This window comes from Streptomyces sp. bgisy100 (assembly GCF_057709105.1).
In genome coordinates, this window is sequence record NZ_JBYITE010000002.1 from 1 (window position 1) to 115,343 (window position 115,343).

Below are 115,343 nucleotides of genomic sequence, written 5' to 3' on the forward strand. Positions count from 1 at the left end.
CGAGCCGGTCCGCACGTCAGCTTCTCACCGCTGCCCCTCGCGGCCCGGTGGACCTGCTGGGACTTCGCAACGCACTCATTCCACACCCAGCGGCACCGGTCCCACTCGGCTTCGAGCGCACGCCGGGCCGACACCGACAGGCGAACACGGAAGGTGTACCGGGCGTACCCGGCGTTCCCCGTCCTCGCTTCCGTCGTCACGCACCCGAACCTATCCGGAAGGACTGACAGTTGAACCCCACTGATCTTCACGGTGTTCCTCACCAGCACGGATGGCAGACACCGAACCACCCGGCCGCGATTCGGCCTTCCCTGCCCCGCTCCGCGGAAAGCCGGACTCCTCCCCAGACTCAAGCCTGGGGCATCCTCCAGGAGATCCGGTGAGCACCACCGGAACAGAGACCGTCCGGGTCGACCACCGCGACGCGGACGAGCAGCAGGGCCGGCGCATCACCTCACCCCTCGTTCTGACCATGCTGCTGCTCCTGGTGCTCACGGCGCAGGGGCCGCTCCGCCGGGTCCTGGCAGCGCCGGTGATCCAGAGCTGGACGACCGTGTTCGTCGCGGTGTTCGTGCAGGCGCTGCCCTTCCTCGTGCTCGGGGTGCTGCTGTCGGCGGTCATCGCGGTGTTCGTCCCGCCGGCGTTCTTCGCCCGCGCGCTGCCGCGCCGGCCCGCCCTCGCGGTACCGGTCGCCGGCGTGGCCGGGGCGGTCCTGCCGGGCTGCGAGTGTGCCTCCGTGCCGGTGGCCGGGGCGCTGATGCGGCGGGGGATCACCCCCGCGGCGGCGCTGGCGTTCCTGCTCTCCGCTCCGGCGATCAACCCGATCGTGCTGACCGCCACCGCTGTCGCCTTTCCCCGCAATCCGGAGATGGTCCTCGCCCGCTTCGTGGCGAGTCTGCTGCTGGCCTGTGCGATGGGCTGGCTGTGGCAGCGACTGGGCCGCACCGACTGGCTGCGCCCACCCGCGCGCCCGTCCTCCGACGGCCTGGGCAAGGGGGCGGCGTTCTGGGGGTCGGTACGGCACGACGTGATGCACGCCGGGGGCTTCCTCGTCGTGGGCGCGATGGCCGCGGCCACCCTCAAGGCCGTGGTTCCGGCGGGCTGGCTGCAGCGGGCGGCGGACAGCCCGGTGGTGTCGGTCCTCGTCCTGGCGGTCCTCGCGGTGCTGTTGTCGATCTGCTCCGAGGCGGACGCGTTCGTGGCCGCTTCGCTGTCGCAGTTCTCGCTCACCGCCCGGCTGGCGTTCCTCGTCGTAGGCCCGACGATCGATCTGAAGCTGCTCGCGATGCAGGCCGCCACCTTCGGCCGGGGGTTCGCGCTGCGGTTCGCCCCGGCCACCTTCACGCTGGCCGTTCTTCTGTCGGCCCTGGTCGGGGCGGTGGCGCTGTGAACCGGCAGGCACAAGCGGTGGTGCTGTTCCTGGTCGGCGGGGCGATGCTGCGCGCCGGGCTCACCGACCTCCACCTGCGCTACGTCAAGGCCGGGTTGCGCCCGTTGGTGCTGGTGGCGGGTGCCGTGCTGATCGCCGCGGCCGTCGCCACCGCGTGGTACGAACTGCGCCGGCCGCGCACCACCGGGGACCGCCCGGCCGAAGGGGAGTGCCACGGCCCGTCCGGCCACGCCCACCGGGAACCCCGCGTCTCCTGGCTGCTCGTGCTGCCGTTGTGCGCGCTCGTCCTGGTCTCCCCGCCGGCCCTGGGCTCCTACAGCGCCATGCGGACGGGGACGGCCCTGCAGAAGCCCTGGGGTTTCCCCGCCCTCCCCGACGGCGATCCCCTCCGGCTCGATGTGGTGGACTACGCCGGCCGCGCGGCCTACGACCACGGGCGGTCGCTGGGCGGCCGCAAGGTCACGGTGACCGGCTTCGTCGCCCTCGACCGCGGCGGCACACCCCATCTGACGCGTATGGTCCTCAACTGCTGCGCCGCCGACGCCCAGCCCGTCAAGATCGGACTGTCCGGCAAGGTGCCCCCGGTGCTGCAACCGGACGCCTGGCTCGAAGTCACCGGCACCTACACCGGCAAGCGGACCGAGGACCCTGTCAACGGCGGCATCATCCCGTACCTCGAGGTCAGCCGGGCGCGGCCGGTCCCGGCCCCGCGCGACCCGTACCAGAACTGACGACGGGCGCGGGTGCGGCTCGGTGGGAGGTTACGCGGACGGCGGGCGGGCCGGTCAGCGTCCGGGGAGCGGCAGCAGCCCGCGCTCGTAGGCGCGCATCAGCCGGCGCGGCACCTGGTACTCCACACCGTCGACGTGGATCGGGGCGAGGTCGGGGGTGCTCGCCTTCCACTGCGCGCGACGGGTGCGGGTGTTGCTGCGGGACATCTTGCGCTTGGGCACGGCCATGAGTGGAACCTCCTGAAGGACGTCGGGAGCCACGCACGCTACATGAAAATGAATGTCATGAACAACAAGTACCCAGCCCCCTGCCGGGCACGAGACCTGCGCCCCGCCCCGTCTCCTTCCTGCGCGGTGCGGACGCGCCCGGACGAACGATCACCTCGGGCGCAGCCTGCTCACCATCGGCGCCACCGAGGGGTCAGCGAGAGGCACGAAGACCAGCAGCCCCACCGAGCCGAGACCGGCCGGAACGACGGCTGCCAGGACCGGCACCCGGCATCCGCGCAGGCGCCGGTGCCTGCGCAGCGCGCCCGGCGCCCGTCACCCGCTCAGTCGGCCAGGCCACCGGCGAACGGCAGCGTCCGCCAGTGCTCGACGGACGGCTTCAGCGCCTCGACGAGCAGCGGCAGTTGCGGCGCAAGCGCGAGACACGCCACCGCCCGGGACATCCCGACGGCGTTGGCCAGGCGCAGTACACGCTCGTCCAGCTCCCGCAGGCCGCTGCGCCGCGCGGCGGAGTTGTACGCGGCCTCGCAGTCGGGCCCGAGAGCGGCCAGGTCCCACTCGACCGGGCCGAGCGTGACCAGTTCGAAGTCGGCGCACAACTCGCCGTCGGTCGTGGCGACGATGTTGACCGCGGGGGCGTCCCCGTGGACCGGCTGGAGCTCGGCTCCGGGGAACGCCGCCTCGAACCCGGCTCGCGAGGCGACCATCGGCTCCAGGACCTCCCATTCCCGTCGCGCGCGGTCGAGATCGGCCGGGTCGAGGAGGTCGGGACGCGATTCCAGGGCGGCGAACCCCTCTGTGGTGAATTCCGGTTCGGCCGTCGCCAGGAACGGCAGATCACCCGGATAGTCCCGCAGCGCGGCGTGCAGGCCGGCCACCAGACCGGAGTTGCGCACATAGTCGGGCTCGACGCTCCGGTGCTCGACGAACTGCCAGAACGTCATCGAGAAGCCGTCGCGCCGTACGGGTTCCCGTGGCACCAGCGGACTGGGCGGAATCACCGGGGTGCCCCGTTCCGCCAGCCACGACACCACATCGAGCTCCACCCGCTGCCGCGCCGCCTGGGTGTCGAGGTCGATGTAGGGCGGCAGGACCGTGGGCACCCGGACCACCACCGGTGACGGGGCGAGGTGCACGACAACGGAGAACACGTCGTGGAGCACCCTTGCGTCGGTCACCGTCAGCCCGAGCTCGCGCCCGGCGGCAACGGCCGCTGCGAGGGCGCGCGACGTCCGGGCGGCAAGCTGATCGGGAGTCATGGATGTTGTCATGCGCCCGATACTGCCGGTCCGGGGACGGGCCGTGCTCGGATTTTGGGGACGCCGGGTGCCGGCGGGACCGGCCCTTCCGAGTGCGGCGGCCCTCCCCGATCCCCCTGCCGTCACGGCCCGATCCTCCGGTTGCCGTCACGGCCCGGCCACTTCGCGGGAGATCTCCTGGGCCAGCTTCACGATGACGGGGATCGCGGCGGTGATGAACAAGGAGCCGAAGGTCAGATCCCCCAGCGCGTAGAAGCACTGCTGTGTCGTGCCGTTGACGACGAGCTGGCTGGTCTCGCGCCGCACGCGGAGGCCGCCGTGCGGGTGCACCGATGCCGCGGATGCCGTGATCAGCGACTGCACCAGGGGCGCGGCGGCCGTGGGGACACGGTGCGCCGCGACGGAGGTGGCGTTGACCACCGTGTCGGCCTCGATCCGTCCGTTCCGGGTGACGGCGCTGAACCCCCGGCCGGTGCGGCTGACGCCGTGCAGCCCCCGCACGATGCGGAGTTGGCCCGCTTCGCTCATGGCCGACAGGTGGGCGGCGGTGGAGGGCGGCATCGGGCAGCACAGGGAGTGGATGGCGCGGTAGTGGCGGCGCAGGAGTTCGGCGCGGTCCCGGTGCGGCATCAGCGGCCAGACGTCGACAGCGACGGGCAGGGTGTGTTGCAGGATGCGCAGTCCGAGGCCCGGCGCGTCGACGAGCTCCAGTTGACGCCGGAGGCGGCGCGCGGGGTCCTCGTGCAGCGATGCGAATTCGGTCTCCAGCTCGGCCGGATCCTGGCCGGCGGCGGCGAGTTCGTCGCGCAGCACCTGGACGACCTCGGTGAAAGGGACCTCTCCCCGGCGGCTCAGGGCGTGGAAGTGGTCGGGAGTGAAGTGCTGGAGGGCATGGGCGACCGGCCGCTGCCGGACCGCGGGCAGCACTCCCTGCCGGGACAGCAGGCAGACCGGACCCTGATGACGGTTGGCGCGCAGGGTGAGCGCCACATCCACGGCGGTCAGTCCCGTACCGAGGACGGCGACGGTGCCATGGGGGTCGATGCCCGCCAGGGTGTGCGCCACGGGATAGGGGTCGGAGACGAATCCCGGCTCCGGTCCGTGCAGCCGGAACCGGTCGTACGGCGCGCCCGCTCCCAGGCACAGGACCACCCGGTCGGCCCGGTGGGACCCGCCGCGCTCCGTGGTCAGCGTGGCGCCCCCGCCGCACGGAGCTGCGTGGACCACCCGCTCGGGTACGACGCGGACCGTCCAGCCGCGGGCCCGGAGCCGGGCCACACTGTCGTGCGCCACCGACTCCAGGTAGTCGCCGAAGAGCGCCCGGGCGGGGAAGGCCGCGGCGTCGAAGGGGTCGGCCCGCCCTGCTCCACCGGCCGCCGTCGCTCCACCGGCCGCCCCCGCCGCATCGGCTTCACCGGGCACCCCGTCCTCGCCCGTCGCGCCGGCCTCCCGCCGCCGGGCGTCTGCGAGCCATCGATCGAAGTGACCCGGATCCCCGGCGCGGACCGACATGGCACGCGAGGGGAGATTCACCAGGATGCAGTCGGCGTCCTGCTGATAGGGGCGGCCGCGCCACAGGCGGTCCGACGGCTCGAAGACGGTGACAGCGGCCGGCGGCCCGGACCGCTGGGACAGCGCCTCCAGCAGACACACCGCTCCCCCGCCGCCCCCGACCACTGCGATCTCGCGCATGCGGACCATGCCGTGCACCCTCCGTCGGCCCGCGGACACCGCACCGGTGCGCCACGGATCCTGCCGGCGACACCTCCCATTCTGCTCGGGCGGGCACGGCCGGCCAGCCGGGGACGACCGACGGGCCCCGTCGCCCGCAGCCGCCCCGCTTTCAATACGTGCATTCATGCGCACACATTGGCTATGGTCGGTGGGACCGCTGGATCACGGCGCCCGGGAGGGGTTCATGCTGTCCGTACTGCGCCATCGCACCTACCGCCGCTTGTTCGCCGCGCAGGTGATCGCGCTGGTGGGGACCGGGCTCGCCACGGTCGGGCTGAGCCTGCTCGCCTACGACCTCGCCGGCCCGGACGCCGGATCCGTGCTCGGGACGGCGCTGGCGATCAAGATGGTGGCGTACGTCGGGCTCGCCCCGGTGATCAGCGCCATCGCCCACCGCTTGCCGCCCCGGCCGCTGCTGGTGGGCGCCGATCTGATCCGGGCGGCAGTGGCGTGCGGCCTGCCGTTCGTCACCGAGGTCTGGCAGATCTACGCTCTGATCTTCCTGCTGCAGTCGGCCTCGGCCACCTTCACCCCGGCCTTCCAGGCGCTGATCCCGAGGGTGCTGCCCGCGGAGGAGGACTACACCCGGGCCCTCTCGCTGTCCCGGCTCGCGTACGACCTGGAAATGGTGTTCAGCCCGGCGCTGGCGGCCGCGCTGCTGTCCTGGATCACCTACAACCGGCTCTTCCTGGGCACCGTCGCCGGATTCCTCGCCTCGGGCGTCCTCGTCCTGACCGCCGCCCTCCCCGCACTGCGGCCGGGCCGGGCCGAGCAGACCCCGGGCTTCGTACACCGGACCACCCGGGGCATCCGCCTGTTCCTGGCCACGCCGCGCCTGCGCGCCCTGCTCGCCCTCACCCTCGCCGTCGCGGCGGGCGGTGCCATGGTGATGGTCAACTCGATCGTCTACGTGCGCGACCACCTCGGCCGGGCCACCTCGGACGTACCGCTGGCCCTGGGCTCGTACGGCACCGGTTCCATCCTCGCCGCGCTCCTGCTCCCCCGGCTCCTCGGCCGCGCCACCGACCGCACCCTGATGCTGCCGGCGGCCCTCACCTCCGCGGTCCTGCTGCTCGCACTGGCCACCGGCACCTGGGCCGGTCGCGGCGCATGGTCATGGCCGGCGCTGCTGGCGGCCTGGGCGGTGTTCGGCGTCACCGAGTCGGTGATCATGACCCCCACGGGCCGTCTGGTCCGCCGCTCGGCCGCCCCGGAGGACCTCACAGCCGCGTTCGCCGCCCAGTTCTCCCTCTCCCACGGCTGCTGGCTGCTCGTCTACCCGCTGGCCGGCTGGCTGGGGTCCACCGCCGGGCTGCCGTCCGCGGCCCTGGCCCTGGGTGCGGTGGCCCTCGCCGCCGCACTGGCCGCCCGGCACCTGTGGCCGGCACCGGACCCCGACCGCGTCCCCCACGTCCACACAGGCCTGGACCACGGACATCCCCACCTGTCCGGAGCGCAACGGTCGACTGCCGGGTGGCAGCACGCCCACGCCTTCGTCATCGACGACCTCCACGAGCGCTGGCCGGCGCTGGCCGGCGTCGACCTACCGGTCCACTCCGGCCCTTCAGGCGCCGAAGACAGGGCCTAGCATGTGCGTATGAGCGCACGCGTGCATACCGCAGGTGCACACCCCTCGCAACAACTGGACAACGACGAGCGGCTGGAAGCCGCCGCTGCGGTACTCGCCCTGCTCGCCGACCGCACCCGGCTCGCCCTGCTCCAGCAACTCGTCGAAGGCGAGGCGGACGTGGCCACCCTGACCGAACGGTGCGGGGCCGCCCGCCCCTCGGTCAGCCAGCACCTCGCCAAGCTCCGCCTGGCCGGACTGGTCACCACCCGCAAGGACGGCCGCCGGGTCGTCTACCGACTGAAGCACGGCCACCTCAAGCGCCTGGTCACGGAGGCTCTCAGCGTCGCGGATCACGAACTCGGGCATCTGGCACCGCACGACTAGGTCCGGTCGTCGAACTCCCGTCGTCCGCCCGGAGGGCGGGAGTTTCGACGACCAAGCCCCAGGGTGGTGGGCCGAGCCCGCGGTCGACGGGCCAACCGCGCCCAGGCACCGCACGACCGGGGTGGTGGGGGTTGCAGCCGGGCCACGGTCGCTCACCGAGGCCGGTGTCAGCAGGGCCTGCAAGACTCCCCGGATGACCATCGACTCTCTGCGGATCCGTCAGTCCGTGTCTCCGCACGACCTCGACCCACAGCTGCGGCAGGCGCTGCTCGACTGCTGGGTCGACGTCACCAACGCCGGTGGCGCGGCAGGCTTCCCCTTCCCGCCCATCGACACCCACCACGCCGCCCCCGCCCTGGACACCGTCGTCGCCGGCCTGTCGGCGGACACCTCCCGCCTGCTGGTGGCCTGGGACGAAGGGGAACCGGTGGGCTGGCTGAACATACGCCGCGACACCTCCCGCCTCACCACGCACTGGGGGACGGTCCACCACGTACAGACCCACCCCGCGGTCCGCGGACGCGGCATCGGTGCCGCACTGATGGCGCAGGCCCGCCGGGTGGCGCGGGACGAGATGGGGCTGGAACAACTGCACTTGGCCGCCCGCGGCGGTGCGGGGCTGGAGACCTTCTACGGACGGCTCGGCTGGAAGGAGATCGGCCGGTGGCCGCGCGCCTTGCGCCTGGCCCCCGGCGACGACCGCGACGAGGTCCTGATGGTCCTCCAGCCCCTGTAGGAGGGGCGCGGCCACCCGCGTGCCCTGCTCCTCCCAGGGATCGGCCGTCGCATTCCCGGACGGCACCTGACCGACCGTCCGGCCGCGCGTAACCGGGGCGCCCGGCCTCCCGCATCGGCCCGGACGGCCCGGACGGCCCGACATGCCGCGCGGCGGACCGCCCAATCCTTCCGCGGCTTGACGGGCCGACAGGCCTTCCGACCCGCCCACCGCTGCCCAGAGCAGCGCGCTGATCAGCGACCGCCCGAGCGCATCCGGCGGGTCGAGCACACTCGGCGCACGCGTGCTGCCTGAACGGTGAGAAGGCGAAAGGTCGGTTAACATCCGGCTTGTGTGCAGATGCGGATACAGAGCGTGGGCAGCACTTCTTCTGTCACTGCTCGCTGCCTTCTTCTGCACCGCCGCCGGTACTCCCCTGCATGTGCACGGCCCCCCGCACGAGCACACGCACCCTCATGAGCCGGGGCACGCGCACGCCCAGGGATACGGTCACGTCCATGGATACGGTCGCGCCCTTCGACAGGCGGCGACCCACGCGCCGCACCTCCGGGTGCGCCCTTGGGCGGACCATGACGAGCGTGCTCCCGGCCTGCGGAACGCGGTGGCACACGGCCACTCCCCCACGGCGCCGGAACCGCACCCCGCGGACGACGACCACTATTCCCGTGAGCCGTCCCCGCCGACGTGGGACCCGGCGACCTGCCGGACGGCCCCGCACCTCGCTCTGCCCTTCGCCGACGCAACCCTGACGGGGCACAGCCTCCCGGAGCGCCCTCACAGGCCGTTCGCACCCCGGGGCGCCACTCCCATACCCGGGGGCCGGTCGGCTCAGTCGCATCTCTGCCTCTGGCGCATTTAGAAGAACATCATCGGACCGGGCACCGGTCCCTCACCCGTGCCTGCTCCCCATGGGCAACGGGCGAGTCCCCCTGTCCTGATGCGTTCTTCTTCGAAACCAGAAGGCAGTCCCCCATGAGCAACCTCTCCACCCCTGTGCTCTCGCACGGTGCGGGCCGAACGCTCGCCACCGCCGTGGGCCATACCCCCGTCCTGCGCATCGGCCACCCCTTCGCCCCGGCCGGGCGGGGTTTCTGGGCCAAACTCGAAGGCTTCAATCCCGGTGGTCTGAAGGACCGGGCCGCCCTGCACATGGTCGCCCGCGCACGCGAGCGCGGAGACTTGCGTCCCGGCGGCACGATCGTGGAGTCGACCAGTGGAACCCTCGGCCTCGGACTGGTCCTGGCCGGCCGGATCCACGGTCACCCCGTCACGCTGGTGACGGACACCGGCATGGAGCCCGACGTGCTGCGGCTGCTGCGTGCTCAGGGCGCCCGGGTCGACACGGTCGCCTCCCCGCACCCGGTGGGCGGCTGGCAGACAGCCCGCACCGAACGGGTCTGCTGCCTCCTGGCGGAGACCCCGGGAGCCTGGTGTCCCGACCAGTACGGCAACCCCGACAGCGTGGACGCCTACGCGCCGCTGGCGTACGAGATGCTTGCCCAGCTCCACCGCGTCGACGTGCTGGTGACCAGCGTCGGGACCGGCGGGCACTCCGCAGGAATCTCACGCGTGCTGCGCGCCTGCTTCCCCCGGCTGAAAGTCATCGGCGTCGATGCCATCGGTTCGACCATCTTCGGCCAGCCGGTCCGAAAGCGGCTCATGAGAGGGCTCGGCAGCAGCATTCATCCCCGCAACGTCGCCTACGAACAGTTCGCCGAAGTGCACTGGGTCGCCCCCGGTGAAGCCGTCTGGGCCTGCCGGCAGCTGGCCCGGCACCACTACGCCTCGGGCGGGTGGAGCGTGGGAGCCGTGGCGCTGGTGGCGGGCTGGGCCGCCCGCACGCACCCCGCGGGGACCCGGGTCGCGGCCGTCTTCCCGGACGGCCCGCACCGCTATCTGTCCACCATCTACAACGACGACTACTGCCGGGAGCACGGCCTCCTGGACGGGCGGCCGGCGCCGGAGCCCGACGAGTTCAAACAGGCCGGTCAGGGGGAGGCACTGCGCTGGACGCGGTGCCTCACGGTCAGCGATCCCCGCTCCTCGGCTGCCGCGGGAGCCGTTCGATGACCCCGGGGCTCATCGGACAGGTGCGCTCCCACGACCGGAGCATCCAACTGCTGCTGGTCAACCAGTTCACCATCAACCTGGGCTTCTACATGCTCATGCCCTACCTGGCACAGCACCTGTCCGGTGAACTCGCGCTGGCAGGCTGGCTCGTCGGACTCGTCCTCGGCATGCGCAATTTCAGCCAGCAAGGCATGTTCCTGCTCGGCGGAACGCTGGCCGACCGGCTCGGCTACAAGCCCCTGATCGTCGCCGGCTGCGCGCTGCGCACAGCCGGATTCCTCGCCCTCGGACTCGTCGACTCGGTCCCCGGCCTCCTGGCGGCCTCCGCCGCCACCGGCTTCGCCGGGGCCCTGTTCAACCCGGCGGTCCGGGCCTACCTGGCTCGCGACGCCGGCGAGCGGCGCGTCGAGGCCTTCGCCCTGTTCAACGTCTTCTACCAGGCGGGCATTCTGGCGGGCCCGCTGATCGGCCTGGCGCTGACCCGCGTCGACTTCCGGCTCACCTGCCTGGTCTCCGCCGCCGTTTTCGGGGCACTGACCTTCGTCCAGATCCGGTCCCTGCCCCCGGCGCGCGGTGCCGATGCGGAGCAGCAGGAGGGTGTGGTGCGGCAGTGGCGGCAGGTCCTGGCAAACCGGCCCTTCCTGCTGTTCGCCGCCTCGATGACGGGGTCCTACGTGCTGGCCTTCCAGGTGTACCTCGCTCTGCCGATGGTTCTGCGGGAATCGGCACCGGACCGGAGTTCCGCAACGCTCGGCACCGGCGCCCTGTTCGCCGCCTCCGGACTGGTCACCATCCTGGGCCAGACCCGTCTCACCGCTTGGTGCAAGCGGCGCTGGGCCCCGGAGCGGGCCATCAGCTCCGGACTCGTCCTGATGGGCGCCGCCTTCCTGCCGCTCCTGCTGCCGGTCCCCGCGGCCGGCCCGATGCGCTGGATCGGGGCGCTGGTCCCCCCGACGGTCTGCGGGATCCTCCTGGCCCTGGCCACCATGGTGGTCTACCCGTTCGAAATGGACACCATCGTGGCCCTGGCCGGAAACCGCTTCGTCGCCACGCACTACGGGCTCTACAACACCGTGTGCGGTATCGGCATCACCGCGGGGAACCTGGGCACCGGGGCCGCTCTCGACGCCGCCCGCCGTGAGCAACTCCCCGCTCTTCCGTGGCTCCTCCTCACCGGGATCGGGCTGGCCTGCGCCTGCTCCGTCCATCTGTTGAGCCGGACCGGTCGCCTCACCCCGCAGTGGTGGCACCCGATGTCCGCCGCCACCCAGCAGTAACCGGGCACCACCGCTGCTCCCCGCCGCCCCGCCTCCCCCGGCCCATGGCCTCACGCGAGCGGCGGACGCAGCACACCCCCATCGCTCCGCCTCCCTGCCCGTCGCCTCCAGCAGCAGGTCCGACGGGGCCGACCCGGGGACACACCGAGAGGACACCTCGTCATGCTCCACCGCGCACACGCACTCGTCGCCCGCATCCGGAGAACCGCCGGCAGACGGCGCCCGGCCGACGCCGGCGCATCCAGCCGCCCGGCACCGCCGTCGCACCCCGCGGTGTTCACCGCGGAGTTCACCTCAGAGGAGCACTGGTCCACCGCCAGCACCTGGCCGGCGCGGACGACACCGGCAACGGCGGAACGCCGACTGGACCACGTGGTCGCCGATCCGACCTACTCCCGCCGCGGAACCTTCAAGGCCCACCCGCCGCAGCAACGGAACGTGGCGGACAGGTCTGCTGACCACCGAGAACAGCCCCAGGGGATTCACCCTCCGCGCCGGTGACATCCTCGACACCCGCTTCCGGCTCCCGGAGAAGCACGGTTCCTGGCCCTCGATCCGCACCTGGAGGGACGGCGGCAATGAGATCCAGGTCTTCGCCTACCATCCCGACACACCGGCGGTCCTGGAATTCTTCAACGAGGTCAACGGCGGCAGCTACGACTACGCGCACCCGTCGGTCCGGCCCGGGGCCTGGGTACAACTGCGCACCGAGTTCGGGGCGGGCTCCGTCCGGTGGTGGGTGAACGGCACCCTCGCCCACGCGGACTTCTCCGGAGTCGGGCCCGACTGGAGCGCGTATCTGATCGTCAACCTCTCGGTCGGCGCGGGAGACCACCACCGGCCGCCGGCGGCCTCCGAGTCCTGCCTCTCCTACAAGGTGAGCGAGCTGTCCGTCCACCGGCCGCTGCCCTGGCCCGTGGTGACAACGGAGGCGCCGGCGGAGGCGGGCTGACCCCGGCGCCGTGCCCAGCCGTGGTGGGCTCTCTTCCGAGGAAGGGGCCCACCACGGTGCTCAGGAACGCCCCCCTCGTGCCCCCGACCCTGGACGGTGCGACCGGCGAGGCGACTGTCGGCGGTCCACGGCAGTGCCGCCCTCGTGCTGGACCACGCTGTGGCTCCGCCCCGAGGTTTGAAATCCGGCACTCCTCCGCACCCTGTGCCGGGCTGCGCCGAACCGGCAGGTCGGGCCGCCGACAACGCCTCGGCCGCGGACCGCCCGCCCTGCTCGGTCATCCGTCAGGTCGAGGGGTGCGCCCGGTCCGTGCGAGCACCACCGTCACCCCGGGCCCTCATGAGTCAGCGGCCGGCCGACCGAGAGGTTCCACCGCCGGCGCCGGCCGCTCAGCTCCGTTGCGTGCAACGGGCGGACGTCGAAACGCCAGAAGGCCTGGTCGGGTGCGGAGAGGACGTGGACCAGGGAAGCGCGCACGATGTCCGGTTCTGCGACGGCGACGAGGCGCCCGCTCCGGTCGTCGAGGGAATCCAGCCAGGCACCGACCCGTTCACGGAACTGCCGCAGCGGCTCTCCCCCGTGCGGCGAGGCCGCCGGATCGGTCAGCCAGGTCATGACGGCCTCCTCCTCGGAGGCCGCGACCGAGTCAAGGGTCCGTCCCCGCCAGCGGCCCATGTCGCAGGGCGCGATGGCGGCCAGCGGTTCCGCGGCCAGCCCGAGGGCCTCCGCGGTGCGGCGACAGCGCAGCGAGGGGGAGGTGAAGGCCGGCAGATCCCGGCCGACCGTGCCCGCCAGCGCCTCGGTGCGTGCCAAGGCCTCGGGGTCGAGCGAACTGTCGTCATCGAAGCGGACACCGCGCAGCGCCTCGCTCGTCGCGGGCGTGATCAAAGTGACCCGAACTGTCATCGGCGCACCCTACGTGAGCCCGCTCCGGGGGGCGCACGAACGTGAGTCGCGCCTCACGCCCTTGGCCGAAAGTGCCGCACGCGGTACGGTCACCGCGACATTCTCCATAACTCGACGACGGCGAGGCGGAAGCCGGTGTGAATCCGGCACGGTCGCGCCACTGTGTGCTGCGGCGCACGCCCCTCGGGGCGGACGCCCGGTGAGTCAGACCCGCGGACCGTCGTCATGCACCACCGTATGGGACGCGTGTTCCCTCAAGGAGGTTCCGCCATGGCCGAGGCCACTGTCTCTGCTGCCGTTTCCGCCCCTTCCCTTCCCGCTCCGCAGGCCCTGCCCGTCCGTGCGGTCCTTCCCTGGGCCGTCTTCGTGGGCCTCCTGATGCTCGTCGCGCTGTACTTCGTCGGCGCGGAGCAGGGTGCCACGTCCGTCTTCTCCGGCGCCGGGGTGCACGAGTGGGTGCACGACGGGCGTCATCTGCTCGGCTTCCCCTGCCACTGAGGGGCGACGGCACGTGCACGCTTCAAAAATCGGAAATCTCCTGGTCCGTGGCATGCTCGCGGGCCTCGTCGCTGCCCTGTGCGCCTTCGCCGTGGCCTATGGTCTCGGCGAACCGTCCGTTGACGCCTCCATCGCCGTCGAAGAGGCCCAAGCCGCCCACGAGGCCCACGCCGGCCATGGCGCGGCCGCAGCGGAGGAAGAGGAGGAGGCCCCGGTCAGCCGGTCGGTGCAGTCGACCGCCGGCCTGGCCACCGGTGTCCTGGTGTACGGGGTGGCGCTGGGCGGCATCGCCGCTCTGGCGTTCTGCTTCGTCCTGGGACGCGTCGGCCGCTTCACCCCGCGGGCGACTGCCGCGCTCACCGCGGCGGCCGCCTTCACCACCGTGTATCTGGTGCCGTTCCTGAAGTACCCCGCCACACCTCCTGCGGTGGGCAATCCGGACACGATCGGGAAGCGCACCACGCTGTTCTTTCTGATGGTCCTGCTCAGCGTCCTGCTGGGCGTCGCTGCGATCATCGTCGGCCGCCGCTTGGCGCCCCGTCTGGGCAACTGGAACGCCACACTCGTCGCAGGGGCGGGTTTCGTCCTCGCAACGGCCGTCGCGTTCGTGTTCCTGCCCGCGAACGAGGACGCGGTCAAACCGAGCTTCCCGGCGGCCCTGCTGTGGGAGTTCAGACTGGCCTCGCTGGCCGTGCAGGCCGTGCTGTGGACGGCCTTCGCGGTCGCCTTCGGAGCACTGGCCCAGCGCCTGCTGATGCCGGGCCCGCCCCGGACCGAGCAGGTGGCCAGGGACGTTCCCGCCGCCGGTTGACCGCGTTGCCGCGCGCCACACCGGACACGACCGTGGCCCCGCCGACCTGTTGAGGTCGAGCGGGGCCACGGCGCGTGCCGCCATCCCGCGCAAAGCGGCCTGACGCAGTCGCGGTCGACCGTCGGCGGGCGCGGGCGTGTGCCCGTGGGCGCGCGGACCTGCGGCATGCGGCCTCACTTCTTTCGTGCGATGGCGCGGGTTTGTTGCGATGCGCCCGTCATGGCGGCGGGGGCAGGCGCGCTGCGGAGCGCTGTTGCACTGCGTTAGCCATCCGTTAGCGGAACACCAGTCCGGCCCCCGAAGATGATCTTGGCAGGGGGGCGCGCGTGAGGCCGCGTCCGGCTGAAGCAGACCGATCCACGGGGGAACACACCCATGCGCAAGAACCTCATCCGCACGACCGCCATGGCCGCTGTGGCGGTCACCGCCGCCTTGTCGCTGAGCGCCTGCGGGGGTGAGACCGATTCCGCCGACGCTTCGCCCTCGCCCGGCGCGGCGCAGTCCGCGGACCAGGGACAGGAAGCCGACGGCGGCGCGGGCGGCAACGCCGAGGGCTCCGGCCCCAAGAGCACCTCGGCAGGGGCGGACAGCGGGGGTTCGACGGGCGGCAGCGCGTCCGGCAACACCGGCGCGGCCGACGGCGGCAGCGGGGGCGGCGGCAAGGGCGGCTACGGGCAGGCCTGCGGAACCAACGACCTGACGTGGAGTGCCAAGTCCGAGAGCCAGGCCGGTGGCTACATCCTCATCTCGGTGAAGGCCAAGGCGGGGATCACCTGCATGCTCCCGGGCGTGCATCCGGTGGTGGCGTTCGGGTCCGACGGCACCGAGGCCGGGCCGGCCGAGCAGGCCGTCGGTGAGCAGGTGAAGCTGAGTGGCGCCACCACCGCCTACGCCGGGGTGAACCCCAAGACCACCAACACCGATGACGGCAAGGAACTCAACGAGATCATCACCTCGGTGAGCAGGGACGACCGGACGGACCCGGTCAGCCTGACCACCGGCGCCATCACCGTCGACCGGCCGATCGTCACCAACTGGCACACCGTGCCCCAGGACGCCGTTCCCGGCAACGGCCTGGACAGCGACTGACGGCACGGCAGGGCCCGGACGAATCCCCGACGCGCTGATGGCGCGACCCGGGGCCCGGTGACGGGCGGCATGCCCGAACGGCGCTCGGGCGGGTGAGGGCCTCCTGCGGGCCGGTGTGGATGCGACAGCCCCACCGGCGCTCAGGAGGCCCTCGTGTTCGGCGCACTGCCCCACCCACGCCGACCGACAGGGCGGGCCGGTTCACGGTTCAGTGCGGCTGGTTGTGGGGGCGGGCTTCGGCGGCGGACTTCAGGTTGCGCAGCCATGCTTCGAGGCCGTCGCGGAGGATCTCGGTCGCGGTGGGAACGTCCGCTTCGACCTGGGCTCCGGTGTGGGTCTCCTCGGTGCGCACGCGGACGCCGCCCTTGACCTTGGTGAAGCTCCACACGTGGACGCCGTCGATGCGCAGCCCTTCGCCGATCGCGGGACCGGTCCAGCGGATGCACGCGTTGTGTTCGAGCTGCCGGACGGTCGAGGTGATCTCCAGGCCGGTGGCGGGAGTTGAGGGGTTGGGGGGTATCGGGGTAGTCCAGCGGAATGCCGAACCCTTGCGGAAGGGGCCATGGTCGAGGCGTTCGGCGGTCTCGACGGGGGGCTGCCAGGACGGCCAGCGCTCCACGTCGGTCTGCAGCTTCCAGATGGTGCGCAGCGGGGCGTTGATCACGATCTCGGTCCGGTGGCGGACGCGGGCGTCGGGGTCGACGCCCTTCCCGCGGCAGGTCAGGGACTGGCCGGGCAGGGAGGTGCGGGAGCCGACGGCCCCGGCCGGTGCGGCAGCGGCGCCGAGGAGACCGAGGGCGAGCGGGACGGCGAACAGGGCAGCGCGGCTGCCGGTGCTGCGGGTGCCGGACATGGAGTTCCCCTCTGTCGGTCGGGAGTGAACGCTGCCTGTCGCGCCTCTCGCGCGGCAGCACCGCACACCCCCGTTGAGATACAGCCTCACGGATTCGTTAGAAGTTATAACGCCACGCTGAACCGGCGGTCAATGGACGCGTGATACCTTCTCATCAATTCTTGAGGTTGTAGCCGAATGGATGGGGCGGTGGGCAGGCCATGGCAACGACAGGCGCGAACACCCCGCGGGAGCGCTATCGGGCCCAAGTGCGGGCGGAGATCACGGAACGCGCCTGGGAGCAGATCGCCACAGCGGGGGCGTCCGCACTCTCGCTCAACGCGATCGCCAAGCAGATGGGCATGAGCGGGCCGGCGCTCTACCGCTATTTCGCCGGCCGCGACGAGCTGATCACCGAACTCGTCCGGGAGGCGTACCGAAGCCTCGCCGAGACCTTCCGCACCGCGTCCGCCGCGGGTGCCGACCTGGCCGGGCTGGCACACGCCCTGCGCGACTGGGCCCTGGCAGACCCTCAGCGGTACTTCCTCGTCTACGGCTCCCCCATCCCCGGATACCACGCGCCCGCGGACACCACTGCCATCTCCTCCGAGATCATGAAGACTCTGCTCGACGCGTGCGCGGCGCTCGCCCCGGACAGCGCCGCGACACCCTTCGACACCCACCTGGAGGACCACCGGGACTGGGCCGCCGGCCACCCCGGCCCGCCCGGAGCCCTCCACCGGTCCCTGACCTTCTGGACCCGTCTGCACGGCGTCCTGTCACTGGAACTCGCCGGCCACTTCGACGGCATGGACTTCGACCCAGCCCTGCTCTTCGCGGCCGAACTGGACGACCTGTCGGCACCCCGGACCTGAGTCGCACGCAGCACAGTGCCCCTGGCCGGTCTCGTCGACGGACCGCATGGCGGCCGAGCCGCACGAACGGATCACCGTCCGACGGGGCCATCAGGCTGCCGTCACGGATTTCACGGGGAAGAAGGTGATCAGAGTGGCGGTGCCGTCCTGCGCGAGGACCCGGACGGCGGCCTCCGGTACGTCCAGCGTGGAAAGGCCGACCTCCTCGGGGTGCTCCACCATGTGCCGCAGGACGACCGGGTACTTCGGCGGATCGCCGCCAACGGCAACGATCACCACGTCGTCCCGCACGTCGTAGGTGAGGTAGGCGAAGGGCAGCCGCTCGGCCTCGTACTGGTGCCCGGCCGACGGGTCGAGCACCTCGATGGTGACCCGCTGTCCTTCGTGGTCGGCAGTGATCTCGTCGAGTACCGTCCGCCACTCGCTCCGGTCGAGCGCTGGGTTCTCGGTCATCTGCTGTCTCCTCCGGGCTGCGTCATTCGGTCTCCGAATCCGGGAAGACCGTGGGGGAGCCGGTCACCGCGGCCCAGGGGCGAGCACGTCGGTCGTCGCCCCTGGGCCTGTCGGGAAAGCGCCGGAGTCACCGGACCCGGTGGCGGGCCCGTCAGGGGAACTCCCCGGCACCTGCCCGGATGCGGCGGCGCGGCCCCGGAGCGGCGCGCAAGGACGGTCGGGTCAATCATCGTGGGAGACGACGGCGACAGGGCAGTTCGCGTGGTGTACCGCGGCCTGGGCCACCGGCCCCAGACGCGGTCCCAGCGCCTGCCGGTGCCGACGCCGTCCGACGACGAGCAACTGACGGCCTCGCGCGGCCCGCACCACGGCCCGCGCCGGGCTCTCCAACCGGATGTCCTCGACGATGCGCAGCGCGGGGAACTTCTCACGCCACGGGCGCAGAACCGGTGCCAGGTCCCGCTGGACATCGTCCCGGATCTCCTTCGCGACCTCGGGATCGACGCCCCAGGGGGCGTACGCCTGGACCGGAAGGCTCCTGCCGTGCACCACGTGGACGGGAACGTCCCGCGCGGCTGCCGTATCGCACGCGAAGTCCAGCACGCTGTCGCAGGAGCCTTCGAGGCTCACACCGGCGACAACTCCGGCCTCCCGGTCCCCTGGTGGACGGTTCTCCGCGGCCCCGGCCCGCACGAGCACCACGGGCCGGTCGGCCCGGGCGACGACATGGAGGCCGGTGTCACCGAGGAAGAAGCTCTCGACGCGCTCCAGCCCACGCGAACCGAGCACCAGGATGCGGGAATCCGCGGCCGCCCGCAGAAGCGCTTCCGTGGCGTCCTCGGCAAGCAGTTCCTCGACGATGGGCAGGTCCGGATGACGATGGGTGATGTCCCGCTGGGCGTCGCCGACGATCCGCTTCGCCCAGTAGTTCTGATCCTTTTCCTGCGGCGCGCCGGGGGTGTCCTGGGAGAGCAGGATCCATGCGTGCAGCAGGCGCAGCGTGATCTTTCGACGGTCGGCTTCGTCCGCCGCCCAGCGCGCGGCGTCCATGCTCTCGGCCGAACCGTCGAGGCCAACGGTGACGACGTCCTCCATGACGAGTTGCCTCCCTCCTGTGGGCCGGTGCCGGCCGAACGTGTCCGGGATTCCAGCGTGCCGGGGCACCGACAGCAGCACGGCTGCCGAGCACCGATGAGGTTCGGCCGGAGCGGGTTCGGCTCCCTGCGGCTCCGACGACATCCGCCGACGGCACCGATCCCGGATGTCTCACCCCGCGGCAGACCTCACACGCCACTTCCTCCCAGCGCTTTCCTGTCTCATCCGTTGTGCCGCGGCTCCATGCGGGCCGAGGGGCCCGTCCCTCCCCCCTGTGCACTCATCCGGGCCCGCGCCGCGCTCCCGGGCTCCACCGCGTCATCGGGCAGAGGCTCGTCGGAAGACGGTTCTCCCGTGAGGTGGCACGCGACGTCCACGACTCCTTCGACGGCACGGACCAGGCGCGCCGCCACCGATACGAGCGAGGTGTCCGGTATCCGCCCGCTGAGGGTCACCACTCCCTCCTCGACTCGCACCCGGACCGGGCTGGTCAGGGCCGGGAAAAGGTACGAGATCACCGTGCGACGGACCTCTTCCTCGATGTCCGCGTCCTTGCGGAGGAACACCTTGAGCAGGTCACTCCTGCTGACGATGCCTCGCAGCATGCCCCCGTCGTCGACGACGGGAAGACGTTTGACGTCCTTCACCGCCATGATCCGTGCCGCTTGTGCCAGGGTTGCGTTCTCGTGCACCGAGACGGCCGGAGTGCTCATCAGCTCCTCCGCGTCGGCCGCGCCCGCTTTGGCGAGGTCGTCCAAGCGGTCCAACTGCTCCCGGCGGCCGGGATCCCGGTCTCGGAACTCCTCCTTGGGCAGGAGGTCCGCCTCGGAGACAACCCCGATGACGCGGCCTTCGCCCTCCAGCACGGGCAGCGCGCTGACCTTCCACTGCTCCATCGTGCGGACGATCTCCTTGAAGGGCGCGTCGCGGCCGACGGCCACCACCGTCAGGGTCATGACGTCACGGACGATGTGCGGGGTGTCGAACATGGTGAGCTCCTTGGGCACAGCGCCGAAGACACCCGCTCTCGTGATCATGAGCAGCTCTCCTTCGCCGTGGCTTCGTCTTCATCGTGCGGCGGTCGCGAGCCGGGCGTCAGGGCCGAGCGGGACCTCGTCCCGGACCACTCGGCCCACAGGTGCTCCGGGCCGCCCGGGAGCCCAAGCGGGCGCCCGGAACCCGGAGCGAACGAGGGACCGAAGGTCCTGGATCAGGGCCGGTACGCCCTCGCGGGGCCCGCCGGTGCGGCGGCATGGTGGGCACCGGGGCACTCGCGGAGCGAGGAAGGCGGTGGGGAAGATGGACATTCCGCTGGTCGTCGGAGTCGACGGATCGGGCTCCAGCCTGGAGGCGGTGGACTGGGCGGTGGACGAGGCGGAACGGCACGGCCTTCAGCTGCGGCTCGTCCACGGCTCCTTGTGGGAGCGGTACGAGGGAACGCGCCCCTCGCCGGCGACGGACCGCCCGGCGGAGCAGATTCTCGCCGAACACATCGCGGCCTCGGCGGCCGAACATGCTCAGCGGCGGAACCCCGATGTGAAGGTCTCCAGCGACGTGCTGGCCGCCGACCCCACGACGGCCCTGCTCCGGGAGGGGCACGAAGCCTTCGCCCTCGTCACGGGCTCGCGCGGGCGCGGCATGCTCGGCGAAACCCTGCTCGGTTCGGTGAGCCTCACCGTGGCGGCCCGGGCCGTCTGCCCGGTGATCGTCGTCCGGGGCGAGGAACCGACCCGGCGGGACGGTCTGCCCGTGGTGCTCGGCGTCGGCGAGCGCAGCGTGACGTCGGCGGCCGTGCGCTTCGCCGTAGCGGAAGCGGAGATACGGAACTGCCCGCTCCATGTGGTGCGGGCCTGGCGGACACCGGCCCACGAGGCGGTGGAGCACCTGCTGCCCACGGACGCACGGGCACCGACCCCCGAGCAGCGGGCCGCCGACCAGGTGGCCGAGGCGCTCCGGGGAGTGGGACCGGTGCGGGACGGAGCGGTGGTGCGGCGGATCACGGCGGAGGGCCCCGCGCACAAGGTACTCGCCGACGCCTCCGTGGAAGCGGCGCTGCTCGTCCTCGGCGCTCCGCGGCGCCATGGACACTTCGGCCTGCAACTCGGCCGGGTGGCACACGCGTTGCTCCACCACGCGGCGTGCCCGGTCGCGGTGGTGCCGCAACGCGGTTAGGCCGCGGTTAGGCCCTCCACGGCAGTGCCGCCCCGGGCCGCAACTCCGGCAGGCCGTCGCGAGTCCGGGGACGGTTCGGGCACGCCGACCGGCGCCCGGAGAGGGCCGTTCGGCCCATCCGCCCGAGCGGCCGGCGGGACCATGATGAAGGCAACGACCCGCAGCGGATGCGGTATGCCCCGGGAGGATCCGTGATCGCTCCACCAGTCGACGAGAAGCGTGTGACCGCCATGGTCGCGGACGCTGTCGCGGCGCCGTCGATGCACAACGCCCAGCCCTGGCGTTTCCGTTACTCACGGAGCCGGCGAGCCTTCCAGCTACGAGCGGATCTCAACCGGTTCATGCCTCACTCCGACCCCGACACCCGCGCACTGCATCTGGGGTGCGGCGCGGCGCTGCTGAACCTGCGCGTCTCGGTGGAGTACGCGGGGTGGGACGCGGTGACCCACCTGCTCCCGGACTCGACGGACCCGGCCCTGCTCGCCCTCGTGCGCCTGACCGGACCCGGCAAGGGGCGGACGGGTATCGGTGCGTTGCACGCCGCCGTCCACCGCCGGCACACCAGTCGCCACCCGTTCACCGCAGCACCCATTCCGGACGACGTCCGCGACACTCTCCGCGCGGCGGCCCGACAGGAAGGCGCACGACTGGACTTCCCGTCCGGGTGGCACCGGCAGTGGGTGCTGGAGCTCGCCGAGCAGGCCGAGGCCCGGAACCTGACCGACAGCGGCAGCAGAGAGGACCTGGCCCGCTGGACCGGAACGGGCACCGCGGCAGAAGGGGTACGGACCGAGGGCGTCCCCGACTCCGCTTTCGGACCCCGCAAACGCGGAGGCAAGGCGCCGGTGCGCGACTTCGCCGGTACGCGCCGGGTACCGGGCCGGGAAGCCGCCGCATTCGAGGAGGATCCGCACATCGCCCTGCTCAGTACCGCGGAGGACACTCCGGTGGACTGGCTCCGGGCCGGCCAGGCGGTGGAGCGTGTGCTGCTCCTGGCCACGCTGCGCGGCCTGTCGAGTTCCTTCGTCACCCAGGTCCTGGAGTGGCCCGACATGCGCTGGCCCCTGCGGGACCCGGTGTCGGGAGCGGGGCACGTCCAGATGGTGCTGCGACTCGGCTACGGTCCGGAAGGCGCCCCGACACCCCGACGACCGGTGCGGGAAGTCCTCGACATCGAGCCCTGAGCAGCAAATGCCCGCCGCACACCGGGACGCGGAGGTGCATGGAGCCCGCGCAACCGAGCGAGACGCGACCGCACGCCGAACGACGGGGGCTGCCCGCCGGGGCTCAGTCCCGCAGGACGCTCACGTCGAGGAAGTGCGTGGCGCAGGAGATGCACGGGTCGTGGTTGCGGACGACCCGTTCGCACAGCCGGGTCAGTCCTCTTCGGACGCAGCCCCCCGGGCCCAGCCGTGCCTGGACGATGCGGCGCAGGTCCTCCTCGATGGCCCCCTGGTTCTGGGCGGTCGGTGGTACCAGGGCCGCCTCGGTGACCAGTCCGTTCCCGTCGAGGGTGTAGCGGTGGTAGAGCACACCGCGGGGGGCCTCGGTGGCACCGTGCCCGATGCCCGCCCAGTCCGTCCCGGTCGAGGACCGCTTCGGATTCCTCGGAGCCCCTCATCGCTCCTCCCTCGGGCTTCTCGGCCTGCACCCGGTTCGGTCAACACTGCATCACGGGCCGGTTCCGCCCGCACGTCGAACCCGGCCCGGGGAAACGTCCTCCCACGCTCACCCATGGGACGTTCCGCGCTGAGCCGACGCCCTCGGGCCGGGGCGGTCCCGTCACGCGGGCCACCTACGATGGCGCGGACGGTGATCCGGCGATCCCCTGAGGTGTCCGCTCGACGGGCCGTCTGCGGGTGTCGTCGATCCTGCTCACCAGCTCGTCGACGACCATGACGACCCCGTCCAGCTGACGGACCATGCGCACCGCGATCTCCGTGTCGCTCCGGAGCTCCATCCGGCCCCGCAGGGTGACCACGCCGTCGAGCACATGCACGTCGACGGTGTCCGGAGCCAGCCACATGGCCTGGACGAACACCTCGTCGACGATCTCCCGGCGGATGTCCGCGTCCGGCCGCAGGAAGACCTCGAGGAGGTCGCGCCGGGTGACGATGCCGACGAGCCGGTCCTCCTCGTCGAGCACGGGGAGGCGTTCCACCCGGTGGCTCGCCATGGTCCGGGCGCCTTCCGCGATGGTGTCCGCCGCGTGGACGGCGATTGCGGGGGCCGACATCAGCTCCTCCGCCGTCACTGCCCGCTCCTTGATGCCGGCGGCCGTGCGCCGGAACCCGGTCAGGTGACGGAGCCAGCGGGGCCAGGCCGCAGGATCGTGGGGTTGCGATGCGGGATTCCCCGCCTGGCGGGCCAGCAGATCGCTCTCCGAGATCACACCCAGGACCCGTTCGTCGTCGTCCACGACCGGCACGCCACTGATCCGGTGCTCGGCGAGCAGTTTGGCGACCTTCTTGAAGGGAGTCCGCGGCCCGACCGCGACCACATCGGTCACCATGAGGCTGCCGATTCTGCTGTGTCTCATCTTCGTCGCTCCGTCCCGGTGCCGGCTTGAGAAGCGGCCTTTCCGCAGCACGTGGCCGTTCTTCGCTGCCCCCATCGTCCGGCGCCGGGTTCCCCTCCCCCAGGGCTGGCCGGGCACGTAGAAGGTCCGTCCGGCCCCGTCCGGGCAGGGCCGGACGGGGCGGGGATAAGGACGCGGACCGAGGACGCCGGGTCGCGGCGCTCCGGTCGCGGCGGAGTTCCGCCTCGACCCTCTCCGCCAGCGATCGGATAACGGTCGCGGCGCCTGTCAGACAACGGTTGCGGCGCCCAGCTCCGCGGCGATCGACCGGGCCCAGGCGCGGACCCTCCCGGGGTCCCGGTAGTCACCGCCACGGCCCGCCTTCAGGATCTGGCGGGCGATGATGCCCTTGGCTCCTTCCTCGAGGCGGCCGCCGAACGTGACATGGCCCAGCGCATCCAGCCGGGCAGCGATACGGCGGACACCGGGGACAGGGCGTATGTCCCGTTCGCCGGCGGAGGCGTCCAGTGGTCCGCTGCTGAACAGCCACACCGCTCGGGACATCAGTGCCTGGTGATGACGGCGGGCGAACCGGGCCGCGTCGCGATGCCACCGGCCGGCGTAGAGAGCCCCTCCCAGGACCACCACGTCGTACTCCTCGACATCCTGGACCTCGGCGGCGGGCCGCACGTCAGCCGCAGGTCCGCAGGCCCGCAGCGTCTCCCCGATCCACTCGGCGATCTCAGCGGTCGAGCCGTTTCTCGATCCGTGGGCGACCAGCACATGGTGCGGATTCATCGCCTGCTCCTTTCGGTCGTCAGCGGAGTCGGCACACACAGGGGGCACGGGGACGGCCGGGCAGCGGGCGCACCCGTGCGTCGACCGCCAGGACGCCCTCGGGACGGGCCACACCGGATCGAGACCGGCCCCCGGCCTGCTGCGCGGGCACCGCCCTCCGGTGGTGCGTCGTCACGGTCGTCGCGTCCCGTCGGTACCGTTCCGGTGCGGCTGCCCAACCGGACACGATCGTGCCCGTGTCGAATCCAGCCTCCCCGGACCGGTATCCGCTTGACATGGGCTGACCGGGCCCGGGTCCGGGCCGGAGGTCCCGGCGCGTACCGAGGCGGGTGGGCGGTGACGGGCCCCGGACAGTGGCACCCTGAAAGGGGGCAGGGCCACGTCGATGGCCGGCGGGCGGCAATGGCCGTCCGTGGGGGCGGCCGGGCGCGCTGTTCCCGGAATTCCGCGGACGACACAGGAGCGGTGGATGACGGAGAGCCCGCGTACCCCCCCGACGAGCCCGATCACGGTCTTTCTGCTCGACGATCACGAGATCGTCCGGCGCGGGCTGCGCGACCTGCTCGACGACGAGCCGGACATCGACGTCGTGGGAGAGGCCTCGACTGCCGAACAGGCCCTCGTACGCGTACCGGCACTGCGTCCGGCCGTCGCGGTTCTGGATGTGCGGCTCCCGGACGGGGACGGGGTCAACGTCTGCCGTGAGCTGCGCTCGCGCCTGCCGGAGCTGGCCTGTCTGATGCTCACCTCCTTCGACGACGAGGAGGCCCTGCTCGATTCGATCATGGCCGGGGCGGCCGGCTACGTGCTCAAGCAGATCGAGGGGTCGGATCTGGTCTCCGCCGTCCGGACCGTCGCCTCGGGCCGGTCGATGCTGGATCCCAGCGCGGCGACCCGCCTCATGGCACGGCTGCGCGAACCGGAGCCGGAGCTCCGGGAGCCCGAGGTGCTGCCGGGCCTGACGAGCCGCGAGCGGGAGGTTCTCGCCCTCATCGGTGAGGGGCTCACCAATCGGCAGATCGGTCAGCGGCTCTACCTGGCGGAGAAGACCGTCAAGAACCACATTTCCCGCCTGCTGGCGAAGCTCGGGGTGGAGCGACGGATCCAGGCCGCGGTCATCGCCACCCAGGCCCAGGCGGCCCACCCGGAGCCGGAGCATCACCGCCCCCACCACCGGCCCCGGTAGCGACTCCGCGTCCGTTGCCGCCCGGAAGGGCGCGGGCCACCCGGTCCCGGGCCCGGGCCGGACGGCCCCGTGCGGCAGCGAGGGCGGAGGGGCGACCCTGGAAGGAAACGGCTCCGCCGACCGGCATGGGCACCGGCCCGCGCCAGGCAGGGTGCGCCACGCCCGAGGAGCCGTGACCCACGAGCGATCAGTCGTTCGGAGGACCTGGACATGCAGCATCGAACAGTGGCAGACCTCATGACCCACACGGTCGTCAGCGCACGGCCCGGCACCACGTTCAAGGACATCGCCAGGTTGCTGGCCGAGCACGACATCACCGCGGTTCCCGTGATCGACACGGGAGGCCGCCCGCTGGGTGTCGTATCCGAGGGCGACCTGTTGCGGAAGGAGGCGGGGCAGCCCGACCCCGCGGGGCTGCTTCTGGAACCCCGTCCGACCTCGGCGGAGCGGGCCCGGGCCGAGGCGACGACCGCGGAGGGGCTCATGTCGGCTCCTGCCGTGACGGCGCGGTCCGAATGGAGCGTGATCGAAGCGGCGCGCGTCATGCACGATCACGGGGTCAAGCGTCTGCCGGTCGTGGACGAGGCGGACCGGCTCGTCGGTGTCGTCAGCCGCAGCGACCTGCTCCGGGTCTTCCTCCGCCGGGACCAGGCCATCCGCGAGGAGATCGAACACGAGATCCTCTCCGCGACCCTCGGGGAGCCCCCTTCAGCCGTGGGCCTGGAGGTCACGGACGGCCGGGTCACGCTGACCGGCACGCTGGCCCGCAGCAGTCTCGTGCCCGTCCTCGTCCGTCTGTGCAGAAGCGTCGACGGCGTCGTCGACGTCGAACACGACCTCGGTGCCGAACTCGACGACGTACCGGCACGTGCCCGGACCTGACCGGCGCGGGAGCAGAAGGGAGCTGATCCTCGTGCAGGCGAACGACGACGAGGCGCAGGGCACCCGGGCGGGGGACACCCGGACCGGCCCCGGCGATCTCGGGAGGAGGGTGGCCCTGCGCCGGGAACAGCTCGGGCTCACCCGGGAGGAAGTGGCCCGGCGGGCCGGTATGGACCCGGGGTATCTGCGGTACGTGGAGGAAGAGGTGGCCGATGCCGGGGCGGTCGGCCTGATCAGGCTCGCAGGCGCGCTCGAGACCACCACGGCCGACCTGCGAGGCGGCGGCACCGATCTGCCGACCGGCCTCGGGAAGGCCGCTCGGCACCCGGAACTGGTGGACATGAGTCCCGAGGAGTGCCGGCAGCACCTGTCCACCCACGGCGTGGGCCGGGTGGCCGTGGCCACTGCCGACGGCCCCGCCGTCGCCCCTGTCAACTACTCGGTCGTGGACGACGAGATCGTCTACCGGACGCGGCCCGGCAGCTCGGCGGATCCGCAGCCGGGCACCGACGTGGCGTTCGAAGTGGACCACATCGACGAGGCCTTCAGCCGGGGGTGGAGCGTTCTCGTCGTCGGCCGGGCCGAGCGGGTCACCGACACCGCCACGGCTGACCGGCTGGCGGAGCGGGCCCGCACCTCGGCCTGGGCCGGCGGCGACCGCCGGCTCTGGATCCGCGTCGTCCCCTTGAGGATCACCGGCCGTCGGATCACTGTTCTCTGACCCGCCGCCCCGGCAAGCAGGAGCCGCTCAGTCCCGGTTCAGCACGACCTTGAGGGCTCCGGTCTCGGTCCCCCGGGCGAACACCTCGTAGGCCTCCGCCACTCGGTGCAGACCGAAGTGGTGGGTGATGAGCGGGGTGGGACGCAGACGGCCGGAGACCACCATCTCCATCAGCGCCGGTACGGAGTAGGTGTCGACCTGCCCCGTACTGATGGTGACGTTCTTCCGCCACAACGCCTCGAGGTGCAGCATCGCGGGCTTTTCGTGCATGCCGATGTTGGCGATGTGTCCCCCGGACCGCACTACACGGGTGCAGAGGGTGAAGCTGTCGGGAGCTCCCACCGCCTCGATGGCGACATCGGCACCGGGGCAGTCGGCGAGGTCGCTGATCAGGCGCCCCGGAAGGACGGCAGCATCGGCTCCGATGCGACGGGCGTCGTCGAGACGCGCGGAGGAGAGGTCCGTGGCGATGATGCGTGCAGGCGAGAGAACCCGCGCCGTGAGCACGGCGCCCAGGCCGATGGGTCCCGCGCCGACCACGACGACCGTGTCGCCGGGGCTCACCTGCCCATTGCGGACCCCGACTTCGTAGCCGGTGGGCAGGGTTTCGGCCAGCAGCACAGCCGCGTCTCCGTTCAGCGTCCCGGGCACCCGGTGAGTGGACAGATCCGCGAACGGCACGCGCACGTACTCCGCCTGCGTGCCGTCGATCCGGTGCCCCAGGATCCAGCCGCCACCGCCCCGGCACTGGCCGAACGCGTTGTCGTGGCAGGGCCGACAGCGCCCGCAGGCGGACACGCACGAGACGACGACACGTTCGCCCGCCCTCAGGCCGTGGACCTCGCGGCCCGCCTCCACCACCTCGCCGACGGCTTCATGTCCCAGGACGGTGCCGGCTCGCACCTCGGGCAGCTCGCCCTCCAGGATGTGCAGATCGCTTCCGCAGACGGTCGTGGTGTGGACCTGGACCAGCACGTCGGACGGTTCCTCGATCACCGGGTCCGGCACGGGTTCCCAGGCGGCCCGGCCCGGGCCGTGGTACACGAAGGCTCGCATCGGACCTCCCTCACTTTCCTCACGTCACCACCTTGTCCCCGGCCGCCGGTCGGGGCACAGGGGCTCCCGGACTCCTTGGAGGGCCGAAGGGCCCCCGGCACCTCTCCCTGCCCCCGTGAGCACTGTGCTCCCGGCACCGGCACCGGCACCGGCACCGGCAGCCGCGGCCGTTCGGCCTCCGCGAAGGGGCCGGCCCCCCTCCGCACCCGGTGAACGCCCACGAGCTCCCGCCGAGGGCACGCTGGTGCTTCGTGCCGGACGGCCGTGCGGTCGTCCTGCGGGGAACGCGTGACCGAGGCGGTGCCCGTCAGTCGGGCCGGGAGAGCGGCACGCGCCACGTCAGTACGGTTCCTCCGGCACGCGGGGTGGACAGCAGCAGCTCCCCGCCGCAGTGCGCCGCTCGTTCCTCGAGATTGCGCAGGCCGCTGCGTCGGTGCCCCGCCCCGGCCGCGCCGACACCGTTGTCCGACACCGTGACCGTGAGAAACCCTCCCTCGTTGACGACCGCCACATCAGTGCGGTCGGCATGGGCGTGTCTGGCCACGTTGGACAGTGCCTCGGCCAGGACCGCCACGGCTTCGTCGGCCACGTCCCGGGGAACCTCGGTGTCCAGCAGCCCCTCCATCCGAAGGCTGGGCGCGAAGTCGAGCGCGGCGGCGCATTCCTCGACCGTCCGGACGGCCCTCGTCCGCAACCCGTGGCGAGCTGCCGGCTCCGGAGCACGCAAGCCGAAAATCGTCGAACGAATGATCTTGATGGTCTCGTCCAGATCGCTCACGGCTCGCTGGACGCGTTCCGCGGCTCCCGCGTGCTCGATCAGGCGGGCCGCGCTCTGCAGCGTCATGCCGGTGGCGAAGAGCCGTTGAATGGCCAGGTCGTGCAGGTCGCGGGCGATCCGGTCGCGGTCCTCGAGGAGTGCGACCTGCTCCGCGGCGCTCCGGCGCTCCACCAGCTCCATGGCGAGCGCCGCCTGGCTCGCGAAGCCGACGAGTGGTTGCGTCTCCTGCTCCGAGAACTCCGGCTCCGCGCGGTCCCGAAGCAGCATGAGGACACTGCGGACGGTGTCGCCGGACGTGATGGGCAGCGCCACCGCGGGTCCGAGCCCGACGTAGCGGGACGGGCCCACGCGGACCCGGGGGTCCGCGCCGACGTCCGGGCTGAAGACCGGCCGGCTCGAGGTGCAGGCGAGTCCGAGGAGTCCGCCCTCCATGGGAATCGTCAGACCGCGGTGCTCGTCGGCCTGTTCCCCCACGGCGCATTCGACGGTCAGGGAGTCCTCCCGGGGCACCGGGACGGCGATGACCGCGAGCGCGGCGCCCGTGATCTCCTTGGCGAGCACCGCCACCCGATGCGTCACATCCGTCGGCGGGCTCCCGGACATCAGGCTGGTGGTGACCTCGGCGGTCGCCCGCAGCCACCGTTCCCGCAGCGTGGAGTCCTCGTAGAGCCGGGCGTTGTCGATGGCCACCCCGGCGGCCACGGCCAACGTGGACAGCACGGCCTCGTCCTCGTCGTCGAAGTCGCCGCCGCCGGCCTTCTCCGTCAGGTAGAGGTTGCCGAACACCTGGTCCCGCACCCGGATCGGTACCCCCATGAAGGAGCGCATGGGCGGATGGTTCGGCGGAAAGCCGTAGGAGGCCGGGTGCTCCGAGATCTTGGAGAGGCGCAGGGGCTCGGGGTGCCGGATCAGCTCGCCCAGGATGCCGTGGCCGGACGGGTAGGGCCCGATGGCAATGATCTGCTCGTCGGTGAGCCCCACCGTGAGGAACTGGGCCAGAGTCCTGCCGTCGGGCCCGATGACCCCGAGCGCTCCGTACCGGGCGTCGACCAGCGCGACGGCCGCCTCGACGATACGGCGCAGCACGTGCTCGAGGTCGAGTTCCCTTCCCACCGACAGCACGGCCTCGAGCAGGTGGTGCACCCGGTCCCGGGCGCCGCGTGCGGCGTCCAGCCTGCTCTGGAGCTCGTCCAGCCTCAGCTGTGGCAGCCTCACCGAGCCCTCGTCCGTGTTTGCCAACGCCCACCTCCTGAGCGCTCCGGGGCCGACCGCCACAGGGTCCTCCCGGTCCACGGTATCGGGCTGCTGCCGATCGGCTAGTCCGCTCCTCGACGGCCGCCCTCCGGCTCCGGCGGACTGGCCCGGGCACGAGCCGGGAGGCGTGATCACGGGGCCCTGCCCACGGACCGGAGTGCAGGAGTTGCTCCCAGAGGTGGGCGGTGTCGTGCAGTGAGAGCCTGGTTTCAAGGGCAGGGAAGCACGGCCGGGCATGGTCTGCGAGCAGCCACGGCGGTTCTCCGCGGCGGCCCCGTGCGTGCGGCCGGCCTCGTTCGCCCTGCCGGAATACGAGTCGCGGCTCCGCCCTGTCCCCGGGCCGCCGCGGCGGCGGGTCCGCCGTTCCGGCTCGGCCGCGAGCAACGGTGCCGGGGACTCGGGGCTGCGCGGCGACAGCACCGGCCTGCACTTCCGCCACGAAGCTCGCCGGAACCGTCCGTAGGCCGGACCTCGGGTTCTGCACCAAGCGCAGGCATGATCGTTGTGGACACTGTTCTTCACAGCACGCCCGCGGCCGGCGCCGGGGCGGCCGGGCGGGCGCCGCAGTCAGCGGAATTTGATCGCGGCGTTCGGGGAGCAATTGCCGCGAATATCAGGCACGCCACGGACGCGGCAAGCGGGCCGGCGCCCATGCGAGCCCGGATGAGTTATCACATTCTTGATCTCGTTCCGATTTTTCGGTGCCGCAATGGAACCTCACTGGGCCCCGGCGCTCATCGGGCAGCATTCTCAATGCGCTGCGGCCCGAAGCTTCGGCCGCTGCTGCGTGGCCGAAGCACTGAGCAGGCACCGTTGGCCAACGAGATCGTCCGGCCAACCCATTCCCTCCGGGCAGGGCCTGATTCAGACAGCATGGGCACAAGCTGGCTGCGGCATGTGGGGGGGCGGTATCTCCACCACCTCGCAGCCGGCGCCCTGCAGACGCTTGACCACCTTGCCGGCGCTGCCACCGTCGAGGGAGAACGCGAACAGGCCGACCACGAGCACCACGTCGTAGACACCGGACTCCACACTGCTGACCAGACTTCCCAGAGCAGGGAGCGGCACTCGGGAGCTGAAACCGTTGTCCATGAACACGATCGGCTCAGGCACTCCCAGTTGTCGTCGTGCGTAATCGGCCAGGGCCTCCTGATGGGTGGCCAGCTGCCATGTGTCGCGGGGGTAGCAACGCAGATACATCGCCACCTTGGGAACAGAACCATTGGCTGCGGTGAATTTCATGACCCCATACCTACTATCCACAGAGAGGCGAAACCACCAGAAGTGCCATCTGAGTGATTTCATGCTTTCACCCCGCCAAGGAAAAGGATTTCAGGCTTCCATTTCCAAAGGGGAGAGCGCGACCCGGACCTCACAGGGGAGAATGCGCCGCGTGGGCGACCAGCTCCGAGATCGCCGGTACGGCGCCGAGGATCTCCCCGCCTCGGCTCCCCGGCCGACAAGCATCTGCCGGGCGTGGCGCCTGGCAGGCGCTTGCTGCGGTGGGGTGGTGCGGCTGAGGGCACCCATCCTGGTGCACGACCACCGACTGACAGCACCCCTGGGCAGCGTCCGGGGACGGTACTGGATCTCCAGTGACAGCGGAGGACCGGGGTGCGAGAGGCGGTTCATCATGATCCTCCCATCAGGGCGACAGTGTTACGTGGCCCGTTCTAGGCGCTGCACGAACTCGGGACATTAGGGAAACCCCCTAGTCCCGCACTTCGCGGTTCGTGCACCTCGGCGAACTCACCCTGCGGATCGGCGGCGTCACCGACCCGCCCACCGTCCAGATCACACGCGGCGTCGACTCCGCCTCCCCGATCTCTCGACACCGACATCAGGCAAACCGGCTGGCCACAGGCCTGAAACGGTGACCCGCGAAGTCCAGGCCCAGCCTTCGCCCCACACCGTCCGCCGGCCTTCGCCCCCAATATCGCCGGGGCCCCCGCGCACCGTTCCCGCCTTCCGGCCGGCCGGCAGCCGGGAACGGTCAGAAGCCGGCGGACGCAAGGACCGGTCCGTTCGAGCCCCGGCGAAGGCCCGTGGAGGCGTCCCGCGTGTCATTTCCTGACTTCTGAGCTCAGCCGGTCACCTGCCTTGGCCACCTCTCGACGCTTACAGCGGCGCCGTGCGGAGAAAGGGGGCGCAGCGGAGCGGGGGGCCTGTCCCTTGCCCGGCATACACTGGCAGCGTGGAGCGGACCGGCGCTCTGTACGAGCGCGACACCGAGATCAGCGCTCTCAGCGGGCTGGTCACACTGGCCCAGGCCGGACGAGGCGGACTCGCCGCCGTCGAAGGGCCGGCGGGTGTCGGCAAGAGCAGCCTGCTCGCTCAGATCCGCACGATCGCTGCGCCGCCCGCGTTCTGTGTGGCTACCGCCCGCGGTGTCGAACTGGAGCGCGAGTTCTCCTTCAGTGTCGTGCGGCAGTTGCTCGAGCCGCTGCTGGCTGCCGAAGGTCCTGAGCGGCGCGAACAGCTGCTCTCCGGTGCGGCCGGCCAGGCCGCTCCCGTCTTCGGGCCGGTCACCGCTGACGGCACCATCGCCGAGCGTGACTTCGCAGTCCGTCACGGACTGTTGTGGCTCACTTGCAACCTGTGCGACCAGCAACCCTTGGTGCTGGTGGTGGACGATATTCACTGGGCGGACGTCGCCTCGCTGCGGTTCTTCGTCCACCTGCTGCCACGACTGGACACCCTCAGGCTGTGCATCATCGTGGCCCTGCGCCCCAACGTGCCCGCAGCAGACCGGCACCTGCTGGATCGGATGGTCACCGACCCCACCTGCCAGGTGCTGCGCCCGAAGGCGCTGAGTGCGGCTGCTGCCTCCAGCCTGGTGCGAGAGGAGTTCGCCAGGGCCGCGCCAGGAGAGCATGTGGAGGATGCCTTCCTGGCCGCCTGCCACAGCGCCACAGGAGGAAACCCCTTGCTACTCAAGGAGACGGCTGCCACCTTGCTGGCCGAGCGTGTCGCGCCGATAGCGGCCAATGCCACGCAGGTCACCATTCTGGGGCCGCGCGCGGTCGCCCGCTGGGTGTCGTTGTGGGTTGATCGCCTCCCGGCCCATGACCTGGCGCTCGCCCGGGCGGTGGCCGTTCTGGGCGGGAACGTTCCCCTGGCGGAGGCCGCGGCACTGGCGGAGCTGCCCTTGAGTGCGGCGATGCAAGCCACGGCTGATCTACAGCGTATCGAGCTGCTCCGTGCCGGATCCGAGCAGGGAGCGACCAAGCCGATCGGCTACACCCACCCGGTGGTCCAGGCTGCGATCTATCAGGCCATCGCCCCCGAGCAACTCTGTGCCGCACACCGTCGAGCCGCCGAGCTGCTCTCCCGGTCCGGAGCCGAGGCGGAGAAGGCAGCCGCGCACGTGCTGCGCGTGCCGCCCTCCGGGGAGCCCGAGCTGCTCTCGATTCTGTTGCGTGCTGCCCGCGACGCCCGCAGCCGGGGTTCTCCTCATGCCGCCGCGACCTACCTTCGGCGGGCCCTCAGCGAGGCGTCGATCCCCCACGAGCGCCTGGAGGTCCTGCATCAGCTGGGGAGCACCTTGCAGCTCACTGACACCGATGCCTCCGTGGGCTATCTGCAGCAAGCTTTGCCCCTGGCAGACAACGTCCGTCACCGGGCCGCGATCGCCAACCTGTTGGGCAACGGACTGCTGCTGTCCCAGCGCATTCCTGAAGCCCTCGAGGTGTGGCGCCGGGCCCTGGGCCAGCTGCCGCCCGATGCCCCGGACCTCACCACCAGGCTGCAGGCCGGCATCCTCTCCGTCCCCCTCTTCGAACCGGCCGCCCCCGACATGCGGCAGGACATCCTGCGCGAGGTGGGCGAGCAGCGGCTGCTGGGGCCAGGGCCCTCCCTGGGAGGAAAACTCCTGGATTGCGTTATCGCCGGGCACGATGCCGTCGTCGGCGACCCCCGCGCTGTTCCGCGGGCGCTGCGGGCCATACAGGACGGGGAACTGCTTCAGCGAGCCATCGGCACCGCACCACTGGCCCTGGCGTGGTGGGTGCTGATCTGCGCCGACCGGCCGGAAGCACTCGTCGGCCTGGACCAGGCAGTGACCCAGGCTTACAAGGAAGGGTCAACCAGCACCCTGACTGCCGCCCTGACCTACCGCGCGCTGGCCCGGTTGGCCAGGGGCACCCTGACCGAAGCGGAAGCCGATGCCCGCGAAGCCGTGCACGCAGTCGAGACCGCAGGCATCAGCCTGCACCGTCTGCTCCTCGGCTCGTTCCTGGCCGACATCCTCATTGAGCGAGGCAGCCTGGACCAAGCCGAGCAAGCGCTGGACTGGGCCCTGGAAGGCGATGCGGTCCCTTTCACCGGCCTCATCTATCACCTTCTGCTGCGCCGTGCCCGCCTGCTGCGTCTGCGGGCGAAGCCAGGAGACGCCCTTGAGGCCGCATTGGCCGCAGGAGAGGCCTTCGTGGCGGCCGGTGGGCAGAATCCCGCGGTCCTGCCGTGGCAGTCCGAGGCCGCGCTGTGCTTGCATCAGATGGACCGGGAAGAGGAAGCGCAGTCGCTGGCTCTGGAGGAACTGCGACTGGCCCGCGAGTGGGGCGCGCCCCTGGCCCGCGGACGAGCCTTGCGCATCGCCGGACTCGTTCACCGCGGCCAGAAAGGGACGGCCTTCCTTGAGCAGGCCGTTGACCGGCTCCGGTCTTCGCCGGCTCGCCTGGAACACGCAAAGGCAACCGCGGAACACGGCGCTGCGCTACGCCGCGCCGGCCGACGCAAAGACGCCCGGCGCGTCCTGAACGAGGCCTGGGACATTGCCTGCCGCTGTCGAGCAGAGCCGCTCGTCCAACAGATCAACACCGAGCTCAAGGCGTGCGGGGCCCGCCCTCGCAGCGCCCTTGCCGTCGGCGTCGACGCCCTCACCCCCAGTGAACGGCGTGTCGTGGAGTTGGCCGCCGCCGGCAGATCCAACCGCGAGATCGCCCAAACCCTGTTCGTCACGCACAAGACCGTCGAGGCCCATCTGGCCAGCTCCTATCGCAAACTCGACATCAGGAACCGGCGCCAGCTGGCCGAGCAGCTCCCCGACCCAGAGGAAGTCTGCTCCGAAGCTCAATCACGGCCCGGGTCCGCATGAGATGAAGTGAAACGCCCTGGAAAGTCCGCAAAGCCCTGGCAGTGGAGCTCACACCATGACCCCGGAACGAGGCCGCGTGCTGGTTGTCGACGACGACCGGACGAACCGCATGATGGTGACGTACCGGCTGGAAATCAATGGGATCCAAACAGAGGCCGCCGAGAGCGGACACCAGGCACTGGGCATCATGCGCACGGAAACCTTCGACGTCGTCCTGCTCGACATCCTGATGCCACAGATGGACGGGTACACCACGCTGGAGCTCATGAAGAGCGACCCCGCCCTGCGCGACACACCGGTCGTCATGATCTCCCAGCTCGACGACATGGACAGCGTCGTCCGATGCCTCGAACTCGGCGCAGAGGACTACCTCCCCAAACCTCTCAATTCCCTCCTCCTCATGGCCCGCATCAACGGCATCCTGCTGCGCAAACGCCTCACGGCCATGGAGGCGGACTGCCACATCCAACTCGGTGTCCTGATCGAAGCCCTCAACAGTGAGAAGGGCGCGTTCGACCCCGAGCCGCTCCGCTCCATCGCCGGCCGTGACGACCGCCTGGGCGAATGCGCCCGAGCTGTACAACGCATCATCCCGACAAGGCCGTGAGCCGACGCAGTCCCCCTGGACCGAGCCTTCGACGTGCGGTTCAGGCCCGATGGCACCGGGCCGGTGATCCACAGGCCGTACCCCGGCGTCTGCGCTCAGTGATTCCCCGTATACATGACGAGAAGGGGTCACCCGAAGTGAACCGATCAAGCTCGAAAACTCCTTGACCGCCACGTGCTGGTCCTTGGAGTGCCGCTACCAGGCCGGCGTTCTGATCGGAGGACGAAAGCATGCCCACCACACCCGTGCTGAATCCGCAGGTCGTGCAGGAGCTGGTGCACTCGCTCGACGCTCCGTTCGTCATAGAGCTCGTCAATACGTTCTTGGAAGACTCTCCCCAGCTGATCGACCAGATCCACCAGGGGATCCAGGACAACGAGACAGAACAGGTGCACCGTGCCGCGCACACGCTGAAATCGCTCAGCAGGACTTTCGGGCTCGAGCAGCTGGGGCCGTTGTGTCAGGAGCTGGAGAAACTCTCAGCACATGGCGAACTGCCCGAGGGCACTGAGTCGGCCGCACAGGGCACCGAAGCCGCCTACAGGCACGCTCGACAGGCTCTGGTGGACCTTCGACATGAGATTGCCCCCCGTGGCGGCGCCCAGTAACCGGCCGCGGGAGATCTGATCGCGGGAGGAGGGCGATGAAGAGCCGCCACGCTGCGGTTTCCGGCGAGGGCCCGGAACAGACCTGGGCGCACCCGCGGGGAACGCACGAGATGCCGCGCGAGAGACGTCGACGGTTCAGGCCACGGATATGGCATAAGCTCGCTGCTATCTGGGTGGCGTTTATGCTCCCTCTGGTACTCGCATCTCTCTTCCTCCTGAATCAGCAGAACTCAGGGATCAATTTCGCCCGCGATGAATTGGCGGGGACGCAGTACCTGCGCCCCCTGAGTGGTCTGATCGAGAACGTATTGCAGCACCGGACGCTCTCTCGTCGCGCCATGGAGGAACCGCCTGCCGCGCATCAGACACAGCTGCTGGAAAGGCGGATCGACGGGCTGTTCTCCGACCTGGCTGCCGCGAACCATCGGTTGGGGGAGCGTCTGCAGACCACGCACGGCAAGATGGCCGGTGCCGGCAGGACGGCACAGCTACCGTCGGCCATGGCCGACCAGTGGGCCAAGATCAAGGCCACCCCCTCGCCGCGGACTGCGGCCGCGGCCGACACTCGGCTCATTTCCCGCTTGCTGCAGCAGTACTCCTACATAGGCGACACATCCAAGATCATTCTCGACCCGGACTTGGACACCTACTACACCATGGCCGGTCTGCTCCTGACCGAGCCCAGACTGATGGAACGGATTTCCACCCTCGGCGACACCGCAGAGGCGCGACTGCGCGACGGTGCCCTCAATTCGGCCGATCGGAGAGAGCTCGCACAGAAAGCGGGGTTCGTGGCCCAGGACACCACCGAACTGCGCCGGCAGCTCGACAGGGCCTTTGAAAGTACTGGTGCGTTCAATGACAACAAGCAGCTTCGACCCGTCCTGGACCCACTGCTGCGCAGTGCGGAACGAAGCACGGGGGCGCTGAACAGCGCAACAGGTGACCAAGCCGTTCGCCCCGTGAACCCGTCGGTGACAGCCGCCCGGTATGCGACATTGGCTTCTCGGGCTTCACAGGCGAACTCGTCGCTGTGGCGAGCCATGTTCGACCAGGAAGACGTGATGCTGCGGGCCCGTCTGGACGGTTTCGCAGAACGCCGGGCGATTGCGTTCGCCGCCATCGGCGCGGCAATGGCAACAACGGCGACGATCGCGGCACTCATGTCCCGGCGCATCACCCGCAATGTGTCTGAGGTGTCCAGGGCCTCGCACATCCTCGCTGAAGGCGACCTGACGCGGCGGGCTGAAGTGAGCAGCCAGGACGAGATCGGCGAAATGGCAATCGCATTCAACACCATGGCCGACCGTCTTCAGGAAAGCTACGAAGCTGTCGAACAGCAGGTCCGCCATCGCACAGCCGAACTGAAACGGCGGACGGAATCCCTGAGTCTCCTCCAGGCCGTGTCCGCCGCGGCCAATGAGACGACAAACAGGGACGAGGCGCTGTCGACGGTATTGAGGCTGGTCTGCCGTCAGATGGGCTGGCCGGTCGGGCAGGCGTACCCGGTGGTGTCAAAAGGGCCGGACAGTGTCCCCGAGCTGGGCCCTCCTGCGGCTCGGCATGTGGAAGAACAAGCGGTAGCCGCTACGCAGCGGCATCGGTTCACTGCCGGGCCCTCGTCGGCCGCGCGGGCTGCACTTGCCTCGCGCGAACCTGTGTGCCCTCAGCCCGTCGCTACGGAGAACGGCATCACATCCGGAGCTGCCGGTGAGCCGTGCATCGCAGGGGTCATGGCATTCCCGGTGATGACGGACAACGAAGTGGCCGTCGTTCTGGAATTCTTGACCACCGAGGCCTCCCCTCTCAGCGAATCCACCCGGACTCTGATTGCCAATCTCGCCACACAGCTGGGGCGCGTGGAAGAACGGCAGCGGGCTGTTGCGCTTCGGCTGTCCATGGAGGCTGCCCAATCAGCCAACCGCGCGAAGAGTGCCTTTCTGGCGACGATGAGTCACGAAATCAGAACTCCAATGAACGCGGTCATCGGCATGACGGAACTCCTGCTTGACACCCCCCTCACCACAGAGCAACACAACTTCGCGGAGATCGTCCGTAACAGCGCAGACAATCTACTGGCGATCACCAACGACATCCTTGACTTCTCCAAGTTCGAGGCGGGGAAATTCGACCTCGAAAACATTCCCTTGAACCTGGGCGAATGTATTGAATCCGCTTTCAATGTCATCATGGCTCGCGCGGACGAAAAAGAAGACCTGGAACTGAGGTACGTCATCGACCCACGTCTGCCGGACGAGGTGTTGGGGGACGGTGTGCGCATCCGCCAAATCCTGATCAACCTGCTCGACAACGCAGTGAAATTCACCCAATCGGGAGAGGTTGCGCTGCACGTCCGGTACTTCTCGGCCAAGCATGGCGACAACGGCACCTCCGGCCACAAAAGCTTTCTTTTGCACTTCACCGTACGTGACACTGGCATCGGAATACCGCCGGATCGCGTTGAAAAGCTGTTCCAGCCATTTGAACAGCTGGACAGCTCCACCACCCGCAGGTTTGGCGGCACGGGGCTGGGCCTGGCCATCAGCCGACGACTGGCCGAACTCATGGGAGGTTCGATCTGGGCCGAGAGCGGAGTTGGCCAGGGATCGAAATTCCACTTCACCATCCGTACCCGGGAAGTTCCTGCGGAGATGCGCCGCAAGCGAGCCAAGGACACGATCCAGCTCACGGCCAAACGGCTTCTGGTCGTTGACGGCAACCCCATCGACCGCATGATCCTCACCCGCCAGGCGGAGACCTGGGGCATGCGGGTGCGCAACACCGGATTGCCATCCGAAGCCGCCCGATGGATCAGCAGAGGGGATCCATTCGACGTCGCGATCCTGAACATGCAGATGCCCAACATGGACGGTGTCCTGCTCGCGCGCCAGATCCGCCGCTACCGGGATGCCAAGGCATTGCCGTTGATGCTGATGACCTCCCTGGGCGAGCCGGATGTGAGCGCCGAGGACATGGTCATGTTCTTTGCCCACCACACCAAGCCCGTCAAAGCAGCGCTGCTGCATGCCGAGCTGTGTGACATTCTCCTGGAAAAACAGGCTCCCTCTCCCACGTCGCCCCAGCCGACGCAGCAGGCACCCCCGGGGATGACCGGGCTGCGGATCCTGGTGGCGGAGGACAACAGCGTCAACCGCCAGCTGGTCCTGCGCATGCTGCAGAAACTCGGATACACCGCAGACGCCGTTGAAAACGGTGTCGACGCTGTGAACACTCTCCGCAAGGAGATATACGACGTGGTCCTCATGGACGTCCACATGCCCATGATGAGTGGGCTCGAAGCCTCCAGGAAGATCCATCAGGATTTTCCCGCGCATCGACGCCCCAGAATCGTGGCACTGACAGCCAGCGCAATGGCCGAAGACTACGAGGCCTGCCTGGCCGCAGGAATGGATGACTTCATCAGCAAACCACTCCACCTGAATGACCTGAGAGCCGTACTGGACCACTGCTCCCCCCTGGCATCATGGCCCCCAGATGATCCTCACGCCGACCGATAGAAGAGTGGCCAGGCGCCCGTCACCGAAGGCCGGCCAGTGCTTCGCGCCGGCGCCCGCAGCCCGCCTGCTTGCCGGGCACCGTCGGCCTGCTGCCGTTTTGTGCCACAACGGTCCCTCTCGGCCTCGAGTCCAGCGATCACCCTGGCCGATACGGCGGGGATCCCGAGATTTTGATCCTCCCTGCCCGAGGCGCGGTTCCTCATCATGATCAGATCAAGAACTCGATGCCCCACCCGCAATCGTGTACAAGCTCGCCACGGGAGCTCACCGACCCGCTGCACCGGTCACCGGTTGGATACCCTGGGAATCGGCAAATGGCACCTGGCTCATTCGGGCGTGAGAGCCTGCTGCACACCGAGATCGACAGATGCGCCGGGGCGTGTCCTGTCGGAGGAGTGGTGGCGATGAAGCGTTCTGTGGGGCGGCGTGTGAGTGTGTCGCTCCGCATGCTCGTACGTGTCTTCGTCGTGGTCAATGCCCTATTGCTTGCCGTTGTGCTTACGCTGAGCGTGGTTGCTGCGCAGAGCATGCAGGACGCTGCACGGGCCGAGAGCCGGCGGTCGGAATCGCTGCGCCTGGCCGACGAATTGCGCCAGACTTCCGATGACTTGACCCGCATGGCAAGGACGTACGCGGTCACCGGAAAATCACTCTACCGGGACTACTTCGTCGAGATCTTGGCTATTCGTGACGGTAGAGCCCCGCGCCCCGAGCAGTACGACCGTGTCTACTGGGACGTGGTCACCGACACCGGACGGCGGCCCACTTCCTCTGGACCGGCCGTCAGCTTCGATACGCTGGCCGCGCGGGCAGGGTTCACCGGTGAAGAATTGAGTCTGCTCAAGACGGCGCGGTCGCGCTCCGACGCTCTGGCGCGCATCGAAGAGACAGCCTTCGCCGAGATCGAAAGCACCGCTGGAACGTCCAGGGCAGCTGCGGGCCGAGACAGGGCCGGCGCACTGCTCTACAGCGCGGATTACCATCACGCCAAGGCTCAGATCATGCAACCGATAGGACGCGTATTCGAGCTGGTCGACGTGCGTACACACCGAGAAACCGCGCAGGCAGTCAGCGGGGCCACTGCATACTCTTCAGCTGCGGTCGGCGTCGCACTGGTGATGCTGTGCGGTATGGCGGTCGTCGCGGTGGTGGCGCGGCGATCGATCATCCGTCCGGTCACCATGCTCGACCACGCTACCGCGCGCATCGCCGAGGGCGACTTGCGAGTGCGTGCGCCGGTCGGAGGCATGAGCGAGATCAGCTCACTCGCCACGCGCTTCAACGGCATGGCTGAGCGGGTGCGGCTCCGAACCGGAGAGCTCGAGCTGCTGCAACGCGTCGCGGTCACCGCCAACGAGGCAGCTGACCTGACTGAGGCGACGCAGGTTGTCCTCGACCTCGTCTGCAGCTACACCGGCTGGCAGGTGGGCCATGCATATTGGCTCGCCCCTGATGCGGCACAGGCCGAGGGCGCCAAGCTGGTCCCCTCGCAGATCTGGCACTCCGACGACTCCGCAGAGCTTCGGTCATTCCGGCAGGCGAGGGAAGCCGGCCCGCTGCCCCCGGGAATAGGGTTGCCCGGACGTGTATTTGCCAGCGGGAAGGCTGCGTGGATCGTCGATGTGACCAAGGCCCCCGAATTTTCCCGAGTCGGACACGCGGACGACATCGGTGTGCATGCCGCCATGGGATTCCCCGTGCTGGTGGGCGACGAAGTCGTCGCCGTGCTGGAGTTTTTCGCGTTCCAGCCGGCTGAGCCCGACGTGGCATTGCTCGACCTGATGGGAAACATAGGTACCCAGCTCGGCCGGGTCGTGGACCGTATGCGTGCAGAGACTGCGGCACGCAACGTCAATTTGTTGCTGGAATCGACCGCGGAAGGTATCTACGCTACCGACCTCCAAGGAAACTGCACCTTCGCAAACAAGGCCGCAGCCGACATATTGGGATACGAACCCGACTTTCTGGTGGGCAAGCACATGCACGAGCTGTGCAGCCACACCCACCGCGACGGCCCTCCCCGCTCGATCGAGGAATGCCCGATCTGTGCGGCGTATCGGACCGGTCGTGGGCGCCAGACCGAGGGGGAAATGTTCAGACGGCGCAACGGAGCTGTCTTCCCTGTGGATTGCACCTCTTACCCGATCAGCGAGAAGGGGGAAGTCCGTGGGGCAGTTGTCGCCTTCTCGGACGTCACGTCCCAGCGACGCGCCGAGGAGGCATTGCAGCAGGCGAAGGAGGCAGCAGAGAGCGCCAACAACGCCAAGAGCGCTTTCCTGGCGACGATGAGCCACGAGATCCGCACGCCAATGAACACGATCATCGGCATGACCGGACTGCTGCTCGACACGGAACTCGACCATGAGCAGCGCGACTTTGCCGGCATCGTCCGTGAGAGCGCGGAGGCCCTGCTCACGCTGATCAATGACATCCTCGACTTCTCCAAAATCGAGGCCGGCAAGCTCAAGCTTGAACACCAGCCGTTCCATGTCGGCGAGTGCGTTGAGGCCGCGCTCGAACTCGTGGCCGCCCAGGCAGCCGCGAAGAACATTGAGTTGGCCTGCCTGGTCGCCCCGGACGTACCCGAGGGTATGGTGGGTGACGCCACCCGCCTCCGGCAGGTGCTGCTCAACCTGCTGAGTAACGCGGTGAAATTCACCGAACGAGGCGAGATCGTGGTGACGGTGGACGCCGAGCCCCTGGCAGATGCCAGCGCCGGGCCGGCCGCATCCCAGCGGTACCGGTGGCACATTGCTGTGCGGGATACGGGAATCGGCATCGCGCCCCATCGAATCGACGGATTGTTTGAGCTGTTCAGTCAGGTCGATGTCTCAACGACCCGCCGCTACGGTGGCACCGGTCTAGGACTGGCCATCTCAAAGCGTCTGTGCGAACTCATGGGCGGGACGATCTCCGTATCCAGTCAGCAAGGTGAGGGCTCGACGTTCCGCTTCACCGTCGAGGGTGAGACCGCAGCCGTCCGGCGGCGCGGCCCTGTGCCGGGGGCAAAGCCGGAGCTGGCGGGGAAGCGGGTGCTCGTTGTCGACGGCAGCGCGGTCAACCGTGAGATCCTGACGACGCAGATGGCGTCATGGGGCATGCAGCCGGTTTCCACCGAGTCATCGACCGAAGCGCTCGAGTGGCTTTCGGACGGAGCCCAATTCGACCTCGGAATCCTTGACGCAAAGATGCTGGACAGGAAGGGACCCACCCTCACCGAGACCGTACAGGCCACCCAGCAGCATCGCTCCGTCCCGATCATCCTGCTGACTCCGCTCGGCCAGCAGCGCAACGACCTCCCCAACTCCCATATAGCCGCCTACCTGACCAAGCCGATCAGGCCGTCCCAGCTCTTTGACACCATTATCAGCGTCTTCACAGGGAAGTCGGCCGGTGCCGCGTCTGCCGTGGAGCGCGCGTCTGGAACGCATCGGAGCGCGCCCCCGGGCACTTTGCGGATCCTCGTCGCAGAAGACCACGCGGTCAATCAGCGGCTGGCAGTACTGCTGCTGGACAAACTCGGATACCGAGCCGACGTCGCGAGCACTGGTCTGGAGGCATTGGCGGCGCTCGAACGTCAGCCCTACGACGTGATACTCATGGACGTGCAGATGCCAGAGATGGATGGACTGGAGGCGACCCAGCGCATCCGCTCGCGTTGGCCGGGCGAGGGGAGCCCATACATCGTCGCAGTCACTGCCAACGCGATGGAGGGCGCTCGGGATCCCTGCATCGAAGCCGGGATGGATGACTACCTCACCAAGCCCATCGATCTCGAGGAACTGGGCAAAGCACTCACCCGCTGTGCACGCCGTGGCGAGCGCGCCCATGGTGACTTCGACTCTTCAGGGTGACGCTTGGGGGAACAGGAGGCCAGTCGCAACAGGCCGATCCGGGTGTCCCGGATCGGCCCGGGACACCCGGGACGGCCCCGTACCGGCCCGATCACGTCATCGGCGACAACGGTTACAGCTCCACAGCGATCCGGACCCGGCTCAGGCGTCGCGGCATCGGCCACACCATCCCGGAACGAACCGACCAGATCCGCAACCGGCTCCGGCGCGGCCGACACGGCGGTGGACCGTTACGGCCACCCGACCTCGACGGGAGTGAACGCTGCCGTCAGGTCATCGAGGCCACCCTGGGGCAGCCCATCCTCAGCGGATTCCCAACTCGGCGAGTACCTGGCGCTGAGTTGGTGCTGGCTTAGCCGGCCAGTAGAGATAGCAGACACCACCGGAACCGCTCCTGACCTTGCCGTCCGCCCCGTACCGCTTGGTCCTCAGCCAAATATTTTCGAACTCTCGCCTCTTGTACACCCGCCGCACGTCGTCGTTGCTGCTGCCGGCGGGGTCGTGGGCGATCACGTCGCCCGCTGCCGTGAAGCCGGCCAGGCACATCAGGTGGCCCGCCGTGCCGTAGCCCGCGCCGTCCAGTTCCTCCTTGAGGAAGGACTGGGAGGTGATGACGGGGATGCCCGCGCCGATCAGCTTCTCCACGTCGCCGAGGGAGCCGAGCCGGGTGACGACACCCTGCATGTCCCGGTAGGTGGCGGCGTAGGCGGCGTTGAAGGGCCAGTTGCCGCAGCCCGCGTACTGGTAGTCGAAGCTGTACCGGGCGGCGTGGCAGACCTGCGGGTCCGCGTACTCGGGCTCGACCCAGGCGAGGTCGTCCCTGGTCGGCTTGCGGCCCCAGTACTCGATGACCATCTGCGAGGAGGTCGGGCTGCACCAGGCCTCGCCGCCGTTGTCGTACTCCGGGTACTGCCCGATGTGGATGTTCTGGGAGTAGCGCGGGAGCCTCAGCTCCTTCCCCGCGCCCTGCCCCGGCGTGGAGGCCGGCACGGTGAAGCGGTCGGGGATGTCGGACGCCATCGCGCCGAGCCGCCAGACCTTCGGCGTGCTGCCGGTGCCGGGCTTGCGGTAGAGGGTGAGCCGCAGCCGGTACGAGGCGATGCGCAGGCCGCTCGCGGTGTCGTCGATCGACAGGGTGTCGGTCCAGACCGTGCTTCTGCCGTCGGTCTGGTCGTCCAGCGAGGTGCGCCGGATGTCCCCGTCACCGGCGGCCCAGCGGCCGATGACGTACCAGGGGGTGTTGGTGCCGTCGGAGTAGGTGCCGCGCAGTTCGACCAGGATCCAGGTGCCGGCCGGGGCGTGGGCGTTCCAGGAGGCCACGAGCTCGCTCGCGGGGGTGGCGAGCCTGCGGGCGGGGCCGGTCCAGGTGGCGTAATCCCAGGTGGCCTTCTTGCCGGTGTGCGGGTCCGTGTACTCCGTCCGCCCTGCCGGGGTGCCGATGACGACGCCGTGCCGGGACCCGGCCACGGCGCGGGTGCCCTTGGCGGTGCCGGACCGCCAGTCGGTGTACGTGGTCCAGCCGTGGTAGTCCACCCGGGCCACCCCCTTCCCCGCGGCGGTTGCCGGGCCGGCGGCGTCCGGGCGGGAGCCGGCGCCGGTGGCCGCGGTGGTGTCGGTCGCGGTGCCGCGCGGGGCGGCGGGAGCGGCGAGCGCCGGGTGGGCGGCCCCGGCGGCGGCGGCCGCCAGTGCGGCGGTCAGCAGGGTGCGGCGGGAAGTGGGTCTGGTCATGGCGGGAGGACCCCCAGTCGTCATCCGGTGGGTTACAGGTGCACGACAGCTGTTCAACTATCGCCGCTCCCGACAGGCTTCGGCCAGAGGAAGGGGGCGCGTCGCCGCCCCCGTACGAGTGGAGATCCGTCGCGTCCGCCGGCAGGTCCGTCGCGTCCGCCGGGAGGCCCGGCAGGGGGCCGGGGCCCGGCCGGGTGCGAAGGACGGGCCCGTAGGGTGAGCCGTGTGGACCACCCCCTGCCAGGAGCCCCCGGCCGGCTCGACGCCCCCGCGGACCGGCTGCGTGCCCTGCCCCCGTCCTGCGGGCCGGTGCGGCTGATCGCGGTCGACGGCCACGCCGGTTCCGGCAAGAGCACCTTCGCCGGCCGGCTCGCGGCGGCGCTCGGGGGCGCACCGGTGGTGCGGCTGGACGATCTGGCGACCCATGAGGAGCTGTTCGCCTGGACGGACCGGGTGCGTGAGCAGATCCTCGCGCCGCTGTCCGACGGGGCCACCGCGCGGTACGGCGTCTACGACTGGGTGCTGCGGCGGTTCACCCGTGAGGAGGACGTCGCGCCGGCGCCGGTGGTGCTCCTCGAAGGAGTGGGGGCCGGGCGCCGGGCGCTGCGGCCGTACCTGGCGTGCCTGCTGTGGATGGAGGTGCCCGAACACACCTCCTGGGAACGCGGCAGGCTGCGGGACGGCCCGGAGCTGTCGGCCTTCTGGGACGGCTGGGTCCGGGCGGAGCGGCAGCATTTCTCCGCCGATCCGTCGCGGCCGTACGCCGACCTTCTGGTGCGCCAGGGGGCGGAGGGGTATGTGGTGCGGACGGGGCCCGCTGTGACCGCATGAACGGTTCACTCCCTCACCCTCCGTAGCAACCTGGCCGTCGCTCTGCCGGACGGACACGGGAGATCTCCGGGCAACTGCCTCAACTCGGCTTGACCCGGGGGCCGTACAGGTCTTACGTTTTCAACGTGCGGCTTCTTCGGGAGCCCCCACAGACGCGAAGCCCCCGGTTGTTCCCCCGTGACCGGGGGCTTCGTTCTGCCCCGGCCCGGACAGGGACGTCATTTCGGGCACTCCACCGGCACCTCCCCTCACCCAGGGTCACCACCCGGCGCACACTCCCCCACCCGCCGGGCGCCCCTCTGCTTCCGCTCCGGTACGCGCGCCACTCTTCGGCCGACGGCGATACCGCAGGTACGATGCGGACGGGAGATGCGACAACTCCCGTCCACAGTGCGGCGGTTCGGCACGTCAGCCGCCCGGCAGACGCCCGGCGGCACACCACGGGGGCACGGTTGTGGGGGGCCTGATGGACTTCGGCATGCAGCAGGGCTCGGACGCCCCGGCCGACCTCGCCTGGCTGCGCGCCGTCGACGCCTACACGATGGGTGCGTACGCACAGGCCGAGGAGGAGTTCCGGGCGGCCGTGCGGATCGACCCGGGGATGGCCGACGCCTGGCTGGGCCTGCACGCCTTGCGGGTCGACACGACCAACGCGCTGCTGCGCATGCACCTCCACCGGGACCGTTTCGGCGAGCAGCGCTCCCGTCACCGGCGGACGCTCAACTCCTGGTACTGGCTGGGCTGGTGGGTGCAGCCGGTGCTGGAGAGTCCGCGCGATCTGCTGCTGGCGCACGCCTCCCACTGGCTGGACGGCCGGCACGTACCGGAGCTGGACGGGGCGCTGGCCGGCTGCCCGCCGGTGGACACCGACCGCCAGGTGCGGTTCCTGCACGCCTGCCGCGCCTACCTGGTCAAGGACTGGGAACAGCTCGTACGGCACACCCAGCCGCTGCTCGACGACCCGGTGCTCGGCATCGAGGCGGGCCTGTTCGGGGGCATGGCCCGGGTGCGGCTGGAGATGTACGGGCAGGCCGAGCCGTTGCTGTCGGCGGCCCTGATGCGGTGCCGCAGCGAACAGCCGCAGCGCAAGGAGCTGCGGTACTGGCTGGCCCGCGCGCACGAGGGGACCGGCCGCAGCGCCGCGGCCATGCCGCTCTACCGGGCCGTGCACCGGGTCGACCCGGCGTTCATGGACACCGCCGCCCGGCTCGCCGCGATCTCCGAGGGCGACGGTCTGGACGAGGCCGGGGACCTCGCCGCGGTCTCGCTCGCCGGCATCGGCCAGGACGTGCTCGACGCGACGACCGACCCGGACCTGCTGATCCCGGACAGCCCCGCCGACGGCCGCGATCTGTCCACGGCCCCGGACGCCGACGACCTGATCCCCGGGATGGCGCCGGTGGACGCCGACGGTGTCCGCGAGAAGGCGATCCTGCCGGTCCAGCCGAAGCCGGGCCGGCTCCCCACGGGCCCGCCCGACCCCGTACTGCTCCAGCAGGCGCTGGAGCAACTGGAGCGGATGGTGGGTCTGGAGCCGGTGAAACGCCAGGTCCGGGCGCTGTCGGCACAGCTCCACATGGCCCGGCTGCGGGCCGGTCAGGGGCTGCCCGTGCAGCCGCCGAAGCGGCACTTCGTGTTCTCCGGCCCGTCCGGGACGGGGAAGACCACGGTCGCGCGCATCCTCGGCCGGGTCTTCTACGCGCTGGGGCTGCTCGGCGGCGACCATCTGGTGGAGGCCCAACGAGCCGATCTGGTCGGCGAGTTCCTCGGTCAGACGGCCGTGAAGGCCAATGAGCTGATCGACTCGGCGCTGGGCGGGGTGCTCTTCGTCGACGAGGCGTACAGCCTGTCCAACACCGGCTACAGCAAGGGCGACGCCTACGGCGACGAGGCCTTACAGGTCCTCCTCAAGCGGGCCGAGGACAACCGCGACCGCCTGGTGGTCATACTCGCGGGCTACCCGGAGGGCATGGACCGCCTGCTGACCACCAACCCGGGGCTGGGCTCCCGGTTCACCACCCGCGTCGACTTCCCCAGCTACCGGCCGCTGGAGCTGACCCGGATCGGCGAGGTCCTGGCCGCCGAGAACGGCGACTGCTGGGACGAGGAAGCCGTCGAGGAACTGCGCAGCATCAGCGGGCACGTGGTCGACCAGGGCTGGATCGACGAGCTGGGCAACGGCCGCTTCCTGCGCACGCTGTACGAGAAGAGCTGCGCCTACCGGGACCTGCGGCTGTCCGGCTACAGCGGCACGCCGACCCGCGAGGATCTGGCCACGCTCCGGCTGCCGGACCTGATGCAGGCGTACGGGGAGGTGCTGTCGGGCCGCGGTCCGACGGGGTTCGGGCCACCGTGAGGCACCGCCGCGCGGCTGACGCGCCCCTCGAACCCGGCCTCCGGGTCCGGCCCGCACCGGGCACCTTCACCGCTCGGCGCCGGACGCGGTGCCGGGGCCGGACGCTGGCCGGGGTCGGGTGCGGAGCCGGAGTCGGGTGCGGAGCCGGAGTCGGGTGCGGAGCCGGAGTCGGGTGCGGAGCCGGAGTCGGGTGCGGAGCCGGAGTCGGGTGCGGAGCCGTTGTCGGGTGCGGGACCGGTGCGGGTGCGCCTCAGCCCCGGGCTCCGGAGAACGCGCCACCGGCGCCGAAGGCCAGCGCGGCGAAGTTCTCACCGATGCGGCGGTGGGCGGCGGCGTCCGGGTGGAGCCCGTCCGGCAGCGGCAGTTCGGCGAAGTCGGCGTCGCCGTAGAGGTCCCGGCCGTCGAGGTGGTGCAGGTTCGGGTCGTCGGCGGCCCGCTGCTTCACGATGCGGGCGAGTTCGTCCCGGATGACGGTGAGCGTGAGCTTCCCGGCGGCGCGTTCCGCGGGGTCGCCCGCCGCCGCGAACCGGAGCCTGCCCTCGCCGAGTTCACCGAGATCCATGGCGGTGGGGCCGGGGGTGTCCTCGTGGATGGGGCACAGAACGGGCGAGACGACCAGCAGCGGAGTGGTGGGATGCCCGTCGCGGATGGTGTCGAGGAAGCCGTGCACCGCGGGAGTGAAGGCGCGCAGCCGCATCAGATCCTGGTTGACCAGGTTGATGCCGATCTTGATGCTGATCAGGTCCGCGGGGGTGTCCCGCAGGGCGCGGGCGATGAACGGGTCGAGGAGGGCGCTTCCGCCCAGGCCGAGGTTGATCAGTTCCACACCGCCGAGCGAGGCGGCCAGCGCGGGCCAGGTCGTGGTGGGGCTCGCGGCGTCGGAGCCGTGGCTGATCGAACTGCCGTGGTGCAGCCAGACGCTGCGGCCGTGGTCCGGGACGGCTTCGACGGGGGCGTCGGTGCGCAGCGCGACCAGTTCGGTGATCTCGTTGTGGGGCAGCCAGATCTCGACGAGCTTCATCCCGTCGGGCAGCGCGGGGAAGCGGACGGTGCCGACCGGACCGGGCCGCTCCTCGGCCGATCCGGTGGCCATGTCCAGCAGCAGGACGTTGCCTTCGGTCGTGGCGTCCTGCCCGGCCGGGCTGCCGTCGACGAGCAGGTCGTACACACCGTCCGGGCGGTCCGGGGCGCCCTGGTACGCCAGTTTGGTGCGGAGGGTGTCCAGCTCGACGGCGGTGGCCCGGGTGCGGAAGACCAGCCGGACGCCGGAGGGCTGGGACTCCGCCATGGCGAGCTGCCCGTCCCCGTACTGGGCGCGGGCCCGGGCGGGCAGCCGGTGCGGCAGCACCCCGTGCTCGGTGTGCTCCAGGTCGAGCGCACCCCGCAGGAGGTCCGCGGTGACGGGTGTGGTGGTCCAGTCCGCTGCCCCGGGGGGCGTGGAGCGGTCGGCGGAGGCATACGGGTCGTTCATGCTCCCAGGCTGTCAACCGGGTACCGGATCCGCATCCGCTTTTCGGCCCACCGCGCCGTGGCCGATGGGCAGTTCGCCGACGGGCAGCGGTTCACCGGCGGGCGGGCGGTGGCGCCGAGCGGCACCGCGTTGCCCGGGGGCGCGATGCCGTTCCCCTCTCCGGCCCGGTGCACCGCACCGACGGACCTCCGCGACGCCGTTCCGCTCAACGGCCCCGCGCACCCGCTCTCACGGGCATCCGCGACGTCGTTCCCTTGGGTCCCGCCCGGCACACCGCACAGCGAACAGGACCCCAGGAGGCTCCGGTGCCCGGCCGTACGCCGGACACCGGACGGCGCGGTCAGCGCGCCATCGCCCCTTGCTCGCTGGGCCGCTGGTCGCCGGGCAGCTTCCCGCCCGGCACCTGCTCCGGCCGCGGCACGGCGCGGTGCCCGTCCGCCGTCTCCGGCGCGTTCGCGCCCTGCGGGCGGGCCGGCGCCGGCCGGGTGCCGCGGTGCGCGGGGTCCCGGACCTCGCCGACGAGCATTTCCAGCACGTCCTCCAGGGCGACGAGCCCCAGCACCCGGCCGGTGGCGTCGGCCACCTGCGCGAGGTGGGTGGCCGCCCGCCGCATCACGGTCAGGGCGTCGTCCAGCGGGAGTTCGGCCCGGAGCGTGGTCATCGGCCGCCAGACGCGCTGCGGCACCGCCCGGTCGTTCTCCTCCAGCTCCAGGACGTCCTTCACATGCACATAGCCCATGAAGGCGCCGCCGGGGGCGACCACCGGGAAGCGCGAGTAGCCGGTGCGCACGGTCAGTTCCTCGACGCTCCGCGGGGTCGCCGACGGGTCCACGGTGACGAGCGCCGCACGGTCGAGCAGCACCTCGGTGACCGGACGGCTGCCCAGCTCCAGGGCGTCGGAGAGCCGCTCCTGCTCCCCCGGGCCGAGCAGCCCCGCCTGCCGGGAGTCCTCCAGCAGATGGCCGAGCTGTTCGCTGGTGAACACCGCCTCCACCTCGTCCTTGGGCTCGACCCGGAAGACCCGGAGGACGGCCCGGGCGCAGGCGCCGAAGAACGCGGTGACCGGACGGCAGAGCCGGGCGAAGGTCACCAGGGCCGGGGCCAGCCACAGCGCGGTCTTCTCGGGGGCCGCCATGGCGAGGTTCTTCGGCACCATCTCGCCGATGACGAGATGGAGGAAGACCACGACGGCGAGCGCGATGGCGTAGCCGAGCGGGTGGATCATCCCCTCGGGGAGGTGCACGGCGTGGAACACCGGCTCCAGCAGGTGCGCCACGGTCGGCTCGGCGACCGCGCCGAGTGTCAGCGAGCAGACCGTGATGCCGAACTGGGCGGCCGCCATCATCTGGGGCAGGCTCTCCAGCCCCTGGATGACGGTGCGGGCGCGGGCGGAGCCCTCCGCGGCGAGCGGGTCGATCTGGCTCCGCCGGACGGAGACCAGGGCGAACTCGGCGCCCACGAAGAAGCCGTTGGCCAGCACGAGCAGCAGCGCGAAGAGAAGTTGCAGCAGACTCATCGCCGGTCCGCCTTCCCACTGTCCTGCCGGACGATACGGACCCGCTCGGCGCGGTGGTGCTCGACCATCCGCACCCGCAGCCGCCAGCCGGGCAGCTCGGCGGTGTCGCCCGGGGCCGGAATCCGGCCCAGCAGATCGGCGACCAGGCCGGCCACCGTCTCGTACGGCCCCTCGGGCGCCTCCAGGCCGATCCGGCGGAGGGTGTCGACCCGGCAGCTGCCGTCGGCGTCCCAGGTCGCGTCCTCGGAGGGGACCACGGCGAGTTCGGGGAGGCCGTCCCCGTCGTGCTCGTCGCGGACCTCGCCGACGAGCTCCTCGACGATGTCCTCCAGCGTGACGACGCCGGCCGTGCCGCCGTACTCGTCGACGACCACGGCTATCGGCTGCTCGCTGCGGAGCTGCTCCAGCAGCGGCTGCACCGGCAGGGTCTCCGGGACGAGCAGCGGGGCGACCGCGATGCGCCCGACGGGAGTGCGCAGCCGCTCGTGGGCGGGGACGGCGAGGGCGTTCTTGAGGTGGACCATGCCGACGACCTCGTCGAGGCGTTCCCGGTAGACGGGGAAGCGGGAGAGGCCGGTGGCCCGGGTGAGGTTGAGGACGTCCTCGGCGGTGGCCGAGGACTGCAGGGCGCTGACCCGAACCCGCGGGGTCATCACGTGCTGCGCGGTGAGCTCGCCGAGGGAGAGGGTGCGCACGAAGAGGTCGGCGGTGTCCTGCTCCAGGGCTCCGGCCTGCGCGGAGTGCCGGGCGAGGGAGACGAGTTCGTCGGGGGTGCGGGCGGACGCCAGCTCCTCGGTCGGCTCGACGCCCAGCAGCCGGACCAGCCGGTTGGCGACGGTGTTGAGCAGCGCGATGACCGGCCGGAAGAAGCGGGAGAAGGCGTGCTGCGGGGCGGCCACGAACCGGGCCACCTGGAGCGGCCGGGAGACCGCCCAGTTCTTGGGCACCAGTTCGCCGACGACCATCTGGACCGCGGACACGGTCAGCATGCCGACGACCACGGCGACACCGGGAACGGCGCCGTCGGGGAGGCCGGTGGCGGCGAACGGCCCGGCGAGGAGCTCCGCGAGGGCCGGTTCGGCCAGCATGCCGACCACCAGCGAGGTGATGGTGATCCCGAGCTGGGTGCCGGAGAGCTGGAAGGAGAGCTCGCGCAGGGCCGTCACCACGGTGCGGGCGCGGCGGTCGCCTTCGGCGGCGGCGCGCTCGGCCTCGGGCCGTTCCACGGTGACGAGTCCGAATTCGGCGGCGACGAAGAAGCCGTTGGCCAGAATCAGGACAAATGCCGCAGTGAGCAGCAGAAGAGGGAGGGTCATGCCGCCGCCTCCATCGGAGGGGCGGCGCAGGTACTACAGGACGATCCGTCCATCGCCGGGGGGTTTCACTCCTCGGTTAGCAGGTGGCCCCGCGGCCCCGCATATTCGCGCGGCACGATCGGTGCGGGGCGGGGCGCGCCCATCGCGCCGCCAGAAGACAGAGTAATCATTGGGAATTCGCCTGCGAAGGCGACCGGGCGCGGGCCGGTCCGCCGAGGGACCGGCCGCGCCGGGTTCAGGCCGCGTCCTGCCCGGTGCCGTACGCCTCGGTCAGGGCCCGCAGCGTACGGGCGTCGCTGATGGCCTGGGCCTTGGCGATACCGGGCTGGATGCCCATCGCGGGCAGGCTGGTGCCGTCCGCCAGGTCCAGGTGGACCCAGGGGTCGCCGGGGCGGAGGTTGACCCGCAGCACCTCCGCCCACGCCAGGCGGCGGGTGGTGGTGAGATTCACGACGGTCACCCCGTCGGGCGCGGCGACCACCTTGGGGCGGCTGAGCAGCAGGAGCACCAGGAAGAAGAACAGCCCGGTGATCATGAAGACGGACCGCTCCCCCGCCGTCAGCGCGGGAAGGAGCAGGGCGACGACGACGAGCACCGCGAAGAGTGCCGCGCCCACGGTGAGCAGGACCACCCGGGTACGGGTGGGCCGGAACGTGACGGGCAGCACAGGGAGCTCGGGCAGGGGCGCGGGCGCGGACACAGGGGGCGGTCTTTCTCGTGCGGCGGAGACGGCGGTGCGAGGGAGGACGCCTCCGAGGCGGGTGGATCAGAGGCGGGTAGCCGCCTCGGAGGCGGGTGGATCAGAGGCGGGCGGACGTCTCAGAGGCGGCAGGCGTGGATGCCGGTGGTGAGGATCGCCCGGGCACCGAGCTCGTAGAGCTCGTCCATGATCCGCTGGGCGTCCTTGGACGGGACCATGGAACGGACGGCCACCCAGCCCTCGTGGTGCAGCGGGGACACGGTGGGCGACTCGAGCCCGGGGGTGAGGGCCACGGCCCGCTCCACGTGCTCGACGCGGATGTCGTAGTCCATCATCACGTAGCGGCGGGCGACCAGGACGCCCTGCATGCGACGGAGGAACTGCTGGATCTTCGGGTCGTCCAGCGGGGCGCCGGTGCGCCGGATGACGACGGCCTCCGAGTGCAGGATCGGCTCGCCGATGATCTCCAGTCCGGCGTTGCGCAGCGTGGTGCCGGTCTCCACGACGTCCGCGATGATCTCGGCGACGCCGAGCTGGATGGCGGTCTCGACCGCGCCGTCGAGGCGGACGACGGAGGCGTCGACGCCGTTCTCGGCGAGGTGCTGGGTGACCAACCCGGAGAAGGAGGTGGCGACCGTCATGCCGCCGAAGTCGGAGACGTCCTTGGCCGTGCCCGGGCGGGTCGCGTAGCGGAAGGTGGAGCCGGCGAAGCCGAGCTGGAGAATCTCCTCGGCGTGCGCGCCGGAGTCCAGCAGCAGGTCACGGCCGGTGATGCCGATGTCGAGCCGGCCGGAGCCGACGTAGACGGCGATGTCCCGGGGGCGGAGGAAGAAGAACTCCACGCCGTTGTCGGCGTCCACCAGGACCAGCTCCCGGCGGTCCTTGCGCTGCTTGTAGCCGGCCTCATGGAGCATCGCCGACGCAGGCTCGGACAGTGAACCCTTGTTGGGGACGGCGATGCGCAGCATGGAGCGGTTTCCTTCACGTTCGGGGGTGGTGCCTGGTGGTGTCGCGGTGGGAAGCGGCACGAGGGGAAGGGCCGGACGCCCCTCCCCTCGTCGCTGCTCAGAGATGAGCGTATACGTCGTCGAGGGAGATGCCCCGGGCGACCATCATCACCTGAAGGTGGTAGAGGAGTTGGGAGATCTCCTCCGCGGTGCGGTCCTCGCCCTCGTGCTCGGCGGCCATCCACACCTCGGCGGCCTCCTCGACCACCTTCTTGCCGATGGTGTGCACGCCCGCGGCCACGAGCTCCGCGGTACGGGAGGTGCTGGGGTCGCCGGTGGCGGCCTTGTGCTGGAGCTCGGCGAAGAGCTCCTCGAATGTCTTGTTCGCCATGGTGCCTTCAATTTACCGGGTCGGGTCCGGGCGCCGGGCAGCGCCCACCGCCTGTGCGGTGCGGGGGCTGAGGTTCCTTGCGCTGTGCCCGCCCGGGTCGCATGGTCCGGTGCCGTGCATCACGAGTGCCGGACCACGCGGCCTCATCGGGCGCTCACAGGGCAAGGCCCCTCAGCGCCAGGGCTCGGCGACGGTGCGCAGGGTGGTGGCGGTGGCGACGGCCGCGGTGACCGCTTCATGCCCCTTGTCCTCGTTCGATCCCTGCAGACCGGCGCGGTCCAGGGCCTGGGCCTCGTCGTCGCAGGTCAGGACGCCGAAGCCGATGGGGACACCGGTGTCGACGGAGACCTGGGTGAGGCCCTGGGTGACGCCCTGGCACACGTAGTCGAAGTGCGGGGTGCCGCCGCGGATGACCACCCCGAGCGCGACGATCGCGTCGTAGCCGCGGTCCGCGAGGACCTTGGCGACCACCGGCAGCTCGAAGCTGCCGGGCACGCGCAGCAGGGTCGGCTCGTCGATGCCCAGCTCGTGCAGGGCGCGCAGCGCGCCGTCGACGAGGCCGTCCATCACCTTCTCGTGCCACTGCGCCGCGATCACGGCCACACGCAGGTCGCCGCAGTTCTTCACGGACAGTTCGGGGGCGCCCTTACCGCTCACGTCTCTCCTCGGTGCTGATGTCCGGTGCTGTACCGGAGTCGGTCCGGTGCCGTACCGGATTGTTCTCGTGCGGGTGCTGCGTTGTCGTGCGGGTGCTGCGTTGTCGTGCGGGTGCGTTGTCGTGCGGCGTACCGCGGTGCGTCACTGGTTGCCGCAGGTGGAGGACGGCTGTCCGCCCAGCGGAGCGAGGGAGGCGCCTTCGTCCAGCCACGGCAGTTCGTGTCCCATCCGGTCCCGCTTGGTGCGCAGGTACCGGAGGTTGTGCTCGCCCGCCTGGACGGGCATCGGCTCGCGGCCGGTGACCCGGAGGCCGTGCCGGACGAGGGCCGAGCTCTTCTCGGGGTTGTTGGTCATCAGCCGGACGCTGCGCACGCCCAGGTCGGCGAGGATCTGCGCGCCGGCGGCGTAGTCCCGGGCGTCGGCCGGCAGCCCGAGTTCGAGGTTGGCGTCGAGGGTGTCGCGGCCGCGCTCCTGGAGTTCGTAGGCGCGGAGCTTGGACAGCAGTCCGATGCCGCGGCCCTCGTGCCCGCGGAGGTAGATCACCACACCGCGGCCCTCGTCGGTGATCCGGCCCAGCGAGGCGTGCAGCTGCGGGCCGCAGTCGCAGCGCAGCGAGTGGAAGACGTCCCCGGTGAGGCACTCGGAGTGCACCCGGACCAGGACCTCCTCCCCGTCGCCGAGGTCGCCCTGGACGAGGGCGATGTGCTCCACCCCGTCGACCGTGGAGCGGTAGCCCAGCGCCCGGAAGGTGCCGAAGGCGGTGGGGAGCCGGGTCTCCGCCTCGCGGCGGACGGTGGGCTCGGCCGAGCGGCGGTAGGCGATCAGGTCCTCGATGGAGATGATCGCCAGACCGTGCTTACGGGCGAAGGGGACCAGTTCGGGCAGCCGCATCATGGTGCCGTCCTCGGCCGCTATCTCGACGATCGCGGCGGCCGGGCGCAGGCCGGCGAGCCGGGCGAGGTCGACGCCGGCCTCGGTGTGCCCGCTGCGGACGAGCACCCCGCCGGGCCGGGCGCGGAGCGGGAAGATGTGGCCGGGGCGGACGAAGTCGTCCGTGGTGGCCGCGCCGTCGGCGAGCAGCCGCAGGGTGGCGGCCCGGTCGGCGGCGGAGATGCCGGTGGAGATGCCGTGGGCGGCGGTGGCGTCGACGGAGACGGTGAACGCGGTGCCCATCGACTCGGTGTTGGTCTCCACCATCTGGGGCAGGTCGAGGCGGTCCAGGTCCGGCCCCTCCATGGGGGCGCAGATCAGCCCGCGGCACTCGCTCATCATGAAGGCGACGATCTCGGGGGTCGCCTTCTCCGCGGCGACGACGAGGTCGCCCTCGTTCTCGCGGTCCTCGTCGTCCACGACGACGACCGGGCGTCCGGCGGCGATGTCGGCGATCGCCCGCTCGACGGGGTCGAGGGCCAGGTCCTCGCCGTCGTACCAGCTCTGCAGTGCGGTCATGCCGCTGCTCCTTCCAGGGCGGTGGCGCGGCTCGCGCGCGAGCGCAGCCACCAGTCGCGCATGCCCCACAGGACGAGCACGAGATAGACGACGTAGACCAGGCCGGAGAAGGCCAGTCCGCTGCTGAAGGCGAGGGGGACGCCCACCAGGTCGACCAGGACCCAGGCGAACCAGAACTCGACCAGGCCGCGGGCCTGGGCGACCATCGCCGCGAGGGTGCCGACGAAGATGTACGCGTCGGGCCAGGGGTTCCAGGACAGTTCGGGCAGGGCGGTGAAGAGACCGCCGACGGCGAGGGTCCCCGCCAGGGTTCCGCCGAGGAGGACCAGCCGCTCGCGCCCGGTGGCGAACCGCACGGCGACCTCCCCGCCGTGGTCGCGCCGGCCGCGCCGCCACTGCGTCCAGCCCCAGGCGGCGACACCGATGACCAGCAGCTGCTTGCCGACACCGCCGCTGAGCTGGGCGGACGCGTAGGCCGCGACGAGGATCACACCGGAGAGCAGCTGGGCGGGCCAGGTCCAGATGGAGCGGCGCCAGCCCAGGGCGAGGGCGGCCAGGCCAATGGTGTTGCCGATCATGTCGGACCAGATGACCTTCTGGTCGAAGGCCACGAAGGCCTGGCTGTTGAGCCAGTCGACGGCGCTCACCGCGCGGCCTCCGCGGTCGTCGCCGCAGCGCCCCCGGCGGTGCCGGCGCCCGCGCCGAGCAGCCGCTCGACGTACTTGGCCAGGACGTCCACCTCGAGGTTGACCGGGTCGCCCGGCTGCTTGACGCCGAGGGTGGTGAGGGCGAGCGTGGTGGGGATCAGGCTGACGGTGAAGAAGTCGCCGCCCGCGTCGACGACGGTGAGGCTGATGCCGTCGACGGTGATGGAGCCCTTCTCCACGACGTACCGCGCGAGTCCGTCCGGGAGCGAGATCTTGACGATCTCCCAGTTCTCGGCGGGCGTCCGCTCCAGGACGGTGCCCGTCCCGTCCACGTGTCCCTGGACGAGGTGACCGCCGAGCCGTCCGCCGAGCGCCATGGGCCGTTCGAGGTTGACCCGGGAGCCGGTGGTGAGCGCGCCGAGGCTGGACCGGTTCAGGGTCTCCGCCATCACATCGGCGGTGAACTCGCCGTCGGCGGTGTCGACGACGGTGAGGCAGACGCCGTTGACGGCGATCGAGTCGCCGTGCTTGGCGCCCTCGGTGACGACGGGGCCGCGCAGTCGGAAGCGAGCGGAGTGGGCGGCGGCGCCCTCGGCACCGTCCGGTGCGTCGCCGAGCAGCTCGACGGCGGTGACCTCACCCAGTTCTTCGACGATTCCGGTGAACACGTCAGTTCTCCTCGGGAGCGATGGCGGTGACCTCACCCAGTTCTTCGACGATTCCGGTGAACACGTCAGTTCTCCTCGGGAGCGATGGCGGTGGCGGTGGGAACGGCGGTGATGCGCAGGTCGGGGCCGAGCCGGACGGTCTCGGTGATGTCGAGCCGCAACGCCTGGGCGATGGTGCCGATTCCGGCGTCGGCGAGGACCGCGGGCCCGGCGCCGAGCAGGGCCGGAGCGAGGTAGCCGACGACCTGGTCGACGGCGTGCGCGGCGGTGAAGGCCCCGGCGAGGGTCGGCCCGCCCTCCAGCAGGACCGAGCGCACATCGCGCTCGTGGAGGGCGGCGAGCAGGGCGGGGATGCTCAGGCCGCGGCCGGCGGCGCGCGGCAGCCGGAGCACGGGGGCGAGTCCGTCGAGGTGCCCGGCGTCGGCGTCGTCGGCCACGGCGATCAGCGTGGGCGCGGTGCCGTCGAGCACCCGGGCGCCGGGCTTGACGGCGGTGGCGCCCGTGTCGACGACGACCCGCAGCGGCTGGGTGATCTCGGAGTCGAGCAGCGCGGCGTCCCGGAGGCGGGCGCCGAGCTGCGGATCGTCGGCGCGGGCGGTGCCGGATCCGACGATCACGGCGTCGGCGTGGGCGCGCAGCCGGTGGACGTCGGCGCGGGACTCGGGCGAGGAGATCCAGCGGCTGGTGCCGTCCGCGGCGGCGACCCGGCCGTCGAGCGTGGCGGCGTACTTCCAGCGGACGAACGGCCGGCCGCGGCGCACGGAGGTCAGCCAGGCGAGGTTGCCCGCCTCGGCCTCCTCGGCGAGCAGCCCGGCCTCGGTGTCGACCCCGGCGGCGGCCAGTGTCGCGCCGCCGCCGGTGGCGGCCGGGTTGGGGTCGGCGACGGCGTACACGACCCGGGCGATCCCGGCGTCGAGGAGGGCCCGGGCGCACGGTCCGGTGCGGCCGGTGTGGTTGCAGGGCTCCAGGGTGACCAGCGCGGTGCCGCCGCGGGCCCGCTCCCCGGCCTCGCGCAGCGCTTCGACCTCCGCGTGCGGGCCGCCGGCCCGCCGGTGCCAGCCCTCGCCCACGGTGCGTCCGGCGGCGTCCAGCACGACGCACCCGACGACGGGGTTGGGGCTGGTGGAGCCGAGTCCGCGGGCAGCGAGTGCGATGGCACGGCGCATCGCCGCGACTTCATCGGGGGCTGCGGTGGCCACCGGGTCCTCCTGCCTCTTCGGGCACGGACTCCGGGGCTGTCGAGATGACAACAGCGGAACGCAACATCGGGAACGCCGAGGCCGGATGCACGGATCCGCCCCCACAGGAGAACGGCTCCGCCGAGCGGCGGCGCACCGGTGTTTCGCCCGCCGCGCACTGCCTCCCATCCGGACTTTAACCGTCGGTCCAGGAATTTCACCTGGTCAACCGGCCGCTGGATGCGGACGGGTCGCGGACTGTAACCGCCGGTTCGGACTTTCACCGACCCCGGAGTGCGCTGACGTCACTGGTACAGAGCCAGTCTGCCATGGTCCCGGGCCGGGGAGGAGACCGGATTCCTGTGCACTCGGTCACTCCGGCGGACGCTCCGTGGCCTCCGGACAGACCACGGGGACGCGTTGCACCAGGTTGTTGGCGAAGCCGCCACGGTTCCACGGCTGTTCGAGCGGCTGGCCGTGCCCCTCGGCATCGGTGGCGCGGACGGTCAGCACATGGCGGCCGGGCGTCGCCGTCCAGGTGTGGTGCCAGCCGCGCCAGGCCCAGCGGTGGGTGGGGCCGGGCGCCATGCGGGCGGGGACCCAGGTCCGGCCGTCGTCGGTGCTCACCTCGACGGCGGTGACCGGGGCGCGGCCGGACCAGGCCCGCCCTTCGAGGGGCACCACACCGGGCCGGACGACCCGGACCCGGGACATGAAGTCGGGGAACCCGGGCGGTACGAGGAGGGCCCGCGGGGCGATCCGGGTGACGGGTTCACCCGGCTCGTCGGCCTCCTGACGGATCCGGTAGGCCTCGGTCTGCTGGTAGCCGGTGAAGGGCGCGTCCGCGACGAAGATGTCGCGCAGCCACTTCACGTGGGCCATGCCGTACCAGCCGGGGACGACCAGGCGCAGCGGGTGTCCGTGCTGCGGCGGCAGGGGCTCGCCGTTCATCGCGTACGCCACGAGCACCTCGGGATCGTCGCCGGTGGCCACCTCCAGCGGCAGGCTGCGCCGGTAGTTCTGCTCGACGCCGCGCTCCACGCCGTGGTCGGCGCCGGTGAAGACCACGTCGACGGCGCCGGGCCGGATCCCGGCCTCGGCGAGCAGCAGCCGCAGCGGTACGCCGGTCCAGTCGGCGGTTCCGACGGCCCCGACCAGCCAGGGCTGGCTCACGGGGCGCGGTTCCAGCCGGGCGCGGCCGTTGCCGGCGCACTCCAGGGTGACCCGCTGGGTGACGGCCGGGTAGTCGTGCAGATCGGCCGGGTCGAAGCTGAGCGCGTGCCCGACGTGGCCCTCCACGGACAGTGTCCAGGGGTCCGGCGGCACATGCGGAATGTCGTAGTGGACCAGGACGTAGTGCAGGCCGGGCGGGGTGACGTCGTAGCGGAGGGCTTCCAGCGGCATGGCGTGGTTGCGGGCGGCGAGGGCCAGTTCCTCCGGTGTGATGCCCTCGTCGGGAGCGGCCAGCCGGGCGGGGCCGCTGACGTCGTCGAGCCGCGCCTCCATGTCTTCGATTATCGGCCGCCGGGCGGGGTTCCCGCCCGGCGGCGGCCCCGCCCGGTTTCCCCCGGAGGCGGGGGCGCGGCGGTTGGGCACCGGCCCGGTGGGGAGGATGAGCCGAATGGAGAGCGTCGGCGCATCGCACTCGGGGGCCGGGGCCCCCGACGGCGGCCTGCCGCGGTGGCGGCTCCGCCGGGCGCGGCCGGCGATCGCCGCGGTCTTCGCCGTCCACGGGGCCGTGACCGGGAGCTTCGCCACCCGGGTGCCGTGGATCCAGGAACACACCGGCATCGGTGCGGGGCAGCTGGGGGTCGCGCTGGCCCTGCCCGCGATCGGCGCCTCGGTCTCGATGCCGCTGGCGGGGCGGATCAGCCACCGCTTCGGCGCCCGGGCGGCGCTGCGCGGGCTGCTCGCGCTGTGGACCGGCTCCCTGGCGCTGCCCGCGCTGAGCACCTCGCTGCCCGCGCTGTGCTGCGCACTGTTCGTCTACGGGGCCACGGCGGGGATGGCCGATGTGGCGATGAACGCCCTCGGGAATGGAGACCGAGGAGCGGCTCGGCCGGCCCATCATGTCGGGGCTGCACGGCATGTGGAGCGTCGGCGCCCTGGCCGGTTCGGCCGCGGGGACGGCCGCGGCGCACGCCGACGTGGACGCCCGGACCCATCTGGCCGTCGCCGCGGTGGTGCTCACCGTGCTCGGGGCCGCGGCCTGCCAGGGGGTGCTCGATCTGCGCAGCGCCCCGGACGAGCATCCGCCGCCGCGCTTCGCGCTGCCTCCGGTCTCGGCGCTGGCGATCGGCGCGGTGGGGTTCTGCGCGGTGTTCGCGGAGGGCGCGAGTCTGGACTGGTCGGCGGTGTATCTGCGCGACGTCCTCGGCACCTCGGCCGGGCTCGCGGCGGCCTCGACCACCGCGTTCGCCTGCGCCATGGCGGCGGCCCGGCTGGTGGGGGACGCCGTGGTGGGGCGGTTCGGCCCGGTGCGGACGGTACGGGCCGGCGGGGTGCTCGCGACGGCGGGCGGGCTGCTGGTCGTCCTGGCCGCCCACCCGGTGGTGGCCCTGGGGGGCTTCGCGCTGATCGGGACGGGGATCGCCGTCGTCGTGCCGCTGGCCTTCGCCGCGGCGGGCCGCCGCGGGCCCGCCCCGAGCCAGTCCATCGCCGGCGTCGCGACGATCACCTACACCTCGGGCCTCCTCGCCCCGTCGGCGATCGGGTCGATCGCCGACGCGACCTCCCTGACGGTGTCGTTCGGGCTGGTCACCGTGCTGGCCTCCGGGCTGGTGCTGGGGGCCGGGGTGCTGCGGACGGAGGGGCGCGGCGCGGGGGCGGCGACGGTCCGGGAGGCACCTACCGAGCGGCGGTGATGCGGACGGGGTCCGGGGCCGCCGGACGCCGAACCGGTCCCCCGGCCCCCGGCGACCGGAGACGGGCGCCCCGGCACCGGATCAGGGCACCGGATCAGGGCGAGGGCGGCTGCGTTCCGGGCGAAGGCTGCTGCGTTCCGGGGGCGGGCGTTCCCGGTGCGGACGGCGGCGTCCGCAGGCCGGGTGGCCCCTCGTCCGGCCCTGCCACGGTGTCGTCCGACCCTGCGCCGGTGTCCTCCGCCCCGGCCCGACCGTGGCCCGGGCCGGCCGACCGCGGGGACTCACTCCGGGCGCAGTCGGGGTTGTGGCAGGGCCCCGGACCCCACACCGGTACGAAGGCGCCCAGAACCTTCCGGCGTCCGCGGATCACCGTGTCGACGGGCTGCCCGCACGCGCCGCAGGCCGTGTCCGGGCGTGTTGCGCCCGGCCGTGGCCTGACGTCCCTGGACATGTCTCCACGGTAGGTCCGTACGCGCTCCCGCGGCCATCGCGGCCACGGCGCGACGGGCCGGGCCGGTCGCCCCGCCCACTCGACAGGCCGCCCCCACTGCCCGGGCCGTTCGCCCCGCCGGATCGGCGTGGGCGAACGGGGCGGCACGGTAGCGGGCCGAGGGACTACACCCGCTCCGGTTCATCGCCCGGCACCGCGGCGTCGAACAGGGCCTTCTCCTGCTTCATGTGGGCCGGGGCGAGGTACCGCAGGGCGTGGTAGCCGGTGAGGACGATGATGGTGCCGAGCGCGATGCCGCTGAGCGAGAACGAGTCGGTGAACTCCAGGGTGACGTTGCCGATGCCCACGATCACTCCGGCCGCGACGGGCACCAGGTTGAGCGGGTTGCCGAAGTCGACCCCGCTCTCGATCCAGATCTTGGCGCCGAGCAGGCCGATCATGCCGTAGAGGATGACGGTGATGCCGCCGAGCACGCCCCCGGGCACGGCCGCGATGACCGCGCCGAACTTCGGGCACAGCCCGAAGAGGATCGCGAAGAGGGCGGCGGCCCAGTAGGCGGCCGTGGAGTAGACGCGGGAGGCGGCCATCACACCGATGTTCTCGGCGTAGGTGGTGGTCGCGGGGCCGCCGACCGAGGTCGACAGCACGGACGCGGCACCGTCGGCGGCGATGGCGGTGCCCATCCGGTCGTCCAGCGAGTCGCCGGTCATCTCGGCGACCGCCTTCACATGGCCCGCGTTCTCGGCGATCAGGGCGATCACGACCGGCAGGGCGACGAGGACGGCCGACACCTCGAAGCTGGGCGCGTGCAGGGTGGGCAGCCCCACCCAGTCCGCCTCGGCGACGCCGCTGAGGTCGAGCCGCCAGTGGTCGACGGCCTTGCCGCCGCCGATGGGCGAGTTGATCTGCCCGAAGATCCGGTCCAGCACCCAGGAGAGGACGTAGCCGAAGACCAGCCCCAGGAAGATGGCGATCCGGTTCCAGAAGCCGCGGAGCGCGACCAGGGCGAAGCCGGTGAACAGCAGGGTCGCCAGGGCCGTCCACTGGTCGGTGGGCCAGTAGGTGCCCGCGGCGACCGGCGCCAGGTTGAAGCCGATCAGCATCACGACCGCGCCGGTCACCGCGGGCGGCAGCACCGCGTGGATGACCCTGGCCCCCAGCGCCCGTACGGCCATGCCGCAGGCGAACAGCACGGCGCCGACGACGAGCAGCGCGCCGGTGAGGGTGGCGGCGGAGCCGCCCTCCTTCGCGATGATCGCGGCGACCCCGACGAAGGACAGGCTGCTGCCGAGGTAGCTGGGGATCTTCCCCCGGGTGACCAGCAGGAAGAAGATCGTGGCGACGCCGGAGACCAGGACGGCGAGGTTCGGGTCGAGGCCCATCAGCACGGGTGCCACGAAGGTCGCGCCGAACATCGCCACCACGTGCTGGGCACCGAGGCCGATGGTGCGCCCCCAGGACAGCCGCTCGTCGGGACGGACCACCGCGCCCGGAGCGGGAGTCCTCCCGTCACCGTGCAGCTTCCAACCCACTCCGAGGCGCATGTGCGAACTCCTGACGTGCCCGAAGCGGGCGCTGTGTCGATCCGACCGAAAACGGAGCCACGGTAATTCAGCCGGGCTCGTTCTCCCGCATCGGGCCCGCCTGCGTCTCCGCCGCCGCACCGCCCGGGTCACCCCGGGGGTCCGGAAGCCGGTGCGGGAGGCCCCGGCGGACGGACGTCGGCCCGCGCAGGCGTGGGCCGGAGCCGGGGCGGCAGGGGGCCGAGGTGGGAGCGCACGATACCCCCGGTTACGCCGTTCCGGTCACACTGTTCCGTAAGGGCCGTTTCCGCCGGTACGTCCTGTCACCCTGTGCGCATGACGACAACGCGCTCCCCTTCCTCCCCGGCGCTGGGCGGGCACGCCTTCCGGGCGCCGGCCGACGAGGTCTCCCCCGCGCTGGGCAAGGTCGCCGCGCGGATGCGTGTGCTGGACGCGGCGCTGCCGGAGCGGGACGGCGTCGCCGTCTTCAACCGGGTCTATCTGACGGTCACCGAGGAGATCGCCCGGCGCGGGTCCACGGGCTGGTTCCGGACCCCGTTCCTCGCCTCGGAGCTGGCGGCCCGCTTCGCCCGCCGCTATCTGGCGGCGGTGGACGCCGAGACGGCCGGGCTCCGGGCCCCGGCGTGCTGGCGGCCGCTCTTCCGGCACCGCCGTCATCCGGGGGTGCACCCGCTGCAGTTCGCCCTCGCCGGGGTCAACGCCCATGTGGGGCACGATCTGGCGCTGGCCGTGGTCGACACCTGCCATGCGCTGGACTGCGAACCGGCGGCGCTGGAAGCCGACTTCGAGCGGGTCGGCGATGTGCTGGAGGCCCTGGAGGAGCGGATCCGGGAGGATCTGATGCCCGGTCCGGACCTGCTGGACATCGCCGACCCGATGACCCATCTGGCCGGGTCGTGGAGTCTGGAGCGGGCCCGCACCGGCGCCTGGGCGGCGGCGCGGGTGCTGTGGAGCCTGCGTCATCTGGAGGAGCTGGCCGGGGAGTTCACCGAGCGGATCGACGAAGGGGTGGGCCTGGTCGGGCGCTTCCTGCTGACGCCGCTGCGCTGACCCTCGGTACCCGCCCGGTCCGGCCGCCCGGAGCCCCCGTGCACGCCGGCCCCGGGTCCCGCTCGGCCCCGGGGCATGGATACGGGCCGCCGCCGCGTCGGTCACGTGGCGGCGGCCCGGGGTCACGGCCGGCGGTGCCGGTCAGTCCTCCGGCAGCTCGACGGGCGCGATCTCGTCGTACACGTCGCCGGGGCCGGGGTTGGTGGCGTCGGTCTCCCCGCCGAAGTGGTGCATCACGCCCCAGACCGCGTTGAGGGCCGTCTGCACCGCGCCCTCGGCCCAGCCCGCCGTCCAGGAGATGTCGTCGCCGGCCAGGAAGATGCCCCGCTTGTCCTCGGGCAGCCGGTCCTGCATGAAGTGGGTGAACAGCCGCCGCTGGTAGCGGTAGTGGCCGGGCAGGTTGGCCTTGAAGGCGCCCATGAAGTAGGGCTCGTTCTCCCAGGACACCGTCACCGGGTTGCCGATGATGTGCTTGCGGATGTCGACCTTCGGATAGATCTCCGACAGCGACTTGAGCATGACCTCCATCCGCTCGTTGGCGTTCAGCGGCAGCCACTTGAGGCTGTCGTCGCACCAGGTGTAGGAGAGGCAGATGACGGCGGGCTCGTCCGGCCCGTTGTCCAGCAGGTAGGTGCCGCGGGTCATGCGGTCGGTGAGCGTCATGCTCATCACGTCGCGGCCGGTGTCTTCGTCCTTGTCCAGCCAGAACGGCCGGTCCACCGGGACGAACAGCTTGGAGGACTCCATGTAGTGGGTGCGCTCCACCGCCGTCCAGTGGTCGATGGGGAAGAGCGAGTCATCGCAGTCGATCTTGCTCAGCAGCATCCAGCTCTGCGCGGTGAAGATCGCCGCGCGGTAGGTGCGGATGTCGCCGGTGGCGTCGGTGACGGTGATCCGGTTGCCCGACGTGCGGTGCAGCCGGGTCACGGCCGGGCGCGGGTCCCCGCCGTGCAGCGCCTGCAGCGAGGTGCCGTACGGCCAGTGGACGATCTTCTCCGGCTCGCGCTCCCACAGCCGCAGCGGGAGCTGCTGGCTGCCGCCGACGATGCCGCGGTGGTCGTCGTCGGCGCCGGTGTAGACGACGCGCAGGATCTCCAGGATGGAGTTGGGGAAGTCGGTGTCCCAGCCGCCGGTGCCGAAGCCGACCTGGCCGAAGATCTCCCGGTGCCGGAAGGACTTGAAGGCCTCCGACTCGCAGAGGAAGCCGTAGAAGGTCTGGTTGTCCAGCTTCTCCACCAGCCGGGCCCAGATCTCCCGGATCCGCGGGACGTCGCGCTCGCGCAGGGCCCGCTGCATGTCCGAGAAGTCGGCGCCCTCGTCGAGGCAGGCGTTCCAGGCGTTCATCACCTGGGTGTACACCTCGGGCAGCTCCTCGACCGAGGTGGCGTAGTGGGACTCGCCCTTGAGGTCGACGACGGTCGACGGGGTGTCCGGGGCCAGCGGGTTCGGGAACGGCTTGGTCTCCAGGCCCACCAGGTCGATGTAGTGCTGGAAGGCGGTGGAGGACGGCGGGAAGCGCATGGCTCCCATCTCGGCCGTCAGATTCTCGTCGCAGCCCTCGAAACCGACCGTGCGCAGCCGCCCGCCGATCCGGTCCGCCTCGTAGACGACCGGCTTGAGGCCCATCTTCATCAGCTCGTAGGCCGCGATGACGCCGGACAGGCCGCCGCCGATAACCGCGACCTCCGCGCCGTGCTCGGTCGCCGGTATGGAGCCGAGACCGGCCGGGTGGGCCAGGAAGTCGTCGTAGGCGTACGGGAAGTCCGGGCCGAACATGGTGATGGGGGGCTCGGCCTGGGCTTCGGCGTGCTGCTCGTCGTGGACGGCGGTGGGCACCGTGGACGTCATCGGCGGGACTCTCCTACTGCGGGGGGGACGTGCTGGCGGGGGTGAGGGCGGACCGAGGTCAGCCGAGCGAGTCGTACAGCTCGGGGCGGCGGTCGCTGAGGTAGGTGTTCTCCGCGCGGGAGGCCTTGAGGAGTTCGGGGTCGACGTCGGCGACGACGAGGTCACCCGAGGCGCCGGCCCGGGCGCGGACCGTCCCGTCGGGCGCGGCGAGGCAGCTCAGCCCGGCGAAGTCGAAGTCGCCCTCGGGGCCGCAGCGGTTGGCGTACCCGATGTAGAGCTGGCTCTCCCAGGCACGGGTCGGCAGCACCGTCTGCGCCACGATCTCGTACGGGCGCATCAGCGCGGTGGGGACGAGCAGCAGCTCGGTGCCGGCCAGGGCGTGCGCCCGGACGTTCTCCGGGAACTCGACGTCGTAGCAGATCAGCAGGCCGACGCGGACGCCGTCGAGGTCCGCCTGAACGACCGCCCGGTCGCCGGGGACGAAGGATCCGGTCTCGAAGTCGCCGAAGAGGTGGGTCTTGCGGTAGTTCGCGAGACGGGTGCCGTCGGCGCCGATCAGCTGGGCCGCGTTGTGCAGGGCGGAGCCGCCGCGCTCCGGGTAGCCGTAGACGATGGCCACCCCGTGCTCGGCGGCGATCTCCGCGACGCGCCGGGCGGAGGGGCCGTCGGCCTCCTCGGCGAGGTCCGGCAGGGCGTCGCCGACGGCGTACCCGGTGAGGTACAGCTCGGAGGTGACCAGTAGCCGGGCACCGGCCCCGGCCGCCTGCCGGGCGGCGTCGGCGAGCGCGGCCAGGCTGTCCTCGCGGGTGTGCGGGACGCCGCCGGGGCCTTGGAACAGCGCGATGCGCAGCGGCGCCATGGAACCTCTTTGCTGGGACGTGCGGGTCTGTCGGGGTGACGCATCGACGGTACGGTCCGCGTTCACAGCCGGACAAGGCACGTCCATTGCCACTGCCGCACGATCCATTGCGCGAGGTGGCGCCTTCGCGGTGAATCGTTGTGCTACAGCTCGCGCAGCCGTGCGACGACCTCGCGGAGCAGCCCGGCGTCGGGCCGGTCGGCGGGGGTGGTGGCCGCGCCGATCCGGACCAGCCCGGCGTCGACCAGGTCACCCAGCAGGACCCGGACGACGGTGAGGGGCAGGTCGGCGTCGGCGGCGAGCTCGGCGAGCGGGCGGGAACCGCGCCGGATCAGCTTCAGCAGCGAGGTCCGGGCATGGTCGAGCGCCTGCTCCGGCTCGGCCTCCTCCACGGCCGTGATCGGTGCCATCAGGTCGATGGGGTGGTCGGTGTCGGGACGGGTCCGGCCATGGGTCACGGTGTAGGGGCGCACCATGGGCCCGGTCTCGTCCTCGTACCAGTGCGCCGCCCCGTCGTCGGATTCCGTCATCTCCCGGCGGCCTCGGACGCCGAGCGCGCGGGAGCGGCCATGTGGCGGCCGGCCCGCTTGACGAGCAGTGACATCTCGTAGCCGAGCTGCCCCACGTCGGTCTGCACATCGGCGAGCACCGCCAGGCAGCTGCTGTCACCGGCCTGGGTGACGAAGAGGTACGCGTCCTCCAGCATGACCATGGTCTGCCGCACCGATCCGGCGCCGAACCGTTCACTCACGCCCTTGGCGAGGCTGTGGAAGCCGGAGCAGACCGCGGCGAGGTGCTCGATGTCCTGGGTGGGCATGCCCTCGGAGGAGCTGGTGGCGAGCCCGTCCGAGGAGAGCAGCACGGCCTGGCGCACATGGTCGGTGCGGGCCACCAGATCGTCGAGCAGCCAGTCGAATTCACCTGTCGTGGCAGGGGTGTTCGGCGTCTCGCCTGTCATTGTTCGCTCCCGTGGTCGGTGTCCGGCTGCTGCGGTTCACTGTCGCGTCCCCGCCTGAGTCCGCGCTGGAAGGCGCCGAAAATCGCGCCCATTTCCTCCGGTGAGACCTCTCCGCCGCTGTCCTCTCCGCCCCGGCCCTCCGTCGTGCTCTCCCCCCAGGATCCCCCCGGCTGCGCCCGGGTGTCGGTGCGCAGCTGGGGCGCCAGGCTGGCCTGGCGGATCCGGGTGGGCAGTTTGCCGGAGCCCGCGCTCCCGGTCCGCTCGGTCGTCGTCCCGGCGGCGTCCGTGGACGCCTCCGCGGCGGGTGCCTCGCGTTGCGGGAGGGGCTCCGGCCTCTTCATACGCCGGGGAAGCCCATGGTGTTCAACGGCCGGAGCGGCGCCTGGCCCGTCCGTTCCGGACGGCTCGGCAGGTGCGGAGCCGTCCGGGACGGGCTCCTCCGGCGCGGGCTCGGCGGGTGCCGGTTCGGCGGATGCGGGCTCGGCGGACGCGCCGGGTCCTGCGGCCTCGGTGGGCTCGGGCGGCTCAGTCGGCTCGGTGACCTCGGTGGGCTCGGCGGATGTGGTGCCGCGCCCCGCGGGCGCGGCGGTCCCGGCGCCCGACGCTGCGCCGGCCCGGTCGTCCCCGCCCGCCGGCTCCGGCACGGCGGCAGGGCCGCCCGGCGCACGGTCGCCCTCCGGGGCGTTCCCCGCCACGGCCCGGGCGTCCTTCGCGGGCATGCCCTTCCGGCCGGCCCGCGGCTCGCCCCGCCCCTCCGCGGGCAGCTCGGCGAGGATCGTGTGCGGCAGCAGCACCACAGCCGTGGTGCCGCCGTACGGGGACCGGCAGAGGGTCACCCCGATGCCGTGCCGGCCCGCGAGCCGGCCGACCACGTACAGCCCCAGCCGCTCGGTCTGCGCCGGGTCGAAGTCGCCGGCCCGCGCCAGGGTGCGGTTGGCCTCCTCCAGTTCGGCGATGTCCATGCCGAGTCCACGGTCGTCGATCTCCAGCACGACGCCGTGCCGGGCGTCCCCGAGCCGCATGGTCACCTGGGTGTGGGGCGGCGAGAAGACCGTGGCGTTCTCGATGAGTTCCGCGATCAGGTGCACGACGTCGGCCACGGCCTCGGCGACGACGCCCACCGCCGGCATGGGCGGCACGACCACCCGCGCGTAGTCCTCGATCTCCCCGGCCGCCGCGCCGACCACCTCGACCACCGGGACCGGCTTGCGCCACCGGCGGCCGGGGGCCGCGCCGGAGAGGATGATCAGGCCCTCGGCGTGCCGTCGCATCCGGGTCGTCAGATGGTCGATACGGAAGAGCTCCTGGAGCACATCGGGGTCGTTGGTCCGGCGTTCCAGGGTATCGACGAGCTTCAACTGCCGGTGCACCAGTGCCTGGTTGCGCCGGGCGATGTTCAGCAGCACGGCGAAGACGCCCTTGCGCAGGCTCGCCTGCTTGACCGCCGCTTCCACGGCGGCCCGGCGCGCGGTGTTCAGCGCGCTGCCGAGCTGGCCGAGCTCATCCTTCCCGGCCGTCTCGTCGCCGTAGAACAGCGGCGGGGCCGCGGCCGCGGCGTCGACCTCCTCACCGGCGCTCAACCGGGCCATCACATCGGGGAGCTGACGGGTCGCCAGCACATCGGCGGCGTCCCGCAGGTCCTCGAGGCGACGGGCGATCCGGCGGCCGGTGCGGACCGACAGCCAGAGGGACAGGCCCACCGCTGCCAGCCCGACGCCGCCCGCGACACCGGACCGGAGCAGTTCCTCGCCGGCGAAGCCCCGGCCGCGGGCCGCGGCGTTCCGGGCGGCGTCGCTGCACAGCTGCATATAGCGGTCGACCGCGCGGTCCGTGGTGGTGCGCCACGAGTTGGCGGCGACGGCCCTTCCGGCGCGCTCCCGGCCCACCGTCAGCAGGGTGTCCTCGGCTGCGGTGAGGGAACGGTAGGAACGGCCGCGCTCGAATGCGTCGAACATCGCGCGGGAGTCCTCCGGCAGGGCCGGGACATAGGTCCGCTGGAACACCCGCCGGTCCTCGATGGTGGCGGTGAGCTCGTGGTACTGCCGGGCGTCGAACCGTCCGGCGGCCCGCGCCCCCGCCACGAGGGCGTCCTCCCGGGACACGAACTCCCGCACCCGGACGAGCTCGACGACGACCTGCGCCTCGCGGGCGAGGTGTCCGGCCTGGAGCGCGGTCAGTGAGGACTGGACGGCGAAGGTCGGTTCGACCATCTCGGTGTAGCCGTCGACGGCGTGGTCCCAGCTCACCTTGCGGTCGATCACCCGCTCACGGAGCGCGGGCAGTCCGTCCACGGCGTCCACCATCGCGCCCAGGGAGGAGCGCTGGCGCTCGGTGAGCCCCTCCACCCGCTCCGGGTGCCCCAGGGCGACCCGCATGGCGCGCACGGCCTCGTCGGTGCGGCGCTGCTGTTTCGTCAGATCGGCCACCCGCATGGTGCCGTTCCGGGCGCCCAGGTACTCGGCGGACAGCCGCCGTTCGATCTGGATCTGGCCGACCGCGGTGTCCACCGGGGTGCCGAACTGCTCGTACACCCCCTGCAGACGGATCAGCGCCCGCAGGTCCCCGGTCATCGTCACCATGGCGAACGTCCACAGACCGAGCAGCGCGGCCGTGGGGATCAGGGTCAGGGTCACGATCCGGGTGCGGATGGTGGGTTGGCCAGAACGCCGGCGCATGATCTCCCCGGGGGGCTGGTACGGGTGCGGGAGGCAGGGTCCCGGGCCTCGGCGATCGCTGGGTCACCGTACCCGGACCCGCACCGTATCCGGCCGGGGAGCAGGGAATATGCGCTGGTGGCGGCCAAAATGACGAACGTCACTCCGGCCCCGGCGGCACCTTGGGCCACTCTGTCACCTCTGTAGGCATTCACCCCTTTCACCGCGGGCTCGCTCCGACGGCCGCATCCGAAGCGGGTGCCGGGCCGTCGGAGCGGTGTCCTTACGGACGAACCAACCGGTCCGGCGGCGCAGGAAGCCGGGCGGGCAGGGACGGTCAGCACGTCGGCACAGGCCGGGGGCGCGGCCCGGACAACGGATCGGGCCGGACGACGGATCAGGCACGGGCCGCCCGGTGAACCGGCAGGCCCGCCTGCCCCGCCGCGTCGAAGCCGTCGTCGACGGCGACCACGTCCCGCCCGGCCGCGTCCAGCAGGGAGGCGGCGATCGCCGCGCGCAGGCCGCTCGCACAGTGCACCCACACGGTGCCCGGCGGCACCTCGCCCAGGCGGCCGTGGAGTTCGTGGACGGGGATGTGCACCGCGCCGTCGATCCGCTCCTCGGCCCGCTCCGACGCCCGGCGCACGTCGAGGACCACCACGTCCGCCGCCCCGCGTGCCCGGAGCGCGGCCAGATCCGCGAACCCGGCGCGGGGAAAGGACCGGGGTGCCTCGCCGTCGCGCAGCCAGTCGGCGGGGCCGCCGGTGGCGGCCGCCGCGGGTCGGTCGATGCCGACGCGGACCAGTTCGCGCTGGGCGTCGGCGATCTGCTCCGGTGTCTCGGCGAGCAGGGTGACCGGCTTCCCCCAGGGGATCAGCCAGGCCAGATAGGTGGCGAGCTGCCCGTCGCCCTCGAAGTTCAGCGTCCCGGCGACGTGGCCGTCGGCGAACGCCACCCGGTTGCGCAGATCGACCACCCACTCCCCGGCGGCCAGCCGGTCCGCGATCAGGGCGGCGTCGGCGGGCCGCGGCGGTGTCAGATCGACCGGCGGCGGCCCTTCCGCGTTGGCCGGGCCCATGTGGGCGTAGTAGGCGGGCACGTCGTCCAGGCCGGCCAGCAGGGCGGTGACGAAGCTGTCCACGTCCTCCAGCAGCGCGGCGTTCCGCCGGCGCTCGGCGCCGATGGTGGTCTCGTCGCCGGTCACCGGCGAGGAGGAGCAGAAGCTGCCGAAGCCGTGGGTCGGCAGTACGGGCACCTCGTCGGCCAGTTCGTCGGCGAGCCGGTGCGCGGAGGCGTGCTGCGCTCGGGCCAGCGGCTCGGTCAGCCGGGGGTCGACCAGGTCGGTGCGGCCCACGGCACCGATGAGCAGGGAGCCGCCGGTGAACGCGGCCACCGCCCGGCCGTCCTCGGCGAGGACGTACGCGGTGTGGTGCGGCGTGTGGCCGGGGGTCGCCAGCGCCCGCAGCTCCAGCCCCACGTCGACGGCGGCGGTGTCCCCGTCGGCGACCGGCTCCCGGGCGTACGCCACCGTGGCCCCCGCGGGCACCAGGTAGCGGGCGCCCGTCGTGCGGGCGAGCTCCAGCCCGCCGGTGACGTAGTCGTTGTGCACATGGGTCTCGACGACCAGGCCGATCCGCACGCCGCGGCGCGCGGCGGCGGCGATCACCCGGTCGATGTCACGCGGTGGATCGACCGCAACGGCGGTCCGGCGCCCGCCCGCCAGGTAGCTGTGGTTGCCCAGCCCCTCGGTCCTCAGCGTGTCGACGAAGTACACGGACGCGGCCCCTTCCCGGCGGATTCCCGTGGCGGATCACCACACCCGTCCGGGTATCCCGTGGGACGGCGGCGTACTCGGGGAGGGAAGGATTCCGGTGACGGGGCGCGGCCGGCGGCCGGTCAGGCGGGCGAACCCGAGCTGTAGCGGCGCAGCAGCGGGGAGAGGACGAGCACCGACTTGGTCCGCTCCACGTACGGCTCCCCGGCGATGCGTTCCAGCACCCGCTCGAAGTGGCGCATGTCGGAGGCGAAGACCTGGACGATGGCGTCCGCGTCACCGGTCACGGTCGACGCGGACGCCACCTCCGGGTAGCGCGACAGGCCGCGGTGGATCGACTCGGGCGAGGTGTTCCGACGGCAGTAGATCTCGATGAAGCCCTCGGTCTCCCAGCCGAGCGCGGCGGGGTCGACGCGCACCGTGAAGCCGGTGATGGCTCCCTGCTCCCGCAGCCGGTCCACGCGCCGCTTGACGGCGGGCGCGGACAGGCCGACCTCCGCGCCGATGTCGGCGTAGCTGCGGCGGGCGTCCTCGGCGAGGGCGTGGACGATGCGTTCGTCGAGTTCGTTCAGTCGCACTGCGGGTGGATCACTTCTCTGCTGTGGCCAATCGGGAACGGCGCATGCCGTATCCGAAGTAGAACACAAGGCCGGCGGCCATCCACGCTCCGAAGACCGCCCAGGTCACGGAGTCCAGGCTGAACATGTTGTACACGCAGAAGCCGAAGCCGATCAGCGGCAGCAGCGGGGACAGCGGCACCCGGAAGGTGCGGTCCATCTCCGGCCGGGTGCGGCGCAGCACGATCACCGCGATGTTCACCAGGGCGAAGGCGAAGAGGGTGCCGATGCTGGTGGCGTCGGCCAGCTGGCCGAGCGGGATGGCGGCGGCGAGCACGCCGCAGAAGAGCGAGACGATCACGGTGTTCGCGCGGGGGTTGCCGCTGCGCGGGTTGACCTTGGAGAACACCTTCGGCACCAGGCCGTCCCGGGACATCGCGAACAGGATGCGGGTCTGGCCGTAGAGCACGGTCAGGACGACGCTGGCGATGGCGATGACGGCGCCCGCGGCGAGCAGGACACCCCAGAAGCTCTGCCCCGTGACGTCGTTCATGATCCCGGCGAGGGCGGCCTCGGAGCCCTCGAACTTCTTCCACGGACGGGCGCCGACGGCGACCGCGGCGACCAGGACGTACAGCGCGGTGACGATGATCAGCGACAGCATGATCGCGCGCGGCAGGTCGCGCTTGGGGTCCTTGGCCTCCTCACCGGCGGTGGAGGCGGCGTCGAAGCCGATGTAGGAGAAGAAGAGCGTGGCGCCCGCGGCGCTGACACCCGCCATGCCGAGCGGCATGAAGGGGGTGTAGTTGCCGGCACGGATGCCGGCGAAGGCCACGGCGCAGAAGAGCACCAGCGCGGCGATCTTCACCGCGACCATGATCGCGTTGGCGCGGGCGGACTCACGGGCACCGCCGAGCAGGAACGCCATGGAGAGCAGCACGACGAGCAGCGCGGGCAGGTTGAATATGCCGCCGTCGCCGGGCGGGGCGGCGAGCGCGTCGGGGATGGTGAAGCCGAGCGTCCCGTTGAGCAGTTCGTTGAGGTACTCGCCCCAGCCGACGGCCACGGCCGCGACGGACACCCCGTACTCGAGGATCAGGCACCAGCCGCAGACCCAGGCGACGAGTTCGCCGAGGGTGGCGTAGGCGTAGGAGTACGAGGAGCCGGAGACCGGGATGGTGCCCGCCAGCTCGGCGTAGGAGAGCGCCGAGAACAGCGCGGTGAGGCCCGCGATGATGAAGGAGATGGTGACCGCGGGGCCGGCCTTCGGCACGGCCTCGCCGAGAACCACGAAGATGCCGGTGCCCAGGGTGGCACCGATGCTGATCATCGTCAGCTGCCACATGCCGAGCGAGCGCCGCAGCGAGCCGCCCTCGCCCTGGCCGCCCTCGGCCACCAGACGTTCTACGGGCTTGCGTCGCACGAGGCGGGCACCGAAGCCTGCGGGCGCCGGCCGCGACGGGTCGCGGTCCTCGGCGGTTGGGGCTGAACCGTGGTCCAACACTTGGGGTGGCTCCTTCATCGCTGCCGGTCAGGCGGCGGCGACCCAGCGGCGGGTCCGTGCGGGCACGGCAGAGGAGCCCGCAGCTGAGAGGAGACCGCCGAGCAGACGGTCCCCGCCACTCCACGTACAGCGCACGACCCTATGAGCTGGGCGCTCCGCCCCGTAATGCACGAACCTTGCGCATTCGTGCACCATCGTTGCGCCCAGGTCGCGCGCACGGCGAATCGTTGCAGGTCATCGCATGAATCAGCAAATTCGACCGCTCCGCGTCCGGTCCGTCACACAGTGCCGCGAGACCTCCGGAGTGCACGATTCCGCCCGGGTTTCGGCCCCCTTCGGTGAGCCGGTTCGGAGCTTCCGCTTCCGGTGCATGGACGGTCGGCCGACCACTCGCGGCCGGGCGCCGGCAGCCGGACCGCCACAGCCGGACCGCGGGCCGAGCCGCCACGGCCGGACCGGTCCCCGTACCTGCTTGCCGGAGCGGAAACCGGTCTCGCCGGAGCGGGCACCCGCGGCGCTGTGCGCCGCCCCCGTGTCAGCGTCCGAGGCCCCGGCGGATCGCGGCTTCCACCGGCGAGTGGTCCCCGTCGGCCCGTTCGATGCTCGGGTCCTCCCCCGGCCGGGGCACCAGTGGCGGCTGCGCCATGAAGCGCGGCTCGGTGCCCCGGTGCGCCTGGGCGGCGTGCACGAGGAAGGGGTGGCAGAGGTAGACGTCGCCGGCACGGCCGGTGGCCAGGGCGACGGGCCGGTGCTCGGTGGCGGGCACGGCGCGTTGAGCGAGGTCCATGAACGGCAGTCCGGCCTCGCCCTCGGGTTCGAGGAGCGCGGCGACGTCCAGGTGGGACCCGGCGCGGATCCGCGTGGGCGCGTCGTTCTCCCCCACGTCGGACATGAGGAACAGCATCAGCAGCCAGCGGCCCTTGGACGAGACGTTCACCCGGTACGACAGGTAGTCCGCCGGGTCGTCCCCCGGAAAGCTCGCGTCGATGTGCCAGCCGTCGTCGCCCGGGTCGTCGTCGCTGCGGAAGCGCACCGGGAAGGTGCCGAGGACACCGCGCGGCGCCCAGCGGCCTTTTCCGGCGAGGGTGTCGCACGCGGCAGCGAGCCGTGGCGATCCGGCGGCGGCCTGGAAGGGCTCCTGCCCGTAGAAGCCGAGCCGCACGACCGGTTCTTTCCAGGTCGCCGGATCGTCGGGCTCACCGGCGATGTCGCGCCACATGATCTCCCGGCACTCGGCCGCGACCTCGCGGGAGAACGCCCCCTCCACTCGCAGAAATCCCTGCTCCACGAACGCGGACACAGCGGCATCGTCAATGGTCGATTCATCATCCATCGACTCAGCGTCCCACCGGAGAGGGGTGCGGACCATCGAATTTCCGTGGCCGGCGCCATCCGTGAGAAGGCCGGAAATCCCGCATTCCGGGGGCAGTTCACCGCGGGGCCGGAATCGGGTGCGGTTCACCGCGGCACCGGAACCGGGGGCCGGGCCGCCCGGCGCCACAGGTGCCCGGAGGCCGTTCCGGGGTAGAGGTGACATTCCGACCCGATGAACGGCGGTGACCGATGCACGACGGCTGGCTCGACCCGGACCCCTTCCTCCGGGGTGCTCCCTGGCGGTACGAGGGGCGGGTGGTGCGCGCCGACCCCGAGGACCGGCTGCGGCTGCCGCTGGACACCTGGGAGCGGGCGCAGATCCCGGCGGGCGTCCGGCTGGAGTTCACGGTGGACGGGGCGACCGCCCTGGAGGTGCGGTACGCGGCGGGCGAACCGGGCCCGGCGGAGGAACTGCGCGACCCGGCTCCGGCCTTCGAACTCCGGCGGTCCGGCGCAGCACTCGTCCGGATCCCCGCCCGCCCCTGCGCGGACGCGACCGTGCGCGTGCCGCTGCCCGGCGGTGCGGGCCCCTTCACCCTCCACCTGCCCGAGTCCCTCTCCCCCCGACTGCTCGGCGTCCGTCCGGCTGCCGGACGGACCGCGGGCCCGGCCACCGGAACGGTGGCCCCGGCACCGCCGCGGCCCCGCTGGGCGGTGTACGGCGACTCGATCACCGAGGGCTGGTTCGCGAGCCGCCCCTCCCTGGCCTGGACGGCGGTGGCCGCCCGCACCCTGGGGCTGGACCACACCAACCTCGGCTACGCGGGCGCGGGCCGCGGCGAGTTGGCCTGCGCCGAACAGCTGGCGGCGCTGCCCGCCGAGGTGCTGACCCTGGCCTTCGGCACCAACTGCTGGTCCGCCGTCCCGCACTCGTCGGACCTGCTGCGCGAGACGACCCGGCTCTTCCTGGCGCTGATACGAGAGCACCGGCCGGACACCCCGTTGCTCGTGGTCTCCCCGGTGCTCCGCCCGGAGGCCGAGGACCGGCCGAACGACGCCGGGGCCACGCTGTCCGAACTCCGCGACTCCCTGGAGTCGGCGGTGAACGAACGCGTCGCGGCCGGCGACAAGCACCTGGCGCTCCTGCCGGGCGCCCCGCTGCTGGGACAGGACCACCTGGTGGACGGTGTGCATCCGAACGATGCCGGGCATGCGCGACTCGCCGCTGCCGTCGTCACCGCCCTGCGGAACGCGGGCTTCGCACCGCCGGTGTGACGCCCCGTCCGCCGCGGAACGGACGCGGCGCGGAACGGACGGGCGGAGGCGTATGCGGCAGGGGCGTGTGCGGCGGAGGTGTACGTGGCGGGGCCGGCCGCTCCGAACGGCAAGTCGGCGGCCGGTTGCGCACCGGTCGAGCGCCGTCGCCGGCGCCCCGAAACCGGCGGACCACAGAATGCACCGCCCCCGGAATCCCGGAACCTCGGAATCCGTGGACGAGAGGCCCGGCGACGACCGGACGCAGCGGAAGCGCACCGCCCCCACCGCCACAAAAGCCCCGGACCACATTTGACGGCCGGGGCTTTTCTCTGCGATATTAAGGGATTCCATGCCTTCAGAAAAGAAGGACATGGAAAAGCTTGATGAAGTCATCATATCCGGGCGGGAGCTGAATTGTCAAACGCGGAATTGCAGGACGAGCAGGAATTCCTGAATCTGCTTCATGAACGCCTCGCCGAGCTGCGCGACGGGGCCGAGTCGGCGGTGCGGGAAGCGCTGGCCCCGACCGGCAGCACGTTCCAGGCGCGGATCGAGCGCGATGTGCTGGTGGCCGAGCAGTCCGGGCTGCTGGCCGCCTTCGACTCCGGTGAGCACGGGCTCTGCTTCGGCCGGCTCGCCTTCCGTGACGGCCGGGACCACCACATCGGCCGGATCGGCATCCGGCGCGACGACGCGGACCGCACGCCGCTCGTCCTCGACTGGCGGGCCGACGTGGCGCGCCCGTTCTACCTCGCCACCGGGCACACCCCGATGGGGCTGCGCCGCCGGCGTCACATCACCACCGAGGGACGCCAGGTCACCGGTCTGCACGACGAAATCCTGGACCTCGCCGACCCCGAGCGCACCGGGCACGAGGGCGACGACGACGCCGTGCTGTTCGCGGCGCTGGGCGCGGCGCGGACCGGCCGGATGCAGGACATCGTGCAGACCATCCAGGCCGAGCAGGACCGGATCATCCGGGCCCCGCACCACGGTGCTCTCGTCGTCGAGGGCGGTCCCGGCACCGGGAAGACCGCGGTCGCGCTGCACCGGGCCGCGTTCCTGCTGTACGCGCACCGGGAGCTGCTGGCCCGGCGGGCGGTGCTGGTCGTCGGCCCCAACCCGACCTTCCTGGGCTACATCGCGGCCGTGCTGCCCTCGCTCGGCGAGACGGGCGTCCTGATGGCCACGCCGGGTGAGCTGTTCCCCGGGGTGACCGCGACCGGGACCGACTCCCCCGAGGCCGCCGCGGTGAAGGGCGGCACCGCGATGGCCGACGCGCTGGCGCGCTTCGTGGCGGACCGGCAGCTGCTCCCCGGCCCGGAGACCGTGATCGAGCACGACGACGGCGAACTCCGGCTCGACGCCGAGCTGGTGTCCCGGGCGCGGGAGGCGGCGCGCGCGACCCGGCTGCCGCACAATCTCGCCCGCCCGCACTTCGCGTTCCGTGTCATCGACGCACTGACGGCGCAGCTGACCGAGCGGATCGGCGCCGACCCCTTCGGCGGACCGAATCTCCTCGGTCCGGACGACATCGCCCAGCTGGGCAAGGCGATTGCCGCGAGCGCCGACGTCCGGGACGCCATCGCCGAGCTGTGGCCCATGATCACCCCGCAGCAGCTGGTCGCGGACTTCCTCGCCGACCCGGTCCACCTCCCCGACGCCGACGCGGACGCGATCCGCCGCACCGACGGCGCCTGGACTCCCGCGGACGTCCCGCTGCTCGACGAGGCGGCGGAGCTGCTGGGCGAGGACGACTCCGCGGCGCGGGCGCTGGCCGAGGCGGAGCGGCAGGAGCGGATCCAGTACGCCCAGGGGGTGCTCGACCTGTCGTACGGCTCCCGCACCCAGGAGTTCGAGGACCGCGACGACGAGGACTCCGAGGTGCTGGCCGCGCACGACCTGGTCGACGCGGAGCGGCTCGCCGAACGCCACGAGGAGGCCGACCACCGCAGCGCCGCCGAGCGCGCCGCCGCCGACCGGACCTGGGCGTTCGGCCACATCATCGTCGACGAGGCGCAGGAGCTGTCCGCGATGATGTGGCGGCTGCTGATGCGGCGCTGCCCGACCCGTTCGATGACGCTGGTCGGCGACCCGGCGCAGACCGCGGAGCCCGGTGGCTGCGGGTCGTGGGAGGCGATCCTCGCGCCGTATGTGGGTGACCGCTGGGAGCATGTCCGGCTGGGCGTCAACTACCGCACGCCCGCCCCCGTCATGGAGGTCGCGGCCGAGGTGGCCCGGGCGGCGGACCCGTCCTTCGAGCCACCGCGCTCCATCCGGTCCACGGACGCCCGCCCCTGGGCGGTGCGCGCGGAGGACCTGCCGCGCGCGGCCGCCGATGCCGTGGCGCGGGAGCGCCGCGACGACGGGCGGACCGCCGTGATCGCCCCGGCGGGCCGGATCGCCGCGCTGGCGGCGGCCCTGCCGGATGCCTCGTCGGGCCCGGTCCCCGACCTGACCAGTCCGGTCGTTCTGCTCGACCCGCGTCAGGCCAAGGGGCTGGAGTTCGACACGGTGATCGTGGCGGAGCCGGCGGAGTTCGGGGTGAACGACCTGTACGTCGCACTCACCCGGGCGACCCAGCGGCTGGGCGTCGTGCACACGACGGCGCTGCCGCCGGGCCTGGCCGGGCTGCCGGCCCCGGACCGGCTGGTGGACACCGGCGCCGCCGCCCACTGATCCGCCACTGACCGGCAAGTCGTCCCCGACGACAGACGACCGGCAGAAGTACCGCCGGGCCGGGCAGGGTTCTCTCCCCGCCCGGCCCGGCGGCCCGCGGCGGGAAGGCCGGCCACACCGCCCATGGACGCCTGAAAGGCCGGTGGCAGGCCACCGGCCTTTCAGGCAGCGGAACGGAGCGTCAGCTCCAGCTGGCGTGCAGCGGCTTGCCCTCCGCGTAGCCCGCGGCGCTCTGGACACCGACGACGGCCCGCTCGTGGAACTCCTCCAGCGAGTCCGCGCCCGCGTAGGTGCAGGAGCTGCGGACGCCCGCGATGATCGAGTCGATGAGGTCCTCGACCCCGGGGCGCGCCTGGTCCAGGAACATCCGGGACGTCGAGATGCCCTCCTCGAACAGGCCCTTGCGCGCCCGGTCGTACGCCGATTCCTCGCTGGTGCGGTTCCGCACGGCACGTGCGGAGGCCATGCCGAAGCTCTCCTTGTAGGGGCGGCCGTCGGCGGTGTGCTGGAGGTCGCCGGGCGACTCGTAGGTCCCGGCGAACCAGGAACCGACCATCACGTTGGACGCCCCCGCGGCCAGCGCCATCGCGACATCCCTCGGGTGCCGGACCCCGCCGTCCGCCCAGACGTGCTTGCCGAGCCGCCGCGCCTCGGCGGCGCACTCCAGCACGGCGGAGAACTGCGGCCGGCCGACACCGGTCATCATCCGGGTGGTGCACATGGCGCCCGGCCCGACCCCGACCTTGACGATGTCCGCGCCGGCCTCGACCAGGTCACGGACGCCCTCGGCGGCCACCACGTTGCCCGCCACGACCGGCACCTGCGGGTCGAGGCCGCGCACCGCCTTCAGCGCGGTGATCATCGACTCCTGGTGACCGTGGGCGGTGTCGACGACGAGCGTGTCCACTCCGGCTTCGAGCAGCGCCTTGGCACGGCCCGCGACATCGCCGTTCACGCCCACCGCGGCGGCGATCCGCAGCTTGCCGTCGGCGTCCGTGGCCGGGGTGTACAGGGTGGCCCGGAGCGCGCCCTTGCGGGTGAGGATGCCGACGAGCCGGCCGTCCCGGTCGGCGGCGGGCGCCAGCTTGCGGTGCGCGGCGTCGAGACGGTTGAAGGCCTTGCGCGGGTCGATGTCCGCGTCGAGCACCAGCAGCTCCCGGGACATGACCTCGGACAGCTGGGTGAAGCGGTCGACGCCGGTGAGGTCCGACTCGGTCACCACGCCGACGGGCCGGCCGTCCTCGACGACGACACCCGCGCCGTGCGCCCGCTTGGGGAGCAGGGCCAGGCCGTCGGCGACGGTCGCGGTCGGAGCGAGCACGATCGGGGTGTCGAGCACGTGATGGCGCTGCTTGACCCAGCCGATGACGTCGGTGACGACATCGAGCGGGATGTCCTGCGGGATCACCACGAGCCCGCCGCGCCGGGCGACGGTCTCGGCCATCCGGCGGCCGGCGATCGCGGTCATGTTGGCGACCACGAGCGGAATGGTGGTCCCGGTGCCGTCGGGCGCGGACAGGTCCACGGCCTGGCGGGACCCCACGGAGGAGCGGCTCGGCACCATGAAGACATCGTCGTACGTCAGGTCGTACGGCGGCTTCTGATCATTGAGGAAACGCATGCTAACTCTCTCACCTGCGATGTTACGTGCTTGGCCGGTGGGGAGTCAGGACCGGATCCGGAGCGGACCGGGCTGCGGCTCCTCGGCCATCATCGCTGATGGCACCCCGCCGAGGCGAACATCCGCACCGTTCTCTGTACCTTCCCCCAGCGGCGCCGCCCGCCCGCCCGCCGCGCCCTGTGGCTTCCGCCAATTGCACCGGCGGACGAGGGGGCGTGGAGGGCTCCGTTCCGGCCTCGGGTCGCGGTCCGGTCACGGACGCCGGGCTACTGGCCAGAACTCTTGTCCGGGCCCCATGAAGCCTCTACTGTCCGCGAGATCTCCACCCGGAGAACCCGATCCATCCACACGGCGGCGCCCGTACGACGGAGAACCCGGATGACATCTCTGACCATACCGGTCATGCTCACCTTTGGAATCTTCCTCCTCGCCATGGTCATGGTGGGCATCTGGACGTACCAGGAGACCAGCAGTTTCTCCGAGTTCGCCCTCGGCGGGCGCCGCCTGCCCGCACCGGTGGCCGCGCTCTCCGCGGGGGCCAGCGACATGTCCGGCTGGCTGTTCCTGGGACTGCCCGGGGCCGTGTACGCGTCGGGCATCGGTGCCACCTGGATCGCCGTCGGCCTGGCCCTCGGCACCTATCTCAACTGGCGGCTCGTCGCGCCGCGGCTGCGCACCTACACCGAACGGGCCGCCGACTCGGTGACCCTGTCGGCGTATCTGGAGGAGCGGTTCGAGGACGGCAGCCGGATGCTGCGTCTCCTCTCGGCGACCGTCGTGGTGGTGTTCTTCACCGTTTATGTGGCGAGCGGACTGCTCGCCGGCGGCGTGCTGTTCGAGGAGATCTTCGGCGGCGGTTTCGAGGTCGCGCTCACCACCTTCGCCGTGGTCATCGTGGCCTACACCTTCCTCGGCGGCTTCCGGGCGGTGAGTGTCACGCACTCGGTGCAGGCCACCTGGATGTGCCTGGCGGCGATCGCCCTGCCGGTGATCGCCATCGGTGCGCTCGGCGGCTACGACGCCGTCCGTGACGCGGTCGCCGGCCGGAGCCCGTCCCTGCTGGACATGGGGGCCAAGGCGGGCTTCGAGGACGGCCTGTGGACGTCCGGCCGGCCGCTCGGCGCGGTTGCCGTGATCTCGCTGCTGGCCTGGGGGCTCGGCTACTTCGGGCAGCCCCACATCCTGGTCCGCTTCATGAGCATCCGCGGCACCCGGGACATCCCGCGGGCCCGGCGCATCGGGGTGGCCTGGGTGGTCGTCACGCTGGCCGGCGCGTCACTGGTCGGGCTGGTGGGCATCGCGGCGCTGGACGAGCCGCTGGACAACCCCGAGACGATCTTCATCGCGCTCACCGCCCAGCTGGTCAACCCGTGGATCGCGGGCCTGCTGCTGGTGGCGGTGCTCGCCGCGATCAAGTCCACCGCGGACAGCCAGCTGCTGGTCTCCGCGACCACGCTCACCGAGGACTTCTACCGGGCGTTCTTCAACCGGCGGGCCTCGGAGGCGTCCCTGCTGCTGGTGGGCCGGGCCACGGTGGTGGTCGTGGCCGTCGTCGCCTACGCCATCGCCCTCAGCGGCGGCGCCGTGCTCGACATCGTCGCGTACGCCTGGGCGGGCTTCGGCTCGGCCTTCGGCCCGGTGATCCTGCTGTCGCTGTACTGGCCCCGGATGACCCGGGCCGGGGCGATGGCGGGCATCGTGACGGGCGCGCTCACCGTCGTGCTGTGGAAGCAGATCGACCCGCTGCTGGGCCCGTTGCGGACCGGTATCTACGAGATGGTGCCCGGGGTACTCGCCGCCACGGCCGCCGCGCTTCTCTTCGGCCGGTTCGTCGGCCGGCCCCCGCTGCGGAACTGGTCGGGCCCGATGGACATACCGAACGACCCCCCGGCCGCCGAGGTCGGTCCGGGCGTGTTCCAGCGGTAGTTCCCGGCCGCCCGCACGCACGGCGAGAGCATGTGCCGGGCAGCCGCACCCCGGCCCCCCGCTCCGGGCCGGGGCCGGGATCGGGATCGGGATGACTCGGGGCCGGGATCGGGATGACGACCGCCGGCAACGGTGACGACGACACAGCCGCATGCCGCACAGGCCCCGACGGCCGCGGAACGGCGCGGGCGGCCACCGGCCCGGCGCGAGCCCTGTCGGGCCGACCGGTCGCACCACCGGAAAGGCCGACCGCGGCTCCGGCACACTGCCACCCGGCAGGAAGCCCGGCACGTACGATGCGCCGCCGGAGGTGGTGTGCCCATGAGGACCACAAGTGGCGGACAGGTACTGGTGATCGATGACGACGCGGCCATCCGGCGTTCCCTGGAGCGCGGGCTGCGGCTCAACGGCTTCGCCGTGAGCCTGGCGGACGGCGGGCACGCCGCACTCGCCGAACTGCGCGCGCACCTCCCCGACGTGGTGGTCCTGGACATCTCCATGCCGGATCTGAGCGGGATCGAGGTGTGCCGCGCGCTGCGCGCGGACGGCAACGACATACCCGTGCTGATGCTCTCGGCCCTCGACGAGGTCTCCGACCGGGTCGCGGGCCTGCAGGCCGGCGGTGACGACTACCTGGTCAAGCCCTTCGCCCTGCAGGAGCTGGTCCTGCGGCTGCACGCCCTGCTGCGGCGCCGTCCCCCGGCCGCCACCGATCGGGTACGGGTGGGCGCGCTGGAGATCCGCCCGGAAGCGCACGAGGCGCTGCTGGACGGCACGCCGCTCCGGCTCACCCCGCGCGAGTTCGAGCTGCTGGCGGTGCTGGCCCGCAACGCCGGGCTCGTCCTCACCCGTGACCAGTTGCTGGACCGGGTCTGGGGCTACGACTTCGAGGTGCGGACGGACGCCGTCGACACCTTCGTCAGCTATCTGCGGCGCAAGCTGGAGGCGGACGGACGGCCCCGGATGCTGCACACGGTGCGCGGCGTCGGCTTCGTCCTGCGGGAGGGCCAGGACACCCCTACGCCGGGCGGGGGCACGTCATGAGGCTCGCCACGAGGATCGCCCTCGCGGTGGGCGTCACCGTGCCCGTGCTGGTGCTCGCCTCGGGCTGGCTGCTGCTCCAGCTCGTCTCGGCCGACCTGCGCGCCGAGCAGGACGCACGGCTGCAGCGCAGCGCAACGGCCGTGGCCCCGGACGCCCTGGCGCTGCTGCGCGCCACCGCGGCCCAGCGGCCCGAGGCCGTGGAACAGAGGCACGAGCGGCGACTGCTGGGCTCCGCACTGGATGTGGGCATCCGGCTCACCGGCCCCGAGGGCACCGTACTCGCCGGTCCCCAGCCCGATACGTCCGCACCGCTCCCGGAGTCGGCCGGACGGCCGGTCACCGTACGCGGGAACGGCGAGCGGTGGCGGGCCGTCTCGATCCCGGTGTCGGTACCGGCGTCGGCGTCGCGCGGCAGGCCCGCCGCCCGTGGCACGCTGTGGCTGTTCTCCCCGGAGACCACGAGCCGGGCCGAACTGGCACTCGTACAGCGCCGGGTGCTGACCGTGGCGCTGCTGGCCGCCCCGCTCGGGGCGTCGCTGGCCTGGGCCGCGGCATCGGGCGCGGCGCGGCCGCTGCGCCGCCTGCAGCACCGTACGAGCGGCCTCGACCCCCGCACCAGCGCCGCTCGGCTGGACCACCGGCGGACCGGGATCACCGAGGTCGACGACCTGGCCGGAACGCTCCGCACCGTACTGGCCCGCTACGACCAGCAGGCCGCGCGCACCGCGGAGGCGCTGGAGACGGCCCGTTCGTTCGCGGCGGCCGCCTCGCACGAACTGCGCACGCCCCTCATGAGCATGCGGACCAATCTGGACATCCTCACCGAGCACCCCGATCTGGCGGGCGCCGACCGAGCCGATGTGCTGACCGACCTCGGGCTGGAGCACGAACGGCTGCTGCGGCTGTTGGTGATGCTCAGGGCCCTGACGCACGGTGACCTGGTCGAGGCGGAGGACTTCGGGCCCGTGGACCTCGCCGAGGTGGTGGAGGCGGCGGCCGCCGGTCTGCGCCGCGGCCACCCCGGAACCGAGGTGTCGGTGGCCGGCACCCCGGGACTGCAGGTGCACGGCTGGGAACAGGGGCTGCGCTCGGTGGTCGACAACCTGCTGACCAACGCACGGGTGCACGGAACCCGGGACGGCGAACCGGCCCGCATCGACGTGACCCTGGGCCCCGGACGGTCGCCGGACGGGACCCCGGCCGCGGTGCTCACCGTGGACGACCGGGGGCCCGGCATTCCGCCCGAGCTGCGTGAGGAGGTCTTCCAACGGTTCCGCCGCCGGCCGGAGAGCCCCGGTTCGGGGCTCGGGCTGACTCTGATCGCGCAGCAGATCGCCCTGCACCACGGCACCGTCACGGTGACGGACCGGCCGGACGGACTGCCGGGTGCGCGCCTCGAGGTCCGTCTTCCCACGATGCCGGGGCCGGGCGGGGACGGCGGGGACACGACGGCCACCCTGCTGCTGCGCCGGGACTGGCTCTCCCGGCCCGGACTGCCCGCGGAGCAGGGGGAGTCCGGGCCACAGAGTTTCCACAAGGAGCCCGCCTAGCTTCCTTCCTCGACAGGCCCCGGCCCTACGGAAGGAAGACACCATGCAACGTGGAAAGAGCGTCGTCGTGGCTCTCGGCGCCACAGCCGCCCTGCTCGGACCGGTGGGCATCGCCATCGCGGACGGCAGCACTCCGGGCTCCGCCCCCTCGTCGGCCTCCTCCTCGGCACCGGCCCGGGACGGCCGGGGGAAGGGCGCCGGGCCGGAGGCGGGTCATGGGCAGCAGGGCCCGGGCAAGAAGCACCACGGCCGGCAGGCACACGGCAAGAAGCACCACGGGAAGAAGCGGAACGGCACCCGCCGACTGTGCGAACGGGCTCCCCGGATCGAGCAGCGGATCGAGCGGGCGCTGCGGCGGCTGAAGGGTGGCCCCGAGGTCCGCGGCTCGGTCGCCCGGCTCACGGAGCGGGCCGAGAAGGCCGAGAAGGCGGGCAACACCGAGATCGCCACCTTCCTCAACCACAAGCTCACCTTCCGCAAGTCCCTCGTCCCGACCCTGGAGAAGCGGCAGAAGGACCTCGCCGAGGTCGAGAAGTGGTGTGCCACTCGGGGCAAGGGCTCCGGGGCATGACGGGCCGGCTGCGCCTCACCACCGTGGCCGTGCTGTGCACCACGCTGGCCACCGGCTGCGGCGGCGCGACGGGCGGTCAGGACGGCGCCGAGGGGGCCGGCACCTCCTCCCGGAGCACCCCGCCGGCCACGGCTCCGGCCCCGTCAGCCTCCGTACTGGACAAGCTCACCCAGTTCGTGGACCGGGCCGAGTCCGCCGCGAAGGCAGCGGAATCCGACACCGAGAACGACAAGTGATCACGGGCCCGGCCGGTCCCGGACCGATTCCGGCACCGGCCGGGCCCCGGTCGTCCCGGGCGGCCATGCGGATCCCGCAGCTCCGGCAAGCACGGGTTCGGCGATCCCTTCGCCGAACCCGTTTCGTCGCTCCCGCTGCGACGCGGACTGCCCCCGAAGCCCGCTCCGTTGGCGAAACCGGCATCAGGTGTCCCGGCCGAGGGGCCGAGGGCCGGTGCAGCAGGCGTCAACCTCCCTCCGCCGGAAGCAGACCCCGGACCGAGGATTCCGGCACCGGCGCGCTCCTGGCAGGCCCCGGCAGGGAGACTTCTCAGTCGTCCGGGTCGCCCCGGTCGAGCGCCGACCGCGGCCCCGGGCCGGTCTCGGTCAGCAGGAAGTCCGCGGCCGCCGTGTCCGTGACCAGGCTGGTGACCAGCCCGGAGCGCAGGACGGCGCCGATCGCGGCGGCCTTGCGCTGCCCGCCCGCGATGGCCACGACCTCCGGGATGCGGCGCAGCCGGTCGGCCTCCACGGTGATGCAGCGCTCCCCGAGGTCGCGCCCGATGCGGCGGCCCTCGGAGTCGAAGAGGTGGGCCGACATCTCGGCGGCGGCGCCGAGCGAGGCGTAGTGCTCCCGCTCGTCCTCGCTGAGCATGTCGTAGACCGTGGAGATGCCCGGGTCCCAGGAGCCGATGGAGACGCAGGCGACGGTGACCTTGTCGAAGTACTCGAAGGCGCGGGCGATTCCGGTCTGGCCGCGGAGTGCGGCGGCCGTGGCCGGGTCCGGCAGCAGCATCGGCGCGTAGATGGGGTGCGCCTCGCCGCCGGAGACGGCCGCGGCACGGCGGACGGCCTCGACCGATCCGCGTTCGGCGGTGCCCGCGTCGTAGACCCCGGTGAGCTGGACGACCGTGCAGGGCGGCAGCCGGTTCAGGGCCGCGGCCATGTGGATCGTGGAGCGGCCCCAGGCGAGGCCGAGGACGTCGCCCTCGGCCACCAGCTCGCCGAGCAGGTCGGCGGCGACCTCGCCGAGGTTCTCCGGATCCGCCGCGTCGGCCGAGGCGTCCGCCGGGGACTCGACGACGACCGCGTGCCGCAGGCCGTAACGGGCGCGGAGCGCGTCGGAGCGCTCGGCGTCCAGTTCCGCGGGCACCCGGATCTCGATGCGCACGAGGTCGCGTTCCAGCGCGGTTTCCAGGACCCGGGCCACCTTGAAGCGGCTGACCCCGAACTCCTCGGCGATCTGGATCTTGGACTTGCCCTCGAGGTAGAAGCGGCGGGCCATGGCCGCCGCCTGCACCAGCTCCGCGGGTCCCATCCGCATGGCTGACCGGCCCGTCGACACCGCTATCTCCTTAGCCTCACTGTTCTCCGCTCCCGGCCAGTGCCGGGAGCTTCCCTGCTCATCCTGTCAGAAGCGGCGGTTGCCGATCAGCCCTTGCCCCCCGCGTTCACCGAGCGGACGCTCAGTGGTTGCACGCCCACGCGGCCGCGGCGGTGGTCTCCTCCGCCTGTGCCCGCAGAGAGCGTACGGCGGCGGCCGGGTCGTCCGTGCCGTAGACGGCGGACCCGGCGACGAAGACGTCCGCGCCGGCCTCCGCGCACCGCTCGATGGTGGCCGCCGAGACACCGCCGTCGACCTGCAGCCACAGCTCCAGCCCGTGCTTGGCGATGAGTTCCCGGGTGCGGCGGATCTTCGGCAGCATGATGTCGAGGAACGCCTGACCGCCGAAGCCGGGCTCGACCGTCATGATCAGCAGCATATCCAGCTCGGGGAGCAGGTCCTCGTACGGCTCGATCGGGGTGGCCGGCTTGAGCGCCATCGAGGCACGTGCCCCCTTGGCCCGGATCTCCCGCGCCAGCCGCACCGGCGCGGCGGCGGCCTCGGCATGGAAGGTGACGGACCCCGCCCCGGCCTCGACGTACTGGGGCGCCCAGCGGTCCGGCTCCGCGATCATGAGGTGGCAGTCCAGCGGGATGTCGGTCGACCGGGCCAGCGACTCGACTATGGGCGCGCCGAGCGTCAGATTGGGCACGAAGTGGTTGTCCATGACGTCGACGTGGAGCCAGTCGGCACCGTCGACGGCCTTCGCCTCCTCCGCCAGGCGCGAAAAGTCGGCGGAGAGGATACTGGGGTTGATCTGAACGGCCATGGCACAAGCCTGCCATGGCCGACGGCTGTCGGTTGACCGGATTGGACGGCATTCCGGCTCCACCGGGCCGAACCGCCTCGGGATCGATCACGGCGTTCCGGACGGACGCCCACCGGCGATGGGGGTCTGATGTCGGACGGACGGCGTCGGGGTGTGGCCTGGCTGGTCTGCGGCCGGCGGACGAAGTGGCTGGTCCTGCTGGTCTGGATCCTGGCGATCTTCGCGCTGGCCCCGCTGGCGCAGAAGCTCGGCGGCGCGCAGGACAACGACGCCACCTCCTGGCTCCCCGGCAGCGCGGAGTCCACCCAGGTTCTGCAGATCTCCAGGGAATTCCGGCCGGAGACGGTGCCGGCGGTCGTGATCTACGAGCGGCCGGGCGGCCTCACCGCCCAGGACCGGCACACCATCGCCGACGACGCCGAGCAGATCAAACCGCTCCGCGAGCACGGAATCCGTGGGGCGGAGACCCGAGGCCCGTTCTACAACAGCGCGCAGGATCCCCGGGCGGCGCTGATCCTGGTCCCCGTCACGGTGGACGAGCGGGGCTGGGACGAGCTGTCCGAGGCGGTCGACACCATCCGGGACGAGACCGGTTCGGGCGACGGGCTCAAGGTGTACATCACCGGCCCGGCCGGCACCTCCGCCGACTTCGCGAAGACGTTCGAGGGCATCGACTCGACGCTGCTGGTGGCGGCCCTCGGGGTGGTCATCGTGGCGCTGCTGATCACCTACCGCAGCCCCACGCTGCTGCTGGTTCCGGTGCTGTCGGTGGTCGGTGCCCTGCTGACCGCCCAGGCCATCATCTATCTGCTCGCCGAGTACGCCGGGCTGACGGTGAACGGACAGAGCGCGGGCATCCTGACGGTGCTGGTCTTCGGTGCCGGTACCGACTACGCCCTGCTGCTGGTCGCCCGCTACCGGGAGGAGCTGCGCCGGCACGAGGACCGCCACGAGGCGATGGCGCTGGCGCTGCACCGCGCCGGGCCGGCCGTGCTCGCCAGCGGCGCCACCGTGGGCATGGGCATGCTCGTGCTGCTCGTCGCCGAGATGAACTCGACCAGCGGGCTCGGCCCGGTCTGCGCCATCGGGGTGCTCGTCGCGGTGCTGGCGATGGTGACGCTGTTCCCGGCGCTGCTGGTGATCCTGGGCCGGTGGATCTTCTGGCCGGTGGTGCCGCACTTCGGCTCGGCCGAACCCACCGAGCAGGGCTTCTGGGCCCGGATCGGCGGGCGGATCGCCCGTCGGCCGCGGGCCGTGTGGGTGACCACCGCTGTCATCCTGGCCGCGCTCTCCTTCGGCATGCTGGGGCTGCGCGCCGCGGGCATCAGCAACGCCGACGCGTTCACCGAGACGAAGGACTCCATCACCGGCCAGCAGGTGTCCGAGCGGTACTTCCCGGCGGGCAGCGGCGATCCGCTGCTGATCGTGGCCGGCCAGGGGGCGGCCCGGGAGGTCGGGCGGGTGGTCGCGGGGACGCCGGGGGTGGTGCCGCAGTCGCTCGGCGTCCCCCCGGGCTCCGCGCCGGAGCACGAGGGCCGGGTGCTGTTCGAGGCGACCATGACGGATCCGGCCGACAGCCAGGCGGCGAAGGACACCGTCGAACGGGTCCGGGACGCGGTCCACGCCGTGCCCGGCGCCGACGCCAAGGTCGGCGGCGGCACTGCCGCCCTGCTGGACGCCGACACGGCCTCGACGCGCGACAACATCGTGGTGATCCCGCTGGTGCTGCTCGTGGTGCTGATCATCCTGACCATGCTGCTGAGAGCCCTGCTGGCGCCGCTGGTCCTGATCGCCACCGTGGTGCTCTCCTACGCCACCGCGCTCGGCATCAGCGCTCTCGCGTTCCGCCATGTCTTCGACTACGCGGGCGAGGACACGGCGTTCCCGCTCTTCGTCTTCGTGTTCCTGGTCGCGCTGGGCATCGACTACAACATCTTCCTGTCCACCCGGGTGCGCGAGGAGTCCTTCCGGCAGGGCACCCGCCGGGGCACCCTCACCGCCCTGGCCGCGACCGGCGCCGTCATCACCTCGGCCGGTCTGGTCCTCGCCGGTACGTTCGCGGCGCTCGGCACGCTGCCGCTGACCGGCTTCTCCGAGATCGGCTTCGCCGTCGCCGTCGGCGTCCTGCTGGACACCTTCATCGTGCGGTCGGTGCTGGTCACCGCGCTGTTCCTGGACATCGGGCCCCGCATGTGGTGGCCGCACCGGCTCGCCCACGAGGACGGCCCGCCGCGGGCCGAGAGCCCGCCCGCGCAGCCGGTTCCGTGAGCGGGGCGGGCCGCCGCTCCGGGCGGTCCGGCCCGCCGAGCCGGGCCCGGTGGGCGGCCGACGGACGGCGGCCCGGGGCATCGGCACGTCCCGCACCGCCCGCCTCCCGCGGGTCCATGCGTTCCCGGTGCCCGGTCACCGCACCTTGTTGTACTTCCTGACCAGGACGCCGTTGTCGAAGGTCCGGACCGACTCCAGCGCGAACTCCCGGTCCCCGAAGTCCGCGCCGAACATGGGCATTCCCGAGCCGTAGACCAGCGGGTAGGTCTTGATCACCAGCTCGCCGATCTCGTCGAGCAGCTCGCCCGCGAGCTGGGAGCCCCCGCAGAGCCAGATGCCCAGCCCGGCGCTCTCGGCCTTGAGTTCACGGATGCGACCGACCAGATCCTCGGAGATGAGCTCCACGTTCGGGTCGGGGGACACCTTCAGCGACCGGGACGCCACGTATTCACGCATCTGGCCGTACGGGCTGGTGATGTCGAGGTCCAGCGCGAGCTGGTAGCTGGCGCGGCCCTGGACGACCGTGTCGAACGCGCGGTTCTCCAGATCGTTCAGGCCCAGGGCCCGGCGGCCCTCGACCGAAATGGTCTCCGGGTACTCGGCCTTCAGGTACTCCAGGAATTCCTCGTTCACGAACCGGTACATCGCGGTGGCGTCGCCGCCCGGGTCGCCGATGAAGCCGTCGATCGAGCAGGCGATGAAATAGGTGAGCTTGCGCAAAGAGGCCTTCTTTCGTGGACGCATGAGGACGCGGCGGCCGGCCGGGCACCGAGACCCCCGGGGCAACCACTTCACCTATAGTGCTTCACGTGTAGTGGTTGAGCAACCCCTTTTTCCCGCACGGCAGATCGAGGAGAGATACGCATGGTCAGGAACCCGGAGCGCAGGACGGCGCTCATCGACGCGGCGATCGACGTGCTGGCGGACGAGGGCGCGCGCGGGCTCACCTTCCGCGCCGTCGACGCCCGTGCCGGTGTCCCGGTCGGCACGGCGTCCAACTACTTCGCCAGCCGGGACGACCTGTTCACCCAGGCCGGAGCCCGGATCCACGTCCGGATGACACCGGAACCGGCGGCGGTCGAGACGGCGATGCGCCCGGCGCCCTCACGCGAGCTGGTGACCGAGCTGATGCGGTGGCTGGTGCAACGGATGTCCGACGACCGCACCGGCTATCTGGCCATGCTGGAACTGCGCCTGGAGGCCACCCGTCGCCCGGCCCTCCGGAAACAGCTGACCCGCACCATCCGGGCGGGCTACGACGAGAGCCTGGCCTTCCACCTGGACGCCGGACTGCCCGGCGACGCCGACACCTTCCTGGTGCTCTACCTGGCCATGACCGGTGTGCTGCTGGAGCACCTCACCCTGCCCGGGATGCTGTCCGACACCACCCTGGAACGGATGGTGGAGAGCGTGGTCACCGGGATCCTGCCGGCCCGGTGAGCACCCCGCCGCCCGACACCGCGGCAGGGGCGGTGCGGCGGCGGGGGAATGACCCCGGATCAGGCCGTACGGCGGAGCAGCGCCAGATACATCGCGTCCGTGCCGTGCAGATGCGGCCAGAGCTGGACGTCCGGGCCGTCGCCCAGGGCGGGCACCCCGGGCATCAGCGGCCGGGCGTCGATCCACTCCGCTGACACCGCGGCGCCCCCGCGGCCCTTGAGGACGTCGTCGACCACGGCGCGGGTCTCCGCCAGGTGCGGGGAGCAGGTGGCGTACCCGACCACGCCGCCGACGCGGGCGGCGGCCAGCGCCTCGCGCAGCAGCCCGCGCTGGAGCGGTGCGAAGCCGTCGAGGTCCTCGGGACGACGGCGCCAGCGGGCCTCCGGCCTGCGGCGCAGCGCGCCCAGACCGGTGCACGGCACGTCCACCAGCACCCGGTCGAAGGTGCCCGCCCGCCACGGCGGCCGGGTGCCGTCCGCGGCGATCACCTGATACGGCCCCGGGTTGCCCGCCAGCGCCCGCTCCACCAGCCGGGCCCGGTGCGGCTGCTTCTCGGCGGCGAGCAGGGTGGCGCCCCGCTGTGCGGCCAGGGCGCCGAGCAGCGCGGCCTTGCCGCCGGGGCCCGCGCAGCCGTCGAGCCAGCGGGCGTCGGAGCCGTCCAGGGGGGCCTGCGCCAGGGCCGCGGCGACCAGCTGGCTGCCCTCGTCCTGCACTCCGGCCCGCCCGTCGCGGACCGCGTCGAGGGCGCCCGGCTCCCCGCCCTCGGCCAGCCGCACGGCGTACGGGGACCAGCGCCCGGGGAGCGCGGAGTCCTCCCCGACGGCAGCCATGAGCTCCTCGGTCGTGGACCGTCCGGGCCGGGCCACCAGCGTCACCTCGGGGCGCTCGTTGTCGGCCTCCAGCAGGTCCTCGATCCCGGCCCGGCCACCGCCGAGCGCGTCCCAGAGCGCGGAGACGATCCAGCGGGGGTGGGAGTGGACGATGCCGAGGTGGTCCTCGGGGTCCTCGTCGTAGGGCGGGGCGACCCGTTCCAGCCAGCCGTCGAGGTCATCGGCGGTTATCCGGCGGAGCACGGCGTTCACGAACTTCGCGCGCCCGTCGCCGAGCACGACCCGGGCCAGTTCCACACTCGAGGACACCGCCGCGTGCGTGGGGATCCTGGTGCCCAGCAGCTGGTGCGCCCCGAGGCTGAGCACGTCCAGCACCGGCGGGTCCACCTCGCGCAGCGGCCGGTCCACGCAGGCCGCGATGATCGCGTCGTAGGTGCCCTGCCGGCGCAGCGTCCCGTAGACCAGCTCGGTCGCCAGCGCGGCGTCCCGGCCGTCGAAGCCGCCGTCCTCCCGGGCCTTCCGCAGCAGCGGCGGGAGGACCAGGTTGGCGTACGCGTCCCGCTCGTCCACGGCACGCAGTGCCTCGAACGCGAGGATGCGCACGGGGTCCTTCTGGGGACGGCGGTAGGGCTTGCCGGGACGGCGACGTGACGGGGCGTTCACAGGCAAAGTGCTCCGGGGGAGATATCGGGCCGAGGGGACCAGCCTACGTCGCCGCCCCGGGTGCCCGGCCCGGCCCCCGGCGAGGACCGTCCGGGGACGGGCTCCGGCCGGCTCCTCCCGGGCCGCGCTCACCGGTCCGGCCCGCCGCGGCGGAAGGCCCCGCTCTCACAGGACCGCTGAGGGCCCGCTCCCGGACGGGGACTCAGCCGCCCAGACGCTCGTCCGCGGCGATCCGCACGCCGCGCGCCCAATCGGCCGCCCGCATCGGCTTCTTGCCCTGCGGCTGGACCCACTGCAGTTCGACGGCGTGCGAGCCGGTGCCCGCGTACACCGCGTTCTTGCTGCCCGCGAGCTCACCGGGCGCCAGCTCGGTGCGGTCGGGCAGCAGCGCCACCGACATGACCTTCAGCCGCTCGCCGCGGAACCGGGTCCACGCCCCGGGAGCCGGCGCGCAGCCCCGGACCACCCGGTCGACCCTGAGGGCGGGTGAAGACCAGTCGAGCTCCGCGTCCTCGACGTTGATCTTCGGTGCGTAGGTCACGCCGTCGGCAGGCTGGGGAACGGCCTTCAGGGAGCCGTCCTCGATGCCGTCCATCGTGGCGGCGAGCAGCCCCGAGCCCGCGAAGGCGAGCCGGGTCAGCAGGTCACCGCTGGTGTCGGTGGACCGGACGTGTTCGGTGAGCACGCCGTACACCGGCCCCGAGTCCAGGCCCTCCTCGATGAGGAAGGTGGTGGCGCCGGTCATCTCGTCCCCCGCCAGCAGCGCGTGCTGGACGGGCGCGGCGCCGCGCCAGGCGGGCAGCAGGGAGAAGTGCAGATTGACCCAGCCGTGCGCGGGGATCTCCAGCGCGGCGAGGGGCAGCAGCGCGCCGTAGGCGACGACCGGGCAGCAGTCGGGGGCGATCTCCCGGAGCCGGGCGAGAAAGGCCGGGTCGCGCGGCTTCGCCGGCTTGAGCACCTCGATACCCGCCTCCTCGGCCCGCTGGGCGACCGGGCTGGCCACCAGCCGCCGTCCGCGCCCGGCGGGTGCGTCCGGCCGGGTGACGACGGCCGCGACCTCGTGCCGGTCCGACGCGATCAGGGCGTCCAGGGCGGGTACGGCGACCTCGGGGGTGCCGGCGAACACGAGTTTCATCGGTGCTGCAGCCTCTCAGGCAGGAACGGGCGCGGAAACGACGGGACCGAACGGTGCCGGTGCGGAGCGCACCAGTCTATGGGCCGGACCGGGAGGGGGCGTACGCACCATCGTGCGCCCCATGAGCCGCCTGGCGTGCGCCCCGGCAAGCGTGACCCCGGGGGCAGGTCCGGCGTTGGTCAAGAGAGCTTGACCGAAATGGGGCCGCTTCTACGGCCCGTCACTTTCAACGCCGGTTCGAGAGGCTTGTTCATGGCCGACCACGCAACGCACGACGCTCAAGCCCGGGCCAGCCTGCACCTGCTGGTGCGGGACATCGAGCGGGTCCGCCGGCAGGTGGACGCCCTGCGCACCCTGACGGCCCAGTTGGGCAATGTCTACCGGCCGCGGCGCTCGGGACCGTCCGCCGGCTTCGTGGTGTACGGCAGGGCCCCCGCGCCCACCGTGCGACTCGCCCAGGAGCTGCGGGACAGCGTCGAGACGCTGGTGACGGCCGCGGTGGACTTCGACCGGTCGCTCGGCTTCTCGTGGGACGCGGTGGGCTCGGCGCTCGGCGTGACGAAGCAGGCGGTGCACCGCCGTTACGGTTCGCGCCGCACGGCGGCGCAGAGCGGCACCGGCAGCGACGCGGCGCGCCCGCCGGAGGGAGTGCGGACCACGGAGGCATCCCCGGTGGCCGTCACTCCGGCCTCCGGCCTGCACCACGGGGAGTCGCACCCCTCCGTGCCGGCGGCCCGCTCGGTCCCCGGCCAGCCGACGCCCTCGGCCGTCCGGGAGGAGACCCGGCCGACCACCTTCCCCGGCCCGCGGCACGGCTGACCTGCGGCGGTCTCCCCCTGGCGGCGCGGGGCCTCCCCCGGCGGCGCCGGCACCCGGCCGTCCCGGCTGCCGCGTCGTGTGGCGGCGCTCCTCGCGGACCACGAGGGGCGCCGCCACATGATGCGGAGCCCGCGCCCCGGCCACGATCCGCATTCAGGCCACCGTCCGCACCCCGGCCACCGTCCGCCCGATGGCCCCGGCACCCCGGTGCCCGGTGCCCCGGAACGGACCCGCGGCCCGCACGTCCCGCCCGGTACCCGCCTCCCGAACGGCAGCCCGGTGACCGGAGCGCCCGGCGACCGGCAACCGGCAACCCAGTGCACGGACAGGGCCTGCCGCGGCGCCGACCGGCCGGAGTTCCGCGCCCCCACAGCGCCGAGCCGTTGCACGGGAGCAGACCCTGGGTCCCTTCGCCCACACCCAGGACGGCCACAGCGCCGAGCCGGGCGCGGGAGCAGACGCGTCGAACCGCCGCCGACACCGCACCGGTTCGGCAGTGGAACGGCAGCACCGGCCACCGCGGCCGGTCAGCCCAGGTCCGGCGGGTCGATGCGGATCCGCACCGGGTCGCCCTCCCGCCGTACCGCGCGAGCCGCCTGAGCGGTCTTCACGGCCGACGCCAACGCCGCACCATTGCCCGGGCGGACGCGGAGCAGTACCCGCTCCCACTGCTCCCCCGGTGGCGGGTCGCCCGGCCGGCGGGGACGGCCCGGCTCAGCGACGGGCAGCGGGACCGGCCCCAACACCTCGGTATCCTCCGGGAGTTCCGCGCTGTGCAGCAGGCCCTGGACGTCCTCGGGCCGGCCGGACACCGCCGCCATCCGGGAGACCGGCGGGAAGCCCAGCTCGGCCCGTTCGGCCAGCTCCCGCACCGCGTGCCCCGCCGGATCCCAGCGGACCAGCGCCTGGACGGGCCGCAGCGTCGGTTCGGCCACGACGACCACGGTGCCCCCCGCTTCCTGCCCCCGGACCAGGGCCGCCGCACCGAGCCAGCGGCGCAGGGCCTCCTCGCCGGCCCGCAGGTCGGGACGGCCGAGCATCGCCCAGCCGTCCAGCAGCAGCGCGGCGGCGTAGCCGGTCTCGGCCACCGGTTCGGCCCCCGGCGTGCTGATGACCAGCGCGGGCCGGTCGGGCACCGTGTCCAGCACATGGTCGCGGCCCGAGGTCCGTACCGGAACGGCCGGAAAGGCCCGACCCAGCTCCTCGGCCGTGCGCCGGGCGCCCACGATCTGTGCCCGCAGCCGCGCTCCCCCGCACTCGGCGCAGTGCCACCGCTCCGCCGCCCGCCCGCACCAGCCGCACTGCAGGGCGTCCCGGTCGTGCGCCTCCAGCGGCCCCGCGCACTGTCCGCAGCGGGCGGGGGTCCGGCAGCGCTCACAGGCCAGCCGGGGCGCGTAGCCCCGCCGCGGCACCTGGACCAGCACCGGACCGGTCCGCAGCCCCTCGCGGACGGTCTGCCAGGCGAGGGTGGGCAGCCGGGCGGCGCGCGCGGCCTCGTCGCGCGCCTGCTCGGCGTCGCCGACCGTACGGATCAGCGGCGCCGCCGCCCGGACCTTCTCCCGGTCCGCGGTCAACGGCAGCGCCCAGCCGGTCTCCACGAGCTGTGCCGCCTCCACGGTGCAGCTCTGCCCGCCGAGCAGGAAGGCCGCCTTCTCATGAGCCGCGCGCAGCAGCAATACCTCCCGCGCGTGCGGCTGCGGCGCGTGCTGCTCGCTGTGGCTGGAGTCCCCGTCGTCCCAGATCGCCACCAGGCCGAGGTCCCGGACGGGCGCGAACATCGCGGCACGGGTGCCGACGACCCCGCGCACCTGCCCACGGCTCACCGCGAGCCAGCGGCGGTAGCGCTCCTCGGGACCGCTGTCCGCGGTCAGCAGGACATGCCGGCCGGAGCCGGCCAGGGCGGTGAGAGCCGCGTCCACCCGGGCGGCGGCGCGGCCGTCCGGGACGACGACCAGGGCGCCCCGGCCCGAGGCCAGCGCGGCCGCCGCGGCCCGGGCCAGCTCGTCCGGCCAGTGCGGTCCGGGCAGGGCCGTCCAGACGGCACGCGGGGCGTCGCCGCGCGCCAGGGCTTGGAGGTAGCCGGGGCCGCTGGGATACCGCACCCAGCTCCCCGGGTCGGGCACAGCGGGCGGCGGCAGCGGCTCGGTGGCGGGTTCGGCCTCGGGGCGCACCCGGCGCGGCGGCACGGCCAGTTGGACGACGTCGGCGAGGGCACCCGCGTACCGGTCGGCCACGGCCCGGCAGAGCGCCAGCAGACCGGGGCCGAGCACCGGCTCGGGTGAGAGCACCTGGGCGATCGGCGCGAGCGGCCCGCGGTAGTCGCTCTCGGCCAGCCGCTCCACGATGAAGCCGTCGTGCAGTTCGCCGCCCTCCCGGCGGCCCTTCACGACCCGGGCCCCGAAGCGGACCCGCACCCGGGCGCCGGGCCGTGCCTCGGCGTCCATCTTCGCCGGGACCGCGTAGTCGAAGAACTGGTCGAGATGGATCAGCCCCTTGTCGACCAGGACCCGGGCGACCGGGTACTCCTCGGCGAGCGCGGCGCCGCGCCAGGTGCGCGGCTTGGCCCGGGGCACCGGGGTCCGGCGGACGGTCTCGCGGATGAGCGCGAGCTGCTCGCCCCCCTGCACGCCCTCCGCCGGGGGGCTGTCGGCCCGTTCCTGCTCCGGCTGCCCGTTGTCGCTGCTCACAGCCCCAGTCCTACCAGACACCTCGGACACGGGGGCCACGCTGTGGATGCACCGGCTCACGCCCGGGCACGGGGGGTCCGGGGCGCGTACGACACAGCCGTGGCCCCGGACCGCGCGGGTCCGGGGCCACGGCGAAGCGGAGCCGGGTTACAGACCGGCGGCAGCGCGCAGCGCGTCGACGCGGTCGGTGCGCTCCCAGGTGAAGTCCGGCAGCTCACGGCCGAAGTGACCGTACGCGGCGGTCTGGGCGTAGATCGGCCGCAGCAGGTCCAGGTCGCGGATGATCGCGGCCGGGCGGAGGTCGAAGACCTCGCTGATGGCCTGCTCGATCTTCTCCACCTCGACCTGGGCGGTGCCGAAGGTCTCCACGAAGAGGCCCACCGGCTCGGCCTTGCCGATCGCGTAGGCGACCTGCACCTCGCAGCGCGAGGCGAGCCCGGCGGCGACGACGTTCTTGGCGACCCAGCGCATCGCGTACGCGGCCGAGCGGTCCACCTTGGACGGGTCCTTGCCGGAGAAGGCACCGCCACCGTGACGGGACATGCCGCCGTAGGTGTCGATGATGATCTTCCGCCCGGTCAGGCCGGCGTCGCCCATCGGGCCGCCGATCTCGAACCGCCCGGTCGGGTTGACCAGCAGCCGGTAGTTGTCGGTGTCGAGCTTGATGCCGTCCTCGAGGAGCTGGTTGAGGACGTGCTCCACGACGAACTCGCGGATGTCGGGTGCGAGCAGCGAGTCCAGGTCGATGTCGGAGGCGTGCTGGGAGGACACCACGACGGTGTCCAGCCGCACGGCCTTGTCGCCGTTGTACTCGATGGTGACCTGGGTCTTGCCGTCCGGGCGCAGGTACGGGATGGTCCCGTTCTTGCGGACCTCGGAGAGCCGGCGGGACAGCCGGTGCGCCAGGTTGATCGGCAGCGGCATCAGCTCGGGCGTCTCGTCGCAGGCGTAGCCGAACATCAGGCCCTGGTCGCCGGCGCCCTGCTTGTCGAGCTCGTCCTCGTCACCCTCGACGCGCTTCTCGTACGCGGTGTCGACACCCTGCGCGATGTCCGGGGACTGCGCACCGATGGACACCGACACTCCGCAGGAGGCTCCGTCGAAGCCCTTCTTGGAGGAGTCGTAGCCGATCTCGAGGATCTTGCTCCGCACGAGTGAGGCGATCGGCGCGTAGGCCTTCGTGGTCACCTCACCGGCGACGTGCACCAGACCGGTGGTGATCAGCGTCTCGACGGCGACCCGGGACGTCGGGTCCTCCTTGAGGAGGGCGTCGAGGATCGTGTCGCTGATCTGGTCAGCGATCTTGTCGGGGTGGCCCTCGGTCACGGACTCCGAGGTGAACAGGCGGCGGGACACATCGCTCCCTGGGGTTGCAGCGGCTGCTGTCTCATCATGACCGGACCCGTCCGGGAGCTGCGCCCGACGCGGATCCGCGGACCAGTCTATCCGGCGCTTCCGCCGGGCGGACATGGCATCTCGCTCCGTGGGCGGCCGGTGACCTGCGACACAGCTCCGGCAGGAGATGCGCGCCACACCCGGCGGGGTGCAGTTGCCGGGCGTGTCGGCCAGGATCCGGCTCCCGGCGGGGCGAAAGGGAACATATCAGCGAAAGCGTCGGCTCACCAGGTCCCACACGGTGTCGGCCAGCGCCTCCTTGGGCCCCTGCGGCACCGGGGTCTCGGTTCCGTCGGCGGCCAGGACCACGGCCTCGTTCTCCTCCGAGCCGAAGGTCCGGCCCTCCCCCACCTCATTGACGACCAGCAGGTCACAGCCCTTTCGGGCCAGCTTGGCGCGCCCGTTGGCGAGGACGTCGTCGGTCTCGGCGGCGAAGCCCACGATCACCTGGCCGGACCGGGCCCGGTCCGCGGAGATCTCGGCCAGCACATCGGGATTGCGGACCAGCCCGATCGGCTCGGGCTCCTGCCCGTCCTTCTTCTTGATCTTGCCGGTGGCGTACTGCGACGGGCGGAAATCGGCCACCGCGGCGGCCATCACCACGGCGTCGGCGTCGGCGGCCGCCTTCAGCACTGCCTCCCGGAGCTGCACGGCGGTGCCCACCTGGACCACCTCGGCGCCCGCCGGGTCCGGCAGGCCGGTGTTGGCGGCGATCAGGGTGACCCGCGCGCCGCGGGCGACGGCCGTGCGGGCCAGTGCGTACCCCTGCTTGCCGGAGGAGCGGTTGCCGAGGAAGCGCACCGGGTCGAGCGGCTCGCGAGTGCCGCCGGCGCTGACGACCACATGCCGTCCGGCCAGGTCGGCGGTCACCCCGGCCGCGCCGCGGGCCAGCACCCGGCGGCAGGCCTCGAAGATCTCGCCGGGGTCGGGCAGCCGGCCCTTGCCGGTGTCCACACCGGTCAGCCGGCCGACGGCGGGCTCGATGACGACGGCACCGCGGCGGCGCAGCGTCGCGACGTTCTCCTGCGTGGCCGGGTGCTCCCACATCTCGGTGTGCATCGCCGGGGCGAAGACGACCGGACATCGGGCCGTGAGGAGGGTGTTGGTGAGCAGGTCGTCGGCGAGGCCGTGGGCGGCCTTGGCGAGCAGGTCGGCGGTGGCGGGCGCGACGACGACGAGGTCGGCGGCCTGGCCGATCCGGACGTGCGGCACCTCGTGGACGGTCTCCCACACCTCGCTGGAGACCGGGTTGCCGGAGAGCGCGGACCAGGTGGCCTCGCCCACGAAGTTCAGCGCCGAGCCGGTCGGCACGACCCGTACGTCATGGCCGGATTCGGTCAGTCGGCGCAGCAGCTCGCATGCCTTGTAGGCGGCGATTCCGCCACTGACCCCCAGCACGACCTTCGGCTTGTCCATCCTCGCCTCTCCCGCTGCCTGGCGCCGTCCCGCACGCTCCGCGTCGGCGACGCCCCGGTGACACACCGCAGGCCCGGCAGTGCGCTCCCCCAGCTGACGCTGGACTCCGCTCCCTGCCGGGCCTGTGTTCTGAAGTTCTTGGTGCTTACTGCGCCGGGCCCTCGATGGCCTCGGAGGTCAGCAGACCCGCATTGATCTCGCGCAGCGCGATCGAGAGCGGCTTCTCGTGCACGTGGGTGTCCACGAGCGGGCCGACGTACTCGAGCAGGCCCTCGCCGAGCTGCGAGTAGTAGGCGTTGATCTGACGCGCGCGCTTGGCCGCGTAGATCACGAGGCTGTACTTCGAGTCGGTTGCCTCGAGCAGCTCATCGATCGGCGGGTTGATGATGCCCTCGGGCGCGGTGATGGAAGAGGACACGCTCTACCTTCCGAAAGGGTGGAAAAGATCAAACAACTTGCATCAAGGCTAGCAGCTCACGGGAGACGTCCTCGACCGAGGTGTTCACCAGGGTCGTATCGAACTCCGACTCCGCGGCGAGCTCGACCTTGGCGGCCTCCAGCCGGCGCTCGATGATCTCAGGGGCCTCGGTGCCCCGGCCGGTGAGCCGGCGGACCAGCTCGTCCCAGCTCGGCGGCGCCAGGAAGACCAGCTGAGCCTCGGGCATGGATTCGCGGACCAGCCGGGCGCCCTGGAGGTCGATCTCCAGGAGCACCGGCTCACCCGCCTCCAGGCGGTCGAGCACGGCCCTGCGGGGGGTCCCGTAGCGGTTGCCTGCGAACTCGGCCCACTCCAGCAGTTCGCCGTTGGCGATCAGCTTGTCGAACTCTCCGTCGTCGACGAAGAAGTACTGGACACCGTCCTGCTCGCCGGGACGCGGCTTGCGGGTGGTGGCCGAGACCGAGAGCCAGACCTCGGGGTGGGCCTTGCGCATGTGCGCGACGACCGTGCTCTTGCCGACCCCGGAGGGGCCGGAGAGCACGGTCAGCCGCGGGTGTCTGACCGGGGATGCGGGGGTCGCCCCCCGGGAGACGTCAGTACTCATGCAGCGATTATCCAGGTTCTCAGGGGTGCCTGAGAACGTCAGGCGGCACCGCCGCCGAACTCGCGCTCCAGGGAGGCGATCTGGTTGGACCCGAGACCGCGCACCCGGCGGCTCTCGGAGATGCCGAGCCGCTCCATGATCTGCTTGGCGCGGACCTTGCCCACGCCGGGCAGGGACTCGAGGAGCGCGGAGACCTTCATCTTGCCGATGACATCGTTCTCCTGGCCCTGCTTGATGACCTCGTGCAGGGAGGCGCCGGAGTGCTTGAGTCGATTCTTGACCTCGGCCCGCTCCCGGCGAGCCGCGGCGGCCTTTTCGAGCGCGGCTGCGCGCTGTTCAGGGGTAAGGGGCGGAAGAGCCACGCCTACGTCACCTCGGATGTCGAACTGTCGGATACGGACCGGTGAGGAACCTAGTCGCCCCACACCTGCGGAGCAACGAGCAACGCGCTTGCACGTTCGCCCCCGACGGAGACTAGCGGTCCGGACCGCTCCAGTCAGCGAGAACTTACGAAAAGTCCTGGTCAGCCTCGCTTGACTTGGACAATTCGGGCAAATCATCACTCGTTTCGGCCGAATTGTTCAACAGAGTCGGCGGTCCGTCGCCGCTATCCGGCCCCGACAGCCGCTCTGACCTCGTCCGAAAAGCGTTCCGCGGCCTCCCGCAGACCCGCCGCGCCGGGCCCCTGGCGGAGCACTCCGCGGGAGACGCTGGGCACCACGTTGCGCACCGCCGCGCCGAAGACTCCGGGCAGATCGGCGGGGGTCGCCCCCTGGGCGCCGATGCCGGGGGCCAGCAGCGGACCGTTCACCGCCAGGTCGGCGCCGGCGTCGCCGAGGGTGGCGCCCACGACGGCGCCCACCGAGCCGAGCGGCTCGGCACCGGCGTTCTCCCGGCCAATGTGGTCCAGCATCACCTGTGCGAGTGAACCGCCGGTGCTCGCGGTTGCCCGCTGCACCTCCGCGCCCTCCGGGTTGGAGGTCAGCGCGAGCACGAAAACGCCGGTGCCGCTCGCCCGGGCCGCGTCCAGGGCCGGGCGCAGCGAGCCGAAGCCGAGGTACGGGCTGACGGTCACCGCGTCCGAGAAGAGCGGGCTCGCCGGGTCGAGGTAGGTGGCGGCGTACGCGGCCATGGTCGAGCCGATATCGCCGCGCTTGGCGTCCATGAGGACCAGCGCGCCCGCGGCCCGGGCATCCGCGACGGCCCGCTCCAGGACGGCGATGCCGCGGGAGCCGAACCGCTCGAAGAACGCGGACTGCGGCTTGAGGACCGCGACCCGGTCGGCGAGGGCCTCGACGACCGTGTGCGTGAAGCGCTCCAGGCCGGCGATGTCGTCGCCGAGGCCCCAGTCGGTGAGCAGCGAGGCGTGCGGGTCGATGCCGACACAGAGCGGCCCGCGGGTGTCCATGGCACGGCGCAGCCGGGCGCCGAAGGGCTCGGGGGGATGGGTGGTCATCAGGCGGTCGCCTCACGGGTCTCGGCGCCGACGGCGTCGGCGAGCGTGGCGTACGGACTGGCGGCGAGGCGGGCGGCGAGCCCGCGGTGGATCTCCCGGCACCAGAAGGGGCCCTCGTAGATGAACGCGCTGTAGCCCTGGACGAGGGTGGCTCCCGCGAGGATGCGCTCCCAGACGTCGTCGGCGGTGGTGACGCCGCCGACGCCGATCAGGGTGATCCGGTCGCCGACCCGGGCGTAGAGCCGGCGCAGCACCTCCAGGGAGCGGGCCTTGACCGGGGCGCCGGACAGCCCGCCGGCGCCGATCCGCTCGATCTCCTGTGCGGAGGTGGCCAGGCCCAGGCCCTCGCGGGCGATGGTGGTGTTGGTGGCGATGATGCCGTCGAGGCCGAGTTCCAGGGCGAGGTCGGCGACGGCGTCGACGTCCTCGTCGGCCAGGTCCGGGGCGATCTTGACGAGCAGCGGGACGCGGCGGTCGGAGACGGTGCGGTCGGCGGCCTCACGCACCGCGGAGAGCAGCGGGCGGAGGTGGTCGACGGCCTGGAGGTTCCGCAGTCCGGGGGTGTTCGGCGACGAGACGTTGACGACCAGGTAGTCGGCGTGCGCGGCGAGGCGCTCGGTGGAGGTCACGTAGTCGGCGACGGCCTCCTCCTCGGGGACGACCTTGGTCTTGCCGATGTTGACGCCGACGGTCGTCGGGAAGACCGGGTTGCGGGCCGCGAGGCGGGCGGCCACCGCCGCCGACCCGTCGTTGTTGAACCCCATCCGGTTGATCAGGGCGCGGTCCGGGATCAGCCGGAAGAGACGCTGCTTCGGGTTGCCGGGCTGGGGCTGCGCGGTGACCGTGCCGATCTCGACGTGGTCGAAGCCGAGCATCGCCATGCCGTCGATGGCCACGGCGTTCTTGTCGAAGCCGGCGGCCAGTCCGAAGGGGCCGTGCATCCGCCGGCCGAGGGCCGTGGTGCGCAGCGCCTTGTGGCGCGGGGCGAGCACGGCGGCCACGAAGGTGCGCAGCACCGGGATGCGGGCGACGCGCCGGATCCAGCCGAAGGCCAGGTGGTGGGCCTGCTCGGGGTCCATCCGCCGGAAGAGCAGATCGAAGAGGAGACGGTACATGGGGTGCTTTCTGCGCGGGGCCGGCGTCTCCTGCGGAGCCCGCCGGGGGTGGGGACGGGTGAGCTCATGCAGAGGGGGACACCGGCCGGTGTCCCCCTCTCCCGGTGCCGGGGCCGCCCGGATCGGATCATGCCGGGCTCACGGGGCCCGGTGCCGCACCACGCCGGGCGTCCGTCCTGGCTCTGCCATGACGTGCTCCCGCGCGCGGTGCGGCACCGGCCCCGGCCCGATCCGGGCGGACGACGCTACTGTCGGAACACGCCCTAGACCTCGCGGGCCGCGGTCAGGTGTTCCGCGTGCTCCTGGAGGGAGCGGACGCCGATGTCGCCGCGGCTGAGCGCCTCGATGCCCTGGACCGCGGCGGCCAGCGCCTGCACGGTGGTCAGGCAGGGCACCCCGCGGGCCACGGCCGCCGTCCGGATGTCGTAGCCGTCGAGGCGGCCGCCGGTGCCGTACGGGGTGTTGACGATCAGGTCCACCCGGCCGTCGTGGATGAGCTGGACGATGGTCCGCTCGCCGTCCGGGCCCTCGCCCTCGCTCTGCTTGCGCACGACGGTGGCATTGATGCCGTTGCGCTTGAGGACCTCGGCGGTGCCGGAGGTGGCGAGCAGCTCGAAGCCCATGCCGACCAGCTCGCGCGCCGGGAAGATCATCGAGCGCTTGTCGCGGTTGGCGACCGAGACGAACGCCCGGCCCTTGGTGGGCAGCGCGCCGTACGCCCCGGCCTGCGACTTGGCGTACGCCGTGCCGAAGACCGTGTCGATGCCCATGACCTCGCCGGTGGAGCGCATCTCCGGGCCGAGGACGGTGTCCACACCGCGCCCCGAGGCGTCCCGGAAGCGGCTCCACGGCATCACGGCCTCCTTGACGGAGATCGGGGCGTCCAGCGGCAGCGTGCCGCCGTCCCCGGCCGTGGGGAGCAGGCCCTCGGAGCGCAGCTCGGCGATGGTCGCGCCCAGCGAGATCCGGGCGGCGGCCTTCGCCAGCGGCACGGCGGTCGCCTTGGAGGTGAACGGCACGGTGCGGGAGGCCCGCGGGTTGGCCTCGAGGACGTAGAGGATGTCCCCGGCCATGGCGAACTGGATGTTGATCAGTCCGCGCACGCCGACGCCCTTGGCGATGGCCTCGGTGGAGGCGCGGAGCCGCTTGATGTCGAAGCCGCCGAGGGTGATCGGGGGCAGCGCGCAGGCCGAGTCGCCGGAGTGGATGCCGGCCTCCTCGATGTGCTCCATGACGCCGCCGAGGTAGAGCTCGTGGCCGTCGTAGAGGGCGTCCACGTCGATCTCGATGGCGTCGTCGAGGAACCGGTCGATGAGGACCGGGTGCTCGGAGATCAGTCCGGCGTGCCGCTCCAGGTACTCGGCCAGCGAGGGCTCGTCGTAGACGATCTCCATGCCGCGGCCGCCGAGGACGTAGGAGGGGCGGACCATGACCGGGTAGCCGATCTCGGCGGCGATCGTCTTGGCCTCGCCGAAGGAGAACGCGGTGCCGTACTTCGGCGCGGGCAGCCCGGCTTCGGTGAGCACCCGGCCGAAGGCCCCGCGGTCCTCGGCGGCGTGGATCGCCTCCGGGGAGGTGCCGACGATCGGTACGCCGTTGTCCTTGAGCGCCTGGGCGAGACCCAGCGGGGTCTGGCCGCCGAGCTGGACGACGACGCCCGCGACCGGGCCGGCCTGCTGCTCGGCGTGGACGATCTCCAGGACGTCCTCCAGGGTGAGCGGCTCGAAGTACAGCCGGTCGGAGGTGTCGTAGTCGGTGGAGACCGTCTCCGGGTTGCAGTTGACCATCACGGTCTCGTAGCCCGCGTCGCTCAGCGCGAAGGAGGCGTGGACGCAGGAGTAGTCGAACTCGATGCCCTGGCCGATGCGGTTCGGGCCCGAGCCGAGGATGATCACGGCGGGCTTCTCGCGCGGCGCGACCTCGGTCTCCTCGTCGTAGGACGAGTAGAAGTACGGGGTCTTCGCGGCGAATTCGGCGGCGCAGGTGTCGACCGTCTTGTAGACGGGCCGGACGCCGAGGGCGTGCCGGACCTCGCGGACGACGTCCTCGCGCAGCGAGCGGATGCCGGCGATCTGCGCGTCGGAGAAGCCGTGCCGCTTGGCGTCGGCGAGCAGCTCGGGGCCGAGCTTGTCGGCCGCCGCGATGTCGTCCGCGATCTCCTTGATCAGGAAGAGCTGGTCGACGAACCACGGGTCGATCTTCGTGGCGTCGAAGACCTCCTGCGGGGTGGCGCCGGCCCGGACGGCCTGCATGACGGTGTTGATCCGGCCGTCGGTGGGCACCTCGGAGGCGAGCAGCAGCGCGCCCTTGTCCCCCGGGTCACCGGTGAACGCGAACTGGCTGCCCTTCTTCTCCAGCGAGCGCAGCGCCTTCTGCAGCGCCTCGGGGAAGTTCCGGCCGATGGCCATGGCCTCGCCCACCGACTTCATGGTGGTGGTGAGGGTGGCGTCGGCGGCGGGGAACTTCTCGAACGCGAACCGCGGCACCTTGACGACGACGTAGTCGAGCGTGGGCTCGAAGGACGCCGGGGTCTTCTCGGTGATGTCGTTCGGGATCTCGTCGAGGGTGTAGCCGACGGCGAGCCGGGCCGCGATCTTCGCGATCGGGAAGCCGGTGGCCTTGGAAGCCAGCGCGGAGGACCGGGAGACGCGCGGGTTCATCTCGATGACGATGACCCGGCCGTCCTCGGGGTTGACCGCGAACTGGATGTTGCAGCCGCCGGTGTCGACGCCGACCTCACGGATGACGGCGATGCCGATGTCGCGGAGGACCTGGTACTCGCGGTCGGTCAGCGTCATCGCCGGGGCGACGGTGATCGAGTCACCGGTGTGCACGCCCATCGGGTCGAAGTTCTCGATGGAGCAGACGACCACGACGTTGTCGTGCTTGTCGCGCATCAGCTCCAGCTCGTACTCCTTCCAGCCGAGGATGGACTCCTCCAGGAGCACCTCGGTGGTGGGCGAGAGCGTCAGGCCCTGGCCGGCGATCCGGCGCAGCTCCTCCTCGTCGTGGGCGAAGCCGGAGCCGGCGCCGCCCATGGTGAAGGAGGGGCGGACCACGACCGGGTAGCCGCCGAGCGTGTCGACGCCCGCGAGGACGTCGTCCATGCTGTGGCAGATGACCGAGCGGGCGGACTCGCCGTGGCCGATCTTGGCGTTGACGGCCTCGACGACCTCCTTGAACAGGTCGCGGTCCTCGCCCTTGTTGATCGCCTCGACGTTGGCGCCGATCAGCTCGACGCCGTACTTCTCGAGGGTGCCCGCCTCGTGCAGGGAGATGGCGGTGTTGAGCGCGGTCTGGCCGCCGAGGGTGGGCAGGAGCGCGTCGGGGCGCTCCTTGGCGATGATCTTCTCGACGTAGTCCGGGGTGATCGGCTCGACGTACGTGGCGTCGGCGATCTCCGGGTCGGTCATGATCGTCGCGGGGTTGGAGTTGACCAGGATGACGCGCAGGCCCTCGGACTTGAGGACGCGGCAGGCCTGGGTGCCGGAGTAGTCGAACTCGGCGGCCTGGCCGATGACGATCGGGCCGGAGCCGATGACCAGGACGGACTGGATGTCGGTGCGCTTAGGCACGCTGGCCCTCCATCAGGCTGACGAAGCGGTCGAACAGGTAGGCGGCGTCGTGCGGGCCTGCGGCTGCTTCGGGGTGGTACTGGACGCTGAACGCGGGCTGGTCGAGCAGCTGGAGCCCCTCGACGACCTGGTCGTTGAGGCAGACGTGGCTGACCTGGGCCCGGCCGTAGGGGGTGTCGGAGTCGCGGTCCAGCGGGGCGTCGACGGCGAAGCCGTGGTTGTGCGCGGTGACCTCGACCTTGCCGGTCGTGCGGTCCTGCACGGGCTGGTTGATGCCCCGGTGGCCGTACTTCAGCTTGAAGGTGCCGAAGCCGAGCGCGCGGCCGAGGATCTGGTTGCCGAAGCAGATGCCGAAGAGCGGGGTCTTCCGCTCCAGCACGCCCCGCATCACGGAGACCGGGTGGTCGGCGGTGGCCGGGTCGCCGGGGCCGTTGGAGAAGAACACGCCGTCCGGCTGGACCGCGTAGATGTCCTCGACGGTGGCGGTGGCGGGCAGGACGTGCACCTCGATGCCGCGCTCGGCCATCCGCTGCGGGGTCATGCCCTTGATGCCGAGGTCGACCGCGGCGACGGTGAAGCGCTTGGTGCCGACGGCCGGGACGACGTACGTCTCGGTGGTGGCGACCTCGGCGCTGAGGTCCGCGCCCTTCATCTGGGGCGCGGCCTGCACCCGGGCGAGCAGCGCCGCGTCGTCGGCGGACTCCAGCGCCGGGCCGGAGAAGATGCCGACCCGCATCGCGCCGCGCTCCCGCAGGTGCCGGGTGAGGGCGCGGGTGTCGATGCCGCTGATGCCGACGACGCCCTGGGCGGTGAGCTCCTCGTCCAGGGTGCGGACGGAGCGCCAGTTGGAGGGGATCCGGGCGGGGTCGCGCACGACGTAGCCGGAGACCCAGATCTTCGCGGACTCGGCGTCCTCGTCGTTGACGCCGGTGTTGCCGACGTGCGGGGCGGTCATGACGACGACCTGGCGGTGGTACGACGGGTCGGTCAGGGTCTCCTGGTAGCCGGTCATGCCGGTGGAGAAGACGGCCTCGCCGAAGGTCTCCCCCACGGCGCCGTAGGCACTGCCGCGGAAGGTACGGCCGTCCTCCAGGACGAGTACGGCGGGGGTCCTGTCCCCCCGGGTGGAGGTGGTCATCGTGCGCCTTCCTGGTGGTGCGGTTCGCCGGCGCCGGTGTCGCCGGAGAGTTCGTTCAGGGCTTCGACCCAGGCCGGGTGCTCGGCGGCGTGGTCGGAGCGGAAGCCGGAGTCGATCAGGGTGTCAGCGTGCTGCCAGGTGATCACCAGCAGCCCGCCCTCGGTGAGGACCTTGCCCGCGATGCCCTTGTCGAGCCGGGCGCCGCGCAGCGCGGCCACCGGGACGAAGAAGTCCTGGGCGCCGGGGCGGACCACGGACAGGCCCTCGGGGTGCAGGGCCAGCTCGGCCCGGCTGCGGACACCCAGGCCGTGGGCGACGATCCGGTCGAGCCACTGCCCGGCGGTGGTGCTGCCGTGGTAGCGCCCGCGGAGGGTGCGCAGCGGCTCGCCGACGGCGTCGGGTACGGCCGGGAGCCCGGGGAGGCCGGACTGGAGCAGCCGGCGCCACTTCCAGCCCTCGCGCATCAGCCAGTAGACGAAGGCGATGAAGATCAGCAGGCCGACGACCCAGCCGATGCGCGCCGCCCAGTCGGTCACTTCCTGGGACTTCCGTTCGGCCGCGAGATCCGCGGCCAGGATGGTCAGAGGTGTCACGCCAGCTTCCCGTCCACGACCGTCGCCCGGCCCCGCAGGAAGGTGTGGGTGACGCGCCCCGGCAGCTCACGGCCCACGTAGGGGGTGTTGCGGCTGCGGGAGGCGAAGCCCGCGGGGTCCACCTCACCACGGTAAGCCGGATCGACCAGCGTCAGGTTGGCGGGCTCCCCCTCGGCGACCGGACGGCCGTGCCCCTGGAGGCGGCCGATCTCCGCCGGGCGGAACGACATCCGGTCGGCGACCTGGGCCCAGTCGAGCAGTCCGGTCTCGACCATGGTGTGCTGCACGACGGAGAGCGCGGTCTCCAGGCCGACCATGCCCATGGCGGCGGCGCCCCACTCGCAGTCCTTGTCCTCGTGCGGGTGCGGGGCGTGGTCGGTGGCGACGCAGTCGATCGTGCCGTCGGCGAGCGCCTCGCGCAGGGCGTGGACGTCGGCCTCGGTGCGCAGCGGCGGGTTCACCTTGTAGACGGGGTTGTAGGACCGGACGAGCTCGTCGGTGAGGAGCAGGTGGTGCGGGGTGACCTCGGCGGTCACGTTCCAGCCCTTGGACTTGGCCCAGCGGACGATCTCCACCGAGCCGGCCGTGGAGAGGTGGCAGATGTGCACCCGGGAGCCGACGTGCGCGGCGAGCAGCACGTCGCGGGCGATGATCGACTCCTCGGCGACGGCCGGCCAGCCGCCGAGCCCCAGCTCCGCGGAGACCACGCCCTCGTTCATCTGGGCGCCCTCGGTCAGCCGGGGCTCCTGGGCGTGCTGGGCGACGACGCCGTCGAAGGCCTTCACGTACTCCAGCGCCCGGCGCATGATCACCGCGTCGTCCACGCACTTGCCGTCGTCGGAGAAGACCCGGACGCCGGCCGCGGACTCGTGCATCGCGCCGAGCTCGGCGAGCTGCTTGCCCTCCAGGCCGACGGTGACGGCGCCGACGGGCTGGACGTCGCAGTAGCCGGACTCCCGGCCGAGCCGCCAGACCTGCTCGACGACGCCGGCGGTGTCGGCGACCGGGAAGGTGTTGGCCATGGCGTGCACGGCGGTGAAGCCGCCGACGGCCGCGGCGCGGGTGCCGGTGGCGACGGTCTCGGAGTCCTCGCGGCCGGGCTCGCGGAGGTGGGTGTGCAGGTCGACGAGGCCGGGCAGCAGCACCTTCCCGGCGGCGTCGATCACGGTGACGTCGTCGCCGTCGGCGGTCAGGCCGGTGCCGACGGCCGCGATGACGCCGTCCGCGATGATCACGTCCTGCGGCTCGCCTCCGAGGATCTTCGCGCCGCGGATCAGGGTCTTGCTCATGGTTACTTGCTCTCCTCGGGGCGGGACTGCGGGGTGCTGACGGCCGGCTCGGAGCCGCCCAGCAACAGGTAGAGGACGGCCATCCGGATGCTGACGCCGTTGGCGACCTGCTCGACGGCGGTGCAGCGCACGGAGTCCGCGACCTCGGCGGTGATCTCCATGCCACGGTTCATCGGGCCGGGGTGCATCACGATGGCGTGATCGGGCATCCGCGCCATCCGGTCGGCGTCGAGGCCGTAGCGGCGGGAGTACTCGCGCTCGGTGGGGAAGAACGCGGCGTTCATCCGCTCGCGCTGGACGCGCAGCATCATCACCGCGTCGGACTTCGGGAGCACCGCGTCCAGGTCGTAGCTGATCTCGCAGGGCCAGCTGCCGACGCCGATCGGCACCAGGGTGGGCGGCGCGACCAGGGTCACCTCGGCGCCCAGGGTGTGCAGCAGGTGGACGTTGGAGCGGGCGACCCGGCTGTGCAGGACGTCGCCGACGATCGTGATACGGCGGCCGGCCAGGTCGCGGCCTGTTCCGTCCCCGGGACCGCGGTGGTGGGTCGGGCCGCCGTCCGGGGCGCCGGCCAGGTGGCGGCGCATGGTGAAGGCGTCCAGCAGGGCCTGGGTGGGGTGCTCGTGGGTGCCGTCGCCGGCGTTGACCACGGAGCCGTTGATCCAGCCGGAGGTGGCCAGCCGGTGCGGGGCGCCGGAGGCGTGGTGGCGGATGACGACCGCGTCGGCGCCCATCGCCTCCAGGGTGAGCGCGGTGTCCTTCAGCGACTCGCCCTTGGAGACCGAGGACCCCTTGGCGGAGAAGTTGATGACGTCGGCGGAGAGGCGCTTGGCGGCGGCCTCGAACGAGATGCGGGTGCGGGTCGAGTCCTCGAAGAAGAGGTTCACGACGGTACGGCCGCGCAGCGTCGGCAGCTTCTTGATCGGCCGGTCGGCGACCCGGGCCATCTCCTCGGCCGTGTCGAGGATCAGCACGGCGTCGTCGCGCGAGAGGTCGGCGGCCGAGACGAGGTGACCGGGGTTCCGGGGGCTCTCCCCGGGAAGGTGCAGCATCCGGAGTCTCCGTGGGTGAGGGAGGTGAACGGGGGTGCGCACGGGCAGCGGTCCGGAGTCCCGCCCGGAGTCCGCCGTGCCGGGGCAGGAGGACGTACGGGAGGGACTGCGGGGTGCTACTGCCCGTCGGCGGCCGGAGCGGTGGCCTCGGCGTCCGCGGGCGCGGCGGGCCGGACGCCGAGGAGCACGCTGTCGCGGCCGTCCTCCTCGGTGAGCTGGACCTTGACCGTCTCGCGCAGCGATGTCGGAAGGTTCTTGCCGACGTAGTCGGCACGGATGGGGAGTTCGCGGTGGCCGCGGTCGACCAGAACGGCGAGCTGCACGCCGCGGGGGCGGCCGATGTCGCCGAGCGCGTCGAGCGCGGCGCGGATCGTCCGGCCGGAGAACAGCACGTCGTCGACGAGGACGACCAGCCGGCCGTCGATGTCGTCACCGGGGATCTCGGTGCGGGCGAGGGCACGGGCCGGGCGCAGTCGCAGGTCGTCCCGGTACATGGTGATGTCCAGGGAGCCGACGGGAACGGCGCGGCCGGTGATCGATTCGAGCTTGGCCGCGAGCCGGCGGGCGAGGAAGACGCCGCGGGTCGGGATGCCGAGCAGCACCACGTCGTCGGCGCCCTTGGCGCGTTCGACGATCTCGTGGGCGATGCGGGTGAGAACCCGCGCGATGTCCGGGGCCTCCAGCACGGGGCGTGCCGGTTCCGCGGTCTTGGGGCCGAGTGCGTCCATACGAAACGGACCTCCTTCTCCGCCTCACGGGACGGACTTTAAAGGACGTCGAAATTACGCCGCCCACGGTATCAGGGCCGAGGGAGGGGCTGGGAGGCGGCCTCCCGGAGCCGGCCCGGATCGCGGCCCGGACCCCGCCCGAGCTGCGGCCTGAACCATTCGGCTTGACGAGTGAGATTACGCTGCGTAACCTCACAGTGAGTTACCAGCCTTCGTCCGGGGAGCTATATGTCCAGCGAATACGCCAAACAGCTCGGGGCCAAGCTTCGCGCCATCCGCACCCAGCAGGGGCTCTCCCTGCACGGTGTCGAGGAGAAGTCTCAGGGCCGCTGGAAGGCCGTCGTCGTCGGTTCCTACGAGCGCGGTGACCGCGCGGTCACCGTGCAGCGCCTTGCCGAGCTGGCGGACTTCTACGGGGTGCCGGTGCAGGAGCTGCTGCCGGGAACCACGCCGGGCGGCGCCGCCGAGCCGCCGCCGAAGCTGGTACTGGACCTGGAGCGCCTGGCCCACGTGCCG

The 115,343-nt window shown here is 71.9% G+C and carries 92 protein-coding genes, 3 pseudogenes and 1 riboswitch (1 of these 96 running past the window's edge); of the genes and pseudogenes, 37 read left to right on the forward strand and 58 right to left on the reverse strand.

The window, feature by feature from the left end:
* Positions 1–200: pseudogene (locus tag AC3EQ1_RS01505) on the reverse strand (RNA-guided endonuclease TnpB family protein); the annotation flags it as partial.
* Between the two features lie 179 nt (positions 201–379).
* On the opposite strand from AC3EQ1_RS01505, the gene AC3EQ1_RS01510 reads away from it, so the two are divergent.
* On the forward strand, positions 380–1,390 hold the full coding sequence (locus tag AC3EQ1_RS01510; protein ID WP_432092394.1) for a permease: 1,011 nt from the start codon (positions 380–382) through the stop codon (positions 1,388–1,390).
* Positions 1,387–2,121 carry a TIGR03943 family putative permease subunit gene (locus tag AC3EQ1_RS01515; protein ID WP_432092395.1) on the forward strand — a complete coding sequence of 245 codons (735 nt, stop codon included), beginning with the start codon at positions 1,387–1,389 and terminating at the stop codon, positions 2,119–2,121. Before AC3EQ1_RS01510 ends, AC3EQ1_RS01515 begins: the two co-directional genes overlap by 4 nt.
* A gap of 54 nt (positions 2,122–2,175) precedes the next feature.
* On the opposite strand, the gene rpmF is transcribed toward AC3EQ1_RS01515, so the two are convergent.
* The 3 genes from rpmF to AC3EQ1_RS01530 form a co-directional block, all read right to left on the reverse strand.
* Positions 2,176–2,349, reverse strand: coding sequence for a 50S ribosomal protein L32 (gene rpmF, locus AC3EQ1_RS01520; RefSeq protein WP_388847988.1), 174 nt, complete (start codon positions 2,347–2,349; stop codon positions 2,176–2,178).
* A 323-nt stretch (positions 2,350–2,672) separates the two neighbouring features.
* Positions 2,673–3,620, reverse strand: coding sequence for a phosphotransferase (locus tag AC3EQ1_RS01525; protein WP_432092396.1), 948 nt, complete (start codon positions 3,618–3,620; stop codon positions 2,673–2,675).
* Between the two features lie 135 nt (positions 3,621–3,755).
* Positions 3,756–5,300, reverse strand: coding sequence for an FAD/NAD(P)-binding protein (locus AC3EQ1_RS01530; RefSeq protein ID WP_432092397.1), 1,545 nt, complete (start codon positions 5,298–5,300; stop codon positions 3,756–3,758).
* A 226-nt stretch (positions 5,301–5,526) separates the two neighbouring features.
* Here AC3EQ1_RS01530 and AC3EQ1_RS01535 point away from each other — a divergent pair, with 226 nt between their 5' ends.
* The 6 genes from AC3EQ1_RS01535 to AC3EQ1_RS01560 all read left to right on the forward strand — a co-directional run bounded on the left by AC3EQ1_RS01535 (position 5,527) and on the right by AC3EQ1_RS01560 (position 12,331).
* Positions 5,527–6,930: an MFS transporter gene (locus tag AC3EQ1_RS01535; protein WP_432092624.1), complete on the forward strand. Its 1,404-nt coding sequence runs from the start codon at positions 5,527–5,529 to the stop codon at positions 6,928–6,930.
* A 9-nt stretch (positions 6,931–6,939) separates the two neighbouring features.
* The gene (locus AC3EQ1_RS01540) at positions 6,940–7,296 is read left to right on the forward strand and encodes an ArsR/SmtB family transcription factor (protein ID WP_432092398.1); all 357 of its coding nucleotides are present in this window, start codon (positions 6,940–6,942) and stop codon (positions 7,294–7,296) included.
* A 193-nt stretch (positions 7,297–7,489) separates the two neighbouring features.
* Positions 7,490–8,032: a GNAT family N-acetyltransferase gene (locus AC3EQ1_RS01545; RefSeq protein ID WP_432092399.1), complete on the forward strand. Its 543-nt coding sequence runs from the start codon at positions 7,490–7,492 to the stop codon at positions 8,030–8,032.
* A gap of 972 nt (positions 8,033–9,004) precedes the next feature.
* The gene (locus AC3EQ1_RS01550; protein ID WP_432092400.1) at positions 9,005–10,102 is read left to right on the forward strand and encodes a PLP-dependent cysteine synthase family protein; all 1,098 of its coding nucleotides are present in this window, start codon (positions 9,005–9,007) and stop codon (positions 10,100–10,102) included.
* Positions 10,099–11,379 (forward strand): MDR family MFS transporter, encoded by a 1,281-nt coding sequence (locus AC3EQ1_RS01555; protein ID WP_432092401.1) that lies wholly within the window; start codon positions 10,099–10,101, stop codon positions 11,377–11,379. Before AC3EQ1_RS01550 ends, AC3EQ1_RS01555 begins: the two co-directional genes overlap by 4 nt.
* Positions 11,380–12,118: 739 nt before the next feature.
* A complete protein-coding gene (locus AC3EQ1_RS01560) occupies positions 12,119–12,331 on the forward strand; it encodes a hypothetical protein (protein ID WP_432092402.1) in 213 nt (70 codons plus the stop codon).
* A gap of 324 nt (positions 12,332–12,655) precedes the next feature.
* On the opposite strand, the gene AC3EQ1_RS01565 is transcribed toward AC3EQ1_RS01560, so the two are convergent.
* On the reverse strand, positions 12,656–13,237 hold the full coding sequence (locus AC3EQ1_RS01565; RefSeq protein ID WP_432092403.1) for a histidine phosphatase family protein: 582 nt from the start codon (positions 13,235–13,237) through the stop codon (positions 12,656–12,658).
* 270 nt (positions 13,238–13,507) lie between these two features.
* Between AC3EQ1_RS01565 and AC3EQ1_RS01570 the strand changes: the two genes are divergently transcribed.
* From AC3EQ1_RS01570 to AC3EQ1_RS01580, 3 genes are all read left to right on the forward strand, one after another.
* Complete coding sequence (locus AC3EQ1_RS01570) at positions 13,508–13,735, forward strand: CbtB domain-containing protein (RefSeq protein ID WP_432092404.1); 228 nt, start codon at positions 13,508–13,510, stop codon at positions 13,733–13,735.
* A gap of 13 nt (positions 13,736–13,748) precedes the next feature.
* Positions 13,749–14,546, forward strand: coding sequence for a CbtA family protein (locus AC3EQ1_RS01575; RefSeq protein ID WP_432092405.1), 798 nt, complete (start codon positions 13,749–13,751; stop codon positions 14,544–14,546).
* A gap of 375 nt (positions 14,547–14,921) precedes the next feature.
* Positions 14,922–15,635 carry a DUF4232 domain-containing protein gene (locus AC3EQ1_RS01580; protein ID WP_432092406.1) on the forward strand — a complete coding sequence of 238 codons (714 nt, stop codon included), beginning with the start codon at positions 14,922–14,924 and terminating at the stop codon, positions 15,633–15,635.
* A gap of 208 nt (positions 15,636–15,843) precedes the next feature.
* Here the strand turns inward: AC3EQ1_RS01580 and AC3EQ1_RS01585 are convergent, their stop codons facing one another.
* Positions 15,844–16,488 (reverse strand): SRPBCC family protein, encoded by a 645-nt coding sequence (locus tag AC3EQ1_RS01585; protein ID WP_432092407.1) that lies wholly within the window; start codon positions 16,486–16,488, stop codon positions 15,844–15,846.
* A 200-nt stretch (positions 16,489–16,688) separates the two neighbouring features.
* On the opposite strand from AC3EQ1_RS01585, the gene AC3EQ1_RS01590 reads away from it, so the two are divergent.
* Positions 16,689–17,342 (forward strand): TetR/AcrR family transcriptional regulator, encoded by a 654-nt coding sequence (locus tag AC3EQ1_RS01590; RefSeq protein ID WP_432092408.1) that lies wholly within the window; start codon positions 16,689–16,691, stop codon positions 17,340–17,342.
* A gap of 90 nt (positions 17,343–17,432) precedes the next feature.
* Here AC3EQ1_RS01590 and AC3EQ1_RS01595 read toward each other — a convergent pair whose 3' ends face one another.
* From AC3EQ1_RS01595 to AC3EQ1_RS01605, 3 genes are all read right to left on the reverse strand, one after another.
* A complete protein-coding gene (locus tag AC3EQ1_RS01595; protein ID WP_432092409.1) occupies positions 17,433–17,795 on the reverse strand; it encodes a DUF5335 family protein in 363 nt (120 codons plus the stop codon).
* Between the two features lie 222 nt (positions 17,796–18,017).
* Positions 18,018–18,890, reverse strand: coding sequence for a universal stress protein (locus AC3EQ1_RS01600; RefSeq protein WP_432092410.1), 873 nt, complete (start codon positions 18,888–18,890; stop codon positions 18,018–18,020).
* 221 nt (positions 18,891–19,111) lie between these two features.
* Entirely contained in the window at positions 19,112–19,879 is a 768-nt protein-coding gene (locus AC3EQ1_RS01605) for a CBS domain-containing protein (RefSeq protein ID WP_432092625.1), read from the reverse strand.
* A 310-nt stretch (positions 19,880–20,189) separates the two neighbouring features.
* On the opposite strand from AC3EQ1_RS01605, the gene AC3EQ1_RS01610 reads away from it, so the two are divergent.
* A complete protein-coding gene (locus AC3EQ1_RS01610) occupies positions 20,190–21,062 on the forward strand; it encodes a universal stress protein (protein WP_432092411.1) in 873 nt (290 codons plus the stop codon).
* A 191-nt stretch (positions 21,063–21,253) separates the two neighbouring features.
* Positions 21,254–22,246, forward strand: coding sequence for an Acg family FMN-binding oxidoreductase (locus AC3EQ1_RS01615; RefSeq protein WP_432092412.1), 993 nt, complete (start codon positions 21,254–21,256; stop codon positions 22,244–22,246).
* 103 nt (positions 22,247–22,349) lie between these two features.
* On the opposite strand, the pseudogene AC3EQ1_RS01620 reads toward AC3EQ1_RS01615, so the two are convergent.
* The 3 genes and pseudogenes from AC3EQ1_RS01620 to AC3EQ1_RS01630 form a co-directional block, all read right to left on the reverse strand.
* Positions 22,350–22,634, reverse strand: a pseudogene (locus AC3EQ1_RS01620) (nickel-dependent hydrogenase large subunit); the annotation flags it as partial.
* Positions 22,635–22,857: 223 nt separating this feature from the next.
* Positions 22,858–23,601, reverse strand: a complete 744-nt coding sequence (locus tag AC3EQ1_RS01625; RefSeq protein WP_432092413.1) for a CBS domain-containing protein — start codon at positions 23,599–23,601, stop codon at positions 22,858–22,860.
* Between the two features lie 267 nt (positions 23,602–23,868).
* Positions 23,869–24,378 (reverse strand): flavodoxin domain-containing protein, encoded by a 510-nt coding sequence (locus tag AC3EQ1_RS01630; RefSeq protein ID WP_432092414.1) that lies wholly within the window; start codon positions 24,376–24,378, stop codon positions 23,869–23,871.
* 469 nt (positions 24,379–24,847) lie between these two features.
* Between AC3EQ1_RS01630 and AC3EQ1_RS01635 the strand changes: the two genes are divergently transcribed.
* The 3 genes from AC3EQ1_RS01635 (at position 24,848) to AC3EQ1_RS01645 (ending at position 27,167) form a co-directional block, all read left to right on the forward strand.
* Positions 24,848–25,564, forward strand: a complete 717-nt coding sequence (locus AC3EQ1_RS01635) for a response regulator (RefSeq protein WP_432092415.1) — start codon at positions 24,848–24,850, stop codon at positions 25,562–25,564.
* 210 nt (positions 25,565–25,774) lie between these two features.
* Complete coding sequence (locus AC3EQ1_RS01640) at positions 25,775–26,446, forward strand: CBS domain-containing protein (protein WP_432092416.1); 672 nt, start codon at positions 25,775–25,777, stop codon at positions 26,444–26,446.
* A 31-nt stretch (positions 26,447–26,477) separates the two neighbouring features.
* Entirely contained in the window at positions 26,478–27,167 is a 690-nt protein-coding gene (locus AC3EQ1_RS01645; RefSeq protein WP_432092417.1) for a helix-turn-helix domain-containing protein, read from the forward strand.
* 27 nt (positions 27,168–27,194) lie between these two features.
* Here AC3EQ1_RS01645 and AC3EQ1_RS01650 read toward each other — a convergent pair whose 3' ends face one another.
* From AC3EQ1_RS01650 to AC3EQ1_RS01660, 3 genes are all read right to left on the reverse strand, one after another.
* Positions 27,195–28,223, reverse strand: a complete 1,029-nt coding sequence (locus AC3EQ1_RS01650) for an alcohol dehydrogenase catalytic domain-containing protein (protein ID WP_432092418.1) — start codon at positions 28,221–28,223, stop codon at positions 27,195–27,197.
* A 307-nt stretch (positions 28,224–28,530) separates the two neighbouring features.
* Positions 28,531–30,240 (reverse strand): sensor histidine kinase, encoded by a 1,710-nt coding sequence (locus AC3EQ1_RS01655; protein WP_432092419.1) that lies wholly within the window; start codon positions 30,238–30,240, stop codon positions 28,531–28,533.
* Between the two features lie 879 nt (positions 30,241–31,119).
* Entirely contained in the window at positions 31,120–31,497 is a 378-nt protein-coding gene (locus tag AC3EQ1_RS01660; RefSeq protein WP_432092420.1) for a serine integrase family protein, read from the reverse strand.
* Between the two features lie 952 nt (positions 31,498–32,449).
* On the opposite strand from AC3EQ1_RS01660, the gene AC3EQ1_RS01665 reads away from it, so the two are divergent.
* The 5 genes from AC3EQ1_RS01665 to AC3EQ1_RS01685 all read left to right on the forward strand — a co-directional run bounded on the left by AC3EQ1_RS01665 (position 32,450) and on the right by AC3EQ1_RS01685 (position 43,937).
* On the forward strand, positions 32,450–35,350 hold the full coding sequence (locus AC3EQ1_RS01665; protein WP_432092421.1) for an ATP-binding protein: 2,901 nt from the start codon (positions 32,450–32,452) through the stop codon (positions 35,348–35,350).
* A 55-nt stretch (positions 35,351–35,405) separates the two neighbouring features.
* Positions 35,406–35,957 carry a response regulator gene (locus tag AC3EQ1_RS01670; RefSeq protein ID WP_432092422.1) on the forward strand — a complete coding sequence of 184 codons (552 nt, stop codon included), beginning with the start codon at positions 35,406–35,408 and terminating at the stop codon, positions 35,955–35,957.
* Positions 35,958–36,187: 230 nt separating this feature from the next.
* The gene (locus AC3EQ1_RS01675) at positions 36,188–36,565 is read left to right on the forward strand and encodes an Hpt domain-containing protein (protein WP_432092423.1); all 378 of its coding nucleotides are present in this window, start codon (positions 36,188–36,190) and stop codon (positions 36,563–36,565) included.
* Between the two features lie 182 nt (positions 36,566–36,747).
* On the forward strand, positions 36,748–40,083 hold the full coding sequence (locus AC3EQ1_RS01680) for a hybrid sensor histidine kinase/response regulator (RefSeq protein WP_432092626.1): 3,336 nt from the start codon (positions 36,748–36,750) through the stop codon (positions 40,081–40,083).
* Between the two features lie 404 nt (positions 40,084–40,487).
* A complete protein-coding gene (locus AC3EQ1_RS01685; RefSeq protein WP_432092424.1) occupies positions 40,488–43,937 on the forward strand; it encodes a response regulator in 3,450 nt (1,149 codons plus the stop codon).
* Between the two features lie 303 nt (positions 43,938–44,240).
* Here the strand turns inward: AC3EQ1_RS01685 and AC3EQ1_RS01690 are convergent, their stop codons facing one another.
* Entirely contained in the window at positions 44,241–45,665 is a 1,425-nt protein-coding gene (locus tag AC3EQ1_RS01690; RefSeq protein ID WP_432092425.1) for a C39 family peptidase, read from the reverse strand.
* A gap of 225 nt (positions 45,666–45,890) precedes the next feature.
* Between AC3EQ1_RS01690 and AC3EQ1_RS01695 the strand changes: the two genes are divergently transcribed.
* Both AC3EQ1_RS01695 and AC3EQ1_RS01700 read left to right on the forward strand, forming a co-directional pair.
* Positions 45,891–46,496, forward strand: coding sequence for a uridine kinase family protein (locus tag AC3EQ1_RS01695; RefSeq protein ID WP_432092426.1), 606 nt, complete (start codon positions 45,891–45,893; stop codon positions 46,494–46,496).
* A 466-nt stretch (positions 46,497–46,962) separates the two neighbouring features.
* Positions 46,963–48,852 carry an AAA family ATPase gene (locus AC3EQ1_RS01700; protein ID WP_432092427.1) on the forward strand — a complete coding sequence of 630 codons (1,890 nt, stop codon included), beginning with the start codon at positions 46,963–46,965 and terminating at the stop codon, positions 48,850–48,852.
* 250 nt (positions 48,853–49,102) lie between these two features.
* On the opposite strand, the gene AC3EQ1_RS01705 is transcribed toward AC3EQ1_RS01700, so the two are convergent.
* The 12 genes from AC3EQ1_RS01705 to AC3EQ1_RS01760 form a co-directional block, all read right to left on the reverse strand.
* Entirely contained in the window at positions 49,103–50,323 is a 1,221-nt protein-coding gene (locus tag AC3EQ1_RS01705) for a GDSL-type esterase/lipase family protein (protein ID WP_432092428.1), read from the reverse strand.
* A 340-nt stretch (positions 50,324–50,663) separates the two neighbouring features.
* On the reverse strand, positions 50,664–51,839 hold the full coding sequence (locus AC3EQ1_RS01710; protein WP_432092429.1) for a hemolysin family protein: 1,176 nt from the start codon (positions 51,837–51,839) through the stop codon (positions 50,664–50,666).
* Positions 51,836–53,155, reverse strand: coding sequence for a hemolysin family protein (locus tag AC3EQ1_RS01715; protein ID WP_432092430.1), 1,320 nt, complete (start codon positions 53,153–53,155; stop codon positions 51,836–51,838). Before AC3EQ1_RS01715 ends, AC3EQ1_RS01710 begins: the two co-directional genes overlap by 4 nt.
* 235 nt (positions 53,156–53,390) lie before the next feature.
* On the reverse strand, positions 53,391–53,855 hold the full coding sequence (locus AC3EQ1_RS01720; protein ID WP_432092431.1) for a PH domain-containing protein: 465 nt from the start codon (positions 53,853–53,855) through the stop codon (positions 53,391–53,393).
* A 119-nt stretch (positions 53,856–53,974) separates the two neighbouring features.
* A complete protein-coding gene (gene hisG, locus AC3EQ1_RS01725) occupies positions 53,975–54,823 on the reverse strand; it encodes an ATP phosphoribosyltransferase (protein WP_432092432.1) in 849 nt (282 codons plus the stop codon).
* Positions 54,824–54,920: 97 nt separating this feature from the next.
* Positions 54,921–55,193, reverse strand: coding sequence for a phosphoribosyl-ATP diphosphatase (locus AC3EQ1_RS01730; protein WP_388861028.1), 273 nt, complete (start codon positions 55,191–55,193; stop codon positions 54,921–54,923).
* A 171-nt stretch (positions 55,194–55,364) separates the two neighbouring features.
* Positions 55,365–55,850, reverse strand: a complete 486-nt coding sequence (gene ribH / locus AC3EQ1_RS01735) for a 6,7-dimethyl-8-ribityllumazine synthase (protein ID WP_351514905.1) — start codon at positions 55,848–55,850, stop codon at positions 55,365–55,367.
* Between the two features lie 141 nt (positions 55,851–55,991).
* Positions 55,992–57,299 carry a bifunctional 3,4-dihydroxy-2-butanone-4-phosphate synthase/GTP cyclohydrolase II gene (locus AC3EQ1_RS01740; protein ID WP_432092433.1) on the reverse strand — a complete coding sequence of 436 codons (1,308 nt, stop codon included), beginning with the start codon at positions 57,297–57,299 and terminating at the stop codon, positions 55,992–55,994.
* The gene (locus tag AC3EQ1_RS01745; protein WP_432092434.1) at positions 57,296–57,946 is read right to left on the reverse strand and encodes a nicotinamide mononucleotide transporter family protein; all 651 of its coding nucleotides are present in this window, start codon (positions 57,944–57,946) and stop codon (positions 57,296–57,298) included. The genes AC3EQ1_RS01740 and AC3EQ1_RS01745 overlap by 4 nt, the downstream gene beginning before the upstream one ends.
* Entirely contained in the window at positions 57,943–58,614 is a 672-nt protein-coding gene (locus AC3EQ1_RS01750; protein ID WP_432092435.1) for a riboflavin synthase, read from the reverse strand. Before AC3EQ1_RS01750 ends, AC3EQ1_RS01745 begins: the two co-directional genes overlap by 4 nt.
* Positions 58,615–58,679: 65 nt before the next feature.
* A complete protein-coding gene (ribD, locus tag AC3EQ1_RS01755; RefSeq protein WP_432092627.1) occupies positions 58,680–59,780 on the reverse strand; it encodes a bifunctional diaminohydroxyphosphoribosylaminopyrimidine deaminase/5-amino-6-(5-phosphoribosylamino)uracil reductase RibD in 1,101 nt (366 codons plus the stop codon).
* A 183-nt stretch (positions 59,781–59,963) separates the two neighbouring features.
* A riboswitch (FMN riboswitch) is annotated at positions 59,964–60,094 on the reverse strand.
* A gap of 70 nt (positions 60,095–60,164) precedes the next feature.
* Complete coding sequence (locus AC3EQ1_RS01760; protein ID WP_432092436.1) at positions 60,165–61,298, reverse strand: sulfite oxidase; 1,134 nt, start codon at positions 61,296–61,298, stop codon at positions 60,165–60,167.
* 115 nt (positions 61,299–61,413) lie between these two features.
* On the opposite strand from AC3EQ1_RS01760, the pseudogene AC3EQ1_RS01765 reads away from it, so the two are divergent.
* Positions 61,414–62,656 (forward strand): annotated as a pseudogene (locus AC3EQ1_RS01765) (MFS transporter).
* 615 nt (positions 62,657–63,271) lie between these two features.
* Here the strand turns inward: AC3EQ1_RS01765 and AC3EQ1_RS01770 are convergent.
* Positions 63,272–64,651 carry a uracil-xanthine permease family protein gene (locus AC3EQ1_RS01770; RefSeq protein ID WP_432092437.1) on the reverse strand — a complete coding sequence of 460 codons (1,380 nt, stop codon included), beginning with the start codon at positions 64,649–64,651 and terminating at the stop codon, positions 63,272–63,274.
* 315 nt (positions 64,652–64,966) lie between these two features.
* On the opposite strand from AC3EQ1_RS01770, the gene AC3EQ1_RS01775 reads away from it, so the two are divergent.
* Positions 64,967–65,701 (forward strand): DUF5995 family protein, encoded by a 735-nt coding sequence (locus AC3EQ1_RS01775; protein ID WP_432092438.1) that lies wholly within the window; start codon positions 64,967–64,969, stop codon positions 65,699–65,701.
* Positions 65,702–65,842: 141 nt separating this feature from the next.
* On the opposite strand, the gene AC3EQ1_RS01780 is transcribed toward AC3EQ1_RS01775, so the two are convergent.
* The 9 genes from AC3EQ1_RS01780 to AC3EQ1_RS01820 form a co-directional block, all read right to left on the reverse strand.
* On the reverse strand, positions 65,843–67,549 hold the full coding sequence (locus AC3EQ1_RS01780; RefSeq protein ID WP_432092439.1) for a flavin monoamine oxidase family protein: 1,707 nt from the start codon (positions 67,547–67,549) through the stop codon (positions 65,843–65,845).
* Between the two features lie 58 nt (positions 67,550–67,607).
* Entirely contained in the window at positions 67,608–68,408 is an 801-nt protein-coding gene (locus AC3EQ1_RS01785; RefSeq protein WP_432092440.1) for a carbon-nitrogen hydrolase family protein, read from the reverse strand.
* Positions 68,409–68,551: 143 nt separating this feature from the next.
* A complete protein-coding gene (locus AC3EQ1_RS01790; RefSeq protein ID WP_432092441.1) occupies positions 68,552–68,938 on the reverse strand; it encodes a DUF742 domain-containing protein in 387 nt (128 codons plus the stop codon).
* The gene (locus tag AC3EQ1_RS01795) at positions 68,935–69,366 is read right to left on the reverse strand and encodes a roadblock/LC7 domain-containing protein (protein WP_432092442.1); all 432 of its coding nucleotides are present in this window, start codon (positions 69,364–69,366) and stop codon (positions 68,935–68,937) included. The genes AC3EQ1_RS01790 and AC3EQ1_RS01795 overlap by 4 nt, the downstream gene beginning before the upstream one ends.
* The gene (locus AC3EQ1_RS01800) at positions 69,363–71,999 is read right to left on the reverse strand and encodes a nitrate- and nitrite sensing domain-containing protein (protein ID WP_432092443.1); all 2,637 of its coding nucleotides are present in this window, start codon (positions 71,997–71,999) and stop codon (positions 69,363–69,365) included. Before AC3EQ1_RS01800 ends, AC3EQ1_RS01795 begins: the two co-directional genes overlap by 4 nt.
* A gap of 418 nt (positions 72,000–72,417) precedes the next feature.
* Positions 72,418–73,794, reverse strand: coding sequence for an MBL fold metallo-hydrolase (locus AC3EQ1_RS01805; RefSeq protein WP_432092444.1), 1,377 nt, complete (start codon positions 73,792–73,794; stop codon positions 72,418–72,420).
* A 122-nt stretch (positions 73,795–73,916) separates the two neighbouring features.
* Positions 73,917–74,372 carry an Lrp/AsnC family transcriptional regulator gene (locus AC3EQ1_RS01810; protein ID WP_351514878.1) on the reverse strand — a complete coding sequence of 152 codons (456 nt, stop codon included), beginning with the start codon at positions 74,370–74,372 and terminating at the stop codon, positions 73,917–73,919.
* 10 nt (positions 74,373–74,382) lie between these two features.
* A complete protein-coding gene (locus tag AC3EQ1_RS01815; RefSeq protein WP_432092445.1) occupies positions 74,383–75,855 on the reverse strand; it encodes an amino acid permease in 1,473 nt (490 codons plus the stop codon).
* Positions 75,856–76,390: 535 nt separating this feature from the next.
* A complete protein-coding gene (locus AC3EQ1_RS01820; RefSeq protein WP_432092446.1) occupies positions 76,391–77,188 on the reverse strand; it encodes a phytanoyl-CoA dioxygenase family protein in 798 nt (265 codons plus the stop codon).
* Between the two features lie 230 nt (positions 77,189–77,418).
* Between AC3EQ1_RS01820 and AC3EQ1_RS01825 the strand changes: the two genes are divergently transcribed.
* Together AC3EQ1_RS01825 and AC3EQ1_RS01830 are read left to right on the forward strand one after the other, a co-directional pair.
* Positions 77,419–78,444 carry an SGNH/GDSL hydrolase family protein gene (locus AC3EQ1_RS01825; protein ID WP_432092447.1) on the forward strand — a complete coding sequence of 342 codons (1,026 nt, stop codon included), beginning with the start codon at positions 77,419–77,421 and terminating at the stop codon, positions 78,442–78,444.
* A 396-nt stretch (positions 78,445–78,840) separates the two neighbouring features.
* Positions 78,841–81,105 (forward strand): HelD family protein, encoded by a 2,265-nt coding sequence (locus AC3EQ1_RS01830; protein ID WP_432092448.1) that lies wholly within the window; start codon positions 78,841–78,843, stop codon positions 81,103–81,105.
* Positions 81,106–81,286: 181 nt separating this feature from the next.
* Here AC3EQ1_RS01830 and AC3EQ1_RS01835 read toward each other — a convergent pair whose 3' ends face one another.
* A complete protein-coding gene (locus tag AC3EQ1_RS01835) occupies positions 81,287–82,726 on the reverse strand; it encodes a GuaB1 family IMP dehydrogenase-related protein (RefSeq protein WP_432092449.1) in 1,440 nt (479 codons plus the stop codon).
* A gap of 402 nt (positions 82,727–83,128) precedes the next feature.
* Here AC3EQ1_RS01835 and putP point away from each other — a divergent pair, with 402 nt between their 5' ends.
* From putP to AC3EQ1_RS01860, 5 genes are all read left to right on the forward strand, one after another.
* The gene (putP, locus tag AC3EQ1_RS01840) at positions 83,129–84,652 is read left to right on the forward strand and encodes a sodium/proline symporter PutP (RefSeq protein ID WP_432092450.1); all 1,524 of its coding nucleotides are present in this window, start codon (positions 83,129–83,131) and stop codon (positions 84,650–84,652) included.
* Positions 84,653–84,973: 321 nt separating this feature from the next.
* Positions 84,974–85,696: a response regulator transcription factor gene (locus AC3EQ1_RS01845; RefSeq protein ID WP_432092451.1), complete on the forward strand. Its 723-nt coding sequence runs from the start codon at positions 84,974–84,976 to the stop codon at positions 85,694–85,696.
* Entirely contained in the window at positions 85,693–87,246 is a 1,554-nt protein-coding gene (locus AC3EQ1_RS01850; RefSeq protein ID WP_432092452.1) for a sensor histidine kinase, read from the forward strand. The genes AC3EQ1_RS01845 and AC3EQ1_RS01850 overlap by 4 nt, the downstream gene beginning before the upstream one ends.
* Positions 87,247–87,289: 43 nt before the next feature.
* Positions 87,290–87,817, forward strand: a complete 528-nt coding sequence (locus AC3EQ1_RS01855; RefSeq protein WP_432092453.1) for a hypothetical protein — start codon at positions 87,290–87,292, stop codon at positions 87,815–87,817.
* Positions 87,814–88,053, forward strand: coding sequence for a hypothetical protein (locus AC3EQ1_RS01860; RefSeq protein ID WP_432092454.1), 240 nt, complete (start codon positions 87,814–87,816; stop codon positions 88,051–88,053). Before AC3EQ1_RS01855 ends, AC3EQ1_RS01860 begins: the two co-directional genes overlap by 4 nt.
* A gap of 310 nt (positions 88,054–88,363) precedes the next feature.
* Here AC3EQ1_RS01860 and AC3EQ1_RS01865 read toward each other — a convergent pair whose 3' ends face one another.
* Positions 88,364–89,350 carry a sugar-binding transcriptional regulator gene (locus AC3EQ1_RS01865; RefSeq protein ID WP_351515455.1) on the reverse strand — a complete coding sequence of 329 codons (987 nt, stop codon included), beginning with the start codon at positions 89,348–89,350 and terminating at the stop codon, positions 88,364–88,366.
* A gap of 148 nt (positions 89,351–89,498) precedes the next feature.
* A complete protein-coding gene (gene rpe, locus AC3EQ1_RS01870; protein WP_432092455.1) occupies positions 89,499–90,185 on the reverse strand; it encodes a ribulose-phosphate 3-epimerase in 687 nt (228 codons plus the stop codon).
* A gap of 129 nt (positions 90,186–90,314) precedes the next feature.
* Here rpe and AC3EQ1_RS01875 point away from each other — a divergent pair, with 129 nt between their 5' ends.
* Positions 90,315–92,453 carry an MMPL family transporter gene (locus tag AC3EQ1_RS01875; RefSeq protein WP_432092456.1) on the forward strand — a complete coding sequence of 713 codons (2,139 nt, stop codon included), beginning with the start codon at positions 90,315–90,317 and terminating at the stop codon, positions 92,451–92,453.
* A 135-nt stretch (positions 92,454–92,588) separates the two neighbouring features.
* Here the strand turns inward: AC3EQ1_RS01875 and AC3EQ1_RS01880 are convergent, their stop codons facing one another.
* Positions 92,589–93,173 carry a dihydrofolate reductase family protein gene (locus AC3EQ1_RS01880; RefSeq protein ID WP_432092457.1) on the reverse strand — a complete coding sequence of 195 codons (585 nt, stop codon included), beginning with the start codon at positions 93,171–93,173 and terminating at the stop codon, positions 92,589–92,591.
* Between the two features lie 144 nt (positions 93,174–93,317).
* Here AC3EQ1_RS01880 and AC3EQ1_RS01885 point away from each other — a divergent pair, with 144 nt between their 5' ends.
* Positions 93,318–93,893 carry a TetR/AcrR family transcriptional regulator gene (locus AC3EQ1_RS01885; protein ID WP_432092458.1) on the forward strand — a complete coding sequence of 192 codons (576 nt, stop codon included), beginning with the start codon at positions 93,318–93,320 and terminating at the stop codon, positions 93,891–93,893.
* A 59-nt stretch (positions 93,894–93,952) separates the two neighbouring features.
* Here AC3EQ1_RS01885 and AC3EQ1_RS01890 read toward each other — a convergent pair whose 3' ends face one another.
* Complete coding sequence (locus AC3EQ1_RS01890) at positions 93,953–95,386, reverse strand: RsmB/NOP family class I SAM-dependent RNA methyltransferase (protein WP_432092459.1); 1,434 nt, start codon at positions 95,384–95,386, stop codon at positions 93,953–93,955.
* A gap of 202 nt (positions 95,387–95,588) precedes the next feature.
* Positions 95,589–96,521, reverse strand: coding sequence for a methionyl-tRNA formyltransferase (gene fmt, locus AC3EQ1_RS01895; RefSeq protein ID WP_432092460.1), 933 nt, complete (start codon positions 96,519–96,521; stop codon positions 95,589–95,591).
* Positions 96,522–96,773: 252 nt separating this feature from the next.
* Between fmt and AC3EQ1_RS01900 the strand changes: the two genes are divergently transcribed.
* Complete coding sequence (locus AC3EQ1_RS01900) at positions 96,774–97,340, forward strand: hypothetical protein (protein ID WP_432092461.1); 567 nt, start codon at positions 96,774–96,776, stop codon at positions 97,338–97,340.
* A gap of 527 nt (positions 97,341–97,867) precedes the next feature.
* On the opposite strand, the gene AC3EQ1_RS01905 is transcribed toward AC3EQ1_RS01900, so the two are convergent.
* The 14 genes from AC3EQ1_RS01905 to pyrR form a co-directional block, all read right to left on the reverse strand.
* Positions 97,868–100,027 carry a primosomal protein N' gene (locus AC3EQ1_RS01905; RefSeq protein ID WP_432092462.1) on the reverse strand — a complete coding sequence of 720 codons (2,160 nt, stop codon included), beginning with the start codon at positions 100,025–100,027 and terminating at the stop codon, positions 97,868–97,870.
* Positions 100,028–100,174: 147 nt separating this feature from the next.
* Positions 100,175–101,383: a methionine adenosyltransferase gene (gene metK, locus AC3EQ1_RS01910; RefSeq protein WP_432092463.1), complete on the reverse strand. Its 1,209-nt coding sequence runs from the start codon at positions 101,381–101,383 to the stop codon at positions 100,175–100,177.
* A gap of 246 nt (positions 101,384–101,629) precedes the next feature.
* Positions 101,630–102,838, reverse strand: coding sequence for a bifunctional phosphopantothenoylcysteine decarboxylase/phosphopantothenate--cysteine ligase CoaBC (gene coaBC / locus AC3EQ1_RS01915; protein WP_432092464.1), 1,209 nt, complete (start codon positions 102,836–102,838; stop codon positions 101,630–101,632).
* Positions 102,839–102,983: 145 nt separating this feature from the next.
* Positions 102,984–103,256, reverse strand: a complete 273-nt coding sequence (gene rpoZ, locus AC3EQ1_RS01920) for a DNA-directed RNA polymerase subunit omega (protein ID WP_005319902.1) — start codon at positions 103,254–103,256, stop codon at positions 102,984–102,986.
* 28 nt (positions 103,257–103,284) lie between these two features.
* Positions 103,285–103,881 (reverse strand): guanylate kinase, encoded by a 597-nt coding sequence (gene gmk / locus AC3EQ1_RS01925; protein WP_432092465.1) that lies wholly within the window; start codon positions 103,879–103,881, stop codon positions 103,285–103,287.
* 38 nt (positions 103,882–103,919) lie between these two features.
* The gene (locus AC3EQ1_RS01930; RefSeq protein WP_005319887.1) at positions 103,920–104,243 is read right to left on the reverse strand and encodes an integration host factor; all 324 of its coding nucleotides are present in this window, start codon (positions 104,241–104,243) and stop codon (positions 103,920–103,922) included.
* Between the two features lie 245 nt (positions 104,244–104,488).
* Positions 104,489–105,337, reverse strand: a complete 849-nt coding sequence (pyrF, locus tag AC3EQ1_RS01935; protein ID WP_432092466.1) for an orotidine-5'-phosphate decarboxylase — start codon at positions 105,335–105,337, stop codon at positions 104,489–104,491.
* Positions 105,337–106,452 carry a quinone-dependent dihydroorotate dehydrogenase gene (locus AC3EQ1_RS01940; protein ID WP_432092467.1) on the reverse strand — a complete coding sequence of 372 codons (1,116 nt, stop codon included), beginning with the start codon at positions 106,450–106,452 and terminating at the stop codon, positions 105,337–105,339. Before AC3EQ1_RS01940 ends, pyrF begins: the two co-directional genes overlap by 1 nt.
* 263 nt (positions 106,453–106,715) lie before the next feature.
* Complete coding sequence (gene carB / locus AC3EQ1_RS01945; RefSeq protein WP_432092468.1) at positions 106,716–110,027, reverse strand: carbamoyl-phosphate synthase large subunit; 3,312 nt, start codon at positions 110,025–110,027, stop codon at positions 106,716–106,718.
* Positions 110,020–111,165 carry a glutamine-hydrolyzing carbamoyl-phosphate synthase small subunit gene (carA, locus tag AC3EQ1_RS01950; protein WP_432092469.1) on the reverse strand — a complete coding sequence of 382 codons (1,146 nt, stop codon included), beginning with the start codon at positions 111,163–111,165 and terminating at the stop codon, positions 110,020–110,022. The genes carB and carA overlap by 8 nt, the downstream gene beginning before the upstream one ends.
* Positions 111,162–111,758 carry a PH-like domain-containing protein gene (locus AC3EQ1_RS01955; RefSeq protein WP_432092470.1) on the reverse strand — a complete coding sequence of 199 codons (597 nt, stop codon included), beginning with the start codon at positions 111,756–111,758 and terminating at the stop codon, positions 111,162–111,164. The genes carA and AC3EQ1_RS01955 overlap by 4 nt, the downstream gene beginning before the upstream one ends.
* Entirely contained in the window at positions 111,755–113,047 is a 1,293-nt protein-coding gene (locus AC3EQ1_RS01960) for a dihydroorotase (RefSeq protein ID WP_432092471.1), read from the reverse strand. Before AC3EQ1_RS01960 ends, AC3EQ1_RS01955 begins: the two co-directional genes overlap by 4 nt.
* A gap of 2 nt (positions 113,048–113,049) precedes the next feature.
* Positions 113,050–114,099 (reverse strand): aspartate carbamoyltransferase catalytic subunit, encoded by a 1,050-nt coding sequence (locus AC3EQ1_RS01965; protein WP_351509172.1) that lies wholly within the window; start codon positions 114,097–114,099, stop codon positions 113,050–113,052.
* A 116-nt stretch (positions 114,100–114,215) separates the two neighbouring features.
* A complete protein-coding gene (gene pyrR / locus AC3EQ1_RS01970; RefSeq protein ID WP_432092472.1) occupies positions 114,216–114,827 on the reverse strand; it encodes a bifunctional pyr operon transcriptional regulator/uracil phosphoribosyltransferase PyrR in 612 nt (203 codons plus the stop codon).
* A 228-nt stretch (positions 114,828–115,055) separates the two neighbouring features.
* On the opposite strand from pyrR, the gene bldD reads away from it, so the two are divergent.
* On the forward strand, positions 115,056–115,343 hold the 5' portion of the coding sequence (bldD, locus tag AC3EQ1_RS01975; protein WP_004948690.1) for a transcriptional regulator BldD. It continues 213 nt past the right edge of the window; the window shows 288 of its 501 coding nt (coding positions 1–288); its start codon is at positions 115,056–115,058; the stop codon falls past the right edge of the window.

What these genes read in the sequence shown, in the direction of transcription:
- AC3EQ1_RS01940 (WP_432092467.1), bottom strand. Translation starts at nt 106,452, where the DNA reads ATGTACCGTCTCCTCTTCGATCTGCTCTTCCGGCGGATGGACCCCGAG.
- AC3EQ1_RS01630 (WP_432092414.1), bottom strand. Translation starts at nt 24,378, where the DNA reads ATGAATCCGCACCATGTGCTGGTCGCCCACGGATCGAGAAACGGCTCG.
- AC3EQ1_RS01610 (WP_432092411.1), top strand. Translation starts at nt 20,190, where the DNA reads ATGGACATTCCGCTGGTCGTCGGAGTCGACGGATCGGGCTCCAGCCTG.
- AC3EQ1_RS01700 (WP_432092427.1), top strand. Translation starts at nt 46,963, where the DNA reads ATGGACTTCGGCATGCAGCAGGGCTCGGACGCCCCGGCCGACCTCGCC.
- AC3EQ1_RS01580 (WP_432092406.1), top strand. Translation starts at nt 14,922, where the DNA reads ATGCGCAAGAACCTCATCCGCACGACCGCCATGGCCGCTGTGGCGGTC.
- fmt (WP_432092460.1), bottom strand. Translation starts at nt 96,521, where the DNA reads ATGAAACTCGTGTTCGCCGGCACCCCCGAGGTCGCCGTACCCGCCCTG.
- AC3EQ1_RS01835 (WP_432092449.1), bottom strand. Translation starts at nt 82,726, where the DNA reads ATGCGTTTCCTCAATGATCAGAAGCCGCCGTACGACCTGACGTACGAC.
- AC3EQ1_RS01675 (WP_432092423.1), top strand. Translation starts at nt 36,188, where the DNA reads ATGCCCACCACACCCGTGCTGAATCCGCAGGTCGTGCAGGAGCTGGTG.
- gmk (WP_432092465.1), bottom strand. Translation starts at nt 103,881, where the DNA reads ATGAGTACTGACGTCTCCCGGGGGGCGACCCCCGCATCCCCGGTCAGA.
- coaBC (WP_432092464.1), bottom strand. Translation starts at nt 102,838, where the DNA reads ATGGACAAGCCGAAGGTCGTGCTGGGGGTCAGTGGCGGAATCGCCGCC.
- AC3EQ1_RS01705 (WP_432092428.1), bottom strand. Translation starts at nt 50,323, where the DNA reads ATGAACGACCCGTATGCCTCCGCCGACCGCTCCACGCCCCCCGGGGCA.
- AC3EQ1_RS01585 (WP_432092407.1), bottom strand. Translation starts at nt 16,488, where the DNA reads ATGTCCGGCACCCGCAGCACCGGCAGCCGCGCTGCCCTGTTCGCCGTC.
- AC3EQ1_RS01845 (WP_432092451.1), top strand. Translation starts at nt 84,974, where the DNA reads ATGAGGACCACAAGTGGCGGACAGGTACTGGTGATCGATGACGACGCG.
- AC3EQ1_RS01730 (WP_388861028.1), bottom strand. Translation starts at nt 55,193, where the DNA reads ATGGCGAACAAGACATTCGAGGAGCTCTTCGCCGAGCTCCAGCACAAG.
- AC3EQ1_RS01525 (WP_432092396.1), bottom strand. Translation starts at nt 3,620, where the DNA reads ATGACAACATCCATGACTCCCGATCAGCTTGCCGCCCGGACGTCGCGC.
- AC3EQ1_RS01595 (WP_432092409.1), bottom strand. Translation starts at nt 17,795, where the DNA reads ATGACCGAGAACCCAGCGCTCGACCGGAGCGAGTGGCGGACGGTACTC.
- pyrR (WP_432092472.1), bottom strand. Translation starts at nt 114,827, where the DNA reads ATGGACGCACTCGGCCCCAAGACCGCGGAACCGGCACGCCCCGTGCTG.
- AC3EQ1_RS01785 (WP_432092440.1), bottom strand. Translation starts at nt 68,408, where the DNA reads ATGGCGCCGCTGCGCATCGCGCTGTTCCAAGGCCCCGGCGGCGTCCCG.
- AC3EQ1_RS01555 (WP_432092401.1), top strand. Translation starts at nt 10,099, where the DNA reads ATGACCCCGGGGCTCATCGGACAGGTGCGCTCCCACGACCGGAGCATC.
- AC3EQ1_RS01900 (WP_432092461.1), top strand. Translation starts at nt 96,774, where the DNA reads ATGGCCGACCACGCAACGCACGACGCTCAAGCCCGGGCCAGCCTGCAC.
- AC3EQ1_RS01850 (WP_432092452.1), top strand. Translation starts at nt 85,693, where the DNA reads ATGAGGCTCGCCACGAGGATCGCCCTCGCGGTGGGCGTCACCGTGCCC.
- AC3EQ1_RS01775 (WP_432092438.1), top strand. Translation starts at nt 64,967, where the DNA reads ATGACGACAACGCGCTCCCCTTCCTCCCCGGCGCTGGGCGGGCACGCC.
- AC3EQ1_RS01855 (WP_432092453.1), top strand. Translation starts at nt 87,290, where the DNA reads ATGCAACGTGGAAAGAGCGTCGTCGTGGCTCTCGGCGCCACAGCCGCC.
- ribD (WP_432092627.1), bottom strand. Translation starts at nt 59,780, where the DNA reads ATGCGCCGTGCCATCGCACTCGCTGCCCGCGGACTCGGCTCCACCAGC.
- AC3EQ1_RS01640 (WP_432092416.1), top strand. Translation starts at nt 25,775, where the DNA reads ATGCAGCATCGAACAGTGGCAGACCTCATGACCCACACGGTCGTCAGC.
- AC3EQ1_RS01820 (WP_432092446.1), bottom strand. Translation starts at nt 77,188, where the DNA reads ATGGATGATGAATCGACCATTGACGATGCCGCTGTGTCCGCGTTCGTG.
- pyrF (WP_432092466.1), bottom strand. Translation starts at nt 105,337, where the DNA reads ATGACCACCCATCCCCCCGAGCCCTTCGGCGCCCGGCTGCGCCGTGCC.
- AC3EQ1_RS01865 (WP_351515455.1), bottom strand. Translation starts at nt 89,350, where the DNA reads ATGGGACCCGCGGAGCTGGTGCAGGCGGCGGCCATGGCCCGCCGCTTC.
- AC3EQ1_RS01635 (WP_432092415.1), top strand. Translation starts at nt 24,848, where the DNA reads ATGACGGAGAGCCCGCGTACCCCCCCGACGAGCCCGATCACGGTCTTT.
- AC3EQ1_RS01860 (WP_432092454.1), top strand. Translation starts at nt 87,814, where the DNA reads ATGACGGGCCGGCTGCGCCTCACCACCGTGGCCGTGCTGTGCACCACG.
- AC3EQ1_RS01790 (WP_432092441.1), bottom strand. Translation starts at nt 68,938, where the DNA reads ATGACGGAATCCGACGACGGGGCGGCGCACTGGTACGAGGACGAGACC.
- rpmF (WP_388847988.1), bottom strand. Translation starts at nt 2,349, where the DNA reads ATGGCCGTGCCCAAGCGCAAGATGTCCCGCAGCAACACCCGCACCCGT.
- AC3EQ1_RS01875 (WP_432092456.1), top strand. Translation starts at nt 90,315, where the DNA reads ATGTCGGACGGACGGCGTCGGGGTGTGGCCTGGCTGGTCTGCGGCCGG.
- AC3EQ1_RS01710 (WP_432092429.1), bottom strand. Translation starts at nt 51,839, where the DNA reads ATGAGTCTGCTGCAACTTCTCTTCGCGCTGCTGCTCGTGCTGGCCAAC.
- rpe (WP_432092455.1), bottom strand. Translation starts at nt 90,185, where the DNA reads ATGGCCGTTCAGATCAACCCCAGTATCCTCTCCGCCGACTTTTCGCGC.
- AC3EQ1_RS01795 (WP_432092442.1), bottom strand. Translation starts at nt 69,366, where the DNA reads ATGACAGGCGAGACGCCGAACACCCCTGCCACGACAGGTGAATTCGAC.
- AC3EQ1_RS01670 (WP_432092422.1), top strand. Translation starts at nt 35,406, where the DNA reads ATGACCCCGGAACGAGGCCGCGTGCTGGTTGTCGACGACGACCGGACG.
- AC3EQ1_RS01660 (WP_432092420.1), bottom strand. Translation starts at nt 31,497, where the DNA reads ATGAAATTCACCGCAGCCAATGGTTCTGTTCCCAAGGTGGCGATGTAT.
- AC3EQ1_RS01715 (WP_432092430.1), bottom strand. Translation starts at nt 53,155, where the DNA reads ATGACCCTCCCTCTTCTGCTGCTCACTGCGGCATTTGTCCTGATTCTG.
- AC3EQ1_RS01770 (WP_432092437.1), bottom strand. Translation starts at nt 64,651, where the DNA reads ATGCGCCTCGGAGTGGGTTGGAAGCTGCACGGTGACGGGAGGACTCCC.
- AC3EQ1_RS01825 (WP_432092447.1), top strand. Translation starts at nt 77,419, where the DNA reads ATGCACGACGGCTGGCTCGACCCGGACCCCTTCCTCCGGGGTGCTCCC.
- AC3EQ1_RS01600 (WP_432092410.1), bottom strand. Translation starts at nt 18,890, where the DNA reads ATGGAGGACGTCGTCACCGTTGGCCTCGACGGTTCGGCCGAGAGCATG.
- AC3EQ1_RS01565 (WP_432092403.1), bottom strand. Translation starts at nt 13,237, where the DNA reads ATGACAGTTCGGGTCACTTTGATCACGCCCGCGACGAGCGAGGCGCTG.
- AC3EQ1_RS01685 (WP_432092424.1), top strand. Translation starts at nt 40,488, where the DNA reads ATGAAGCGTTCTGTGGGGCGGCGTGTGAGTGTGTCGCTCCGCATGCTC.
- AC3EQ1_RS01690 (WP_432092425.1), bottom strand. Translation starts at nt 45,665, where the DNA reads ATGACCAGACCCACTTCCCGCCGCACCCTGCTGACCGCCGCACTGGCG.
- AC3EQ1_RS01965 (WP_351509172.1), bottom strand. Translation starts at nt 114,099, where the DNA reads ATGCTGCACCTTCCCGGGGAGAGCCCCCGGAACCCCGGTCACCTCGTC.
- hisG (WP_432092432.1), bottom strand. Translation starts at nt 54,823, where the DNA reads ATGCTGCGCATCGCCGTCCCCAACAAGGGTTCACTGTCCGAGCCTGCG.
- AC3EQ1_RS01570 (WP_432092404.1), top strand. Translation starts at nt 13,508, where the DNA reads ATGGCCGAGGCCACTGTCTCTGCTGCCGTTTCCGCCCCTTCCCTTCCC.
- AC3EQ1_RS01780 (WP_432092439.1), bottom strand. Translation starts at nt 67,549, where the DNA reads ATGACGTCCACGGTGCCCACCGCCGTCCACGACGAGCAGCACGCCGAA.
- AC3EQ1_RS01650 (WP_432092418.1), bottom strand. Translation starts at nt 28,223, where the DNA reads ATGCGAGCCTTCGTGTACCACGGCCCGGGCCGGGCCGCCTGGGAACCC.
- AC3EQ1_RS01605 (WP_432092625.1), bottom strand. Translation starts at nt 19,879, where the DNA reads ATGTTCGACACCCCGCACATCGTCCGTGACGTCATGACCCTGACGGTG.
- AC3EQ1_RS01550 (WP_432092400.1), top strand. Translation starts at nt 9,005, where the DNA reads ATGAGCAACCTCTCCACCCCTGTGCTCTCGCACGGTGCGGGCCGAACG.
- AC3EQ1_RS01590 (WP_432092408.1), top strand. Translation starts at nt 16,689, where the DNA reads ATGGCAACGACAGGCGCGAACACCCCGCGGGAGCGCTATCGGGCCCAA.
- AC3EQ1_RS01545 (WP_432092399.1), top strand. Translation starts at nt 7,490, where the DNA reads ATGACCATCGACTCTCTGCGGATCCGTCAGTCCGTGTCTCCGCACGAC.
- AC3EQ1_RS01625 (WP_432092413.1), bottom strand. Translation starts at nt 23,601, where the DNA reads ATGAGACACAGCAGAATCGGCAGCCTCATGGTGACCGATGTGGTCGCG.
- AC3EQ1_RS01760 (WP_432092436.1), bottom strand. Translation starts at nt 61,298, where the DNA reads ATGGAGGCGCGGCTCGACGACGTCAGCGGCCCCGCCCGGCTGGCCGCT.
- AC3EQ1_RS01530 (WP_432092397.1), bottom strand. Translation starts at nt 5,300, where the DNA reads ATGCGCGAGATCGCAGTGGTCGGGGGCGGCGGGGGAGCGGTGTGTCTG.
- AC3EQ1_RS01680 (WP_432092626.1), top strand. Translation starts at nt 36,748, where the DNA reads ATGCTCCCTCTGGTACTCGCATCTCTCTTCCTCCTGAATCAGCAGAAC.
- AC3EQ1_RS01535 (WP_432092624.1), top strand. Translation starts at nt 5,527, where the DNA reads ATGCTGTCCGTACTGCGCCATCGCACCTACCGCCGCTTGTTCGCCGCG.
- AC3EQ1_RS01960 (WP_432092471.1), bottom strand. Translation starts at nt 113,047, where the DNA reads ATGAGCAAGACCCTGATCCGCGGCGCGAAGATCCTCGGAGGCGAGCCG.
- AC3EQ1_RS01540 (WP_432092398.1), top strand. Translation starts at nt 6,940, where the DNA reads ATGAGCGCACGCGTGCATACCGCAGGTGCACACCCCTCGCAACAACTG.
- AC3EQ1_RS01885 (WP_432092458.1), top strand. Translation starts at nt 93,318, where the DNA reads ATGGTCAGGAACCCGGAGCGCAGGACGGCGCTCATCGACGCGGCGATC.
- putP (WP_432092450.1), top strand. Translation starts at nt 83,129, where the DNA reads ATGCTCACCTTTGGAATCTTCCTCCTCGCCATGGTCATGGTGGGCATC.
- AC3EQ1_RS01740 (WP_432092433.1), bottom strand. Translation starts at nt 57,299, where the DNA reads ATGACCGCACTGCAGAGCTGGTACGACGGCGAGGACCTGGCCCTCGAC.
- carA (WP_432092469.1), bottom strand. Translation starts at nt 111,165, where the DNA reads ATGACCACCTCCACCCGGGGGGACAGGACCCCCGCCGTACTCGTCCTG.